Here is a 115,343-nt window from a genome sequence, read left to right on the forward strand (position 1 = left end):
GCACAACCGGGACCTGCTGGAGGCGCTGGGCCGCGGCCCGTCCGGCACCGCGTGGGCGCGGGCGATGGTGGCGGTTCCCGAGCTGCGGGAGGCGATCCTGGGCGCGCCGGACCCGGTGCGCACCCTGGAGAACGCCGTGGGCCTCGCCAGCCTGCCGGCCGCCGCCCTGGCCGTCGAGGAGCGGGTGCGCCTGAGCACGGCGGACTGGCGCGAGGTCCTCGACGACCGGGCGTTCGTCTCGGCGCTGTACGCCGCGCCGCGGGCGCTGCCGGCGCTCGTCGTCTCGCCCGACCTCATGCGCGCCGCGCGGACCGATCCCCGCGTGCTGGCCCTTCTGGGGGAACGTCCGGAGGGTGTGCGCCTGGTCGACGTTCTCCTGGAAAATCCGAAGCTCGTCGACCGGCTCGCGGCGGACGTGACCCTGCTGGAGACGGCGGTCCGCAATCCGGCCGTGGCACAGGTGCTGTCGGAGGAGCCGACCCGGTTCGACCGAAGTCAAGATCTTGGATCGGTCCTGCGGAACGCCAAGGCACCGGCGTGGGCGACCACCCGACCGACCCGGCCGCGCGGCAACGACCTGCTGGCCAGGGCGAAGGCGGCCAGCCCGGCGCTGGCGGCGGCGCTGGCCACCGGCGCGCCGAAGCCCGACCCGGCGATGCTGCAGTACCTGGTCGAGCACCCGAAGCTGCTCGACGCGCCGCACGAGTACCGGCGCCTGCTGCACAAGCCGGAGCTGTTCGCGCCGCTCCTGCAGCACCGGCGCCACTCCGCCGAACTGGCCCGGGTCCCGGAGAACCTGCGCGGCGTCGTGGCGGGCGTCCCGCCCTCGGGCGACCTGGTGCGGGCGCTGCTGCGCTACCCGTTCGCATGGGAACGGCTCGTCGGCATCCGCGTGCCGGACCTGCCGGAGCTGCTGGACAGCATGCGCGACGCCCCGGCCGACGCGCGCGCCGGGACCCTGCGCGGGATGTTCGAGGTGCCGGCCTTCGGCTGGTACGCCGCGCTGCTGCCCGGCGTGGTGCGCAACTCGATCGTCTTCCCGCGGTTCGGTCCGCAGACCGGGAACGCCGAGAGCCACGCCGGCCTCGCCGCGCACAAGATGATCCACAACATCCGGCTGCTGACCGGTCGGGGCGACGACGACTCCCGCCGCATCTGGACGCACCTGCTCGCGTCGCCGGCCGCGCTGCGGCTCGCCCTGCAGAACCGCGACGCCGCGCAGGCGTTCGTCTCCGGGAACTTCGACGACGGCCGGCACCCGCTCGTGCCCTACCGGGGCTCGGCGGTCCTCACCGACTTCCCGCGCGTGCTGGAGACGCTGAACCGGTACGGCTTCCAGCCCGGCATGACGATGGACCACTGGCAGGACTTCCTCGCCGAGGAGGATCTGCTCCGCTTCCTGGAGAACGCCCTCTCCGGCGAACCGGGCCGGGCGGCGCTCGCCGAGGCGCTCCTGTCGCCCGAACTCCTGCCGACCGTCATCGGCTCCGACGAGCTGCATCTGCTGCTGGACGGCCCGGAACTGCTCGACCTGCTGCAGCAGACGCTGGAGCGGCTGCCGCGCGAGGCGGCCCTGAGCCAACTGCGCACCCTGCTCGCCGAGCAGTTGCCGCGCCTGCTGACGGACGACGGCGAGCCGATCGACAACCCGGAGACCGCCGCACTGATGCGCACGCTCACCGGCGACCGGGCCGGTTTCGCGCGCGCGGTGGACGCCAAGCTCGCCGCCGAACGGGCCGACGCCGACGAGTGGGAGGAGGACGAGGCGGCGGAGAACCGGGCCGTCTTCATGAGCTACTTCGACCGGCTCGCCGAGCCGGGGATGTCCGGGCTGCGAACACTGGTCGCGCGGTTCCCGACGCTGGCGAAGGCCGTCATGATGCGCTCGGAGCTGTTCGACCTGTACGAGGACCGGCCCTCCGTGCGGCGGCTCCTTTCGACCTCGCCGGCCGCGCGCCGGCTGACGGTCGACGCCGCGTTCGTCTCCGCGCTGCTGACGAACGACAAGCTGTACGCGCGCTTCCTCGGCGAGGGAGAGCTGTTCCGCCGGGAACTCGTCACCTACGAGAGCCGCCGCGAGTCGATGGCGCTCAACAAGGAGTACGTGCACGCCGAACTGCACGACGACACGGTCGCGGTGCTGAACTCCGGCCACGAGGCGTTCCGGCTGATCTCCGAGGACGACGACATCACCCGCCTCGCGATGCGGCACGGGTACGTGCGCGACGTCTTCACGCAGGGCGGCCTGCTGCTTTCCGAACTGCTCGACCACGGTTCCGTGGTGCAGAAGGTGTTCGTCAGCAACGAGACGCTGCTGCGCGCCGCGCACCAGGACGCCGAGCGGGTCCGGCAGCTGCGCGCCCAGGCCGTCAGCGTCGGGGTGAGCGAGGAGGACGCCGCCGACGCGCACCCCACGCTGGTCGCCCGCCTGAACGACCGGCCGGTGCTGCTGTACGCGCTGGAGCGGCACAACGACCTGTTCGACCGCCTGATGCCGGCGAACGCCAAGGACCGGGCCGCACAGGTCGAGCGGACGTTCCGGAACCTCACCGCGGACCGGTTCTACGAGCCGTTCGCCCGCGCCTCGCAGGAGACCGTCGACCTGCTGTTCTCCTCGCCGGACCTGTTGAAGTTCGCCCAGATGGTGCCCGCCCTGGTCGACGCCGTCGGCCGTCAGCCGGGGATCGCCGAGGTGGCCGCCCGGCCGGCCGTGCGCAACCTGCTCTTCCGCCACCACGAACTGCTTCAGGACCTGGTCGAACACCTGGAGAGCTGGCGGGGCGTGCTGCGCGACGGGCGCGGCCTGGCCGAACGCCTCTCCGCCGACCCGGCCCTCCTCGCCGCGATGCGCGCGCACCCGCACATCCGCCAGGTGGCCGAACGGGTCCGCACCGTCGCGGCCGACATGATCGCGGCGGGCGGCCCGCCGCTGTGGACGGCGTTCGTGCCCAACCCGGGGCTGGCGAAGGCCGTCTCCGGCACCGGCTGGAAGGGGCTGCGGCAGCACACCGCGCTGCTGCGGGCCCTGTCGGACCGGGCCGTCGACCTGCCCGCCGAGTCGTGGCGCGTGCTCCTCGCCCGCCTGGACGACCTGCGCGCGATCGACACCGAACTGGGCGAGCGGGCACTGTCGCCGGACGGGCTCGGGCAGCGGTTGAGGCACGTCGTCGACGCCGAGAACGCCCGCCGCGCGGCCGCGGCACCGACGCCGCGCGCCCCGGGCACCCGCGGCCCGACGTACCCGATCGTCGAACGGGGCAAGCGCGGCACCGCCGCCGAACGGGCCGAACGGGCCGGGCCGAGCCGTTCGGCGTCGGAGATCGTCGCGGAACGCGCACCGTCCACCGCGCACCTGTCCGAACTGCGCGACCTGTGGCTCGGCGAGGGCACCCCGACCAGGGCGGCGCTGGCCGGCCCGAACGGCCCACGGATCGCGCGGAAGCTGGCGGCGAACCCGGAACTGATCGTGCTGCTCGCCCGGTACGACGACACCGGCGAGATGCTGGAACGCGCCGTCGCGGATCCGGACTCGCTGGACGCGCTGACGTTCACGGCGTTCCTGAGCCGGCCGGGCAACTTCACCGCCGCGCCGCGGCCGGGCGAACGCGAGCGGGAGCGGTTCGAGCGCGACTTCGGCCGCTGGACCGACCGGGTCGGCGGCGCGGAACTGCGCGACGTGGCGCAGCGCACCTGGTCCCACCACGAGTACGCGCAGCACCGTGCGGCGTACGAGCGGGCGGCGGCGATCGACACCCGGCGGCGAAAGTTCGAGCCGCACCGGCCGGGCGACTGGGCACCCTCGGGGGAGGTGCACCTGCACGAGGACGTGCGGGACTACATCTCCGACTGGGACCTGCGGGCGCTGCGCGCCATCGCCAACGGCTCCACCCCGCGCGAGGGCGCGGCGCTGAACTCGCCGCAGCACACGCACACCGACCGCGGCGCGCACGGCATCTCGTTCGCCTACGTCCTCAACGAGGAGTGGAAGGTGGACGTGCTCGCGTACGCGCGCAGCATCGGGCGCAAGGGCAACGACTACAAGTGGTCGACCGGCGGCGGGTACACCTCGGGACCCGCCGGCATGGACCACCTCAACAACGACCCGCTGGTGCTGCCCTCCCGCCGGATGGTGCGCGAACATCACGAGCGGCAGGCCGATCCGGACCGCGTTCCGCCCGCGCCCACGGCACCGGCGGAGCCGCCGCGGACGGCGTACGACGTGCTCGCCACGGAACTGGCGACCGGGGTGCACCTCGGGACGGCCGGGCCCGCCGTCGAGCGCCCCGCACCCCGCGCCACGAACGGCTTCGTCTTCGGCACGGCCGGCAGCCGCGACGCGCTGCGGATGCCGACGGACGCGCGGGCGCAGGCGTTCCGGATGCGCATGGCCGACCGCTCCGCTCCGGTGCCGGGCGCGCACCCGACGCTCCTCGTCGACGCCAACGGCACCCCGGTTCCCGAAGCGGCCCTGGCGTACCTGCGGGCCGTGGTCGCCGGCATCGAGCCGCGGCTGGACCGGGCCGGCGCGGCGGGCGGTCAGAAGCCGGGCGACGAGTGGTGCGTGGACGTGCTCGTCGCCGCGCGGGGCGCGCTGTTCGACCGGACCGGCATCCCGGCCGGCCGAACGCTCGACGACGCCGCGCTGCGCCCGGACCGCTGGTCGCAGTGGGGACCCGGCCGGACGTGGCCGCGCGTGCCGGGCTTCGCGGCGGTCTCCGACCTGGTGGGCGCCGCCGGAAGCACCGGGCGCGTCGGGTTCGTGCTCGCCGACGGCCCGAACGGCGCCCCCGGCCACGCCTGGCTCGTCACCCGCGCCCCGTCGGGGGACGTCGTCTGGCTCGACCCGACCAACCCACACGTCGCCATGAAGGCGGTGTCGGACGCGGCGATGCGCGGCCGGGCGGCGATGTCGACCAGGGCGCTGGTCTTCGAGTCCGACGGCCGGCCGGTCCCGTTGCCGCGCACCCTCGAGTCGGACTCGCCGGCCGCGGTGGGCGCGCTCGCCGGCGCCGGCCGGTGGGGCCTCGTCGGCGGCGAACTGGAGACGATGGTCCGCGTCGGCGAGCCGGTCGTGATCACCGCCGAGAACAAGGAGACGTTCAGCGCCAACGAGTTGCCGGACTTCGGCGTGACGCTCGGCAGCATCACGCGCCTCGCCATCGAGATCAAGGTCGACGCGCGGCCGGTCTTCCTGGGCGCCTCGGGCGTCTGGTACTCCCATCAGCACCAGCTCCATCTGGCCGGCGACCGCCTCGTGCGCAACGAGGTCTGGCAGATCGCCGAGGTGGTCTACCTGCCGGGCGCGGCGGTCGGCGGCGAGTGGCGCGAGACGGAGACGGCCACCCACCAGCACCGGCGCGCGGTCGAGGTGGTGGCCTGGCTGGAGGAGGCCGGCCGGCAGGGGTTCAGCGTCACGCAGGCGCTGACGCCGTTCCGGGAGGGGCTCGGCGCGACCTTCGACGCCTGGTACGGCGCGCGGATGGCGCAGCGGCCGGACAATCGCGCGCTCGCCGACCTGCGCGAGGCGTTCACCGAGACGCGCGACGGCCTCGTGCCGTGGGTCAACGAGAACGACATGACCGAGGACGAGGTGCTGTGGCAGCCCGAACGGGTCGTCGACGAGCGGATCGGCATCCAGACCACGGGCGGGGTGCCGGCCGCGGGGGTCATCTCGTTCCTGCGCGGCGTCGAGCGGCGCAGCACGGGACTCTTCTCCACGCCCGAGCAGGCGGCGGCCGGGCGTTCGGCGCGGCCGTTCGACCTGGTGCGGTACGTCCAGCGGATGTCGATCGCCGTCTCCGAACGGGTCGCCCGCGACTACGCGCAGGCGCTGGCGTTCGGGCCACTGGGCGAGGAACACCAGCGCACGCTGCTCGGCTTCGAGGAGTCACTGGCGCTGCGCGGGCAGATCGTCACGGCGGTCACCCACATCATGACGCTCGTGACGGGGCTGCTGAAGATGCCGATGCTGGTCAAGGTCCGGCTGATGGCGCTCAACCGGCACGAGGTCGACGACCTGCTGGAGCAGTTGCCGGCGAGCGCGCGGCGGTACCTGGCCGCCAACGCCGACCGGATCATCGAGGAGATCGGCACGGTCGCGCGGACCGACATCCACGCGCTGCCGGGGGTGGAGAGCACGCTCCCGTCGCGCAACTGGCTGGATCACGAGTTCCACGGCGAGACGCTGATCCCGTCGCCGGAGCCGGGCGGCGAGCCGGAGCCGATCCGGTTCACGGCGCGGCAGTATCTGCGGTTCGCGTTCACCGGTGACCGTTCGCTGCGGGTCTCGCGCAACGACATCTTCGGCGAGACCAAGACGATCAGGACCCAGCCGGCGCGGGCCGGCACCCAGGGCATGCCGCTGCAGGCGATCGAACGGCGCCTGCACGTCGAACGGCTCGACCCCACCCGGCGCGGCCCGATCAGCCAGGTCGTCTCCCTGGACGAGAGCGAACGGGAGGTCAACTCCACACTCGACATCGTCCAGCGGGCGTACGCAGACGCGCTCGCGGCGCGGGAACTGTCCCAGTCGCACGGCGGGATCGAGAGCGCCGCCTACGCCTGGAGCGGCGGGCCGGGGCAGCCGATCCGTCCGGCGCCGGCCCCCGGAACGACACTCGCGCGCACCGATCCCGCCGAGGCGATCCAGTGGATGTTCCTGCGGCAGTTCGGGGTGCAAGGGCGGGATCCGATCGCACAGGCGGTGCTGACGGCGTTCGGGCAGCTCGTCGCCGGCAACGAGGCGGCGGCCGTCGAGACGCTGCTCGGGGTGGCCGTGCCGCTGCAGGAGGCGCACACCAAGGCGGCCTGGCTGGAACACGTCGTCAGCGTCACCGACGCCGTTGCGGACCCGGTGATGCGGGCCCACCTCGGACGGCTGGAGACGCTGGTGATCAAGTGCGTGCCGGTCAACGCGTGAGCGTGGGAACTAACCACCGCTCATGAAGTCGGCCAACACCCGGGCGGCGGCCGGTGAGTCGGCGAGCCGTTCCAGCCGGGCCTTCATGGTCCGGTCCCGGAACCGGCCGGCCGGCGAGTCGTCGAGACTGGCGTGCATCATCTCCACCAGCGCGGCGGCCTGCTCCTGCTGGTCCCACACCCGACGCAGGCAGGTGTCGGAGTAGTCGCGCAGGGCCGTCTCGTCGCCGTGTCGCAGGTGGGCGACGAGCGCGGGGGCGAGCGTGAACGCGTCGTGGATCGCCAGGTTCATGCCCTTGCCGCCCAGCGGCGCGATGACGTGGGCCGAGTCGCCGACGAGGTGCAGCCGCCCGGCCGAGATCGGCTCGTGCACCTCGGCCCGCAGCGGCACCACGCTCTTCTCGGTGATCGGCCCGGTCGGGATCCGATCGGCGCAGAGCCGCAGCGAAAGCTCCTTCCAGATCCGCTCGTCCGGCCAGTTCTCCGGGAAATCGTCGGGTGCGCACTGGAGGTAGTACCGGATGGCCTTCGGCCCGCGCGGGAAGTGACCCGCGAACCCGTGCCGGCTCGCCGCCATTATCAGCTTCCCCATCGGCGGCGCGTCCGCGAGCACGGTGAGCCAGCCGATGCCGAAGTCGCGTTCGGCGGTGGTGAGGGTGCCCGGCGGGAGCGCGGTGCGGCTCACTCCCCGGGGTCCGTCGCAGCCGGCGACGTGTTCGCACTCGATCGTCACCGGCTCGCCGGCCGGCGTCCGGTAGCTGACCCGCGGGCTGCCGGTCACGTCGATCGGCCGGACGTCGGTCACGTCGAAGCGGATGTCGCCGCCGCTGTCGACGAACCGGTCGAGGAGCCGCTGCACCAGCACCTGCTGGGAGCACAGGCGCAGCCGGAGCCCGCCGGTCAGGGTGGCGAAATCGAGCGGGATCGCCACGCCGTCCAGCCGGAACTCGATGGTGCCGGTCTCGGGTATCCCGTCCAGGAGTCCCGCGGAGAGTCCGGACCGCTCCAGCATCCGCACCACCGACGGCTCCAGGGCCCCGGCGCGCTGGCGGTGCTCGATATGGCCCCGGGAGCGGCGTTCCAGGACGATGCAGTCGATGCCGGCATCGTGCAGGAGATTGGCCAGCGTCAATCCTGCCGGCCCGGCACCGATGATGATGACCGATTTCACGCGCGCAGTGTAGCCATCCGGTGTTACGCGCGTAGCCCCGTCGTTCGTTCCGTGGGACCGGCTTGTCGCTCTCCGGTCAGCGGGACAGGGTCGAACCGCTGACGGCCGGCGGGCGGGCGCCGAGGAAGAAGATGCCCGGCAGTCCCGCCGTCTCGAACGTCCCGCGCGGATTGCGCCGCAGCGTCGAGGACTCGATCGCCATCGTGCCCGTGCGGTCGTTGCTGACGAAGAAGATCGCCGCGCCGCCCTCGTTGCACTTGTTGTCCTCGATGATCGAACCGGCGATGCGCAGCGTGATGAGGTTGCCGTCCATGTAGATCGCGCCACCGCTGCCGCCGCCCGGGGTGCCGGCCTGGGCCGGGTTCTGGCCGCGGCCGATCGCGCTGTTGTTGCGCATGACGCTGTTGAGGATCACCCACGAGACGCCGATGCTGCTGATCGCGGCGCCGTTGGAGCAGGCCCCGCCTTCGAACGTGCTGTTCACGACGTACACCGGCTTGTTCTGGTACTGGCTGAGCACGCGCAGGCCGGCACCGCCGAGGTCGGGGCCGTTGGTGTCGCAGCGGTTCTTGGTGAAGCGGGCGTTCACCACCTTGATCCGGCCGCCGCGCACGAAGACGGCGCCGCCGCCCTCGGTCTCGCCGTCGTTCTTGGCCTCGTTGACGGAGGTGCCGTCGGCGAAGGTGATGTTCTGCAGGGTCAGCTGCGGGGAGTCCTGGTCCTGGCAGTGCGAGGTGGTGTGCACCTGGGCGGCGTCGCAGGTGTTCATGTAGAGGATCCGGCGCTGCCCGCCCCCGCTGAGCGTCACCCTGCCGCCGCCGTCGAGCACGACCTGCGGACCGTGGTCGTTGCGGACCTTCGCGGTCGCCTTCATGGTGATCGTCACGGGATCCGGCCCGCAGCGGAACGTGATGATCCCGCCGGCCGCCACGGCTGCGACGACCGCCTCGGAGGTGCAGCTCGACGGCGTTCCGTCGCCGATGACGCGGGACGGCCTGGAGGTGTCGACGGCGCGCGCCTCGGCGGGGACGTCGGCCTTGCCGTCGGGGTTGCCGGCGCGCAGCGGCGGGGCGGCGGGGGAGGCGGACGCGGCGGCGCTCGCGGACGGCCCGGCGGAGGCGGACGGCGGCGGCGCGGCGCTGCCGGCGGGCGGCGCGGCCGGGTCGGTCGAGGGTGCGGCCGCGGCGCTGGTGTTGCGGGTCGGCGGATCCTCGCCGGTGCACGCGTACAGGGTGCCGCCGGCGAGCAGGACCAGCGCGGCGGCGGCCCCACCGAGGATCAGCTTCCGGCGCGGGGAGGCGACGGCCCGCCGCCGGCCCGGGCCGTGCGGCGCGTCGGGTGGGGTGGGAAGCACCCGCCGAGACTAGGAGCATCCCCACCGCCGCGTAACCGGACGTTCGGGCGCTGACCAGGGGGCTTTCAGGCAGCGCTGAATTTCGTCCCTCGCCGTACCCTTGCCGCCCGCGAGTCCGGTCCGTGGTCGATGATCCAGATCGATACCCTGGCATCGAATTCTCACGATCGAAGGGGGCTCAACCTTGCGACGTGCATTTGTCGCCGCCGCGGCGACGCTCGCACTCGTCCTTGCCGGCACCCCGGCCCAGGCGGTCGCCGCCGCGCCTGGGGCTCCGGGCATCGGCGACCCGTACTACCAGGATTACGGCAACGGTGGGTACGACGTCTCGCACTACGACGTGCGCCTGCGGTACTACCCCGACACCGACCGGCTGACCGGCACCACCACCATCCTGGCCAAGGCCACCCAGGGGCTGGACCGGTTCAACCTCGACTTCCTGCTCACCGTCAGCTCCATCCGGGTCAACGGCTGGGCCGCCACCTACGAACGGCAGGGCGATCACGAGCTGGTGGTCACCCCGGCCCGGCCGATCCTCGGCGGGCAGGACCTCACCATCGTCGTCACCTACCAGGGCACGCCGAGCCAGGTGGACGTCAACGGGTACACGGCGTGGACCCGCACTCCCGACGGCGCCCTCGCGGTCAACGAGCCGGAGATCGCCTGGTGGTGGTTCCCGAGCAACGACCACCCGCTGGACAAGGCGACGTTCGACATCTCGACGCTCGTGCCCAACGGCACCGAGGTGCTCAGCAACGGCATCATGCCCCGCCCGCCGGTGCAGGAGCTGGCCGGCTGGACCCGGTGGAGCTGGCGTTCGAGCAAGCCGATGGCGACCTATCTGGCGTTCCTCGTGATCGGCCAGTACGAGCTGCGCACCGACACGGCCCCCAACGGCCAGCAGGTGATCAACGCCTACTCGGACCGGCTCGGTGCCTTCGCCGAACCGGCGCGCGCCAGCATCGAGCGCACCGCCGAGGTCGTGGAGTGGGAGAGCGGCGTCTTCGGGCCGTACCCGTTCGAGGCGCAGGGTGGCGTCGTCGTGCCGCCGGCCACGCTCGGCTTCGCCCTGGAGAACCAGACCCGTTCGGTCTACGCGGCGGAGTTCTTCCGGCGCGGCTCCAACCCGTACGTGGTCGTGCACGAGAACGCCCACCAGTGGTTCGGCGACTCGGTGTCGGTCAACCACTGGAAGGACATCTGGCTCAACGAGGGCTTCGCCAGCTACGCCGAGTGGCTCTGGTCGGAGTACACCGGTGAGGGCACCGCGCAGGAGCTGTTCGACTTCTACTACAACGTGCTCTACCCGGCCGACGACCCGTTCTGGGACGTCATCATCGGCGACCCGGGCGCGGCGAACCTCTTCGACGTCGCGGTCTACGACCGGGGCGCGATGGCGGTGCACCAGATCCGCCTGGCGATCGGTGACGACGCCTTCTTCAAGCTGCTGAAGGAGTGGACCGCCACCAAGCAGTACGGCAACGGCACCAACGGGCAGTTCCAGGAACTGGCCGAGCGGATCTCCGGCGAGGACCTCGACGGCCTGTTCAACGCGTGGCTGTACAGCGCCGGCAAGCCGCTGGTGGTGGACGGCGGTCAGGACGGGCGCGCGTCGCAGGCGCGTGCGGCGTCGGCGCCGGCCGAGCCCGTGTCGTTCCAGAAGATCAAGGACTCGCACGCTCAGGCGGCGACCCGCGGCAAGTGAGTGACCGGCGGCGGGCCCGGCGGATTGTCGTCGGGCCCGTCTCCGTTTGTTTTGCCGCTCCCCGCGGCGGAAGCCGGTAGCTTCAGGTCCATGCAAGGTGCGCAGCTGCCGCTGTGGGTCTCGGCCGCGGCCGCGGTCCTCACGTCCGGGCTCGCGGCCCTGCTGGTCTACCTGGGGCTCGCGATGCGCCGCGCCACCGAGGCCCGGCTGGGCCTGCTCGAGGAGCTGTACCGGCGCGACACCGAGGCGCGCGCCCGGACGCAGGCGCAGCAGGTGTGCGCGTGGCCGGTGAGCGAACGCGAGACGTACCAGTCGGTGATCAAGCGGGGCATCGTCGGGGCGGCGATCCGCAACGGCTCCGAGGCGCCGATCTACAACGTCGAGCTGGTCTACCACGACCGGCCGGCCGCCTGGACCTGCGTGCGGCGGCTCAAGCTGGTGCGCCCGTCGGCCGAGGCGGAGGTGCACGCCGGCTTCGACGAGGAACGCACGCTGGGCGCCGCCGATCCGGAGCGGATCAACCAGGACGGCTCGGTGCGGTTGGCGCCGTCGGCCGACATGTCGCTGGAGCTGCGGTTCACCGACGGGCAGGGCAGGCGGTGGCTGCGCGACGAGGCGGGCGAGCTGTCCGAGATCGACCCGTCGACGCCGGCGCTGCCGCCGGTGCCCGAGGAACCGGCCCGGCGGGTGGCCGCCTCCGCGTCGTCGGAGGAGCCGAGCACGGTCGGGTAGTTTCGACCGTATGCGCCGTATCGGACCTGCCGTAGCCGTGTCGTTGCTGGTCGGGGTGGTCGCCGCCTGCGGGTCCGACAAGCCGCCCGCCTCCCGGCCGGCCGCGCCGGCCCCGAGCGCGCCCGCGTCGTCGCAGAGCGAGGGACCCCGGGCCAAGGTGCCGGTCACCGTTCCGGCCAACCTGCGCGGTGCGCCGTTCGACGTCGAGCGTTCGTTGGAACTGCCGGCGGGCTGGAGCGCGGCGGTCTACACCCGGATCGTCGGCGCGCGGTTCATGGCGGTGACGCCGGACGGGGCGCTGCTGGTGTCGACGCCGGGCAGCGGCGCGGTGAAGCTGGTGCGCAAGGGTCCCGACGGTGCGGCGCAGGTCTCCGACTTCGCCAAGGGGCTGCAGAAGCCGCACGACCTGGTCTTCGCGGAGGTGGGCGGGCGCACCTGGCTGTTCGTCTCCGAGATGAACAGGGTGATGCGCTACCCGTACGCCGCCGGGGACACGACGGCCAAGGGCGGTGAGGTGGTGGTCGACGGGCTGCCCGACACCAGCACCCCGGAGCTGCGCGGGCAGTACTCGCACGTGTTGAAGAACATCGCGGTCCGCGAGGGCGTGCTGTACCTGTCGATCGCCTCGACCTGCAACGCCTGCGAGTCGGATACGGTCAGCGACCCGCAGCGCGCCACGATCTACACCTACGACGCCGCCGGCACCAACCAGGGGAGGAAGCTCTACGCGCGCGGGCTGCGCAACGCCGAGGGGCTGGCGTTCGTGCCGGGGACCGCCGACCTGTGGGTCGTGGTGAACAACCGGGACAACACCCTGGTCCCCGACGACCGTGACGTCGACGGCGACGGCAAGGGCGACCGGGGCAAGAAGATGACGGCCTTCGTCGACAACTACCCGCTGGAGCCGTTCACGAAGGTGACGCAGGGCGGCTTCTACGGCTGGCCGTTCTGCAACCCGAACAGCGACCAGAGCAACCGGAACATGGGCTACCACCGGGACGTGGAGCTGAACGCCAACGGCTCGAAGGCCGACTGCGCGACCGCCACGAAGATCGACGTGGGCCTGCCGGCACACTCGGCGCCGCTCGGGCTGACGTTCACGCAGGGGACCAGGGCTCCGGACCTGGGCGCGATCATCCCGCTGCACGGCTCGTGGAACCGCAGCACCCCGAGCGGTTACAAGGTGCTGCACTTCCCGTGGACCGCGAACGGCCCGGGGGAGCAGCGCGACCTCGCCACCGGCTGGCTCGACCCGGCGACCGGCAAGTCCTGGGGCCGGCCGGTCGACGCCGCGATCGACGCCGACGGTTCGGTGCTGATCAGCGACGACGGCTCGGGGACGGTCTACCGCCTGACCCCACCCGCCCGCTAGCGAACGATCACCAGCTCCGCGCGGTCGTGGAGCCGGTAGCCGACGCCCCGGATGGTGGCCAGGAGCGGGTTGGGCGTGCCGAGCTTCTGGCGCAGCCGCCGCACGTGCACGTCGACGGTGCGCTGGCCGACCTCGTCGGTGCCCCACACGCTGCGCAGGAGCTGGCCGCGGCCGAAGACCCGGCGCGGGTGCTCGGCGAGGTGCAGCAGCAGGTCGAACTCCCGCCGGGTCAGCGTGATCTCGTTGTCCCGGTAGGTGACGGTGCGCGTGTCGGGGAAGACGTGCACCGCGTCGCCGGTCTCCTTCGCCGCTTCCCGCGGTTCCTCGGCGGGTGGGCTCGCGTAGCGGACGGCCAGCGGGCGCAACTGCTGCAGCACGGCGGCGGCCTCGCCCGTGGGCACGGTCAGTTCGATCGTGATGCGCACCGGCTGGGTCGTGGGTGCCATCTCCTGGGGCGATCGCTGCGGTCGACGGGGTCGGGACAGGCGATGTGGCCGGAGGGTCGTGCGCCGAGGGTTCATGGCCGGAACTATATCCTACTGAGTTGATAGGAAAAAGGAGGCGCCAAAAAGTTTGCGAATCCGTGCAACCCCGGCCGAGGGGGCTCTCGTCTAGCCCCCGACGAAGGGAGCAACCACGCGTGCACGCTGACGACGAGCGCGACTTCCGGGAGTTCGCCGCCGCCCGGATGGAATCGCTCCGCGGCCTCGCCTACCTGTCATGCGGCGACTGGCAGGTGGCCGAGGACGCAGTGTCGACCGCCCTCACCCGTCTGTACGTGCGCTGGCGACGGGTCAGCGCACCGGACAGCTACGCCCGCACCATGGTGGTGCGGGCGGCGATCGACGAGAAGCGGCGACCCTGGCGACGCGAACGACCGTCGAGCAACGGCATGCCCGACGTGCCGCTCGACGACCGGACCGCCGACACCGACGAGCGGCTGCGGGTGACCGCCGCGCTGCGGAAGGTGCCGGCCCGTCAGCGGGCAGCGATCGTCCTGCGGTACTACGAGGGCCTGAGCGTCGAGGAGACCGCCTCCGCGCTCGGGTGCCGCGAGGGGACGGTCAAGAGCCAGACGATGCGTGGGCTGGCGACCCTGCGTTCCCTGCTCTCCAACGAGCGGATTCGACTCATCGAACGGGACATTCGGGAGGAAAGTCATGTCGTACGACCTGCGGGACGTACTTGATATCGCGAAGGAGGGCGCTCCACCGGCACGTAACCGGGTCGACGACATCGTCGCCTCCGGCCGGCGGCTGGAGAAGCGCCGGCGCGCCGCCTGGCTGACCGGGACGGCGGCCGTCGTGGCGCTCGTCGCGGCCGGGGCGGTGACGGTGCCGGTGTTCGTCGGCGGCGGCGGCGGCGGCCAGGACTCGGCCGCGCCGAACGACGGGCCGGTCACGATCCCGGTGCCGGGCGCACCGTTCGACACGACGGTGGCCGCCTCGACCGCAGGCAAGTACAAGATCACCGACCCGCTCCTGGTGAACGACAAACTGCAGCGCTCCAACGTCTACCGGGACGGTGCGCGCAAGGCCTCCGTCCAGGACCAGGACGGCAAGGTGCGCGAGTACGACTTCGCGGTCGGCACGGTGACCGTGTACCGGCCGGGCGCCTTCGACCCGAAGGAGTACGCGGGCGGGACCGCGGTGACCGTGCGCACCCGCCCCGGCCTGATCGTCGACCGGGAGACCTCCGTCAACGCCGCGCCGGCGCGCGCGGGGGAGAAGCCCGGCGCGCCGAAGAGCGAGCTGTTCCCGTCGCTGGCGTGGCAGTACGCCGACGGCGCGTGGGCCACGATCGTGGTCAACGAGACCTTCGGGCACGAGGCGCCGCGCGAGGACCTGGTCGCCATCGCGGCCGGTGTCGCGCCCAGCGCGTCGACGCCGGTGAAGGTGCCGTTCTCGCTCGGCTACAAGCCGGCCGGGTGGACCCTGGCCGACGCCGGGCTCGGCGGCGCGGGCGCGTTCCAGGAGACCCTGGGCGAGCTGCGCTTCCTCGGCGCGCCGACGCAGGACCCCGAGGGCGGCGTGCGGCTCACCGTGTACGAGGGCATCGCGAAGTACAACAGCGCCGGCAAGCAGACCACGTGCGACGGCGCGCGGCCGAGCATCTGCGACCGCGACCTGGGCAACGGCTGGTTCGTGGAGATCGTCGACGGATACGGCACCATGTCCGAGACGGAGCTGCGCAGGGTCGTGGACGGCGTCGTACCGGCGGCGTCGTTCACCGATCGGGCCGGCTGGACCGCGGCGGCCGCCCTGTAGGTCACCTCACCCCGCGCGCCGGTTCGACACCCGGCGCGCGGGGTAGGGATCGCGCATGGACGAACTGCTGACCGGAGACCTCTACCGCTTCGAGGACCTGCTGCCCGACGCCGAACGGCAGGTCCTGCACCGGGTGCGCGCGTTCCTGCGCAAAGAGGTCGCGCCGCTGGCCAACGACTACTGGGCGCGGGCGGCGTTCCCGAAACAGCTGATCGCCGGTTACGCGGACCTGGGCATCGCCGGACTCTCCTACGACGAGTGCCCGGGGGAGAAGCCGAGCAGCCTGCTCAGCGGGTTCCTGGCGATGGAGATGGCGCACACCGACGCCTCGATGGCGACGTTCTTCGGGGTGCACACCGGGCTGGCGATGGGCAGCATCGCGGCGTGCGGCTCCCCCGAGCAGCGCGAACGGTGGCTGCCCGCCATGGGCCGGATGGAGCGGATCGGGGCGTTCGCGCTGACCGAGCCGGAGGGCGGCTCCGACGTCGCCGGCGGCATGCGCACCACCGCCCGCCGCGAGGGCGACGAGTGGGTGCTCGACGGCGCGAAGCGCTGGATCGGCAACGGCACCTTCGCCGACCACGTGGTCGTGTGGGCCAAGGACGTCGCGGACAACCGGGTCAAGGGCTTCGTCGTCGACCGGGGCACCCCGGGGTTCACCGCCTCGAAGATCGAGAACAAGATCGCGCTGCGCATCGTGCAGAACGCCGACCTGCGCTTCGACGGCTGCCGCGTGCCCGAGGAGAACCGGCTCCAGGAGGCGCACTCGTTCCGCGACACGGCCGGCATCCTGCGCCGAACGCGCAGCGGCGTGGCCTGGCAGGCCGTGGGCGTGATGCTCGCCGCCTACGAGATCGCCCTGGAGTACGCCGGCCGGCGGGAGCAGTTCGGCCGGCCGATCGCCGGGTTCCAGCTCGTGCAGGACCTGCTGGTGCGGATGCTCGGCAACGTGACGGCGTCGTTCGGCATGGTGGTGCGGCTGGCGCAGTTGCAGGACGCCGGCACGTACCGCGACGAGCACAGCGCGCTGGCCAAGGCGTGGTGCACCACGCGGATGCGCGAGACGGTCGGCTGGGCCCGCGAACTCCTCGCCGGCAACGGGATCGTGTTGGACTACGACATCGGCCGCTTCGTCGCCGACGCCGAGGCGCTGTACTCCTACGAGGGCACGCGCGAGATCAACACGCTGATCGTCGGCCGCGCCGTGACCGGCGTCGGCGCGTTCGTCTAGCAACGGTCACCTGCGGCGGGAGCGGATCGGCACCTGGCCCACCGGGTCCTCGCCGTGCACCTTGTTGCGGCCCTCCCGCTTCGCCTCGAACAGGTGCGTGTCCGCCGCGGCCAGCAGGTGCTGCGCGGTGGTCTGCTTCGACGCGCGGTGCGACGTGATGCCGATGCTGACCGTCACGATGCCGCTCGGCGCGCCGGTGTGCGGCTCCTGCAACGCCTCGACGGCGGCGCGGGCGCGTTCGGCCACGAGGCGGGCGCCGGCCGCGTCGGTGCGCGGCATCACGACGGCGAACTCCTCCCCGCCGTACCGGGCGATGAGGTCGGTGCCGCGCACGCTCTCGTTGAGCGCCGCCGCCACGCGGCGCAGGCAGGCGTCGCCGGCCAGGTGGCCATAGCCGTCGTTGTACGCCTTGAAGTGGTCGATGTCGATCATCATGACGCCGGTGCGGCTGCCCGCCCGGACCGCCTGCAGCAGCTCCGTCTCCAGGAACTCCACCAGCCGGCGCCGGTTCGCCAGGCCGGTGAGCGGGTCGGTGACCGCCAGGACGGCCAGGCGTTCGTTCGCCAGTTCCAGCTCGCGGGTGCGCTCGGCCAGCTGGCGTTCGAGGGCGGCGTGCGCGAGGGCGTTCTGCAGCGAGACGGTGAGCTGGCCGGCGATCAGCATCACGGCGTCCAGCCGGTCCGTCGAGAACGTCCCGGACGCGAGCCGGTTCTCCAGCAGCAGCATCGCCAGCGGCGTTCCCTGGTTGAGGATCGGCACGACCAGCAGCGCGCAGCGGTCCAGCCCGGACAGGTACGGCTCCCGCGCGAAGCGGTGGTCCCGCGTGGCGTCCTCGACCAGCAGCGTCTCGCCGGTGCGGTCGACGTAGCGCACCGCCGACAGCGGCACCCGGGTGCGCGCGGACGGGTCGGTGACCGGCACCGCGCCGCCCTGTTCGGGCAGGAGCCAGCTCTCCGACTGCTCGTCGCGCAGCAGCAGCCGCGCCGTGCTCGCGCCGGTCAGGCCGACGAGGCTCTCGACGACCCGTTCGCGCAGCCGCTCCACGTCGGTCTCGGCGCTGAGCGCGCGGGCCGCGTCGAGCACCGCGACGAGGTCGATCGAGTCGGCCGAGATGCTGGTGTTGCCGCTGGTGCCGTTGTTGCCCGCGGTGGCGCCGCGGCCGCGGCCCTTGGCGGAGCCGCCGCCCGAGGCGCGCAGCGCCGGATAGGTGCGGTGCAGCTGCGCCACCTTCGCCGTCGCGCCCCACGCCCGGTAGGCGTCGCGGGCCTCGGCGAGCAGGCCGCGGCCGGTGTGCTCCAGGCCGCCCGCGAGGTGGCAGAGCGCCGCCCGTTCGGTGATCAGGGCCCGGTGCCACGGCCGCTGGCGGTGCCCGGCCTCGCGCAGCGCCGCGTCGAAGACCCGCACCGCCGTGGCCGGGTCGCCCTCGGCCCAGGCCAGTTCCGCGTCCAGCAGGTGCACCAGGTGGCGGTAGTTCTCCGGCGCGTCGGCAGCCCGCTCGTCGAGCCAGTTCCTACTTTTGGTGAACTCCATGCGTAGGGCCGCGCGCCGGGTCCGATCACCCTCGCCGCGGATCTGGTGCGCCAGCGCCAGCGCGTGCAGGGCGCGCAGCAGCGCGGTGCGGTAGCCGTTCTGCGGGGCGATCAGGGGCAGCGCCGCCGCCGTGTGCGTGGCCAGCGCCTCCTGGTCACCGAAGATCGCCGCGGCGAGTGCGCGGTTGACCCGGTAGACCGACTCCGGGATCGGCGGCAGCTGGTCCAGGTGGTGCTTCTCGTCGAACGCGCTGTCGGTGAAGCCGCCCGCCGGCAGGGTCTGCCCGCGCAGTGCGCGCAGCAGCTGCCGGTACGCCACGTAGCAGGCACCCGCCGTCGCGTTGCCGGTCGCCGCGGCGAACGCCGTCGCGGTGGCCAGTTCGTCGTCGAGGGCGTCGATCGAGGGCGTCGTCTCCAGCCGTCCACCGAGCGTCGTGTTGTGCGTGAAGGCCGCGGACTGCAGCAGCCCCACCCGGTGCAGCCCCTCCCGGGCCTGCTGGGCCTGCGTGACGGCGTTCTCCAACGGCTCGAACCAGTGCGCCGTGAACATCGCGTACATGTGCCGGTTGAGCGACGTCGCCGGTTCGTAGCCGCGCAGTTCGGCGATGGCGAGCGCGTTGCGGGCGATCTTGTTGGCCGTGGTGTGGTCGCGGCGCAGCGTCAGCACCGTCGGGGCGGCCATCGACATCGTGCCGACGAGCGCGTTGGTGGGGCCGTGCGCCGCCCACAGCTGATGGGCCTGGAGCACCAGCCAGGCCACGACGCGGGCGTTCAGGAAGAATGCCGGGGTGACCATCTTGACCAGGAGGTCGCCGATCGCCTCGACCCGCACGGAGGTCACGGGCGGGCGGCGGACCTCGGCCTCCGGGTCCAGCGCCTCGATCCACTCGTAGAGCACGGTCCACTGCTCGTCGCTCTGCGTCGCGATGGCCTCGTCGGAGGTGTCCAGCCCCAGCCGGGCCAGCACGGTCAGCCCGAGCGTCACCCCGTCCGCCTGCCGGCCCCGGTCCAGCAGGCTGCTGACCTGCACACACGCGGCGTGGGCCAGGTGCAGGGGATCGCGCACGCGGCGTTCGACCGACCAGTAAACGTGATCGACGTCCTCGTGCCGGCCGAGGTCGTAGAGGACGGCGTGCCGCTCCAGTTCCAGATCGAGGATCATCGGCCCGTCCTCGGCGGTCTCGACCGTCTCGAGGAGGGTGACCGCCGCGGTGAGGAACGGCTCCGCGACCATCGGATTGACCCGGCGCGCACTCGTCGCGGCGTGCCGGAACAGCTCCGCCACCCGGCGCAGCTCGTCGGCGTCCGGGATCGCGTGCGCGGCCGGCAGGTACTGCTCCGCGGCGACGGCGGCGAACTCCGGCACGGCCGCCAGCCGGCGGGCCAGCCCCAGCTGGAGATCGCGGCGCCGGTCCGGCTCGACCCGCCCGTACGCCGCCTGCTGCACCCGATCGTGCGCGAACCGGACCGTGGTCCCCTCGGCGGGGGCCAGCAGGCCGTCCTCCAGCGCCGGCGCGAGGTGCTCGTCCAGCTCCGCCGGCGACCGCCCACCCGCCACCTGCAGCAGCCGCAGCTCCACCTCGCCGCCGAGGCAGGCCATCACCTCGAGAAGCTCCCGCGACTGCGCCGGCAGCGCGTCGATCCGCGCGCACAGCAGGTCCACCACGTCGCCGGTGCCGATCTGCTCGCGCACCGTCGCGGGGTCCCAGTCCCAGCCGCTGCCCGCCGGCGTCAGCGCCTTGCGCCGGCTCAGGGCCTGGACCAGTTCGATGGTGTCGTAGGGGTTGCCGCCGGTGCGCGCGCCGATCGCGGGGGCCAGGTCGGTGAGCTTCTCCGGCCCGACGCGCAGCATCCGGCCCAGCAGGTCGGCGAGGTCGTCGGGGCCCAGGTTCTCCAGCCTGAGCAGGGCCGGCGCGGAGCCGAGCCCCTCCCAGCGGGCCATCCCGACGGCCAGCGGATGGGAGGCGCCCACCTCGGACTCGCGGTAGGAGCCGACCACGAACAGCCGCCGCAGCGACCCGTCCGTCTGCAGCGCGTCGATCAGGGCCAGCGCCATCGGGCCGGCCCACTGCAGGTCCTCCAGCACGACGACCAGCGGCCGCACCGGCGACACGACGGCGCGCAGCAGGTCGATGCAGGCGCGGCGGAGGCGGCGTTCGGCGGTGACGGCGTCGCCGGTGGTGCTCTCCGGCTCGGCCGACAGCAGCGTCGCGAACTCCGGCACCATGGCCGTCAGCAGGCCCGCGTTGGCGCCGAGCGCCTGGCGGATGTGCTGGCGCTGCGCGGCGCGGTCGCGTTCGGGCTCGGCGAGCAGGAGCCGGCCGAGGGCGCGCAGCGCCTGCCACACGGCGTCGGTGCTCGGATCCTGCCGGTACTGGTCGAACTTGCCGCCGATCAGCCAGCCGCCGTTCGCGGTGACGGCCGGGCGCAGTTCGTCGATGAGGGCGCTCTTGCCCACGCCGGGGCCGCCCGCCACGAGCATGCCGCGACCCCGCCCGTGCAGCGCGTCGGCGAACCCGCCCCGCAGCGCGGCGATCTCCGGCTCGCGGCCGACCAGGGTCGACGGGGGAGCCAGCCGGTGCGACACGTCGTGCGAGCCGGCGGTGAACGGTTCGGCCGCGTCGGACTTGCGGTCGCGCAGCAGCGCCAGGTCGTGCACGAGCCCGTCGGCGGACTGGTAGCGGCGGTCGGGGTCCTTGCGGAGCAGCCGCATGATCACGTCGGAGAGGTCGCGGGGCACGCGCGCGTCGACGTCGGTCGGCGGCTGCGGCTCCTGCGCCAGGTGGTCGGAGACCATCTGCAGCGGCTCGCCGCGCCCGAACGGCGGCCGCCCGGTGGCCAGTTCGTAGAGCGTGGCGCCGAGCGAGTACAGGTCGGAGCGCTGGTCCACGCGGCGCCCGGTCCGGCCGGTCTGCTCCGGCGCGAGGTAGGGGAGCGTTCCGGGGATCTCGGCGGCCGGCGTGAACCCGGGCCGGTCCTCCACGGACGTGGTGGCCAGGTGGAAGTCGATCAGCGTGGGCCGGTGCAGCCCCTCCGAGACGAGGATGTTGGCCGGGTTGACGTCCTTGTGCACCACCCCGGCGCGGTGCACGTCGGCGAGCACCCGGGCGATGTCGTGCCCCAGGTCGAGCAGGGCGGTCGGCGCCAGCGGCGTGCCGTCGAGCCGGGTGGCCAGGGCCGTGGCGCCGGAGTCCGCGAGCACCAGCGAACCGGCCGGGCGCACGCCGTCGACCAGCTGCGGCACGCCGTCGATCCCGGCCAGGCGGGCCAGCACGGCGCGTTCCTGGCGCAGGCGGTGCGCCGCCGCCGGGCCGCGCGGCTCCTTGATGACCACCCCGGGGCCGCCGTCCGGCCGGCGCACGCGCAGGATGCGGGTTCGCGGGCTCTCGTACAGCACCTCTGTCCGCCCGGTGCCGTCGAGCGGATCCCACTGCTCACCAGGTGTCGCACTGGTCAAGGTCATCGTCCGGGCTCTCAGACTCTTCGCTCTCCTGCAGGGCGGAAACGCTGTCCTATCGGCCGGGTGTCGCGGTTCTTGAGTGGAGATTTGGTGGAGGCCCCAACCCGCGTGTCAGCCTGGTGCGTGTGGTGGGCATGAGGAAGGCGCGCGCGTTGCTGGGGCGGTTGGGAACCCTGCTGCTGTGCGCCGTCCTCGCCGGTGTGGTCGTCGCCGGGATGATCTTCCCGTTCCTGGCGCTTTCCGGCACCGCGTTGCGCACCGGCACGCAGAAGTTCGACGCGCTGCCGGCGGAGCTGACCGTTCGCCGGCCGCCGCAGGCCAGCGAGGTGTACGCCGCCGACGGGACGACCCTGCTGGCCAGGTTCTTCGACGACAACCGGCGCGACATCCCGCTGGCCGACATGGGCGAACCGATCCAGTGGGCGATCATCGCCGCCGAGGACCAGAACTTCTACCGGCACAACGGCGTCGACGTGCGGGGCGTGGCCCGCGCCGCGGTGGCCAACCGCGCCGGCGCGCCGCTGCAGGGCGCCTCCACGATCACCATGCAGTTCGTGCGGATGTCCAGCACGTACACGCAGGAGGACCCGACCGCCGTCGTCGCGGCCACCGAGGACACCGGCATCCGCAAGGTGCGCGAGGCCCGCCTGGCCCGGGCGATCGAACGGAAGCTGAACAAGCAGCAGATCCTCGAGGGCTACCTGAACATGGCGCCGTTCGGCAACGGCACGTACGGGGTGCACACGGCGAGCCAGCTGTACTTCGGCAAGCGGCCGGCGGAGCTGACGATCGCCGAGGCGGCCTCGCTCGCCGCCATCGTGAAGTCGCCCTCCTACTACGACCCGCTCGTCCCCGAGGGCGCCCGCCACCTGCGCGAACGCCGCGACTGGGTGATCCGTCAGATGGTCGAGACGAAGTGGATCTCCCGGGCGCAGGGCGACCTGGAGAGCGCCGCCCCGGTGCAGGTCACCGGCCGGCGGCTGCCGGACAACTGCACCGCGGCCGTCCCGAACCACTTCGGCTTCTTCTGCGACTGGTTCTACCGCTGGTGGCTGGCGCAGGACGGGTTCGGCGCCACGCCGTACGACCGGGAACGCCGCCTCAAGAGCGGCGGCTACCGCATCGTCACCACCCTCGACCCCGGCATCCAGAACGCCGCCCAGAAACGCGTGGAGGAGCATCTGCCCACCGGGCGTTCCGAGGCGCTCATGATCGCCGCCGTCGAGCCGCTCACCGGGCGGGTCCGGGCCCTGGCGACCAACCGCCGCTTCGAGGTGCCCGACGAGGCCCACCCGAACGGCCCCTCCACCGACCCGCGCGCCGGCGGCCGTTCCGGCACCTACCCGGCGACGACGAATCCGCTGCTCACCGGCGGCGACGGCGTGCCGGGCTTCCAGGCGGGCTCGACGTTCAAGATGTTCACGCTGGTGGCCGCCCTGGAACAGGGCATCCCGCTGGCGAACGTGATCAATGCGAAGGAGCGGTACGAGTCGGCCTACCGGGGTGCGCGCGGGGACGCGGCCTGCCCCGGCACCGACCGCTGGTGCCCCACGAACGACTCCGACGGCATGACCGGCCCGCAGACCGCCTGGTCGGCGTTCGGTCGCTCGGTCAACACGTACTTCGTGCCGCTGGAGGAACGCGTCGGCGCCGCCAAGGTGATCGACGTGGCGCGGCGGCTCGGGATCGAGTTCCGCGCCCAGGACGACCGGGCCCGGGCCGACGATCCGGCGCAGGCGAACGCCTGGGGCGCGTTCACGCTGGGCGTCTCCGCCACGACGCCGCTGGACCTGGCGTCGGCGTACGCGGCGCTCGCGGCCGACGGCCGGTACTGCGCGCCGGTGCCGGTGCAGGAGATCACCGGCCCGGACGGCGCCGTCCCCTTCGCGGCCCTGAACTGCCGCGAAGCCGTCTCGGCCGACGTCGCCCGCGCGGCGATCGACGCGGCGCGCTGCCCGGTCGGCGACAGGAGCGCGTTCGACCAGTGCGACGGCGCCACCGCCCGGGACGCCCGCAAGGTGGTGGGCGCGCCGATCGCGGGCAAGACCGGCACCACCGACGACGGGCGCAGCGCCGCCCTGGTGGTGACCACGCGCGAGCTGGCCGTCGCCGGCATCCTCGCCGACCCGGACCGGCCGCAGGGCGGCCCCGCGATGGACCACGCCGTCGTCAACCCGGCCGTCTACGAGACGCTCGCGGACGCGGTGCGCGGGCGGCAGCCGCTGGAGTTCCCGAAGCCGGGGGAGAAGCTGGTCTTCGGCGAGCGCAAGCCGGTGCCGGACGTGACCTGCCAGCCGGTCGAGGCGGCGACGGCGGCGCTGAAGACGGCCGGGTTCGCGGTCGAGCAGGAGCCGGTGCCGGTGCCGTCGCCCTGCCCGGCGGGGTCCGTCGCGTCCACCACGCCGGCGGGCAAAGCCGTGGCGGGCGGGGTCGTGGTGCTGCGCATCAGCCGAGGCCCGGCACCGTCCACGACCTTCGGCCCGTCCTCCTCGCCCTCGTCGGGACCCGACTGAGCCGTGCGGCTACCTCGCCTCGATGAGGCCGAGGCCGCGGAGGCGGCGCAGCCAGCCGGTCGCCGTGTGGCGCGGGACGTCGAAGTGTTCGGCGAGGGCGGAGACCTTGCCGGTCTGCTCCCACGCGGCCACCACCTCGTCGGGGTCGGGCATCCGCCGGTAGGCGCGGCTGGTGCGGGCCTCCTCGACCGGCTCGGCCGCCTTCGCGCGGCCCCGGCCCCGACGGCGCGGGGTGGGCTTGGCTTCCACGACGGTGGCTTCCTCGGCGGCGCGCGAGCGGCGGCCACGACGTGGGCGCTCGGCCTCGGGCTCGGCGGCGGCGCGGGGGCGGCGGGCGCGGCGGGGTGGGAGGACCTCGGTGGGGGTCACGGTGTCGGCGGCGGCGGTCACCGCGGGCGCGGCGGGGGAGAGCGCGGCCATCAGGCCGGCGAGGTCGATGCTGGGCAGCTGGTGCGGCGTGAGCCCCTGTCCGGCGGCGGGCCGGATGAGCAGTTCGGTGATGCGCGGCGTGCCGCCGGCCGTGTCCACCTGAATGGTGGTGTGGGCGCCCGACGAGTCGTCGTGGGGCGTGATCGTGAGGGTGTATCCGCTCATGGAGTTTCCTTTCATGATCTTTGTAGTGTGCCATAGTCAGGCCGCTGACCTGCGCCGGGACGGTCCGGAGGGGTGCTGTTCGCGCATTCTCAATTGACCGCGGACAACGCTTTTCACCGCAGCCGGGGCATTTGTAGTTGATCACGCAATGTTCGTTCGGGCTGCCCTGTGTGGGGCGGTCGGCAGGCAGTGACGTGGGTCACATGTAGAAATACTTCGATGTACTGTGACGCGCAGCGATGCACTCGTGTGCGCATCCGTGACGTTCGGGGCGGCCGCCGCTACGCCCCGCATCACCGGGTTGACCTAGCGTTCTGTCGATCGCGAAGGTGCGTCCGGCTCACGTTCGGGCCGCTCCGTCGCCCTGAGCGATATTGAAATCCGCCATCACGTCATCCATCGATGGGTCGAATGGTCAGGTCGTTGCATCTGGGGGGACCCCATTACCCGGAGATTCGAGTAAAGTCACCCGGGCGTCGGAGATCGTACTCATCGATCTCTCGACAATGCTCCGACCTCTGTAGTAGGTCACCGGCGTAAAGGGGTCGCATGAAAGTGGACGCGTCGGGCATGTCGGATCCTCCTCCGGCAGCGCACGCGGCCCACCGTGGCCACCGAAGATCACCCTGAAACCCCGACGGGGGCGCGGCATATAGCACTCCAGAGCGCCATCGGCAGCTGCCGAGGCGCTGCGGTCAATGCTGTCCGCACGCCATTTGCATTGACGTTCCTCGACGTGTCTTCTGCTGGGGAGTGACGCACCTACCATGACTCGGGACCCCATGACTCGGGACAGCAACCCCGGCGAACGGACCCGCCTGGCCGGCCTGTCCCGGCTGCGCGGTCGGTTCTGGCGCCTGCGGGACCGCCGTATCCGCGTGAAGCTAGCGGTCATCCTCGCGCTACCCGTGCTCGCCGTCGTCGTGTTGACCGGCGTCGGCGTGGTCACCACCAACGCCGGCGCCGAGCGCGCCGACGACGCCCGCCGGATGGTCGCCGTCGGCGGCGCCGGTGCCGAGCTGGTCGCCCTGTTGCAGCGCGAACGCGCCACCGCCGCGCTGGTCGCCGCGAGTCCCACCGGCAGCGCGGCCCTCGCCGACTACCGGCGCCTCGTCACCGCCACCGACAGCGGCATCGAACGCTTCCGCGCGGCCCTCGCCGCGGCCGAGCCCGGCGGTGCGGCGGCCGTTCTCGTGCGGCGCATCGAGCAGCAGCTCAACGACCTGCCGCAGCTGCGCCTCCAGGTGCAGGGCGACCAGTCCGCCCTCGCGAGCGTCGTGATCTTCCGGTACCGCGCCGTCATCGCGGACCTGGTGAGCTACCGCGAGACGCTGAGTCAGCTCGGCGTCGACGTGCAGACCGCGACCAACCTGCGCGCCAACGCGGCCCTGACGCAGGCGATCGAGTCGTTGGGCCTGATGCAGGTGGCCGTCATCCGGGCCATCGACCCCGCGCGGCAGACCGCCCCGCCGCTGACTCCCGCGCTGCAGCAGGAGATCGTCGGCTCCGACACCGGGTTCGACGAGGCGTTCCTCGACTTCCGCAACCTGGCACCGGCGCAGTGGCAGGCCGAGCTGAACTCGCGGGTCGGCGGCACCGCGGTCGTCGACGCCGAACGCCTCCAGGGCATCGCCACCCGCCTGCTGCCCGGCAGTTCCGTGGACCTCGACGGGGCCAACGTCGGCACCTGGTCGGCGGCGATCGGGACCCGCATGGACCTGCTGCACGCGGTCGAGCAGACGTTCGACCGGCAACTGCTGCGGGACGTCACGAACGAGCGGGACGAGGCGCGCAACGAAGCGCTCACCATCGGTGGCGCTGTCGGCCTGCTGCTGCTGGTGATGCTCGCGATCGGCTGGTGGGTGACGCGGTCGTTGAGCCGTTCGCTGCACCGGCTGCGCACCGGTGCCGAGGCGGTCGCCACGGAACGCCTGCCCAGCATGGTCGAGGAGCTCGGCGCCGAGAACGTCGACGAGCACACCATCCGCCGCCTGGAGGCCGAGGCCGCCGAGCCGATCGAGGTCGAGGGCGCCGACGAGGTGGGTCAGGTCGCCTCGGCGTTCAACAGCGTCAGCGCCGCCGCCGTGCGGATCGCGGGCGAGCAGGCGGTCCTGCGCGCCTCGGTCAGCGGCATCTTCGTCTCCGTCTCGCGCCGGCTGCAGCGACGGGCCGACGTGATGATGCTCAGCCTCGACGGCCTCGAACGCGACGAGCAGGACCCGGAGCGCCTGCGCAAGCTCTTCGACCTGGACCACGTCGCCACGCTGATCCGGCGACTGATCGCCAACCTGCAGGTGCTCGCCGGCGGTCGCGCGGGCCGGCCGACGCCGACCCCGGTGTCGCTGCCGGACCTGCTGCGCGCGGCCGGCTCCGAGGTCGACGACTACCAGCGGGTCGAACTGGCCGACGTGGACGGCGGCGTGCGGATCACCCGCGACGCGGCCGAGGAACTGGTCCACCTGCTCGCCGAGCTGATCGACAACGCGGCGAAGTTCTCCCCGCCGGAGAAGCCCGTCGTCGTCGAGGGGCGGCACGTCGGCGACCGCCTGCACCTGCAGATCCGCGACAGCGGCATCGGCATGCGCGAGGCCGAGCTGAACGCCGCGCGGGACCGGATCGCCAACCCGCGCCGCATCGACCAGCGCACCACCCAGCAGATGGGCCTGCCCGTGGTGGGCGCCATCGCCGAACGGCTCGGCATCACCGTGGACTTCCGCTCGGTGCCGGAGGAGGGCACGCGGGTCGACCTGACCGTGCCGTCGACGCTGTTCGTGCTCGGCGCGGGGGCCCGCGAGGCGCCCACGGAGGAGATCCTGCTGCCGGTCGACGGCAAGCGGACGGTTCCGGCGCCTGCGAAGAAGGCGCCCACCGCGCCGCGTTCGAAGCCGCCGCAGTGGCCGCCGGCGCAGCCCGCGCCGACCATGTCGCCGGTCAGCGTCGTCGACAGCCTGGAGTCCGTCGAGCCGGTCATCTTCGAGGAGATGCGGCGCTCGTGGGCGTTCCCCGAGGGAGAAGGCGAAAGCACGGCGGAGGGTGCCGCGCCGGTGGGGACCGGGTGGCAGGAGGCCGCGCGGGCGGCCGAAGCGGTCCGGTCCGCGACCGTCGAGGAGAAGACCAGGTCCGGACTGCCGGTCCGCGACCCCGGCAAGCGGGTGATCCCGCCGCCGGACCTGTCGGTGCAGCCCCAGGCGCCGATGAAGCGCAAGCCCGAGGACGTCCGCCGGCAGATGTCCGCGTTCCAGTCCGGTCTCGGCGCCGCCGGGCGCCGCACCAATCTCGTTCTGGTGGAGGAGAACTGACGATGAGCCAGCCCACGCGCCCCAACTGGGGGTACCTGCTGGACCGGCTGTGCAAGCAGGTCAGGGGGATCTCGCACGCGATCGCGGTCTCGGCCGACGGCCTGCTGATCGCCAAGAGCGAACGGCTGGCGCGCGACCACGCGGACCAGCTGTCGGCGTTCACCAGCGGCATGGCGAGCCTGACGCACGGGGCGGCCAGTCTCATGAACGCCGCACCGGTCGAGCAGACCGTGGTGGAGATGCACGGCGGGTTCGTGATCGTGATGGCGATCGGGGACGGTTCCGTGCTGACGGTGCTGTCCACGAAGGACTGCGACATGGGCCAGGTCGCCTACGAGATGGCCATGCTGATCAACAGCGTGGGCGCGACGCTGACCCCGGCCGCGCGCCAGCCCGAGCCAGAACGGGTGTAGCCGATGATCGCCATGGACGGCTGGGGAGACAGCGACCCGGACTCGTCCGAGTCCGAGCGGCGGGTGACCGCCGCCAAGATCGTGGTCGCCGGTGGTTTCGGCGTGGGCAAGACGACGTTCGTGAGCGCGGTGTCGGAGATCGTGCCGCTGACCACGGAGGCGGTGATCACCTCGGCCAGCGTGGGGGTGGACGACATCAGCCTCCTGCCGGACAAGCGGACCACCACGGTGGCGATGGACTTCGGCCGCATCACCATCGACCGCGAGCTGATCCTGTACCTGTTCGGCACGCCCGGTCAGGACAGGTTCTGGTACATGTGGGACGAACTGTGCAAGGGCGCGATCGGCGCGGTGGTCATGGCCGACACGCGCCGTCTCGACGACTGTTTCGCGTCGATCGACTACTTCGACAACCGCGGCCTTCCGTACGTGGTGCTGCTGAACGCGTTCCCGAACGCGCCGATGTACGACCACGACGAACTGCGCGAGGCGCTGCGGATCGTCCCCGGAACGCCGCTGCTCTCCTGCGACGCCCGCCGCAGGGGCGACGTGAAGCAGGCCCTGATCGGGCTGGTGGAGCACGTGCTCGACCTGCGCCGCCGGCGCGCCCCGAGCTTCATCACCCTGTAGTTCCCCCCTCCTCGAGGCCCCCCTCGACTGCATCCTCAGGAGCATCATGCATCGACGAACATCTTTCCGTGTCCTGGTCGCGGGAGCCGCGGCAACCATGCTGGCGCTGAGCGGCTGCGCCGGTTCCAGCCTCGGGGACGACGAGGGCGGCGCCGCGGAAGGCCCCGTCAACGTCGGGTTGATGATCCCGCTGTCGGGCCCGTACAAGGCCATCGGCGAGGATCTGGCCAAGGGGTGGGAGCTGTATCTGAGCACCCACGACGGCAAGTTCGGCGGCCGGAAGGTCAACACCATCCAGATCGACGAGGTGGACGGCCGGGCGGCCGCCCTCAACGGCGCCAAGAAGCTGGTGGAGAAGGACAACGTGGTGGCGATCGTCGGCGGCGTCACCGCGGACACCACCGAGTCCGTCAAGCAGTACGTCACCGAGAAGAAGGTGCCGTTCGTCGGCACCGGCGGCCGGCCGAGCACGCTGACCGACCTCTCGTACCTGTGGCACGCCTCGTGGCTCTCGGTCGAGCCCGGCCGCTCCGTCGCCGACTACATCCGCACGACCGTGAACGGTCCGGTGTACGCGATCGGCCCGGACTACCAGGGCGGCTACGACAACGTCAACGGCTTCGTGGAGGCGTTCAAGGCGGGCGGCGGCCAGCTCGCCAACAAGGACGGCAAGCCGAAGTGGACGCCGTGGCCGGCGACGAACAACTACCTGCCGTTCCTCAACGAGATCCAGGCCACCGGCGCCAAGGCGGTCTTCACCTTCTACGCCGGCACGCCGGCGATCGAGTTCGTGAAGCAGTACAAGGAGGCCGGCCTCCAGGGCAAGATCCCGCTGTACGCCTCGGGCTTCCTCACCGAGGGCCCCGTGCTGCAGGCCCAGGGTCCGGCCGCGGACGGGGTCCGTTCCGCGCTGAACTACGCCTCCAACCTCGACAACCCGGCCAACCGGGAGTTCGCGATGGCGTACCAGAAGCAGCACAACAACGCCCCCGACGTCTACAACGTCACCGCGTGGGACTCGGCCCTGATCCTGGACCGCGCGATCGGCGCCGCCGGCAAGAACGCCACGGCGGAGAAGGTCAACGCGGAGATCGGCAAGCTCGGCGCGATCAGCAGCCCGCGCGGCGACTGGCGCTTCGGCCAGAACCACTCGCCGATCCAGCCGTGGTACCTGCGCGAGGTGCAGTTCGACGGCCGCGCGCGGGCCAACGTCCTGGTCCAGAACCTCGCGACCCTGGGGAGCTGACGTGTCCCGCACGACTTACATGTTCGACAACCGGACGCCGGAGGCGCAGAAGCAGCTCGGCTTCCTCGCGGGCATCCTCGACGCGCACAGCTTCGAGGTGCTGGCCGGACTGGACATCGCCCCCGGGTCGCGCTGCCTGGACATCGGCCCCGGCGCCGGGACCGTCACGCGCTGGCTCGCCGACGCGGTGGGCGACACCGGGCGGGTCGTCGCGCTCGACGTCGAGCCGCAGCACGTCCCCGCCGGGGGCGTCATCGAGGTGCGGCAGGGCGACGTGCGGGTCGTCGACCTCGACCCCGAGGGCTTCGACCTGATCCACGCCCGCCTCGTCCTGATGCACATCCCCGAACGCGTCGAGGTGCTGCGCCGGCTCGTCGCCGCGCTGCGCCCCGGCGGGCGGATCGTGCTCTCCGAGTGGGACTGCACCGAGCTGGACCGCATGCTGGTGCACGCGACCGACCCGGCGGCGTTCGACGCGGTCACGGCGTTCCAACGGGCACTGATCGCCCACGGCGAGAGTCACGGCATGTCGCCGACCTGGGCGCGGGAGGTGCCGGCGGCGATGGCCGCGGCCGGGCTGCCCGACGTCGAGGCCACGGTGTTCAACAAGCTGTGGGCCGGTGGCGAACCGGGCTGCCTGCTCCACGCCAGCAACTCCCACCAGCGGGAGGCGGCCCTGCTCGCCCAGGGCGCGACGACCGAACAGCTGGAGACGTTGCGGGCGGCGATGGTGGACCCGGCGACGCTCGCCTGGTCGTACCTCATGTACACGACCGTCGGCCGCCGGCCGGCCTGAACTCCCGGATGAAGATGAGCGTGCTGTGGACCAGCTGACGACGTACGCGGTGACCAGCCTGGACGGGGTGGCCTTCGGGCTGCTGCTGTTCACGGTCGGCGCCGGCCTGGCGCTGATCTTCGGCGTCATGGACATCATGAACCTGGCCCACGGCACGCTCTACCTCGTCGGCGCCTACGTGGCGGCGACGTTGAGCGGCGGCGGGTTGCTCGCGCTCGGCGTCGCCCTCGCCGTGGGGCTGGCGGTCGGGGCGGGCGGCGGCGCCGCGCTGTCGTTCGTGTTGCGGCCGCTGGGCCGGGAGGGCTCGCATCTCGACGAGGCGCTGGTGACACTCGGCATCGCGTTCATCGCGGCCGACGGCATGACCGCCGCGTTCGGGGCCGCGCCGATGCAGACCCACGTGCCCACCGCGCTGGAGGGCAGCATCTCCCTGGGCATCCACGCGTATCCGGTGTACCGGCTGGTGTTCATCGGCGTGGCCGCGCTCGTGGCGGTGCTGCTGCACGTGGCGGTCCGGCGCAGCACGCCGGGCAAGATGCTGCGGGCCACGATCTCCGACCCGGACATGGCCGCCGCGTCCGGTATCGACACCGGCCGGGTGCGCACCGCCGCGCTCGCCGTGGGCGGGGCGCTCGCCGTGGGCGCCGGGGTCCTCGGCGCGCCGCTGCTCGGGCCGGGGCCGGGCGTGGACAACACCGTTCTGGTGCTGTCGCTGATCGTCGTCGTGGTGGGCGGTGCCGGTTCCATCCCGGGAACGCTCCTCGCGGCGCTGCTCGTCGGACAGGTGCAGACGATCGGGGTGGTGACGGCGCCGGCGCTGGCGCCGTTCGCGCTGTTCGGGGCGATGCTCATCGTGCTCGTCCTGCGTGGCCGCACGACCGCTGTGGTCGCGGGGAGGCCCGCATGACCACGACCCTCTCCCGTCCCGGCGTCCTGCCGGCCGTCCCGGTTCGCCCGCTGGTTTTCGCGGGAACGGTCACCGTCTGCGTGGCGCTTCCCTGGATCGTCGGGGCGTACCAGATCTCCCTGGCCGCGTCGGCCCTGGTGCTCGGCACGCTCGCGATGAGCACGCAGCTGCTGGTGGGGGTCACCGGGCTGCCGGCGTTCGGGCAGGCGGCGTACTTCGGCGTCGGCGCGTACACCGCCGCGCTGCTCGCGAACGCGGGCGTCACGGCCGGGCCGGTGCACCTCGTCGCGGCGGCCTCCACCGGTGCGGCGGCCGCGCTGGCGACCGCGCCGATCGTGCTGCGCACGCGGGCCACGACGTTCATGATGGTGACCTTTGCCGTGCAGAGCCTCACGGCGACGCTTGCGAGCAAGTGGAAGCCGGTGACGAACGGGGACGACGGGCTGCACACGCCGGCCGTCCGGCCCTGGCCGGGGGGACCCGCGCTGACCGTCAACGGCTTCACCTACCTGTACGTGCTGGCCGCCGTTCTCCTGTTGGGGCTGCTGATGGCGGTGCTGCTGCGCTCCCGGCTCGGGCTGGTGCTGCGCGGCAACGCCGATCACGAGCAGCGGATGGCCGCCCTGGGGCACCGCGTCACCGGCGAACTGACGCTCGGGTACGTGGCGGCGGGGGCGTTCGCGGGGGCGGGCGGTGCGCTGCTGATCGCCGTGAACCGGTACGTCTCACCGGCCGACATGGGCTTCGAGGTGGCGGCCGTGACCCTGCTCGCGGCGGCGATCGGGGCCGGTTCGATGACCGGCGCGGTCGTGGGAGCGGCGCTGGTGGTCTTCGCGCGGGACTACCTCGGCGGCTCCACCGAACACGGTCCGGCGTTCCTCGGCATCCTGTTCCTGCTCGTCGCCTACGGCCGACCCTTGGTGAAGAGGCTGCGCTCATGACCCTTCTGCAGGTGGACAATCTCGGGCGGCGGTACGGCGGGTTGCACGCGCTGCAGGGCGTGACGCTCGCGGTGCCCGTCGGGGCCCGGCACGGCATCATCGGCCCGAACGGCGCGGGCAAGAGCACCCTGCTCAACCTCATCGCCGGCACGGTGCGCCCGAGCACCGGCACCATCGTCTTCGACGGCAAGGACCTCGCCCGGCTGGGTCCCGCGGCGCGCGCCCGGCGGGGGATCGGCCGCACCTGGCAGCACCCGGCGGTGTTCCGGCGGCTCACCGTCACGGCGAACGTGACCCTCGCCGTGACCCGCCACGCCCTGCGGGCCCCCGCCCGCCGGCCGGCCGTCGCGGCGCGCGTGCAGGAGGTGCTGGAGCGCACCGGGCTGACCGAACACGCGGCCGTCCCGGCGGGGCAGCTGCCGTACGGGCTGCAGCGGCTGCTGGAGTTCGCCGTGATGCTGGCCGCCGGGCCGCGCCTGCTGCTCCTCGACGAACCGTCGGCCGGCCTCGACCCCGAGGAGACGGCCCGGCTGCGGGCGGCGGTGGGCGCGCTGCCCGAGGACGTGACCACCCTGCTCATCGACCACAACCTCGACCTCGTCTGGTCGGTGTGCGACACGGTGACGGTGCTGGCCCAGGGGAGGCACCTGATCACCGGAGCCCCCGACGCGGTGCGGGCCGACGAGTCCGTGCGGGCCGCCTACCTCAACGTGCCGGCCGTCCCCTCGGCCGCCGCCCGGCCGGTGCGCACGGGCCGGCCGCTGCTGCGCGTCACGGGGCTGCGGGCGGGTTACCACGGCGCGGACGTTCTCTCGGAACTCGAACTGGAGATCGCGGAGGGTGACCTCGTCGCGGTGCTCGGGCGCAACGGCGCCGGGAAGACCACGCTGCTGAACGCGCTCACCGGGCTGGTGCCCACGAAGCCGCCGACCCGCATCGAGCTGGACGGGACCGTGCTGCCACCCGGACGGCCGCACCGGGTCGCGCGGGCCGGGGTGGCGATCGTGCCGCAGGGGCGGCGGCTCTTCGCGCTCACCGTCGCCGAACATCTGGAGATCGCCGAGGCGACCGCCCGCCGGGGCGACGTCTACTGGACCCGCGCCAAGGTCCTCGAACTCCTGCCCGCGCTGGCCGGCCGACTGAGCCACCACGCGACCCGCCTCTCCGGCGGCGAGCAGCAGATGCTCGCGCTGGCCCGCGCCCTGCTGACGAACCCGCGGCTGCTGATCCTCGACGAGCCCAGCGAGGGGCTGGCCCCGGCCGTGGTGGCTCACCTGGCGACGACGCTCGGCGTGATCGCGTCCTCCGGGGTGACGGTGCTGATGGCCGAACAGAACCTCGACCTCGCGTTGAGGGTTACAGATCGCGTGCTCGTGTTGGCCGAGGGCCGCATCGCGCTGCGCTCCCCGGTGGCGTCCCTGGACCGCGACCGCTTGCACGAACTGGTCGGCGCCTGAGTCGCCGATCTTGCAGTTGTGGTGCCCGACTTGCCCATCACGGAACTGAAATGTCGCCGCCACAACTGCAAGATCGGCGGGGCCGTGTAACTTCCGTGACGTTTTTCCTGGGGGTCCGTGCGTACCATGGCGCGGACGTCGCGGGGGGCGTGGCGACATCGAAAGGGCAACCGTGGAACGGAGCGGAGCGGCGGAGGTCGCTTTAGCCATCGACCTGGGCACCTCCAACACCGTCGCGGTGATGCGCTGGCCCGACGGCCGGACCCGTCCGGTGCTCTTCGACGGCCAGAACCTCATGCCGTCGGCGGTGTTCCTCGACGAGTGGGGGCAGCTGCACGCCGGCTGGGACTCCTACCGGCTCTCGCAGTCCGACCCGGCCCGCTACGAACCCAACCCCAAGCGGCGCATCGACGAGCAGACCGTGCTGCTCGGCGGCAGTGAGGTGGCGACCGCCGATCTTCTCGCGGCCGTTCTGGCGCAGGTCGCGGCCGCGGCGTCCTCGGCCGCCGGCGCACTGCCCACCGCCGTCCTGACCTATCCGGCCGCGTGGGGCGGGCCACGCCGCCAGGTGCTGGTGAACGCCGCCGCGCGGGCCGGGTGGCGCACCGTTCACCTGGTGCCCGAGCCGGTCGCCGCGGTGCGCTACTTCACCGACGTGCTGCGCCATCCCGTGCCGGTCGGCGGGATCTGCGCCGTCTTCGACTTCGGCGGCGGCACGCTGGACATCGCGGTGATCCGCAACGACCGGACCGCGTTCACCGTCATCGGCTCCGGCGGCGTGGCCGACCTGGGCGGGCTCGACATCGACGCGGCCATCGTCGAACACATCGGCGCGCTCGTCGCGCAGCGCTCCCCGGAGGCCTGGGAGAGGATCCAGCGCCCGACGACCGCGTCGGAGTGGCGCAACCGCTGGCTCTTCTGGAACGACGTGCGCGGGGCGAAGGAGACCCTCTCCCGCCGCACGATGGCACCGGTGCCGGTGCCCGGCGTCGAGGGCTCGGTCCACGTCACCCGCGACGAGCTGGAACGCCTCGCCGGCCCGATCCTGCGCCGCGGCGTGCACGAGGCGGCCGGCGTGATCCGGGAGTGCGGGGTGGAGCCGCGCAACCTCTCCGGGCTCTTCCTGGTCGGCGGCTCGTCCCGGGTGCCGCTGGTGGCCCGGCTGCTGCACGTCGAGCTGGGGATCGCGCCGACCGTGCTCGAACAGCCGGAGCTGCCCGTCGCCGAGGGGGCGCTGGCGGAGGCGATCGCGCAGGGGGTGTTCGTCACCGGGCCGCGCTATCCGCGGGAGGCCGACACGGGAGGGACGACGCCGGTCTCCGGCGTGCCGGTGTCGGGGCCCTTCGGCGGATGGAGCGCGGGCGGGCCGGTGTCCGGGGTACCGGGGCCCGGCGGCACCGGCTACCTGCCCGGCCAGACCGGACCCGCGCCCGTGTCGGGAGCCGGCGGGTACCCGCCGGGGCAGGGCGGACCCGCGCCGGTCTCCGGGGCCGGTGGATACCCGCCGCCGGGACAGGGCGGGGCGCAGCCGGTCTCCGGTGCGGCGGCCGCTTCGGCGAGCTACGCGACCGAGGCGACCGGCGGCGTGCCGGGCGGCGTCGGGGGGCCGGGGAGCTACGCGCCGGACGGCGCGGGGTTCGCGACCGGGGAGCCGGACAGCGGTGGCTTCGCCTCCGGCGGCGGATATGCGACCGGGCTGACGCCGGCGACCGGTGGGTTCGCGGGCGGGCCGGTCAGCGAGAGCGTGACGCCGCCCGAGGGATATGCGGCGGGGCCGGTCTCCGGCGCCGGTTACGCGACCGGTTCGGGGCCGGCGAGCGCGCCGGTGTCGGGGATGCCGGGCGTCGGAGGCGTGGCACCCGTTTCGGGGCCGGCCATGGGCGGTGCCGCGGCGCCGGTGTCGGGTGTGCCGACGTCGGGAGCGCCGCGCTCCGGCGGGCCGGTCGCCATGCCGGTCTCGGGCGTTCCGACCTCGGGGGCGCCGGTCTCCGGTGTCCCGGTCTCGGGCATTCCGACCTCCGGTGCCGGGCCGATCGTGGGGGCGGCGCAGGTGGGTGTGGCGCCGGTGCACACGCCCGGCGCCGACCAGGACCCGGACGAGGTTCCACCGGGGGAACGGTCGGGGCGGCGCGGCTGGATCGCCGGCATCGCCGGAGCCCTGGTGCTGCTGCTGGTGGGCGCGATCGGACTGGTGTGGTTCCTCAATCGGGACGGCGGCGACGGCGGCACCGACAAGCCCGCGTTCGCCTGGCAGAGCCTCGCACCCCTGCCGATCAAGCTCGAGGGTGCGGCCGTGGCGGCGTTCGACAAGAAGCTCTGGGTGATCGGCGGCATCGCCGCGGAGGACCCGCGGCCGCTGCTGACCGACGTCTACGTCTACGACCCCGCGACGGACACCTGGGCGAACGGCCCGAAGCTGCCGGTGCAGGTCGGCTTCACCACCGCGGCGGCGACCGACAAGGCGCTGTACGTGGTCGGCGGGCAGGTGCTCGACGGTTCGACCGACAAGGTGTGGCGGCTCGACAGCCCCACCGGCACCTGGGTCGAGGACGTCAAGCTGCCCGAACCCCGAAGCGTCGGCACCGTCGCCTACTCCGGCGGCCGGCTGATCTACGCGGGCGGCACCGCGCGGGACGGCAAGACCCGCGCTGACGTGTGGGAACTGCGCCCCGGGGCCGACAAGTGGACCACGGTCGGGCAGCTGCACCAGCCCCGGGAGAAGCTGACGGCGTTCGTGGATCCGGCCTACTCGGTGACGTTCGTGGGTGGGGCCGCGCGGGAGAGCGACGGCGTCGCCGACCGGTACGCCACGAAGACCGACATCGTCGACGACCGGGGCGGCGTGCGCGTCGGCGGCAGCTTCCCGGCGGTCAACGGCGGCGCGGCGGTGTTCATCGAGGGGTACGGGTTCTGCACGATCGGCGGCGAGAACGCCGAGAAGACCGTCTACACCGGCCTCACCTGCGAGAACCCCATCGGCGACAAACCCAACCCGCAGCTGCGCAGGCCGCGCCTCGGCCTCGGCGTCGCGAAGATCAACGGGGTGATCTACGCGGTCGGCGGCTACGGGCGCGGGTTCAACGGCAGCAGTGACCTGGAGGCGCTGCGCGAGCCGCAGTGACGGGCGAGCGGGCCTCACGGTCCACTCGGGCCGAACCTCTCCGTGCGGATGCGGGACGGGTCGTGCCCCTGCGCCACGAGGATGGTCGTGACGTGCTCGACGAAGCCGTTCGGGCCGCAGACGTAGACGGTCGGCGCGAAGTCGGGCGGCCACCCCACCTCGGCCAGCCGGGACGGGGTGATCCGGCCGGGCGGGCGCCTCGCCTCCGGTGGCGCCTCCCGGGTGAAGTGCAGCGCCACGTCCACGCCCGGCCGGTCGCGGCGCAGTTCGCTCGCGTAGATGACGTCCGCCGGGGTGCGCACCGAGTAGACCAGCCGGAACGGCACCCGCACCCCGGCCGCCTCCCGCGCGCGCAGCATGGCCATCAGCGGCACGATGCCCGAGCCGCCGGCGACGAGGAGCACGGGCTCCGGGCGTTCCGGCGAATAGACGAACCAGCCACCGACCGGGCCGCGGATCCCGATCGGATAGCCGGGCGCGAACGTCCCGGTCAGATAGGGGGAGACCTCGCCGTCGGCGACGCGTTGGACGGTCAGCTCGACGGTGGTCCCGTCCGGCGCCGAGGCGATCGAGTAGCTGCGGCGCGCGGTGTAGCCGTCCGCGGCGGTGAGCCGCACGTCGACGCGCTGGCCGGCGAGGTGACCGGGCCAGCCCGGCACGTCCAGCACGAGGGTGCGGGCGGTGGCGGTCTCCGGCCGGGACGCCACCAGGGTCCCGACCCGCCAGGCGAACCTGCTCAATCGCCGCTTCTCTCAGTCACCGCTGTACCGCTGCTCGCGCCACGGGTCGCCGTACTCGTGGTAGCCGGCTTGCTCCCAGAAGCCCGGCTCGTCGGTGAGCATCAGGCGCAGGCTGTTGACCCACTTCGCGGACTTCCACAGGTACAGGTGCGGGACGAGCAGGCGGGCCGGGCCACCGTGCTGCGCCGGCAGGGGCTCTCCCTCGAACTCGTACGCGATCCACGCCTGCCCGTCGACGAGGTCGGCGAGCGGCAGGTTGGTCGTGTAGCCGCCGTACGAGCCGGCCATCGCGTAGTCGGCGGCGGTGTCGATCCCCTCGAGCAGCGTCTCGACCGGGACGCCGCGCCACGAGGTGCCGAGCTTCGACCACTGGGTGACGCAGTGCAGGTCCGTCGTGATCGTCTCGGCCGGCAGTGCCCGCAACTCCGCCCAGGTCCAGCTCTTCGAGACACCCGTCTCGGTCGTCAGTGTGAATCGCCATCGGTCGATGTCGACGCGCGGCGTGGGGCCGGCCGACATCACCGGAAAGCCCTCTTCGAGATACTGTCCCGGCGGCAACGCCGGCCCGTCGCGGCGCGGTCGCCCGGTGAACCCCGGCGTCACGATGTCCATGAAGACCGCAGCGTACCGGGTTGGACTATCCTTCGGTCGGCCGAAAGGATGGGGACCGTGCGTGAACCGCTTCGCTATCGGCACGGGGGAGTGGCCCCCGCGGCGATCTGCCGGGCGGTACTGCTGTCCCGCGCCGCCGTGGCGCTCACCGCGGCGGGCGTCGACCTGGTGCTCGTCGCCGGGCGGTGGAGCGCGGCCAACGTTCTCGTGCTCGTGGCGGCCGGCACCGTGGTCGAGCTGAGCGTGCTCACCCGGTGGCCCCGCGTGGTGCGCCGGCCGTTCCCGGTGATCGTCGTCGATCTGCTGATCGTGCTGGCGGTGCTGGTGATGAGCGGCGGCGGGATGGCGTTCTTCACGTTCATCGTGGGGTCGTCCGCGCTGGCCGGATCGCTGCTGGGGCTGCGGGCACTGCCGCTGTGGATCCTGTACACGGCGTCCGGGTTCGGGGTGGCGACGCTGGTCGTGGGCGAGTTCGAGCCGCCGCGGGAGGTGGCCGCGTTCGTGGTGGCGATGCCGATCGTGGCGATGCTCGCCGGGCTGGGTGCCGCGACGGCCACGTACGCACTGGCCCGCTACGTCGACCTGGCCGTGGAGGTCGTGGCCGCCGCACAGCGTTCGGCCGCCGCCTCCGAACGCGCCCGCCTCGCCCGCGAACTGCACGACTCGGTCGCGAAGACGCTGCGCGGGGTGTCGTTCGCGGCGCTGGCGCTGCCCAACTCGCTGCGCCGCAGCCCCGATCTCGCCGAGCAGCTGGCCAGCACCGTCTCGCAGGGCGCGGAGGCGGCCGCCCGGGAGGCCCGGCAGCTCATGCAGGGGTTGCGCGCCGACCCGCTGGACCGCGACTTCGACGCGACCGTGCACCTGATCTGCCGTTCCTGGGCGGACGAGACCGGGATCCGCACCCGGGTGATGGCCTCCGCGGTCGAGCCGCCGGTCGCCCTGCGGTACGAACTGGCGCGCATCCTTCAGGAGGCGCTGCACAACGTGTCCCGCCACGCCCGTGCCACGCAGGTGACGGTGCGGCTGGTCAGGGAGGATGACATGGTGGAGTTGAGCGTGCGCGACGACGGCCTCGGATTTGCCATGCCGGACCTCGGGACCTTGCAGGGCGGCGGCCACTTCGGGATCGTCGGCATGTCCGAGCGGGCCCGGGCGGTCGGCGGCATCCTCCAGGTCTCCTCCGCCCCGCGGGCCGGGACGACGGTGGTGGTGCGGGTGCCCGTTCGGGCCGAGTCGCCGGTCATGCCGGAGCCGAGCCGGTGATCACGGTACTGATCGTCGACGACAATCCGATCGTGCGTTCGGCGCTGCGCGGGTTCCTCGACTCGACGGACCGGGTGACGGTGGTGGGCGAGGCCGGCAACGGGCACGAGGCGCTGGCCCTGGCCCGCCGAATGCGCCCCGTCGTGACGCTGCTCGACCATCGGATGCCGATCGCCGACGGGCTGTCGGTGCTGCACACGCTCGCCGGATACACCAACGTGCTGGCGTTGACCAGCGACGAGAGCGAGACCGTCATTGCCGGGATGCTGCGCGGCGGGGCGCGCGGGTATCTGGTGCACGGGCAGTTCGACCCGCCGGATCTGCTGCGGGCGGTGGAGTCCGTGGCGGCCGGCCAGGGCTGGCTCTCCCCGACGGCCGCGTCGGTGGCGGCGGCGGCCTTCCGGGCGGCCGACGACCGGGAGCGGGCGCGCCGCGAACGGGCCTCCCGCGAGGAGGAGGCGCGCAACCGGTTCGGGCTGACGCCGCGCGAACGGGACGTGCTCAACCTGCTGTGCGAGGGGCTCGCCAACGCCAGCATCGCGCGGCGGCTGGACCTGACCGAGAAGACGGTGAAGAACCATCTGCACCACGTCTTCGCGAAGCTCCAGGTGTCGAGCCGCGCGGAGGCGATCGTGCGCTGGACGGGCCGCCGGGCATAGGCCATCTGGGCCTTTCGGGGCCCGGGCTGGGCCCTGGGACTCAGGCCGCCGGTCCGGCGTGGATCTAGCGTCTGCGGCATGTCCCCCGCACGCGCCGTCGCGCTCGTACTGATCGCGGCGGTCACCGCGACCGTCGTCGCCTGCAAACCGGGCGACAACGGCGCCAGTGGCGGGACCACCCAGCCGCCACCGTCCGCCTCGCCGGTGTGCCACGAGGGACACGACTGCTCGGCCGAACCGTCTGCGGGCACGTCGGTACCCGGGTCGCCGTCGCCCTCGGCACCCAACCCGACGGTGAGCGCGTCGGTGCCGGTGCCGACGTTCACGGACAAGCCGCCGCAGGCGCAGTACCGCGAGATCGGCATGAACTGCACGGTCAACCACCGGCTCAACGACGACCCCGTCGTCTTCCCCGGACAGCCCGGCGTGTCGCACAACCACAGCTTCGTCGGCAACCCGTCGACCGACGCGAACACCACCACCGCCGAGAAGCTCGTCGGCGGCCAGACCTCCTGCCAGGACAAGAAGGACGCCTCCGCGTACTGGTTCCCCACGCTGATGCAGAACGGCACCGTCGTGAACCCGGAGACGGTCACCGTCTACTACAAGTCCGGCGTCAAGGACTACCGCACCGTGCAACCCTTCCCGGCCGGCTTCCGGCTGCTCGTCGGCGACATGCGGACCCCGTCGGCGGAACAGTTCGGCGGCACCTGGAACTGCACCGGCTACCTCGGCAAGGAGATCCCGCCGTCGTGCCCCTCCGGCTCGTCGCTGATCGTCCGCTACCAGGCACCGAGCTGCTGGGACGGCGTGCACCTGGATACGTCCGACCACAAGTCGCACATGGCCTTCCCGGTCGACGGCAGGTGCACGGGCGACCACCCGGTGCCGCTGCCGATGTTCGAGATGAAGGTGCCGTACAAGCTGCCGGGCGGGGTGACCGCCGGGCTCGCGTACTCGTCCGGGCCCTCGTACTCCTTCCACTACGACTTCATGAACGGCTGGGACCAGCAGCGCCAGGCCGAGGTGGTGGCGCACTGCATCAACGGCGGCCGCCAGTGCAACGGCCTGGGCGTGGACCGGCACAAGCCTTGATTCCAGGGGTGTCGCCGGGGGGACGGTCCCCGGCGACACCCCGCCTTTCGGGCGCACGACCGTTACTCCCGTCGCACCGCTTCGCTGCCGCGTCCGCGTGCAGTCATATGCGGGCGCCGCGGGCGGCTCGGATCCTGCGCAGCTCGGCGCGGACCTCATCTGGCTCCGTCGTGAGGCGGTGGTGCGTGAAGCGCACGACGTGGATGTCCAGCTGCGCCAGCGCGGCATCGCGTCGCAGGTCCCATTCGCGGGCCTCCCCGCTCGTGTGCCATCGCGCACCGTCCAGCTCGACGTCGACCCGCTCACGCTCGGCGAACACGTCGAGGTAGACGGTGCGACCCATCCGGTCGAGTCGAATCGGCACCTGTCGCCGCAGGGTGGGGTCGTCGAAGACGTGCAGCAGGCCCCACATCTCCAACGGACTGTGGCAGCCGGCCTCGAGCAGGTCGAGCACGGTGCACAGGGTGCGCCGGTCCTTGAGCCGCGGCGCCGCGTCGAGCGCCGCGCGGACACGGAGTACCGTGGTGCGGCGGCCGGAGACCGCGGCGATCACCGGATTCCGCCGGTGCTCGGGCGGCAGCAGCGGCCAACTGTCCACAATGGACTGATCGAGCCGGGTCACCGGCAACCCGTGCCGCACCACGGGATCGAGGCTGGTGCGCCGATGCACGATGAGGTGGGGGCCGGGGCGTCGACGCTCGACATATGCGGGCACCGATGCGTGGACCGGCTCGTCGGGCGGCGCTTCGCGCAGCCCCCACAGATGCAGAGCGGCGGTGTGGCTGAGCGCCGCCTCCGGGCCGAGGTAGGCGAGGGCCGCGCGCCATCGGCTGAGCCGGTCGGTGTCGAGCACGTACGTCCGGGGATGCAGGCGTAACAGCGATCCACGCCGTCGCGCACGGGCCACCGCGAAACGCGACAGCGTGCCGCCCGACCGGGGCAGAAGCACACCTTCGCCCGCGGCGAGCGCAGCGGCAATATCGCGATTCACCAGACGATCGTCCGCCGCCGCTCGGCCTCTGTCGACGATGCACGACGCCCTGTGGATAACCCACGGAGATCGTTGGTAACACTGTTGCGCGACACGCCGACAGCCCCGCAACAGCCTTACCAATGATCTTCAGGAGGCCTTGGGGCGAAGCCAGTCGAACGTGCGCTCCACCGCTCTCTGCCAGTTGTCGTACTCGTCCGCGCGGAGCTCGGGGTCCATCGAAGGGAGCCACTGCGCGGCCCGGTGCCAGTTGCGGCGGAGGTCGGCCAGGTCGGGCCAGTAGCCCACCGCCAGGCCCGCGGCGTACGCGGCACCCAGCGACACCGTCTCGGCCACCATCGGGCGCACCACCGGCACGTCCAGCACGTCCGCCACGAACTGCATGAGGAGATTGTCGGCCGTCATTCCACCGTCCACCCGCAGCGAGCGCAGCGCCAGCCCCGAGTCGGCGTTCATGGCGTCGACGACCTCACGCGTCTGCCAGCCGGTCGCCTCGAGCACCGCACGGGCGAGGTGTCCCTTGGTGATGTACGACGTCAGCCCCACGATCACCCCGCGCGCCTCGGAACGCCAGTGCGGCGCGAACAGCCCCGAGAACGCCGGCACGATGTAGCACCCGCCGTTGTCCTCGACGGTGCGTGCGAGGGTCTCGATCTCCGGCGCGGTGCCGATGAGCCCCAGCTGATCCCGGAACCACTGCACCAGCGAACCGGTGATCGCGATGGACCCCTCGAGCGCGTACACGGGATCGGCGCCGGCGATCTGATAGGCCACTGTGGACAGTAACCCGTGCGTCGAGCGCACCGGCGCGCTGCCGGTGTTCAGAAGGAGAAAGCTGCCTGTGCCGTAGGTGCATTTCGCATCGCCCGGCGCGAAGCACGTCTGCCCGAAGAGCGCGGCCTGCTGGTCCCCGAGTGCCGCCCCGATACGCACGCCGGGAAATGCCTCCACGGCCCGCCCGTACACCTCGGAAGAAGAGCGGATCGACGGGAGCATCGCGCGCGGAATGTCGAAGAAGGCCAACAGATCGTCATCCCACGACAGCGTCCGCAGATCCATCAACATCGTGCGACTCGCGTTGGTCACGTCCGTCACGTGCAGGCCGCCGGAAGGCCCGCCGGTCAGGTTCCAGATGAGCCACGTCTCCATGGTCCCGAAGAGCACGTCGCCCCGCGCGCAGCGTTCGCGCAGTCCGGGGGTGTGGTCGAGCAGCCAACGGACCTTGGGGGCGCTGAAGTAGGTGGCCAACGGCAGGCCGCTGCGCACCGCCACCTCGGGGGCGAACGGTTGCGCGGCCAAAGCCGACACCAATTCGTCCGTGCGGGTGTCCTGCCAGACGATCGCCCGGGAGACCGGGATTCCGGTGTGCCGGTCCCACAGGACGGTGGTCTCGCGTTGGTTCGTGATGCCCACGGCGGCGACCTGTTCGGGCCCGATGCCCGCCTGCCGCAACGTGCGCGGCCCCAACTGCTGCACCGCCCGCCAGATCTCGACGGCGTCGTGCTCGACCCAGCCGGGGCGCGGAAAGTGTTGGTGGTGCTCGCGTTGCTGCACGGAGACGAGCTGTCCCCGGCGGTCGAAGACGATGCATCGCGTCGAGGTCGTGCCCTGATCGATGGCCACCACATATGACTCGGTCATGGCGATCCCTCGCTTCGCTCGGGGGCGCCAAGACCGAGGCGCGGAGAGCGTTTCTGATGCCCGGCCTCTCCGCTTCGCTCCGAACCGGTCATGTTCGTAAACCTCCGAGGTCCCGGGAGATGGCCCGGGCGGCGTCCCGGACGTACCCGATGAGTGTGGGGTCGGGCCGGCCGCGGGCGTCGCAGACGCGTTCGGTGGGCCCGGATATGCCGATGGCGCCGACGACGAGGCCGCCGTGGCCCCGGATCGGCGCGGCGATGCCGGCCTCCTCGGGGTGGTACTCACCCGCTTCGGCGGCCCATCCCGACTCCCGGACCGTCGCGAGCGCGCGGCCGAGACCGCTCTTCGTCACGGTCTTGCGGGTGAACGCCGTGAGTTCGCCGCGCACCGCCACGATGGCGGCGGCGGCGTCCCAGGCGAGCAGCACCTTGCCGAGAGCGGTCGCGTGCAGGGGGAGGAGTGAGCCGACATCCAGCGTTTGAAACGTGTCGTCGGGTCGGAAGACGTGGTGGACGACGAGCACCTTGCCGTCGAGAACGGTGCCGATGCGCACCGCCTCGCCGCTGCGGGACGCGAGCGGGTCCGCCCAGTTGATCGAACGGGACCGGAGTTCGTTGACGTCGAGGTAGCTGCTGCCGAGGTGGAGCAGCGCGGCACCGAGCTGGTAGCGGCCGGACGCGGTGTCCTGCTCCACGAAGCCGACCTGTTGGAGGGTGCGCAGGATCCCGTGGGTGGTGCCCTTCGCCAGTTCGAGCGAACGGGATATCTCGCCCATGCCGAGCTTTCCCGAACTGCTGGCCAGTAGGCGCAGAATCGCGGCGGCCCGCTCTATCGACTGGATCGCTCCCGGCACGCCCATGACCGTAGACCTCACGAATGGTGTTCGACAATGCCGACCGTCGTTCGTTGACGGCGCGCTGTGCTCTCCATACGGTCCTGACACAGCGCCTCTTGTAACCACCGCGAAACGCGACGGTGACAGTGGCCCGGCGTCAGGAGGGACGCATGGCGCAAAGGCTGAAGGTCCCCGGTCTGCTCGGCGAGTTGGCCGCCGAGTTCACCGGGACCCTCGTTCTGATCCTCTTCGGTTGTGGTGTCGTCGCGCAGGTCGTGGCGGGTGGCACCGGTGACGTCCAATCCATCCACTGGGCCTGGGGTCTCGGCGTCGTCTTCGGCGTGTACGTGGCGGGCCGGATCAGTGGAGCACACCTCAATCCGGCGGTGACCCTCGCGCTCGCCGTCTTCAAGGGCTTCGAGTGGCGCAAGGTCGCTCCGTACGCGGCCGCGCAGTTCCTCGGGGCGTTCGTCGCCGCTCTCATCGTCCGGTGGAACTACGCCGAGGCGCTGGCGAAGTTCGACCCCGGCAACACCGAGAAGTCGCAGGGTGTCTTCTCGACCCTGCCGGCGAGCGCGCTCGGCGTGTCCGAGTGGGGCGGCTTCCGGGACCAGATCATCGGTACCGCCATCCTGCTGTTCCTGATCCTGGCCGTCACGGACGTGTTGAACACCCCGCCGGGGGCCAACCTGGCGCCGTTCATCGTGGGGCTGATCGTGGTCGCGATCGGCATGGCGTGGGGCGTCAACGCCGGGTACGCGATCAACCCGGCCCGTGACTTCGGTCCGCGGCTGGCGTCGTTCCTGACCGGCTACGAGAACGCCTTCCAGGACACCACGGGCTATCCGTACTTCTGGATACCCATCGTCGCCCCGCTGATCGGTGGCGTGCTCGGTGCGGGCCTGTACCAGGTGCTCATCGGCCGGTTCCTGCCGGACGCGGAGCCGGAGCCCGGCAGACTGCCCACTGTGGACGGTGACGAAGCCGCCCGGATCCCCGCCGCGCGTTGACCGCGCCGATCCCGTGACCCGATCAGGAGGAACACCCCCAGATGGCTGATTTCGTCGGTGCCGTAGACCAGGGCACCACCAGCACCCGATTCATGATCTTCGACCACGGCGGCAACGTCGTCGGCATGCATCAGCTCGAACACGAGCAGATCCTGCCGCAGGCGGGCTGGGTCGAGCACAACCCCGTCGAGATCTGGGACCGCACCACCACGGTCATCGCGACGGCGTTGCGCCAGGCCAACCTCTCCGCCACCGACCTGGCCGCGCTCGGCATCACCAACCAGCGCGAGACGGCCGTGGTGTGGAACCGCCGCACCGGCCGCCCGTACTACAACGCGATCGTGTGGCAGGACACCCGCACCGACCGCATCGCCTCCGCGCTCGAACGCGACGGCAAGGGCGACGTCATCCGCCGCAAGGCCGGCCTGCCGCCCGCCACCTACTTCTCCGGCGGCAAGATCCAATGGATCCTGGAGAACGTCGAGGGCGTGCGCGAGGCCGCCGAACGCGGCGACGCCGTCTTCGGCAACACGGACAGCTGGCTGCTGTGGAACCTCACGGGCGGCGCCGACGGCGGCGTGCACGTCACCGACGTCACCAACGCCAGCCGCACCATGCTGATGGACCTGGAGACCCTCTCCTGGGACGACGAACTGCTGTCGTTCTTCAACATCCCGCGCGCGATGCTGCCGGAGATCCGGCCGTCGTCCGATCCCAACCGGTACGGGGTGACCCGCGCCGGCGGCCCGGTCGGCGGCGAGGTCCCGCTGACCGGTGACCTCGGCGACCAGCAGGCCGCGACGGTCGGCCAGGTCTGCTTCAGCCCCGGCGAGGCGAAGAACACCTACGGCACCGGCAACTTCATGCTCCTCAACACCGGCACGGAACTGGTGCGCAGCAACAACGGGCTGCTCACCACCGTGTGCTACCGGTTCGGGGACCAGGCGCCGGTGTACGCGCTCGAGGGGTCGATCGCCGTCACCGGTTCGGCGGTGCAGTGGCTGCGCGACCAGTTGGGCATCATCCGGCAGGCGAGCGACAGCGAAACCCTTGCCGCACAGGTGAACGACAACGGCGGCGTGTACTTCGTGCCGGCGTTCTCCGGACTGTTCGCGCCGTACTGGCGTTCGGACGCGCGGGGCGCCATCGTGGGGCTCTCCCGCTACAACACCAACGCGCACGTGGCGCGGGCGACCCTGGAAGCGATCTGCTACCAGACCCGCGACGTGCTCGACGCGATGAACTCCGACTCCGGGGTCGCGCTCGACGTGCTCAAGGTCGACGGCGGGATCACCGCCAACAACCTGTGCATGCAGATCCAGGCCGACGTCGTGGGCGTTCCCGTGAGTCGTCCGGTCGTGGCGGAGACGACCGCGCTCGGGGCCGCGTACGCCGCGGGGCTCGCGGTCGGCTTCTGGAAGAACACCGACGAGCTGCGGGAGAACTGGAACGAGTCGCAGCGCTGGCAGCCGTCCTGGACGCAGGAACAGCGCGACGAGGGCTACGCCCGCTGGAAGAAGGCTGTGCAAAGGACCCTTGACTGGGTAGACGTCGACTAAACCCGATACAAGGCGGGGCGAGGGGAAACGTTATGCGGTCGGCAATTCTTTCTCCGGCACGACGGGACTCGGACATCGCGGCGATGGCCGCGGCGGACGAACTCGACGTGGTGGTGGTCGGCGGTGGCGTGGTCGGTGCCGGTGCGGCACTGGACGCGGTCACCCGCGGGCTGTCCGTGGGACTCGTGGAGATGCGGGACTGGGCCAGCGGCACGTCCAGCCGCTCCAGCAAACTGATCCACGGTGGCCTGCGCTACCTGGAGATGCTCGATTTCGCGCTGGTACGTGAGGCGCTGAAGGAACGCGGGCTGATCGTGCAGACCCTCGCCCCGCACCTGGCCCGGCCGGTGCGGTTCCTGTACCCGTTGCAGCACCGGGGCTGGGAACGCTTCTACGCCGGCGCCGGGGTGGCGCTCTACGACACGCTGGGCTTCTCCAGCGGGCACAGCAGGGGCCTGCCCCGGCACCGGCACCTGACCCGCCGGCAGGCCGTGCGGCTGGCGCCGGCGCTCAAGCCGGAGTCGATGGTGGGCGCCCTGCAGTACTCCGACGCCCAGTTGGACGACGCGCGCCACACCATGACGATCGTGCGCACCGCCGCCGCCTACGGCGCGCACGTGGCGTCGCGGTGCCGGGTGATCGGTTTTCTCCGCGAGGGCGAACGGGTCACCGGTGTGCGGGTGCGCGACCTGGAGCACGACCGAGAGTTCGAGGTGCGGGCGAAGCAGGTCATCAACGCCACCGGCGTGTGGACCGACGAGACGCAGGCCCTGGTGGGGGAGCGCGGGCAGTTCAAGGTGCGCGCCTCCAAGGGGATCCATCTGGTGGTGCCGCGCGACCGGATCCGTTCCTCGACCGGGATCATCCTGCGCACGGCCAAGAGCGTGCTGTTCGTCATCCCGTGGGGCAGGCACTGGATCATCGGCACCACCGACACGGAATGGACGCTGGACAAGGCGCATCCGGCGGCGTCCAGCGTGGACATCGACTACCTGTTGAACGAGGTCAACAAGGTGCTCGTCACCCCGTTGGAGCGCGCCGACGTGGAGGGCGTCTACGCCGGCCTGCGGCCGCTGCTGTCCGGCGAGTCCGACGAGACCTCGAAGCTGTCCCGCGAGCACACGGTCGCCAGCGCGGTGCCGGGCCTTGTGGTGGTGGCGGGCGGCAAGTACACGACGTACCGGGTGATGGCCAAGGACGCGGTCGACGCGGCGGTGCACGGCATCGGCGGTTCGGTGCCGCCGTCGGTCACCGAGCGCGTCCCGTTGCTCGGCGCCGAGGGTTTTCAGGCGCTGTGGAACCGCCGACGCGCGCTGGCCGCCGAGACCGGGCTGCACGTGGCGCGGATCGAACATCTGCTCGGGCGCTACGGCTCACTCGTGTTCGAACTGCTGGAGCTGATGGAGCGGGATCCCGCGCTGCGCGAGCCGGTGGACGGCGCCGACGACTACCTGAAGGCGGAGATCGTCTACGGGGCCTCGCACGAGGGGGCGCGTCACCTGGAGGACGCCATGACCCGACGGACCCGCATCTCCATCGAGGCCTTCGACCGCGGCGAACGCACGGCCGCGCAGGCGGCGGAGCTGATGGGCGGCGTGCTCGGCTGGACGGACGCCCAGGTGAAGCGCGAGGTCGAGCACTACCTGCTACGCGTGCGCGCCGAACGCGCCTCGCAGGAGCAGACCGACGACGACACCGCCGACGCCACGCGCCTGGGCGCGCCGGAGGTCGTCCCGCTGGCCCCGGCCTCCTAGGCCGTGTGTCGAAGTGGCTGGCCGGCCTGCGGCGGACTCAGCTCGACCGACCGCTTCGACACACGGCCTAGAGCGCGGATCCGAGCAGGCGCGCCACCTTGCCGGCCAGGTCGCCGGGCAGGTACGGCTTCGGCAGCGTGTCGGTGACCCCGGCCTCGTCCAGGCGGGGGTCACCGGCGGCGACGGAGCCGCTGGCGATCACCACCGGCACGTGCGCGTGCTCGGGGTCGGCGCGCAGCGAGCGGCACAGGTCGAGGCCGGTCATGCGGGGCATCTGGTTGTCACTGATGACAAGGTCCGGCCGGTGCTTGCGAACGGCCTCCAGCGCGGCGACGCCGTCCGGCGCGGAGATCACGACGTGGCCCTCGCGGGTGAGCACGCGGGAGACCAGTTGGAGCATGTCCGGCTCGTCGTCAACCGCTACTACTAATGCCATTTGCTGAACATACGCCCGAAATCCGAGCGTTGCGTTGTTTCGGGCTGTAAGCGCCTGTCCGCGACAGCCGCGGGCGCGCCGCCATCGACCGGCGCCGGTAGTGTCGGCTAGCGTGTCACACCCTCAGGACTCCTCGCCGCCCTACTCCGACCTGCGGATAGTTCGGCACGCGCCGGCCGTAGAGGTGCTCACCGGCACCGACGCCAACGGCACACCGGTGCTCGTGCTGCAGCTCTCCGCCGCCGGTTCGGCCGATCCCGCGGTGCGGTCGGCCTTCGCCGAGGCCGTCGGCGATAGGTCGTACGCCCGGCTCTCCGGACAGGTCGACGCCGTCGACCTCGACGGCGCCCGGCCGTGGGCCGCCGGGTGGCAGCACGGGGTGCCGGCCGCCGTGGACGACCTGGTCGGGCGGCTGCCGCTGCCGAGCGGGGGCGGGGAGGTGTCGGGGCCGAGCGGGTGGGCGCCGTCGCCGTTCGGGCCGCCGCTGGGTGGGACCTCGGAGACGAGCTTCACGATCGAACCGGCCGTGGGGCAGGGGACCGGCTTCGGCCAGCCGGATCAGCCGCAGCCGGGCATCGGCCAGCCGGGCCAGGTGCCGCCGGGCGCGGGTCAGCCGGCGCCGGGGATGTGGAGTCCGGGCGCGCCGGCCTCGGGGATTCCGGGCGCCGGGCAGGTGTCCGGGCCGCCCGGCCCGATGACCGGTCAACCGGGTGGTTACGCTGCCGGTCCGGTGACCGGCACGGGCCCGATCTCCGGCCCACCCGGCCCGATGGCCACGGGCGGTGCGATGGGCGCCGGCGGTGCGATGGGCATGCCCGGCCCGGTGTCGGGGCCCGGCGGTTACGCGGGCGGGCCGGTGTCGGGGCCGGGCGGTTACGCGGCCGGGCCGGTGACGGGTGCGGGTGCGCCGGGCGTGGGCTACGGCCCGGTGTCGGGCGCGTCGGGCGGCGGCTGGGCGCCGGCCGGTCAAGGCATGCAGGGCGGGCCGGCAATGCAGGGCGGGCCGGGAATGCCGGGCGGGCCGGGAATGCAAGGCGCTCCCGGCGGGCCTGGGATGCCGGGGCGGGGGGACGGGCGCAACCTGCCGGCCGCCGTCATCGGCCTGCTCTGCGCCGCCCTGCTCATCGCCGTCGTGGCCGTCGTGGCGGTCGTGGTCAACATGGGCGGCGACGACGACCGCGACCCCGTGGCGAACCCGACCCCGACGCGCGAACGCACTCTGCCCACGCAGGAGTCGGCGCCGACCGCCGGGGCGACGACCGCCGCGCCGAGCGCGACCGCCGGGGCCAGCCCGGCGGGGGACAAGCCGACGCTGCGTTCCGGCACGGCGCCGCGAACCGTCGCCGGGCCGAGCTACGCGACCGGCGAGGAGACCTACACGATGGCGTTCCCGGGCTGGCCGTTCGCGTTCCGGGCGCCGAAGACGTGGGGGTGCCTCAAGGGCAGCTGGGACGGCGACGCCAACGCGATGGTGTGGGTCTGCGTCGACGAGGGCAACGCCGGCAACGGCCAGAAGGCCAACGTGATGGCCCGCAAGTGCGCCACGACGTGCACCACGGCCGAGCGCGCCACCATGAACAACGAGTGGTTCGACGAGGACGACAAGGCCAAGCAGCTGACCGGGGACGACAAGACCTGGTACCTGGAGACGGCGAAGAACGACAAGGGGTACTACACCCTCGACATGAGCCACTACTGGTCGAAGGACGGCACCAACTGGCAGATCGGCGTGTTCGTGCAGTCGCCGCCGGACACCAAGGGTTCGGTCCAGAAGATCGTCAACGAGGTCCTCAGCCAGACGTCCTGACAGGCGAAAGGGCCCACCCCGGGCGGGGTGGGCCCTTCTTCGTCCGTCAGGCCAGTGCGGGCTCCGGCGAGGACGAAGGCGAGGGTGCCGGCTCGGCGCGCGGCAGGTGATCCGCCGGGCGGCCCTCCACGTGCAGCTCCGGCACGATGCGGCCGAGGAAGTTCGGCATCCACCAGTTGAAGCGGCCGAGCAGGTGCATCGCGGCGGGCACCAGCAGGAGCCGCACCACCGTGGCGTCGATCAGGATGGCCGCCGCCATGCCGACGCCGATCACCTTCAGCACCACGTCCGGGCTCGGCACGAACGCCGCGAACACCGCGATCATGATCGCCGCCGCCGCCGTGATGACCCGGCCGGTACCGGCGAGCCCCTCGGTGACCGCGCGGGAGTTGTCGCCGGTGCGCAGCCACGCCTCGCGCATGCGGCTCACCAGGAAGACCTCGTAGTCCATCGAGAGACCGAAGAGGATCGCGAACATCAGCACCGGCACGAACGCGGGCAGCGGCGTGTCGGTGTCGATCCCGATGAGCTTCCCGAACCAGTTCCCCTCCAGCGCGTAGGCGACGACGCCGTAGGCGGCGGCGACCGACAGGAGGTTCATGACGGCGGCCTTGATCGCCACCACGACGCTGCGGAACGACACGAGCAGCAGCAGCATCGACAGCAGCACCACGCCGCCGATGAGCAGCGGGAGCCGGCTGGCGATGTTCTCGGTGCTGTCGATGGCGGTGGCCGTGACCCCGCCGACGAACACGGTCAGGCCGGTGCCGCGCACCGCGTTCGGGATGGTGGTGTCGCGCAGCCGGTGCACCAGGTCCTCGGTGTCGGCGTGCTGCGGGCCGGTGGTCGGCAGCACCGTCAGGACGGCCGTGTCGCCGGCCGGATTGAGCTGGGGCGGCAGGGCCGCGGCGACGCCCGGCGTCGAGGCGAGCGCACCACGCAGCGGTTCGAGGCTGGCGGCGTCGCCGGCGTTCGGGAGTTCGACGGCGAGGACGAGCGGGCCGTTGAACCCGGGGCCGAAGCCGGAGGAGACCATGTCGTAGGCCTTGCGGTGCGGCGTCTCCGCGAGGGCGTTGCCGGCGTCCGGAAAGCCGAACCGCACGCCGAGGAACGGCGCGGCGAGGCCGAGCAGCACGGCGACACCCGCGACGGCGGCGAGCAGCCGGTGCCGGCGGATGAACTCGCTGAACCCGAGCCAGCGCTTGCTGGGTTCCACGTGCCCGCCGACCGCGACGGTCACCTCGCGGCGCCGGCCGAGCGGCAGCCGCAGCCGGTCGACGTGCCGGCCGAGGAAGCCGAGCAGGGCCGGGAAGAGCAGCACGCTGGCCGTGACGACGACGAGCACGCCGAGGATCGTGACGAGCGCGGCACCCCGCATGAACGACAGCCCCATGGCGAACAGGCCGAGCATGCTCACGATGACGGTGCCACCGGCGACCAGGACGGAACGTCCGGCGGTGTCCAGCGTGGCCACGGTGGCGGCTTCCGGGTCGAGGCCGGCGGCCCGCCACTCGCGGAACCGGGTGACCATGAGCAGCACGTAGTCGATGCCGATGCCGATGCCCATCATCGCGGCGAGCGAGGTGGACCAGTCGGGGGCGTCGACGAAGTTGATCAGGACGCCGGTGAACGTGCTGCTGACGGCGAGGCCGGCGACGGCCACCAGGATGGGCAGCCCGGCGGCGACGACGGTGCCGAAGGTGAGCAGCAGGATGACGGCGGCCGCGAGGAGGCCGATCATCTCGGAGCCGACCTCACCCTGCTCGGCGCGCTGGACGGGCTGGCCGCCGATCGCCGCGTCGAGCGGGCCGGCGTCGGCCTTCTCGACGGCGTCGATGATCAGCTTGGTGTCCTCGACCGGCATGTCGTCGGGGTTCGTCACGTCCAGGCGGAGCGTGGCGATGAGGGTGCGCCCGTCCTGCGAGATCGATCCCGGGGTGGTGTACGGGTCGGCCGTCGCGGCGACGTGCGGGAGCCCACGCAGTTCCCCCAGAAGCTTGTCGACCTCACCCCGAACGGAGGCGACGCCCGCGTCGGCCCGGACCACGACGTCGAGGGTGGCGCCCGACTGGGCGGAGAAGCGCGACTCGAGCAGCTCCTGGGCGGCCTTGGAGTCGGAGCCCGGCGCGGAGTAGTCGGCGGTGAACTCGCCGCTGTACGCGTTGGACAGCCCGACCGCCGCGCCGAGGATGGCGAGCCAGAGCACGAGCACGAGGCCGCGCCGCCGGAACGCGAAGCGGCCGAGCCGCCCCAATGGTCCGATCTTCGGAGGATCGTCTGTCGTGCTCATGGTTGCCTCCCGCAAAGCTCCGTCATTCTCGTTACGCACCTTCACTGCGTTACGCCTCATAACAAACACGACGCCGCTTCACTTGTCAAGCTTCTTCACGCATGTGACGATGCTTAACGCAACCGTTACCGGGAGGTCCCATGACAGCCGCCCAGCGGGCCGCCCCCCGCAGAGAGCGGGCCCGAGCAGCCACGATCGAGGAGATCAAGCAGACCGCTCTGCGCCTCATGCACGAGCAGGGCACGCTGAGCGTGCGCTTCACGGACATCGCCCGCGCGATGGACATGACGCCGCCGGCGCTGTACCGGTACTTCGCCGACCGGGACGTGCTGCTCTGCGCGCTCATCACCGATGCCTACGACGCGCTCGGCGAGTACGTGGCCGAGTGCCGCGAGGGCGCGCCGGTCGCCGACCTGGCCGAACGGTGGAAAGCCGTCGCGCAGGCCTACCGGGATTGGGCGCGGCGCGAGCCGGAGCAGTTCATGCTCATCCTCGGCATGCCGCTGCCCGGGTACGCGGCCCCCACCGACGGCCCCACCACGGAGGCGGCGAAGCGCGCGATGGCGCAGCTGCAGTCGCTCTTCCACGAGGCCAACGCGCAGGGGGCCCTCCGGCCGCCGATCGTGGCGGAGGTGAGCGCGGCCGTCGAGGAGTGCGCCGCGATGAAGAACGCGGAGTCGCCGGCCACCGTGTCGCCGGCCCACTTCCAGGCGATGCTGCACGCGTGGGCGTCGCTGCACGGGTTCGTGATGCTGGAGATCAACGGACACTTCGACTGGATCGGTGAGGCAGCGCGCGACGCGCTCTTCCTCGGCCAGGTGCGGGCCATCGCCCACGCCGCCGGGATGCCGGTCCCGGACGCGTAGCGGCGAATTGCCGGACCCGTGGCGGCCCCCCAGGACCGCCACGGGTGTCTCCACAAGGCGGACGACTACATCAGCGCGTCCACCGACACCCGCGGAGGCCAACGGCCCGGGGTGAGAATTCCCAATGCGTACGCACGCGCCACCAACGCCGGCCGGTTGGGTGCGTTGACCCTGCGCAGCAGCGACGCGACGTGGTACTCGATGCCCTGCGGACTGAGGTGCATCTGTGCGGCGAGGTCGGCGGTCGAGGCCCCGGCCGCCACCCCCTCCAACACCCGGGCATTGCTCGCCGTCAGGGCGAACAGGTGCCCGCTGCGCTTCGCCGAGAGCACGACCACGACGGTGTCGACCCGTTCAGAGCCGCGTCGTACGCCGATCGCCGTCACCCGGCATGAGAACACCCGGGGTCCCATGCCGCGCACGGTTACCACATCCGACCAGTAGGGCCGCGAACCTGCCCGCACCGCACCGAAGTTGGTGCGGAACGTCTCGCGGTCCTCGGGTCGGAGAAAATCCTCGAACATCTTGCCGTGCACTTCGGTTGCCGGCCGACCGACCTGGCGAACCAGTGCCGACGAGACGCGCTCGATCCGGCCGAACCGGTCGAGCTTCGCCATCCTGGTCCCCGACTTCGGAAAGAACGAGCGGACCAGTTCGAACGCCTCATCCGGCTCCGCGACGGAGACGGTGGGCAATGGGTGCACGTTCGAAACCATTTCGCGGCGGGCCATCGTCACGCAGCGATGATTGCCCGACCAGGTGTCCACCGAACAGATCAATCGGTGCTCAACCCTTGGGGGGAGCCGCTCACTTCAGAGCTCACCGGTCGCCGCACGCTACCACAAAGTGACGGTCGGCTAAGTCCCCCTTTGGAGGACCCCGGTATCAACCACACGGTCGTTCGTTCATGGCGGGCGCACAGCTCGGTTACAGGCAACCACCAGCCCCGACGCCGACAGTCGGGAGCATGACCGAGCACCCTTACACCTTCCCGTCGCAGCGCCCCTCCGCGCTGATCCCGCCGGCCCCGACGCCGGTGTACGCCCCGGCCGCGCCGCGGCGGCACCGGTGGACGCGCCGGGTCGCGGCCGCGTTCGCCGTCGCCGCGCTGGCCCTCGGGGGCGGCGCCGCGGGCGGTGCGACCGCCGTGCGCCTCGGGCAGGAGACCGTCGCCGTCGCCGGCCCGGTCTCCGCCGCCACCGCGACCCGGGCCGCCTCCGGCGAGCGCAGCCTCGCCGACGTCGCCGCCGCGGTCGCCCCGTCGGTCGTCGCCATCACCGTTCAATCGTCCGGGGGAACGGCCGAAGGCTCCGGCATGGTGCTCACCGCCGACGGCGACATCCTCACCAACGCGCACGTGGTCGGCGACGGCGGCCGCATCACCGTGACGTTCGCCGACGGGCGCAGCGTCGCCGCGAGCGTCAAGACGGTGGCCACCTCCACCGACGCGGCCGTCGTCCACGCCACCGGCGTCTCCGGCCTGACCCCGGTGACCCTCGGCGACGGCGGCGATCCGGCCGTCGGCGAGACCGTGCTGGCGTTCGGCAACCCGCTCGGGCTCGAGGGGAGCGTCACGTCGGGAATCGTCTCGGCGACCCATCGGGACGTCTCCGGCAGTGGCGGCGACACCACCATGACCGACCTGATCCAGACCGACGCCGCCATCAACCCCGGCAACTCCGGCGGCCCGCTGGTCGACTCGTCCGGCCGCGTCATCGGCATCAACACCGCCGCCGCGAGCACCTCCGAGGAGGGCGGCAGCATCGGGCTGGGGTTCGCGATCCCGATCCGGTCCGCGCTCTCCGCCGTGGGCTCCGGGGGAACGTCATGACAGCCGCGCCGGCACCGCGGTGTTCGCCACGGCCAGCGTCGACCAGACCGCGCACATCGTCTCCGCGATCCGGTCCCAGGAGAACTCCGTGACCGCCCGGTGCAGCCCGCCCGCGGACAACCGGCGGGCCAGGTCCGGGCGGCGGCGCAGCAGGTCGAGGCGTTCGGCCAGGGCGGCGGAATCCCCGGCGGGGAACGTCAGCCCGGTCCCGCCGATCACGTGCGGGATCTCGCCGACCTCGCTGCCCACCACGGGCACGCCGCACGCCATCGCCTCCACGAGCACCCGGCCGAAGCGCTCCCGTTCGACCGAGGGAAGGACCAGCGCGTCCATCCGCGACAGGCACGCGGGCCGGTCGGCGGGACCGGTCGGGCCCTGGCGGAGGACCCGGCCGGGCCGGCGCCGCGCCGCCTCGTCGACCAGGTCGGACCGGCTCCCCGCGCCGACGAGCAGCACGTCGCAGTCGACCCGCTCGGCCGCCGCCAGCAGGACGGCCACGCCCTTGCGCTCCTCCAGCCGCCCCACGAACCCGGCCGTGAAGCGCCCCGACGGGGGAGCCACCGGCGCCGGCGTGAACAGCGCGGTGTCCACGCCCAGCGGCACCACCGTCGCCGGACCCTCGTAGCCCTTGGCCCGCAGCACCGACAGCGCCGCGTCCGTCACCGGGAACGCGTGGTCGACCGCGCGGTGGGCGGTGCGCTCCAGGCGCGGGAACGGCCGCGGGAAGCGGGTCACGACGTTGCGCGCCGCGTAGAGCGTGATCGGCACGTCCGGCCAGCGGCGGCGCAGCCGGATCGCCTGTGCCGTCGTCAGAAAAGCGGCCTCGCCGATGACGTGCACGACGTCCGGACGTTCGACGGGCAGCCGGCGCATCGTCGCCGGGCGGAACACCAGCGACGCCGTGTGCCCGGTGCGGTTCGCGCCCATCAGGTGCGGCACGACGTGGTGGCGCAGCCACGGGAACCGTTCGGAGAGGCGGGCAAGCTCGGCGACCGTGCCCGTCGACACGTCGGCGGCCAGCACCGTCACCGCCATCCCGGGCCGGGCGACCAGCGCCGCGAACATGTCCGTCCAGTGCTCGGTGCGCTGACCGACGACGGTTATCAGTACGTGCACGGGATGCGCTCCAACGCTTCGGGGTCGTGGGTCGGCCTCACGGCAGCAGCCCGTCGAGCAAGCCGCGCAGGCGTTTGCCGCGGTTGGTCCAGCTGTTGCGCGCGGCGGCCGCCCGGCGCTGGCCCACCCGCGAGTCCCGCAGCGCCTCCGCCACCGCCGCCGCGAACGCCTCCGGCCCGGCCGCGATCCGTACCGGGCCGGGCCGCTTCACCAGGGCCGGCAACGGCGTCGCCACGACCGGCTTGCCGAGGGCGAGGTACTCGAAGAACTTCTTCGGGTGGGTGTGGTCCGCCCGACCCCCGACCCGGTACGGGATGAGCCCCACGTCGCAGCCCCGCAGCAGCGCCGGCACGTGGTCGAACGCCACCGGCCCGGGCAGCCGCACGTTCGGCAGCCGGCGCAGGAGCGCCCGCGCGCCCCGGGTCGACGGCCCCGCCAGCACGAACGTCCACTGTGGACGCATCCGGGCCACCTCGCTCACCAGGTGGCCGTCGAACGTGCGTTCGTCCACGGTCCCCACGTAGCCGAGCACCGGCCCGGTGGCGGTGAGCCGGCGCACCGGCCCCACCGGCGAGAACCGGCGCAGGTCGCAGCCGTTCGGCAGGACGACCACGGGCCCACGGGTGCGGGGCAGGCGCGAGGGCAGCGCGGCCGAGGAGGCCAGCACCAGGTCGGCCGCCCCGACCGCGCGGTCCCACGCCTCGCGCCGCCGCCGCCGGTGCCACCGCCCGGCGAACGTCCAGTCCAGATCGGTGGCGTCGTACACCACCGCCGCCTCGTCGAGCCCGCCGATCATCGGTGCGGCGAGGTCCTCGTCGATCCAGAGCACCCGCCGGCCCGGCCGTTCGTCCAGCCAGCCGCGCAGGGCGCCGGCGGCGCAGCGGCGCACCATCGCGTTGGCCGCCGCGACGTGCCGGTGCGCGGGCATCGCCACCGGAACGGTCGCGTGCCACACGTTCAGGCCCACCGGCGTGACGACCAGGCCGCGGCGCGGCCGCGGGTCGGGCGGGTCCACGAAGAGCACGCGCCGGTCGACGGCCAGTTCATGGGCGAGGGCGTGCTGGCGGTGGGCGCCGCCGCGCCAGGGGATGCCGCTGCACATCACCACCCAGTCCCGGGCCGTCTGCCGCAGCGGGGTGTCGGTGCGCGCCGTGTCCCCGCGATCGCGGTCGACGGTGGCACCCACTCCACTGTGGACGGTCATCGGGAGTCCTCCGGGCGGCGGGCCACGAGGCGCAGCAGGTCGCCGAGGCGGGGATGACTGACCCGGGCCGAACGGGCGGCCACCGCGTCGGCCACCACCAGGTCCCGCGCGCGGCGCATCCGGGGCAGCGGCCGGCAGTAGTAGCGGGAGAAGACGGTGTCGTACTTCTCCACCAGGAAGCCGAGGTCGATGAGGAGTTCGACGAGGCTCCACGGGGTGAAGTGCCAGCGGTGGCGCTCCGGTTGCCACGCCGGCCAGTGCGCGCCGAGGCGCTGCGCGGCGGCGGAGGCGGCGTTCGGCACCTCCAGGAAGAGCCGGCCGCCGGGCACCAGCGCCGCACGGGCCGCACTGAGGAACGTCCGCGGGTGCGCGACGTGTTCGAGGACGTGGAACGCGCACACCGCGTCGACCGGCTCGACCGACGGGGCGACCGCCTCGAAGTGGCCCTGCCGGACCGGCATCCCGAGCGACTCCACGGCGTAGTGCGCGGAGACGGGGGAGACCTCGATGCCGGTCGCGTCGATGCCGGCCCGCCGCGCCGCCGCGAGGAAGTAGCCGCCGGCGCAGCCCGCCTCCAGCAGCGTCGCCGGTCGGCAGTGGGCGCGCACCCAGCGCAGCCGCCGGCCGGCCTCGTAGCGGCGCTGCGGCGCGTCGAACCGGTCGTCGTGGCCGTCGCCGCGACGGGTGACGTCGCCGTGCCGCTCCCGTGCGGCGGCCGGGTCGGCGCTGGTGTGGCCGAGCCCGCATGAGGCGCACTGCCGCACGGCGCCGTCGAGCAGCGACCGGTGCGGCCGCGGACCGCACAGGACACAGTGGACGGTCATCGTCATGGGTTCCTCCGGGGACGGCGGGCGACGGGTCGCGGGTGGGCGCTGCTCACGGCCGCTCCTGCCGGGCATCACCCGCGAAGCCGCCCCAGCCCGTCTGGCGCGCGCGGCGGGCGGCGGAGAGGTACGCGGCCTCGAAGCGTTCGGTGGGGACCGAGCGGGCGTGGCCGGGTCCGGCGCGGCCCGTGGCGGCGAGGCCGTCGGCGCTGTAGCGGCCGGAGGCGTCGGCGCGGTCGGGGGCGGATCGGCGCGTGCCGCCGAGGCGGCCGGCGGTGCCGAAGCCGGCCGCCGTGCCGAGCAGCTCCGCGGGGTCGAGGTACCCCGTGGGGCCGCCCCCGCTCGCGGCGCCGACGCGGCCGCCGGGGCCGGTGCTGCCGGCCGCGCCGGGTGAGCCCGGGAGGCCGGGGCGGCCGGCCGTACCCCGGTGGCGGGCGAAGCCTCGGTCGCGTGCGAAGCCGGGGCCGCCGACGGGGCCTCGCTCGTCCGCGGGACCTCCGTGGTGGGCAGGGCCTCGGTGGCGGGCGGGGCTGAGCACGGCGCGCAGCGACGGCGAGAGCGCGGCGAGCACCGCCAGGAAGACGACCAGCACCAGCCCGCCCCGGCAGGCGATGGCCAGCGCGGCGCCGCCGCGGCCGGCGGCGTCGGGCAGGTGCCCCGCCGCGCACCACGCGACGGCTCCCGCGACGCCCGCCGCGAACGCCGGCCGCCACGTCGCGCGCAGGACCGGCCCGAGCGGCCGCCCGGTCTCCCGGTGGAACCGCCCCACGAGGTGCGCCGTCCCGCTGACGACGGCGAGCGCCGTGGCGACCGGCACGCCGGCCGGGCCGAGCAGCCCCAGCAGCGCGCCGGTGAGCGCCACGTTCAGCGCGGCGGACAGGAGCCCGCCCCGGGTCGCCGGCCCGGGGCGGCCCTCGGCGCGGGCCACGACCGTGGCGGCTCCGGCGGCGACGGCGAACGCGTGCGCCGGTGCGAGCAGCGCGAGGCAGGTGGCCGCCCAGGGCAGGGGTTCGCCGAGCCAGAGCCGGACCAGCGGATCGGCGCAGACCACCAGGACGGCCGCCGCCGGTGCCGCGAACGCCGCGAGTGTGCGCGTGGTGCGCAGGTAGAACCGGTCCAGCCAGGGCGTTCCGCCACGGGTGGCGCCGTCGGCGGCGGTGGGCCCGAGGGCGTGCAGGACGAACGCGGCCGGCAGGCGCAGGGCGTTCAGGAGGCGGGCACCCAGCGTGAAGCCGCCGGCCAGCACCGCGCCGTAGCAGCCGGCGAGGAGCAACCCGTCCAGTTCCGTGTCGACGGCGGTGGCGGCGCCCCGCGCCTGCACGCGCGGGCCGTGGTCGCGGATCAGGCGCAGATGCGCGCGTCTGACCAGGTGCGGCAGCGGCACGAGGTCGGGCCGGTGCCGGCGGGCGGCGGCGGCCGTCACGAGCAGCCGCCCGCACGCCGCCAACGCGACCGCCGCCGCGAGGGCGTCGAGGCCGCCGAAGCGCACGGCGAGCACCGCCGCGCAGGCCTCCAGCAGCGCCGTTCCGGCCGAGATCGCCGCGAGCGCGCCGAGGCGCCGGCCGCCCTCCAGTACCGCGCGCCAGGGCAGTTCCACGCCGGTGGCGAGCAGGGCCACGGCGCACCAGCCGGCGGCCCACTGTCCATAGAGGACGGCGGCCGCCAGTGCGGACGTTCCCACGAGAAGACCCCAGAGGAGGCCGACGCCGAGGTGCGCGCCCAGATGGGAGTGGCGGCCGGAGGTGCCGGCCACCTCGCGGGCCAGGGTCGCGCCGAGCCCGAGGTCGACCAGCGACAGCGCGGCGAGCAGACCGCAGTACACCGCCCACGCGCCGAACGCGTCCGGTCCGAGCGCGGCGTAGACGACCGGCAGCGTCGCCAGCCCGGCGCCGGCGGCGACGGCTCGGGCGACGAGCGGTGCGGAGGGCCTCGGGGTCACCTGCCACCTCCTCGCGACGTCTTTGATCGCCACTATGGGGCAGAAACGGGCAGGTAAAGGCCGAAAAACGAAAACAGGGCCATATCCGGAAAGCGGTGATGTTCTGGCCGTATCTCGTGCATAAAGGTGGAGTGGTCGAAACAACCTCGCTTCCGCGCGTCGAGCCCGCGGAGCCCGTCACGCCGTCGCCGCAACGGCGCCGGGGCGCACTGCTGGGGGCGTGCGTCCTGGTCGTCGCGGTGGCGGTCGCGGGGACGGGTGTCGGCCGGTTCGGGATCCAGGCGCGCGACGCCGCCGCGCACCTGACCCGGGCGGCCGCGCTCTTCCAACGGCTCGCCACCGACCTGCGCGAGGGCAGGGTCGGTTCGGCCACATCCACGGCTGCCGCCCTGCGCACCGAGACCCGGGCCGCCCGCGACCGGACCGCGGGCCCGCTCTGGGGAGTCGCCGCGCTGGCCCCGGGCTACGGCGACGACGTGCGCGCGGTGCGCACCGTCGCGGACGCGCTCGACGACCTCGCCCGCGACGGGATCGTGCCGCTCGCCCGGGCGGTCGGCGGGTCGGCGCTCGCCGCCGGTGGGCGGATCGACCCGGAGGCGTTGTCCCGCTCGGCGGCCGCGGTCCTCGCCGCCGACCGGGCCGTGCGGGTGGCCCGCGACCGCGTCGTCGCCCTGCCGCGCGGCGGGCTCACGCGCAAGCTGCGGCGGGGCGTGGACGGACTGCGCGACCTGCTCGACCGGGCGGTCACCCTGAGCGCGCCGATCGCCCGCGCCGCCGCGCTGGCGCCGCCGTTGCTCGGCGCCGACGGGCCGCGGACCTACCTGGTCGTCCTGCAGGACAACGCCGAGCTGCGCGCGACGGGCGGGCGTGCCTGGGCCTACGTCGTTCTCGGCGTCGAGTCGGGGGAACTGTCCATAGTGGAGCAGGGCACCGCCGAAACGGATCTCGACGCGACGGCCGCGGACGTCAACGCCGGCCCGCACTTCCCGGCGGCGGCAGCGGCCCTGCGGGAACTGTACCGGCGGCGCCACGGGCGCACCGTCGACGGCGTTCTGGCCACCGACCCGGTCGCGTTGTCCTACCTGCTGCGCGCCACCGGCCCGGTCGACGTTCCCGGTGCCGAGCCGCTCACCGCCGAGAACGCCGTGCGCACGCTGCTGTCCGACACGCACGCGACGCGGGACCCGAGGGCGCGCGACCGCTACGTCGCCGCCGCCGCGCGGGCCGTGTTCGCCGCGCTCCGCCGGCCCGGCACCGACCCGCGCAGCACGCTGGCCGAACTCGACCGCGCCGCCACCGAACGCCGCCTCCTGCTGTGGAGCGCGCACGAGGCGGAGCAGCGGCTCATCGCGGGCACCGCGCTCGCCGGCACCCTCCCGGAGAGCGACGGCGACAGGCCCACGCTCGGCGTCTTCCTGAACGACGACACCGGCGGCAAGCTCGGCTACTACCTGCGCCAGTCGGTCGAGGTGCGGGTCGGCGACTGCCGCCCGGACGGCCGGCGCGAGCTGCACGCGACCGTGGCGCTCGCCTCGACCGCCCCGCGCCGGGGCCTTCCCGAACGGGTTCGCGGCCGGGCCGGCTCCGCCGTGGCGCGCACCGCAGTGTCGGTGTTCGCGCCGACCGGCGGCGCGGTGGACGGGGCCACGCTCGACGGCCGGCCCGTGCCGATCGACGCGCGCACCGAGCGCGGGCGCGCCGTGGGCACGCTGAGCGTGGACCTGGCGCCCGGGGCGCACACCCTGGTCGGGTTCACGCTGCTGACCGCCGACACGCGGCACGGGCCGCGAACGGTTGCGCCCCGCCTGCGGACCACGCCGGCGGCGACCCCGTGGCTCACGGCGACCGGCACCGCGCCGCGCTGCTGAGCCTCCCTACTTCGCGCGGGTCACCGTGGTGGCGTTCATGCTCTCGCCGGAGCGGGCGCCGTCGACCGTCACCGTGGATCCGACCGTCAGATCCTTGAGGGAACCGGGCTGAGCCGTCCGCACCGTCGTGGCGTCGCTGGTGCGCACCGTCAGCACGGTGCCGTCGGGCAGTTCGACGTAGACGGTCGTGCCGTCGACCAGCTTGACGGTGCCGGTCACGGCGGCGCCGGCGCTCGCACCGGCCGCGGCGCTCGGGTTCGTTCCGGGGTCCTGGCCCTGGCCGCGGCGCATGCCCTGTCCGCCCTGCGCTCCCTGGGCGCCCGGTGCGCCGCCGGGGAAGCCGTAGCCGCCGGTGGGCCCCTGCTGCGCGCTCGCCGCGGCCGGAGTGCCGTAGGACTTCTGCACCTGCGCGCCCGCCGCGAAGCAGGCCACCGCCAGCGCCACCGCGCCCAGCCCCACCGTCAGCCGGGTCATCGCGGGCCTGCGGCGGCGCGCCGCCAGTTCGGCGTTCAGATCGTCGGTGAACGGATCCTCGGTCAGCTCCAGCACGGCGGTCTCGACCGGGTCGTCGGCTTTCATCGTTGGTTCCACCCTTACTCGTAACGGAGTGCGTCGATGGGGCGCAGCCGGGCCGCCCGGCTCGCCGGATAGCTGCCGAAGAAGAGCCCGATCGCCACCGAGACCCCGAGCGCCAGCGCCACCGAACTGGGCACGATGACCGGCGTGATCCCCACGATCGTGAACCGGCTGCCGACGACGGCGGCCACCACGCCCAGCAGTCCGCCCAGGAGGCTCAACACCGTCGCCTCCACCAGGAACTGCGTCAGCACCGTCCCGCGCGGTGCGCCCAACGCCTTGCGGATGCCGATCTCCCGGGTCCGCTCGGTGACGGTGACCATCATGATGTTCGTGATGCCGATGCCGCCCACCAGGAGGCTGATCCCGGCGACGGTACCGAGCAGCACCGTGAACGTCTCGGCCGTGCTCGTGCGCGTCTCCAGCAGCTGCGACTGGTTGAGGATGCGGTACGGCGGGCTGGCGGTGTTGGTCACCTTCAGCTTCTCGTTCAGGATCGAGGTGACCTGCGCCTGCGCCGCCGACACGCGGGCCGGCGAGACCGCCTGGATGAGCAGTTGGTTGAGCGGCCCGTAGCCGGTGAGCGACTCCTGCACGGCGGTCACCGGCGCGATGGCGATGTCGTTCGGGTCGCTGAACCCGGAGCCGCCCTTCTCGGCGAGCACGCCGACGACGGTGAAGTTCTTGCCGCTGACCGTGATCTGCTTGCCCAGTGGGTCGACCCGCCCGAACAGCTCCTCCGCCACGGTCGTCCCGAGCAGCACGACGTTGCGGCTCTCCCGCACGTCCTGGTCGCTGAACGCCGCCCCCTCGGCCACGGTGAAGTTCGAGGCGCCCACGTATGCGGGATAGGTGCCGACGAACTGGGCCACGCTGTGGTCGGTGCCCTCGTACGTGGCCGTCTGGCTGCCGCTGACGACGGGCGAGACGCTGCGCACGTCCGGCGCCACGGTCCGGTCGCTCAGCGCCGGCACCAGGTCCAGGGTCAGCGAGGAGTTCGTGGTGCTGCCGGCGGCCGCCGCGCGACCGGTGCCGCCGGTGACGGTGAGCGTGTTCGTGCCGAGCGCCTCGATGCTCTGCTGGATGGCCTGCGCCGAACCGTTTCCGACGGCCACCAGCAGGATGACCGCCGCGACGCCGATCAGCATGCCCAGCACGGTCAGCCCGGAACGCAGCTTGTTGGCCAGCACGCCGCGCACCGCGAAGCGAACCGTCTCCCAGATGCTCATGCTGCCGCCTCGCTTCGCTCCCCGGCACCATGAGACACGAGTGCGCAGTGCTTCATGATTCGCTCCCGCGGGCGTCCGCTCATCGGGGTCCCCACAGGTAGTCGTCGACCTCGGAGCGCCCGCCGGGCTCCGCCGGGACGGCGTGCCGGCCCGCCGCCACCGGCGCCGGAGCGAGGTGGTCGCCGACAGGCCGTTGCCGCACGTCGCTCACGATGTCGCCGTCGACCAGGCGGATCACCCGCCGGGCCCGGTCGGCGACGTCGTTCTCGTGCGTGATGAGCACGATCGTGCGGCCGGTGCGGTTGAGCCGGTCCAGCACGTCGAGCACGTCCTCCGTCGAACGCGAGTCGAGGTTGCCGGTCGGTTCGTCGGCGAGCACCAGCGCCGGCGCCGTCACGAGGGCCCGCGCGACGGCCACCCGCTGCTGCTGGCCGCCGGAGAGCTGGTTCGGCTCATGGCCGGCGCGTTCGGACAGGCCCACGACCGCCAGGGCCGCGCGGGCGCGGCGACGGCGCTCGGCCGCCTTGACGCCGGCGTAGGCCAGGGGAAGCTCCACATTGGACAGTGCCGTGGTGCGCGGGATCAGGTTGAACGACTGGAACACGAAGCCGATCCGCCGGTTGCGCACCAGGGCGAGCTGCCTGTCGTTGAGCCGGCTCACGTCGACGCCGTCGAGCAGGTAGGTGCCCGAGGAGGGGACGTCGAGGCAGCCGAGGATGTTCATCAGCGTCGACTTGCCCGAGCCGGAGGAACCCATGACGGCCACGTAGTCGCCGCGCTCCACCCGCAGCGAGACGCCGCGCAGCGCGTGCACGGTCGTCTCGCCCTCGCCGTAGACCTTCTTGACGCCTCGCACGTCGAGAACCGGGTGGTTGCTCACCGGCCGCCACCGCCGCCGGGGATCTGCCCGCCGCCGCCCGGGAACTGGCCGCCGCCCGGGCCGCCCTGCTGGTTGCCGGTGCCCGAGGTGCTGGTCGTCGTCGGCGCGATGACCAGCGTCTCGCCCTCGGTGACGCCGGATCTGATCTCGACGAACGAGTCGCCCTCCACACCGACCTGCACCGTGCGCGTCTCGGTGCCGCCGTTCGCCGCCTTGACCTGCACGGTGCGCTGGCCGCCGGCGGACCGCACCGCTGCCGTGGGCACCCGCAGCACGTCGGCGACCTCCGCGACGGTCACCCGCACGGTGGCGCTCTGCCCGATCCGCGCGCCCGTCGGCACACTGTCCAATGTGGACACCACGGCGTAGGTGTTGACGTTGTTGGACGTCGTCGCCGTCGGCGCGATCGTGGTGATCTTCGCGTCGGCGCGGGCGCCGCTGAGCGCGCTCCACGTGACGGCCGCGGCCTGGCCGACCTTCAGCCGGGTCGCGTCGGCCTCGGCGAACGCCGCCGACACCTGCAGCTTCGACAGGTCCGCGAGCGTGATGAAGCCGGAGCCGGAGCTACCGCTGGCGGACGACGAACTGCCGCCGCTGGAACCCGATCCCGACGTTCCCGTGGAAGAGGAGGTGGAGGAGCTGGACGAACCGACCGCGCCGTTGACCGCGATCACTGTGCCCGCGATGGGCGCCGTGAGAACCGTGCCCGCGACGGCCCGCTGCGCCGTCTCCACCGCCGTGTTCGCCTGCGTCACCTGCGCGCTGATCGACGCGACCGTCGCCGCGTCCGAACCGTTGCCCTGCGCGCGGGCCAGGCTCTGCTGCGCGGCCGTCAGGTTCGCCCTGGCGGTCGCCAGCTGCCCGTTGGCGGCGGCCGGGTCGACCTTCGCCAGCTGCTGGCCCGCCGTCACCGCGTCGCCCACCTTCACCGAGATCTCGGTGACGGTGCCGGCGGTGACGAAGTTCGCGGCGGCGGTCGTTCCACTTTGGACGGTGCCGGTGGCCGACACCGTGGCCGACACCGCGCCGCGGGTCACCGTGACCGACCGCTGCTGCCCGCCCGTGCCGGCGGCGGTGTCCCCGCCCCACACCACGTGATAGGCCCACCCGCCGCCGGCCAGCACCAGCAACACCAGGGCGGCATTGACGGCCACCGCCGGCCGCCACCACCTCTTCAGCACGGAGACTCCTTCGTAGGACTACTGATGGGAAGCAGCACGCGGAACCGCGCACCCCGGCCGGGGGCGGTCCACAGTTCGACCCGGCCGCCGTGCTTGCGCACGATCGAGGCCACGATGGACAGTCCGAGACCCGCCCCGCCGTGCCGCCGCGAACGGCTCGGATCCGCCCGGAACAGCCGCTCGAACGCGCGCACGGCGTCCCGGTGCGCCATGCCCGGCCCGGTGTCGGCGACCTCCACGGCGGCGGTCGGGGTGCCCGGCGCGAGCAGTTCGCCGACCGACACCAGCGGCGGCTCGCCGGACCCGGGCGGCCGGCCCACCCGCACCGCCACGCGGGCGTGCTCCGGCGTGTGCTGCAGGGCGTTCGCGACGAGGTTCGTCACCACCTGGCGCACCCGGTCCGCGTCGGCGAGCACCGTCAGCGCCTCGAACGTGTCCGAGCGTTCGTCCAATGCGGACAGTCCGACCACCCGCGTGGGCATGCGGATGCTGGCGTCGCGCACCGCGTCGGCGGCGATCTCCAGCAGGTCGACGGGACGGCGGTGCAGCGGGCGTTCCTCGTCGAGCCGGGCCAGCGTCATCAGGTCCGTCACGAGCAGGCGCATGCGGGCCGCCTCGCTCTCGATGCGGTACATCGCCTCGTCGACGTCCTGCCGGCTGCGCATCCCGCCGCGCAGGTACAGCTCGGCGAAGCCCTGCAACGTGGTGAGCGGGGTGCGCAGTTCGTGCGCCGCGTCGGCCAGGAACCGCCGCAGCCGCTGCTCGGAGGCGGCCTGCTCGTCGACGGCCTCCTCGATGCGGCCCAGCATCATGTTCAGCGCCGTGCCGAGCCGCCCGGCCTCGGTGTGCGGGTCGGCGTCGGTCACCCGGCGGGACAGGTCGCCGCCGGCGATCTCCGCGGCGGTGCGTTCCATCCGGGTGAGCGGCCGCAGGCCGACCCGCACCACGGATGCCGCCGCCACGCCCATGAGCAGCAGCACCAGCGCGGCGACGGCGGCGTTGGCGAGCAGCAGTTCGTCGCCGGTGGAGGTGACCTCCGAAAGTGACACGGCGAGGGCCACGTAACCGTCGCCGTTCTTCTCCGCCGCGACCTTCACCCGCCACGAGCCGTCGGCGGTGTCCACTGTGTACGGACGGCCGTCGGTGCCGTGCAGCACGATCTGCGCGGGCGTGCCGAGCGGCAACGGTTCCGGCTCGGCGTCGACGCGGTTGCCGGTGGCGTCGAAGCGGTACATCCGCGAGGACGGGCCGAAGGTGGGCGTTCCCTTGGTGTCCTGGCGTTCCGGCGGCGGGGGGAGACGGGCGGCGATGCCGCGCACCTGGGCGTGCAGCTGCCCGTCGATCCGGTTCGTCAGGTAGGTGCGCAGGAGCACGACGCCGGCCGTGTTGGTGACGATGAGCGCCACCGTGCCGAGCGCGGTGATCCAGACGACCATCCGGGCCCGCACCGTCCACTGGCGCCACGGGCGCGGGCGCATCACGTCTCCCCGTCGCGCGGCAACCGTAGGGCGTAGCCGACCCCGCGCACCGTGTGGATCAGCGGCGGGCCGTCGCGGTCGATCTTCTTGCGCAGGTAGTACACGTAGGACTCCACGATCCGGCCGTCGCCGCCGAAGTCGTAGCGCCACACCCGATCCAGGATCTGCGCCTTGCTGACCACCTTGCCGGCGTTGACGAGCAGGTACCGCAGCAGGTTGAACTCCGTCGGCGACAGCTCGATCCGGCGACCCGCCCGGCGGGCTTCGTGGGCGTCCTCGTCCAGTTCCAGATCGGCATAGGCGAGCGGCCCGCCCACCTCCGGAACGCCCTCGCCCAGGCTGCGCCGCAGGATCGCCCGGATCCGCAGCACCAGCTCCTCCAGCGAGAACGGCTTCGTCACGTAGTCGTCCGCACCCACCGTCAGCCCGGAGATGCGGTCCTCGACGGCATCGCGCGCGGTGAGGAACAGCACCGGCACCGGCCGGCCGGCCCGCAGCTTCCCGGCGAGCTGGAAGCCGTCCATGTCCGGCATCATCACGTCCAGCACCACCAGGTCCGGCACGAACTCCGCCGCCGTCAGCAGCGCCTGGTGTCCGCCCGAGGCGGTGCGCACCTCGAACCCGGTCAGCCGCAACGTCTGGGACAGCAGCGCGCAGATGTTCGCCTCGTCGTCGACGACGAGTACCTTCGGGTTTCTACCGGCCATTGACCAGCACCTCGTCTCCCGCCTGGAGACCCGACCGGATCTCGGTGGACACGTCCCCGCGCAGCCCGATCCCGACGGTGCGGCGCTCGTCGCGCCCGTTCGCGCGCACGGTCACCGTGCCGTCCGCGCCGACCGCCGTCGTCGGGACGTACAGGACGTCGGTGACCCGCTTCGTGATCACGGCCACCGTGGCGCTCTGCCCGAACAGCAGCCCCTCCGGCGGCGCGTCGAACGTCATCAGCGCCGCGTAGCGGACCAGGCGGTTCGACGTGGTGCCGGCGGGGTCGATCTGCAGCACGGCGCCGGTGAGCGGTTCGCCCGCGCGGTCCGGCAGGGTGATGCGCACTTGCTGCGCCACCGCGAGGTCGGCCACCTCGGCCTCGGTGAACTGCGCCCGCACCGCGATGTCGTTCGTGCCGGCCAGCACGATGAAGTCGCTGTTGGCGTTGGCGTTGCCGCCCGTGGTGCCGGCGACCGACAGCACGCGGCCGTCGACCGGTGCGGTGATGACGGTGCCGGCGAGCTTCGTCCTCGCCTGGTCCAGCGCCAGTTCGGCGTTGTTCAGCTGCTGCTGCGCGGAGAGCAGCGGATCGCTGGAGGAGTTGCCGCCACCCCGGCTGGTGGTGCCGCCCGTGCCGGTGGTGGCGCAGCCCGTGGCGCTCGTGCCGCGCGACGGGGCCGTGGATGCCGCGCGGGACGGGGCCGGGCTGTGGGTCGCCGACGGGCTCGGCGACGGGGACGCCGACGCCGACTCACCCGGGGAGACAGACGAGTAGGCGGCCGGCGCCGCGCACGTGGTGGATCCCGAGGAGGACGACGAGGCCTTGTCGACGGCCTCCCGCGCACTGTCCACAGTGGACTGTGCGGCTTCGACCTCTTCCTTGACGGCCGCGTCGTCGATGCGGGCGAGCACCGCGCCGGCCCGCACCTGGTCGCCGGCGCGCACGTGGAGTTCGGTGACGGCGGCGGAGGCGGTGAACCGCAGCTTGCGGCTCTCCAGCGGCTCCACCGCACCGGTCGCCGAGACGGTCAGGTCGACCGTGCCGCGCTGCACCTTCGCCGTCGTGCTTGCCTTCTGCGCCGCGCCGCCGTCCCCGGACAGCGCGTACGCGGTGCCCGCGGCGCCCGCCACGAGCACGACCACGGCCGTCCCGGACAGCACCCTGCTCCGGCGGGAACCCCGCACCCGCCGCCACCCGCCGAGCTTCATGACGACGGAGTGTGGTGGTAGTGGCTCCCCGGAACCTCGATACAACCTCGACGCCACCTCAGAGCCCGCTCCGAGGTTCCTCCGAGGTTGTGCCTACGGGCCGTTGAGGTTGACCGGCTTGACTGCGCCGTGCCTATCGACCAGGACGAACGGAGTCTCCGATGCGCAACCGCCTGCTCCCGCTCGCGGCCCTGACCCTCGCGTTCGCCGCCCTCACGGCGTGCGGCGGCGGCGACGACCAGCCGTCCGCGGCCGGCTCCGCGGCTCCGGGCGGGGAGTACGCCGCCTGCCTGCGCCAGAACGGGGTCGACCTTCCGGAGGGCTGGGGCGGCGCCGGAAACCGCTCCGGCGGCCCGCGCCCGTCCGGTGACGCCCGCCCGTCCGGTGACGCCCGCCCGTCCGGCGGCGCCCGTCCGAGCGGTGCGCCCGGTGGCGGTGGCCCCGGCGGCGGTGGGTTCGGCAACAATCCGCCCGCGGGAGTCGACGCCGAGACCTGGCAGAAGGCCCAGCAGGCCTGCGCCGGCCTGCGCCCCTCCGGCGGCCCGGGCGGCGGCTTCCCCGGCGGCGGCAACGACGGCGCCTCGGCCGCCTACCGGACGTGCCTGTCCGACCACGGCGTCACGCCCGAGCAGCTGAACGCGACGGGCGACCCCGCCGTCGCGGCCGCGCTCCAGGCCTGTGCGGCGCTGCGGCCCTCCGCCGGGCCGCGGCCGTCGAGCTGATTCGGTCCTCACGCCCCGTGATTTGAGTCGCGGTAGCTGTTCCGGCTCTGTGCCCTTCCTGTCAGGACGCTGTGCTTGGTTTCACCTCGGTCGCAGCTGTGGGTCGCTGTGGGTTCGGACGTTGCGCTACAGGTCGCGCCCGACCCGCCGACCTCACCTTCGACGGGCCGTACGGCCTCATGAGGAGGAACGCAGCATGACGACGATCAGCGGTGTGTCGGGTGCCTACGCGACACAGCCGGCCCATTGGGCACAGCCGCCGCAGCGCGACCGCCAGGACCCGATGGCCAAGGTGGCGGGCGCGCTCGGCATGACGTCCGAGGAGCTGAAGAACGAGCTGACGGCCGGCAAGAGCCTCAACCAGGTCGCCGAGGCCAAGGGCATCGACCACGACACGCTCGTCGCGGCGATCAAGGAGGGCCTGCCCACCGCCGGCGACGGCTCCCGGAAGGTCGACACGACGCAGCTCGCCGAGAAGATCGCCGCCCAGCAGGGCCCGCCGCCCGGCCGGGGCAGCGGCGGCCCGCCCCCCGGAGGCCCCGCCGGCAACCTGAACGCCCTCACCGACACCGACACCCTCGACAAGCTGAGCAGCCTCCTGGAAACCGACTCCAAGGAGCTGACCGCGACGGTGAAGAGCCCGAAGGACCTGGTGGAGCTGTTCCAGAAGAAGGGCGTCGACGTCTCCGCGCTCCGCGACGTCCTCAACGGGAAGGGCAACCTCGTCGACGTGAGCCTGTGAGCCGCCGCGCCGCGGGGCGAGCCTGCCCGAGGCCGGTGCACGCCACCGCGGGCAGGCTCGTCACTTGAGCCAGTTGGCGAGCTTCGCGGTCACGCTGTCGAAGTTCGCGCCGTACCAGTCGACGTTCTGCACGACCGTCTGACCGGTGTTGACCGGGCCGAAGACCTCGACCAGCTTCGCGTTCGCCGACAGGTTCGGCTGGATGCCCTTGATGATCGGTGCGGTGCCGAGCGCCTCGGAGATGCCGGTGACCGCCGCGGGCGTCACGAGCGTCTCCAGGAACTGCCGGGCGGGTTCCTTCTTCTTCGAGCCCTTCGGCACCGCGAACGCGTTCAGGGCGATCTGGGTCACGTCCCAGATGATGGTGATGCGGATGCCCTCGTTCAGCAGTGGAACGAGCCGCGAGTCGGGAATGATGAACATGTCGATCTGCCCCGTGGCGATCGCCTGCTGGAGATTTCCGAGGTTCGCGGCGAACGTCGTCTGGCTGCGTATGGTGCCCAGCTTGTTCAGCGCGCGGTCGACGTCGAGCGGATAGAGGCTGCTCGGTGCCACGCCGTCGGCGAGCAGCGGGTATTCGAGGATGCCGTTCTGCAGATTGGTGAGGATCGCGCGCTTGCCCGGGAACCGCTGGAGGTCGAAGAAGTCCGCGAGCCGTTTCGGCGCCTTGGCGGGATCCGGGAAGGCGTCGGTGCGATAGGCGACCGGGTTGGCGTTGAACCAGTTGCCGACGTAGCACTTGCCGATCGTTCCCTCGACGAGCTTGCTCCGGTCGACCGCGGACAGGTCGAGCGGCTCGAAGAGGGTGCCGCAGCCCTGGATGGCGGCGGCCGGCGGGACCGCGATCACGTCCCACTTCACCGCCTTGTTCTCCACCTGGGTCCGGACCTTCGCCAGGTCGGGCGGCGAGGTGTTGACGAAGGTGATGTTCGGCCGGTCCGCCGTGTACGGCTTCTGGTAGCGGTCGATCATCGCCTGCTGGCCGGCACCGCCGTAGGCGGCGAAGACCAGGGTGACGCTGGTGCTGTCCGCCGCTTCGGACTGGGTGGCGCAACCGGCGAGCAACACCACGCCGAGGACAGCGAACGCGCGTCGAATGCGGTGCACCGCTCTCACCCCCTCGTAGTCACGGTAAGTTGCGCGAGGGTTTCATGGCGTGATGTTCGGGTAACCCGAGGAAGTCTCCCGACTCCGGAGCGGCATATCCGGCCGGGCCACATAATCCTCCTATCGTCGACCGGCCAGCGGTTTCGCCGGCCTGCACAACGGCTGCTCGGGGGATGCCATGTCGGTTCTGCGTCGTTGGCGGATCACTGTCCGGATCATGGCCATGGTCGGGGTGAGCCTGGTCCTGTTCGCCATCATGTTGGGTACCGCCGTGAACGGCTTCGCGCAGCAACGTGCGGCCACCGGCCGGGTGGCGTCGGGGCTGTCGCTCGTGCGGCTGGCGATGGAGACGAAGTTCCGCACCGCCGACCTTTCGGCCTGGCAGACCGGATACGCGTGGGACTTCACCCGCGGCGTTCCGAACGCGGCGATGGACAACGTCGGGCGGCGCAAGCAGTTCGTCGACTCCGCCGCGGCGCTGCGGGACGCCTACGTGGACCTGGCGAACTCCGACCTCACCGCGCAGGACCGCCAGGCGCTCGCCGCGGCGGCGGAGCAGTTCGAGAAGTTCATGGCGATCGACGGCCGGGTCGTCGCCGGCTACCGTGCCGGCACCCCGGCCATGGTCGCCAAGTCGAACGAACTCGCGTCCAAGGAGTCCCTGGAGGCGTTCGCCGCGGCAAAGGACTCCACCGAGAAGCTCGCCGACCTGATCGGCGACCGGGGGCAGGCCATCTCCCAGGCGGCCGCGCGCAACGCCGACCGGCAGCGCAACGTCGCCTGGGCGGTGGGCATCCTCGGCCTGCTGGTGGGCATGGTGAGCGCGGTGGTGATCGTGCGCAGTATCGCGGCGCCGATGCACGCACTGCGGGTTCGCCTGGTCGACATCGCCGACGGCGAGGGCGACCTGACCGCCCGCCTGGTCGAGGCCGGCCGGGACGAACTGGCGGTCGTCGCGGCGGCGTTCAACCGCTTCGCGGCCCGGTTGGCCGACGCGATGCGGGCGGTCGACGAGCGCGCGAACCGGATCGCGGCGAAGTCGGAGAACCTGATCAGCGTGTCGGTGGTGTTGGCGGGCTCGGCCCGGGAGTCCGCGGAAGCGGCCGGCGGCGCGGGAGAGTCCGCGGCCGACGTCTCGCGCAACGTGCAGGCGATGGCCACCGGCACGGAGCAGATGGGCGCCTCGATCAACGAGATCGCGAAGAGTTCCAGCGAGGCGGTGCGGGTGACCGCCGAGGCGGTCGAGCTGAGCCTGCGGGTCGGTGGCGCCGTCGAGAAGCTGCGCGTGGCCGGTGAGCAGATCAGCGAGTTCGCGAAGGTCATCAGCGGGATCGCGGAGCAGACGAACCTGTTGGCGCTGAACGCGACGATCGAGTCGGCGCGCGCCGGTGAGCTGGGCAAGGGATTCGCGGTGGTGGCCGGCGAGGTGAAGGAACTGGCCCAGGAGACCGCGCGCGCGACGGAGGACATCTCGGCGCGCATCGCGGCGATCCAGGACGGCACGTCGGAAGCCGTCGGCGCGATCCAACAGGTGACCGAGGTGATCAATCGCGTGAACGACCTCCAGGCGGTGATCGCCTCGGCCGTCGACGAGCAGACGGCGACAACGGCCGAGATCGGGCGCAGCATCACGGAGGCGGCGGCGGTCAGCGGCCGGATCGCCGAGGACGTGGGCGCGGTCGCCGGGAGCGCCCAGACGACGAGCGGCCGGATCGCCGACATCAGCACGGCCGCGGACGAGTTGGCGGTCGTGTCCGGAGACCTGCGGGCGGTGGTCGGCAGGTTCAGGTACTGACCGCTCCGTGGCGCCGCCCGCGGATCAGCCGGTCACGCCCAGCCGGAACGCGGCGACAGCGGCCGGCGACGCGGGATCGGCCATTCCCTCCCGCAACCGCCGCAGCACCGGCACCGGCAGTTCACCGGTCAGCTGGCACAACGCGGGGAACAGGTCGAGCACCTGCTTGTCGCCGAGCGCGCCGACCGCCTCGACCAGCCCGTCGGCGGCGAGCGGTTCCTTGAGCAGCGCCGCGCAGATGGACCGGCGCCAGCCGGGGTCGGCGACGTGGCCGGCGAGTTCGGTCCGGATGCGGCCGGTGAGGATGCGCACGAGCCGCATCCGGACCCGCCGCCCGTGCCGGGCCGAGGTGCCGGCGGTGCGCACCGGAACGCCCAGTTCCAGGCCGAGCTCGGTGAGCGTGATCTCGGGCAGCCCCTCGGCGCAGCCGGCGCAGCGCGGCCGGTACAGGTCGTCGTGCCCGGCCGCGGCGGCCACGGGCAGCTGGCAGTGCTCGCCCTCCGGCCCGTTCGCGACGGAGCACACCGGGTCGACGATCACCTCGGCGAGGATGCCCTGCTGGTCGAAGCGGCCCACGCCGAAGAAGTCGTCGGAGGCCAGCGCGTAGCCGGCCCAGGCGGATTCCTCGGCGGTGTAGCCGTCGCGCTCGAAGTAGACCGTCGGGGTCCAGCCGTCGGGGCGCAACTGGATCAGTCGGAACATCGTGGTGCCCTTCTCAGTTTCTGGTCAAGGCACGGTATGGAAATGCACAGGCCCCGGCTGAGATCCGGCCGGTTCGGCTTCCCGCACCCGTCCGGCACCCGAGTGGCACCCGTTCGGACGACGCTTCGAACACGTGTTCGGTAGACTCGGAGCATGAGTGGACGCTTGCGGGAACGAATAGTGGGCACTGTGTGCTACGCGTCTCGTGGCGCCGGTGAGCGCAGCGAGGCGGCGTCATGAGCGTCGCGCACCAGCCGTCCATGTTCGACCTGTCCGACGAGCCCGCCCTCGGGCCGCTGACCGGCCGCTTCGCCCGCCGGCACCTGGACGGCGGCGCGTGGGTCGACTTCCTGCCCGGCTGGGTCACCGGTGGCGACGAGGTGCTGTCGGCGCTGCTGCACGAGGTCGACTGGCGGGCCGACCGGCGCCAGATGTACGACCGCGAGGTCGACGTGCCGCGGCTGCTGCGCTGGTACGCGGGTCATGAGACGCTGCCGCACCCGCTGCTGAGCGACGCGCGCGAGCGGCTGTCCGCGCACTACGGGCCTGAGCTGGGAGAGCCGTTCGTGACGGCCGGCATGTGCCTGTACCGGGACGGCCGGGACAGCGTGGCCTGGCACGGCGACACGCTCGGGCGTTCGGCCACGGAGGACACGATGGTGGCGATCGTGTCGTTCGGCTCGGCGCGAAATCTCATGCTCCGGCCGCGGGGCGGCGGCGAGAGCCTGCGCTTCCCGCTCGGGCACGGGGACCTGATCGTGATGGGCGGTTCGTGCCAGCGCACCTGGGAGCACGCGATCCCCAAGACGGCACGTCAGGTGGGTCCGCGGGTCAGTGTCCAGTTCCGCCCGACCGGTGTCGCCTGAGGCCCCTTTACCCGATTGCCCGTCAGGGTTGCGTCAGGAGATCGTTCACGGTCTCCTGACGGCTCCGCCGCGATGCTTTCCGGCGTGATTCTCAGAGGAAGAGCGCTGGTGGCGCTGGCCCTGCTGCTCGCCACCGCCGCCTGCGGGAGCAACGACGCCAAGGCCGCGGAGGACGACCCGGCCGCCTGGAAGGCGTACGACGCCAAGATGGCCACCTGGGTGGAGTGCCTCAAGACCAACGGCCTCACCGAGGTGCGCTACCGCGGCCACAGCACCTCCGTCATGAACCCGAAGATGGAGCTGGAGGGCGTCCCCGCCGAGGTGTACAACAGCCACGCCGCCTGGGAGAAGTGCCGGCCACAGCAGCCGACCGACACCGACCGCCCGGTGCCGTTCCTGAGCAACGAGCTGTCGCCCGAGGTCCTCCAGGAGGAGCGCGCGATCGCGAAGTGCATCCGCGGCAAGGGTTTCCCGGACTACCCGGACCCGGAGGCGAAGCCGGACCCGAGCAGGTCCCCCTCCCGGTACGACAACGCGAAGGAGAACCCGATCCCCGGACTCGACCAGGCGTGGAAGGACTGCCGCAAGGAGCTGGGCCTGAAAAGCGTGGACGGCGGCTGATGTCCGTCGCCCGACGGGTGTCGTTCGCCCTGGTCGCGGCCGCCGTCGTGGGCGGCGCCGCGGCCGCGGCGTTCGGCGTCGGAGGTGGTTCGGCCGATCCGGGGGAACGTCCTTCAGCGGCACAGACCACCACCGTCACCCGACGGACGCTGGTCGACCAGACGAAGGTGCCGGCGAAGGTGGCCTACGGCAACGCGGCGCCGGTGGTCTCCCAGGCGGCCGGCACGGTCACCTGGCTGCCGGCGCCCGGCACGGTCGTCTCCCGCGGGCAGCCGCTGCTGCGCGCCGACGACCAGCCGGTGGTCCTGCTGTACGGTGCCCTGCCGATGTACCGCCAGCTGACGGCCGGCGCCAAGGGCGAGGACGTCAAGCAGTTCGCGCAGAACCTGAAAGCGTTGGGCTACAGCGGTTTCCCGGTCGGCACGGAGTACACCGAGGCGACCGCGACGGCCGTGAAGCGGTGGCAGAAGGCGTTGAAGCGCACGGAGACCGGCAGCGTCGAGGTCGCCGACGTCATCTACGCCGAGACCGAACTGCGCGTCGCCGCCCAGTCGGTACGCGTCGGCGCGAAGGCGGCCGGCGCGGTGCTGACGGCGACCGGGACCGGCCGGGTCGTGATGGCCGACGTACCCAGGCCGGACGAACGCCTCGCCAAGCCCCGCAACGCCGTCACGGTGATCCTGCCCGACGGGAAGGAACTCGCCGGCGAGGTCTCCACCGTGGGCACCGGCGCCGAGCCGTCCACAGTGGAGGGTCAGCAGCCGCCGCAGAACCAGGGCGGCGGCGAGACGATCCCGATCGTGGTGACCGTCAAGGATCAGGGCGCGCTGCCGGCCGACCCGGACGCGCGGGTGACCGTGAAGTACGTCGCCGAGACGCGCGCCGACGTGCTGACCGTTCCGGTGCAGGCGCTGCTCGCCCTCGGGGACGGCGGCTTCGGCCTCGAACTGCGCGACGGCGGCACCCGCCGGGTGGTGCCGGTGCGCACCGGCCTGTTCGCCGACGGCCAGGTCGAGGTCACCGGCGACGGCATCGCCGAGGGCGTGACGGTCGGGGTGGCCGCGTGAGCCCCACGACGGAGTCCGCGCCACGGCAACGGGTGCGCCGGCGGAACGGCGCGCGGCCGCCCCTACGACCGGCGCGGTTGCGGCCGGCGGACGTGCTGCGGGTCGGGATGTCCGGCCTGCGGGCCAGGCGGCTGCGGGTCTTCCTCTCGGCGCTCGGCATCACGATCGGCATCGCCGCGATGATCGGCGTCGTCGGCATCTCCGCGTCGAGCCGCGCCGACCTCGACCGCCAGCTGTCCCGGATGGGCACGAACATGCTGACCGCCGCGCCGACCGAGGGCCGTGCCGGCGGGGAGGCGAAGCTGCCCGAGACGGCGGTGCCGATGGTGGCGCGCCTCGACACGGTGGAGTCGGTGTCGGCCGTCGGCCTCGTGGCGCGCACGCCGGTCTACCGCAACGAACACATCCCCGCCGTCGAGACGGGCGGCATGAGCGTCTACGCCGCCCGGCTGGACCTGTTGGCGACGTTGCGCGTCGGCATGACGGCCGGCCACTGGCTGACCGAACCGGGCGTGCGCTTCCCGACCGTCGTGCTGGGCGCGGAGGCGGCCCGCATCCTGGGCCTCGACGCCGTCGACGTGGACACCCAGGTGGTGCTCGGCGGGCAGCGGTTCACCGTGGTGGGCATCGCGGCGCGCACGATGCTGGCGCCGGAGCTGGACGTGGCGGCGTTCGTGGGCTGGTCGACCGCGCGCGAACGGCTCGGCTTCGACGGCCACCCGACCGGCGTCTACGTGCGGGTCCGGCCGGACGCGGTGACGTCGACCCGTTCGCTCCTGGGCCGGACGATCAGCCCTGCGGCGCCGTACGAGGTGAAGGTGACCCGCCCGTCGGACCTGCTGGCGGCGCGGGCCGCGACGGACCGCACGTTCCAGGGGCTGATGCTGGGCCTCGGCGCGGTGGCGCTCCTGGTCGGCGGCATCGGCGTCGCCAACACGATGGTGATCTCCGTGCTCGAACGCCGTGCCGAGATCGGCCTGCGCCGCGCGCTCGGCGCCACGAAGGGGCAGGTGCGGCTGCAGTTCCTGGTCGAGTCGCTGCTCCTGTCCGGGCTGGGCGGGCTCGGCGGCGTCCTGTGCGGCGTGCTCGCCACGGCCGGCTACGCGTCCACGCGGGACTGGACGGCGGTGGTCCCCGCCTGGGCCACGGCCGGCGGCCTCGCCGCGACACTCGCGATCGGCGCGATAGCCGGCCTCTACCCCGCGGTGCGAGCCGCGAGGCAACCCCCCACGCAGGCCCTCACCGGCTGACCCGCGCGAGGGGCCTAGCGGCCGGTGAACTTGCGGTTGGCGCTCTGCCGGTTCTGGTCCGCGGGTAACCCCTGCAGGGCGCGCCTTGTCGCCTCGGCCTCCCGGGCCCGGCGTTCGGTGATGTCGTGCAGGGTCAGCACGTAACCGCGGACCATCCGGTCGTGGCGCAGGTCGCGAAAGCTCACCTCGACCGTGGCCCGCGTCCCGTCGGAACGGCGCAGGTGCCACACGTCCAGCACGTCGCCGGAGTCGTGCGCCTGCGCGGCCCGCTCGAGCGTGTGCGCGATCTGCCCGTGGTCGTCGGGGTGCGCGACGTCCCGCAGGAACCCGGAGACCGGCGGCTCCACGCCCAGGACCCGCCGCATCGACGGGCTCGCGTAGCGGACCCGCTCGTCGGGGTCGACGATCAGCACGACGTCGGCCGTCTGGCGCACGACGGTGCGCAGGTAGCGCTCGGTGTCGCGGCGGTTGATCGCGTCGGTGAGCGCGATGCGTTCGAGGGCGAGCGCGGCCTGGCCGGCCAGTACCTCGATCGCGTCGTGGGCGACCGCGAGCACGCGCGGGTCGGCGGCCACGCACCACTGCAGGGCATCCGCGGAGCGCGGCGGCGGGACCGAGTCGCGTTGCCGGGGGACCGGCAGGACGGCGTCGGGCGCCAGCACCAGCGCGGCGACCACCGCCTCGGTGTGCTCGCCGAGCTGCTGTCGCACCTCCTCGGGCAGCCCGTCGACCGGCACGGTGCGCACCGTGTGCTCCTGCGCCCCGGAGCCCAACGGGGCGAACGCCGACGCGTACGACGTTCCCCCGGGAAAGACGGCACCGGCGGCGGCGGTGAGGGCGGCGGTGACCTCGGCCCGGTCGGCGGCCGCGACCAGGGAGGCGCACGCCTGCCGCAGGCCCCGCTCCCGGGCGACCGCCTGCCGGTATCGGCCGATGGCGTCCAGGAGCTGGGTGAAGACGAGCAGGTAGAGCAGCGCGGAGACGACGGCGATGAGCTGCCCGTCGACCAGCCGCCCGGACGTCGACTGGACGAACAGCGTCACCGACGGCAACAGCAGCGACACGACCAGCAGCACCATCGAACGGCCCGGCAACCGCGTCGGCCGCGAACCCACCGGCCGGGTCAGGTCCCGCATCGACGGGTGCAGCGCGGCGGCCCCCCACGACGCGTAGAACGCCAGGTAGGCCAGCTCGGCCGGACCGCCGGTGTCCCAGCCGAGGCCGGCGATCCCGCGAACCGCCCACGCGCCGTCGCCGACGAGGAAGCCGCACGCGCCGGCGACCATCAGCGCCAGCGACCACGAGCCGCGTGCGGCGATCAGCAGCCGCGCGGTGACGATCAGCACGACCAGGTCGCCGACGAGGAAGAGCGCCATCCCGGACTGCGCGCCCTCGGCCCGCAGCGCCGGGCTGATCAGGAACACCCACACCACCAGCGACACCGCGCAGACGAACATCAGCTCGCCGAGCAGCCGCGACCGGTCGTGCAGGACGACGCTGGCCCCGGTCAGCAGGATCAGCGAGCCGGTCAGCAGCGGGAACATCGCCAGGTAGGCGACCTCGGCCACGACCCCCCACGCCGTGCCGCGCTCCGCGTCGAGCGCGAACGCGCAGTCGCCCACCGCCATCGCCCCGACCGCCCCGGCGGCGAACCACCACGGCAGCCGCTTCGCCGGCCGGTGCCACCGGGTGCCGAGCAGGATCGCCGCGACGGCACCGGCGCCGGTGACCGCCCACAGCACCGCGCTGAACCGCGGCACCAGGACGATGAGGTGCGCGAGTACCGCCGTGCACGCCACGAGGGCGGCGAGGATCCGGCGATACATCATTCCCTTTCCGTCACGCAATCGTCACGGGGCCACAACAGCTTAAGCCCGTCCCACCCGGGGCCGGAGGAACATAAGATCCCCTGGTGCTGTCCGTCGCCCGCCCGGATGTCGCGGCCCCGCTGGTGCCGCTGCACGCGGCCGTGCGCGCGGGGGACTGGCCGGCGGTGGCGGCGTTCTTCGCCGATCCGGCGCGGGAGCACCTGGTCGACTCGGCCGTGTTCATGATCGGTGAGCTGGACGGCGTGGAGGTGTTCCTCGGCGACGCGCTGGTGCGCCGGCCGGCGACGGAGACGCTGCCGCGGCTGCTGCTCGCCGCGCGGCTGATCCGCCAGGGCTGGGGTCCCGCGATCTCCGCCGATCACCTGCGCCGCGCCGAGCGCCTGCTGATCGAGACGACCGCGCGGGAACGCCACAACGCCGCCGCCTGGACCCAACGCCTGCGCACGGCGCGGGGCCTGCGGTTGGGGCGTTCGGAGGCGCGGCGGCGCTACGACGAGTGCGCGCGGCTGGACCCGCACCGGGTGGCCGCGCAGCGGCTGTACCTGAGGCAGCTGAGCCCGATGTGGGGCGGCAGCGTGGAGCTGATGTTCGGGTTCGCCCGGGAGTGCGTGGCGGCGGCGCCACCCGGGGCGGCCAACGGGGTGTTGATCGCCGACGCGCACCTCGAACGCCGCAGGGAACTGCCGCCCGGCCCCTACCTCGCCGACCCGGCCGTCCTCGCCGACCTGCACGCCGCCGCCCGCAGATCGGTGCGGCACCCGGACTCCCGCCCGGACGGCCAGTCCTGGGCGGACGCGCACCTGACCTTCGCGTCCGCGTTCCACCTGGCGGGTGACGACCGGGCGGCGGAGGCTCACCGGCGCGCCCTGGAAACCGCGTGGACCTGACGGTCACCGAGGTCGACGGGATCCCCGCGCTGCTCGCGCCGAGCGAGGGTCCGCTGCACGCGGGGCTGACGTTCCGGGTCGGCCGCGCCGACGAGCCGCTCACCCGGGCCGGCATCACCCACCTGGTCGAACACCTCGCCCTGCACCGGCTGGGCCTGACCGACTACCACTTCAACGGTTCGACCGGCACCGTCGGCACGCACTTCCACATGAGCGGGGACCGCACGGCGGTGGCCGGTTTTCTCACCGGGGTCTGCGACGCGCTGGCCGACCTGCCGTTCGACCGCCTGGAGACGGAGAAGTCGATCCTGCGCACCGAGGGCGCCGGCCGCGGCACGGTCGCGACGGACCGCCTCGCCGCGGTGCGCTACGGCGCGACCGGGTTCGGCCTGCCCAGCTTCGACGAGTGGGGCATTCACCAGCTCAGCGCCGAGGACCTGCGGCGGTGGGTGGGGACCTGGTTCACCGCGGCCAACGCGGTGCTCTGGATCGTCGGCGGCGAGGTCCCCGCCGGACTCCGGTTGCGCCTTCCGCCGGGGGAACGCCATGCGCTCCCCGACGCCACCCCGGTGCTCACGACGTTGCCGGCGTACCTGTCGGGGCCGGGCGCCGGCGTGGTCTTCGAGGCCGTGGTGGAACGCCGTCCGGCCGCCTCGCTGTACAGCGCGGTGCTGAAGCGGGAGCTGTTCCGCAGCCTGCGCCAGGAGGGCGGCTACTCGTACACGGCGGCGACGGCGTTCGACCCGATCGGCCCGCGCGCGGTGCTGACGGCGGTCGCGGACGCGCATCCGGACCAGCAGGACGCGGTGCTGGGCGGGTTCGTCGACTGCCTGATGCGGCACAGCGTCGGCACCGTCGAGGAGGAGGACCTGACGGCTGCCCGCGCGGCGGCCGAACGCGCCCTGCACCACCCGGACGACCTGCCGGCCCTGCTGATGCAGCGCGCGCTCGACCTGCTCACCGGCCGGCCGCTGCGCCCGGTCGAGGAACGCCTCACCCGCCTGCGCGCCGTCACCCGCGAGGATCTGCACGGGGTGGCCGTCGCCGCGTTGGAGTCCGGCCTGCTGCTCACCCCCCAGGGCCGAACGGCCGACTGGGCCGGCTTCGCCGAGGTGCCCTCCTGGACGGGCGCACCGGTCGACGGGGTGACGCTGGCCGTGCGGGACGATCCGCAGCTGCGCCTGCTGGTGGGGCGGCACGGGGTGTCGTTGGTGTCGCCGGCCGGCGCGCGCACGGTCCGGTTCGACGCGTGCGCCGCGGTGCTCGCCTGGCCGGACGGGGCCCGGCACCTGGTCGCCGCGGACGGCACGTCGGTGCGGATCGAACCGACGCTGCTGTCCGTCCCGCCGGGCGTGCTGCCCCGTCTGGACCGCGCGATCCCGCGGGAGGCCCTGGTGCGGATGCCGGCCCGGGACCCGTCGGTGATCCCGCGGCCGCGGCCCGTCGCGCCCCGGGCGCCGGTCGTGAGCCCGCCGGCCCCGGTCGCCCCGGTCGCCCGCACGCCGCGCGAGACGGCGATGGTGGTGCTGGCGGTGGTGTTCTCGATCGCGGCGTCGATCGGGCTGCTGGGGCTGATGGCGGTGGGGCTGGACGAGGAGGCCACGGCGGGGGACTGGGAACGGCTCGGTCTGGTGTGGACGGTCGCACTGGCGACCGGGCTGCCGATCGTGATCGTCCAGCGTCGCCGCCGATCCGGCTAGACCCGTTGGCTGTCGGGCTTCCGGCGGTACACCGTCGTCTTTTCCGGGTAGCCCGTCGGTCGTCGACGGGCGGCCGGCAGGTGTGCCCGGTCGGGCGGCGCGACGGTACCCGCGTTCGGGTCCCCGCCCGTACCCTCGACGTACGCGCCGGAGCGAGAAGGATGTCCGTGACGATCGCAATGACTGCCGGATGAACGGTTCCGACAGCCCGCCGGGCGTGGAGGATCCGGACGCCGACGCGTCGTTGACCCGCTGGGTGCTGCAGTTGGCGCGCCGGCGCGGGGTTTCCGAGGCGGAGATCGACGCCGGTGCGGTGGTGCGCCACGCGGCCGAGGCCGGCTGGGAACGCTGGTCCGCCAGCAACGTTCCGCCCGAGTGGCTGCGCGGTGTCGCGTATCCGACGCAGGATCCGTTGGCGGAGCGGCCCGGGCGCGTGTCGGTCGAGGAGACGTACCGCGCGTGGCGGGCGATGGCGGCGATCGCGCGGCTGCCCGAGCACCAGCGCATCGCCGTGTACCTGCACTACGTGTGGGGCTGGTCCGGCCCGGAGATCACCGACCTGCTCGACGGCGCCGACGGCGTGATCGCGAGCGAGTTCCAGCTCGGGGTGGTGCGCGGGCCGGCCACCACGGGGCTGCGGGCGTTCCGGGTCGACGACGACGCCTACGAGCCGCGGCCGCGCTCGTCGTTCACCTCGGGGCTGGTCAATCTGGTGCTGCTGACCGCCGTCCTGTGGGGCGTCCCGCTGCTGCTGGTGTGGTGGCTCGGTCCGGACAGCTGGTGGTACCTGCCGCTGTTCGTGGTGGTGTTCGTCGCGACCGGTGCCGCCGCCGTCTACGTCGCGCTTCTCCTGGGGGAACGCCGCCGGCGCGGCCGGAGCTGACCCGTCGCACTGTCCACTGTGGACGGTTCCTCGAATGAAGACCCCGCGATCGGGGTAGATGGATCGTGGCAGGTCGGGCTGGCACCGGGACGGTGTCGGTCCCTATTATGCTTGCCGCGCGACAAATAAATTTGCGCCGAGCGACGGAGGGACCGGGGGTGTGCGTACGATCAAGCGACCTCGTGTTCGGCGTCGCCGGCCCGGTCGGCCTCGCGCTGGAACTCCTGCAGCCCGGCCAGCAGCGCCCGGCGGCCCTCGGCACTCATCGAGCCGAGCACCCGGCCCAGCTCCGTGCGGCGGCACTCGCGCAGCTCGTCGATCAGCCGCTGTCCCTCGGCCGTGGGGCTCAGCTCCACCTCCCGCCGGTCGGTCGCACCCGCCCGGCGCCGGATCAGCCCGGCGGCCACCAACCGGTCGCACAGCCGGCTCGCCGACGACGGGATCGCGCCGAGCTCGTCCGCGAGCTGCGAGAGATTGGTCTTCTCGTGACTGTCGATGATGAGCAGCGCCCGCAGCTGCGACACCGACACGCGGGGCAGCACCGCCTCCTCGGCCCGCCCGAGAGCCAGGAGCAACGCGGCAGACGCGCTCTCGACGGCAGCGGCAACGGCTTCCGGATCGGCTTCAGGCGTCCCGGACAGAGCGACTCCCCTCGTGCGACCCCGCATGCGTGCGGAGCCGAGCGACGGCGGTGGTTCGTTGCTGGCGCGCCCCATTATCGCCCGTTCCTCTCCAAACCGCCCGTCGACCTCAACCCGGGAGGACTCCGGTGACCACGGTCAGCCGTTTCGTCCTGGCCCAACGTGCCATGTTCGCGGCCCCCGCGCACGCGTTGGTAGAGACCCTAGTCGCGAGCCTGCGCGAGCATTATGGCGTCACCGCGGCCGAACTGCTCATCGCCGACTACACCCAGGCGGTGCTGCGGCCCGTTCTCGATCCCGACGGGGAGCTGCCGGTCACCGGCACGGAGGCCGGTCGCGCCTACGCGGAGCAGCGCGTCATCACCCGCGACACGCAGATCCTGCTTCCGGTGACCGCCCGCGGTGACCGCATCGGCGTGCTGCGCCTCGAACGCCCCGAGCCCTTCGACGTCGAGGCGGAGGACGAACTCGTCGACCTGACCGTCGCGCTCGCCCACGACCTGCGCGCCGCCGACGAGATCACCGGCCGCTACCGGGCGGCCCGCCGGCGGGACCGGCTCACGCTCGCCGCCGAGATCCAGTGGCACCTGCTGCCCGGGCGTTCGGTCACGCGAAAGGAGTACGTGCTCGCCGGCCAGCTCGAGCCCGCGTACGCGGTGCGCGGCGACAACTTCGACTGGTCCAGCGAGGCCGATCACCTGATCGTCAGCGTCACCAACGGATTCGGCGAGGGCGTGGAGGCCGCACTGCTCACCTCCCTCGCCGTGAACGCCATGCGCAACGCCCGCTTCGCCGGAGCCTCCCTCGCCGACCAGGCCCGCCTGGCGGACGAGGCGGTGTACGCGGCGCACCGGGGCAAGCAGCACGTCTCCACGCTGCTGCTGCGCTTCGACGTCGCCACGGGCCTGGTGAGCGCGGTCGACGCCGGTTCGCCGATGCTCATGCGGCTGCGCGGGGACAGGGTCGAGGAACTCCCGCTCGACGCGCAGCTGCCGCTGGGCATGTTCGAGTCGACCGCGTACGAGGAGCAGACGTTCCAGATCCTGCCCGGCGACCGGCTCTTCATCCTCAGCGACGGCGTGCACGACGCCCGCTACGAGGGGCTGACCTACCGGGAGGAGGGCCGGCTGCGCCAGACCATCTCCGCGACGCGGCGGCTGCCCCCGGGCGAGGCGATCCGGGCGGTGCTCGGCGATCATGCCGTGTTCCGGCGCAGCCTGCCGCACGACGACGACTGCGCGGTGGTGTGCCTGGACTGGCGCCGCACGGCCACTCCCGACGAACCGGAGATGGGTCTGGCCGGCGTGGCCGTCGCGACTACCCGACCCCTGCGGTGAGCCGGGCGCACGACGTTCCCCCGCTGGGTGTAGAACGCGCCGACGAGCCCGGCGGGCACCGGATCAGGGTGACCGGCGAACTGGACGTGGCCACCAACGAACGGCTCGCCGAGGTCCTGCGCGACGCGATCCGCACCCACGAACGGGTGATCGTCGACCTCGCCGGGGTCGGCTTCCTCGACGCCGGCGCGGTCGGGACGCTGGTGGCCGCCGAGGCCGACGCGCGCGGGCGGGGCCGCGTCCTGGTGATCGACCGCGCCCACGGACCGGTGCTGCGCCTCCTCACGCTGGTCGGCGTCCTGACTCGCCTGCAGGGCCTAAACTCCGCCGGGTGATCGCTTTACAGCGCGGGATGAACGCCGGGCTCGCCGGCAGCGGCCCCTACACGGTGGTGGTGACCCACGAGCCCGGGCCCGAGGTGGACCTGACCGGCTTCGCGCTCACCGCCGCCGGCACGGTGACCGGCGACGAGGGCATGTGCTTCTACAACCAGCCGCAGCTGCCGGGGCTGCGCTGGCTGCCGACCGAGTCCCCGCCCGGCGCCACCCGGCACGGGCTCGTGGTCGACCCGTCCGGCTGGGCGCCCGGCATCGTGCGCACCCGGATCGGGCTGACCGTGGCGGACGGGACGTTCGGGGCGGTGCGCGGGCTCGCCGCCGCCGTTCACGACGCCTCCGGTGCGGAGCTGGCCCGGCTGGACCTGTCCGGCCTCGGCCCGCAGAACGCCCTCATCGTCGGGGAGGTGTACCTGCGCGACGGTGCGGTGAAGGTGCGGTGCGTGGGGGAGGGGTTCACGGACGGCCTGCGCGGGCTGGCGCTCGACGCGGGCGTGGCCGTCGAGGAGGAAGAGCCACCCGCCCCGGCGGCTGCGGCGGCTCCCGAGAACAAGGCGCGCGCGATCTCCCTCGTCAAGCCGCCCGCCGGCGCACCGCCCGTCGACCTGCGCAAGCACGAGGTCGCCGTCGCACTGGTGAAGAACCGCCTGGACGGCAGGACGTTCCGGGTGGTGCTCGCCATCGACTGCAGCGGCTCCACCAAGCACCTGTTCCGCTCCGGCGTCATGCAGCGCTCGCTGGAGCGCATGGTCCCCATCGCCGAACTCCTCGACGACAACGGCGAACTGGAGGTGTGGTTCTTCGGCGACTTCCCGGTGCGTTCGCAGCCGGTGACCGTGCGCACCATGCAGGACTACCTGGAGCGCAACGCCGCCGACAAGAAGCGCGCCGAGGGCGGCAACTACGAACCCCGGGTGATGAAGGAGATCGTCGACTGGACCAGGGCCGAGCCGTCGCCGTACCCGACGCTGGTGCTCTTCTGGTCCGACGGCGGGGTGCACGCCGAGAAGAAGATCTTCGAGACGCTGGTGAAGTCCAGTTCTTTGCCGGTGTACTGGATGTTCCTCGGATTGGGCCGGGCGGACTACGGTGCGCTCGCCCGGCTCGACAACGTGCGGGGCGGCGTCGTGGACAACGCGGGCTTCATCCCGATCGACGACATCGACGCGGTCGCCGACCGTGACCTCTACGGCTGGATCTTCGGGAACTTCGTGAGCCCCTGGGTGGCCGCGGCGACCACGGCCGGCGTCCTGCGTTAGCTCTCGTCGGGCGGCTGCTCGATCCCGCGCGGGACGCGGAGCCTCGGCACCGACGGGAGTTCGATGCGCTGGGTGCGGGCGATCGCCAGGTCCGGCGCCGGCCCGTCGACCGGCGCGGCCGGCGGCTCGTCGAAGACCGGCACGATCCCCGGTCCCAGGGCCGGCACGGCGTCGCTCCCGGCCCGCGGCGCGGGCACCGCCGGCAGTTCGTCACGCGTGCCCGGCCGCTCGTCGGAGTCGCCCAGCGCGGGCTCGATCGGGGCCTTGCGCTGGCCCGGGAGGTCCACCGTGCGCGGGAAGATCAGCGTGGCGCCGACGTCGGCGTGCTGACCGCCCCGGCGCGCGGCGATGTGCTCGGCGAGCAGGGCGTTCGGGATCTCCATCGTGATGTCGCCGGCGTGGTCCGGCGTGCCGGCCTGCTTGACCGGCGGGGGAGCGCTGATGCTCGGCCAGTCCTCGCGGCGCACGCCCTTCCACTCCTCCCAGCGCCACATGACGATCGGGGCGAGACAGACCAGCAGCGACATGCAGGGCCACAGCAGCGCGGCCGGGCTCGCGTACTCCCGCACGAACGACGTCACGATCGCGCCGACCAGCAGCACCCCCCAACCGAGATGGTTGCGGAACGTCCGCAGCCCGTCGCTGCTGGTCGAGGAGCCCTTCGGCGTCACCACGAACTTCGCCGGCCGCCGGAACACCGTGCTGAACAGCTGGATCGCGTAGATCGGCGCCGCGATGATCGACATCGCCATGCCCTTGATCCCACGGGAGCCCGGCGGCTCGTAGGGACTCACGTTGTAGCGCCGGTTGAGGATGTACAGCCACAGCGAGAACGCCGTCGCGTCCACGTACAGCGCGAACCAGATCTGCGGCGTGATGATCATGCCGCTGACGCCGAGCCCGAGGAAGAGCACCCCGTTGACGGTGCCCAGGATCCAGCCCAGCGCCATCGACGGGTAGAACGTCGTGATCAGCAGGTAGTGCAGCATCCCGCCGGGCGACAGCTTGAAGAAGCGCTGCCAGAAGGTCCACGACAGGATCTCGAACGTGCCGCGCGACCAGCGCCGCTGCTGGCTGAAGTAGTCGCTCCAACTGGACGGCCCCTCGCCGGCGGAGAGCACGTCCGGCGTGTACACCGACTTCCAGCGCCGTCCGGTCTCCGGGTTGCGGCTGGTGTGCACGGTCAGGCCGGTGGCCATGTCCTCGGTGATCGAGTCGGACAGGCCGCCGATGCTGCGCAGCGCCGAGATGCGGATCGCGTTGTTGGTGCCGACCAGCATCGAGGTGCCGTAGGTGTTGGCCGCCCGCTGGATCACGCTGTGGAACGGGAACTGCTGCGACTCGGCCGCCCGGGTCACGAACGCCTCGCCGTTCTTGTAGCACTGCGGGCCGACCGCGTACGCCACGTCGGGATCGCGGAAGTAGCCGAGGATGCGTTCGGCGAAGTTGGCCAGCGGCACGTGGTCCGGGTCGACCGAGAGGAACACGTCGTAGTCGTCGCCGTGGCGATCCATCCACGCGTTGTAGTTGCCGTGCTTGGTCTTCGCCTTGAACGCGCCCTTCGGCTGGTTGTACCGCTCGACGCCCTTGCGGGTGAAGTGGCGGATGGAAAGGGCCTCGCAGGTCGCCTTGACCTCGTCGTCGTCGCCCTCGTCCAGGAGCCAGATGTCGAACGTGCCCCGGTGGCGGATCCGCTTGGCGGCGCGCAGCGTGTCGCGCACCACGGAGATCGGCTCCTTGCTCGGCACGATGGTCGTCAGGAACGCCACGCGCAGCTTCGGGTCGGGCGTCACGGGGATCGGGTCGCGGGCCGTGATCGAGGCGAGCGACAGCGACAGGACGTTGACCAGGCGCAGCAGCTCGACGACGGCGATGGAGCCGATGACGAAGACGTTCGCGACGCGGGCCGCCTGCGCCACCGGGCCCGGGTTGGTGGGCGCGAAGTGATCCGGCTGCATGAGCCAGAGGAAGAACAGCACCTCGAAGATGATGTTCAGCACGGCGATCGCGACCGCGCCGGCCGTGCGCCGCCCGCCACCGCCGCCGTCGACCTTGCGCATCGGGCGGTACTTCACCCGGTAGGAACCGTCGGTCGGTGGCGCGCTCAGGGAGCCGGCGAGGCGGCTGAAGGTCTCCAGGCGAGCCCAGGAGCGTCCGTACACCGGGATCTCGAACGGCTCGGTCAAACCGGTTCCCTTCGTTGCGCTCGGCGGACCGGACCAGCCGTCCGGCGAACCCCGGCAGCATAGGGTGAGGATGTTGCGGAGGGGTACCCGCAAAAGCGACGGATGTCGGAATGAGCCGTTTTTTGTGGCCAAAAATGGCCTGAAAAACACCGGTTCGGGTGCCTGCGCTAAGGTCGGCACTTCCGTGGTGAACGCGAGTGGGAAGAGGCCGACGCGATGAGGCAGCGCTGGCGGACGTTCCTGGCGGGTGCGCTCGTGGCCGTGATGGCCGGCTGCACGTCGGACCAGGGCTCCTCGGACGGCCCGGCGGCATCGCCGGCGCCCTCGGGCGACAGCGGCGGCGGGGGCTCCGCCACCCAGCCCTCCGGCGACAACCCGCTCGCCGGGCAGACCCTGTTCGTCAACACCGCCAACCCGGCGGTCTCCCAGGTGGCGGCCTGGGAGAAGGACAAGCGCACCGCCGACGCCACCGAGCTGAAGAAGATCGGCGAACGGCCCAACGCGGAGTGGCTGGCCGGCGGCGGCACCGGTGTCGGCGCGCGGGTCGACGACCTGCTCGGCAAGGCCGCCGCCAAGAAGCAGCTGCCGGTGCTGGTGGCGTACAACGTGCCGGATCGCGACTGCGGCCAGTACAGCGCGGGCGGTGCCGGTTCGGCGGACGAGTACCGGCAGTGGATCCGGTCGTTCGCCGGCGGGATCAAGGGGCGGCCGGCGGTCGTGATCCTCGAACCCGACGCCGTCGCGCACACGCTCGAGGGCTGCGCCGACAACGCCACGGAACGCTACGCCGTCATCACCGACGCGGTGAACGTCCTCAAGGCGGCCGGCGCCCGGGTCTACGTCGACGCCGGCCACCCCAACTGGATCGGCGACGTCAACAAGCTCGCCGGCGCGTTGAAGAACGCCGGGATCGCCAAGGCCGACGGCTTCTCCCTCAACGTCTCGAACTTCGTGCGCACCGCCGACAACGTCACCTACGGCGACAAGCTCAGCGACGCGCTCGGCGGCAAGACCCGCTACGTCATCGACACCAGCCGCAACGGCGCCGGCCCATACGACGGCGGCACGACCGTGAACGGCGGCCCGAGCTGGTGCAACCCGCCCGGTCGGGCCCTGGGCGAGGCGCCGACGGTGCGCACCGGCAAGGAACGGGTCGACGCGTTCCTGTGGGTGAAGCGCCCCGGCGAGTCCGACGGTGCCTGCCGACCCGGGGAGCCGCCCGCCGGCACCTGGTGGCCCGAGTACGCCCTGGAACTGGCCAAGCGCTCCAGGTAGCGATTCACTACACCGCGCGCCGGATGGCGATGCCCGTCGCGTTCACTGCGATGGCGTCGGCCGCGCCGTCGCCGGTGACGTCGGCGAACGCCTCGTACGGCGGGTAGGTGCCGTTGAACGGCTCCCACGTCCACGTCTCGTGCCCGCCGAACGACGTCCCCGTGGACCGGCGCACGGTGATCCCCGCCTGGTCGACCACGACCGCGTCGGCGAGCCCGTCGCCGGTGACGTCCGCGACGTGCGTGGAGTGGTACCCGGTGAACGGGTCAACGGTCCACTGCTCGTTCGGCGCGAACGCGGTGCCGGTGGAGCGCCGTACCGTGACGCTCGAGTCGTTGAAGACGATCGCGTCGGCCCGCCCGTCGCCGGTCACGTCCGCGAAGATCGTCTCCCGGGTGCCGTAGTAGGGCCCGGCGGTCCACGTCTCGTTCGCCCCGAACGCCGTCCCGGTCGAGCGGCGCACCGTGATCCCCGCGTGGTTCACCACGATCGCGTCGGCCCGCCCGTCGCCGGTCACGTCGGTGAACGCCTGGAACGGCGCGTGGTTGCCGTAGTACGCGTTCGTCGTCCAGCTCTCGTTCGGCCCGAACGCCACCCCGGTCGAGCGGCGCACCGTGACGCCCCCGTCGTTGACCACGATCGCGTCGGCCCGCCCGTCGCCGTCGACGTCGGCGAAGTAGGTGCCCCGGCTGCCGTAGTACGGGTTGGTCGTGAAGCTCTCGTTGGCGCCGAACGACCATCCCGTCGAGCGCCGCACCGTGAGGCCGGACGTGTTGACCACGATCGCGTCGGCCAGGCCGTCACCGGTCACGTCGGCGAACGCGCCGAACGGCACCCGATTTCCGTAGTAGGGGCCGTCGGCCCAGGTCTCCGGCGGCGCGAAATCCGCCTGCGCCGCACCCGGTGCCACCAGCATCGCGGCGCACGTCACGAGCGCCACCACGCATGCGCGAACGACTCTCATCTCTGCCTCCCCCGTGGAGCAGTCGGACTGTGCCGTCCAGCCAACCCGCGGGGGAGCCGCAGCGATACCGATCGTCCGTGATCCGACCTACGCTTTCACGTTGATCCAGCGGGCCACCGAGGGGACGCCGTCGCGGTCGGTCACGAACAGCATGTACGGTCCCTCCGGCACCAGCGCCGCGCTCGCCGGCACCGTGACGCTGATCCCGGCGCCGTCGGCCTTCAGGTCCAGGGCGAGCGAACGCTGGTCGACGTTCAGCATGTGGGTGGCGGACGACGGGCGGATGAGCCGCGCCGAGGCGATCCGGCCGGCGTCGCCGGTGACGAACGCGGCCGTCCCGCCGCGCTTGACCTCGGCCGGGCCGTCGCCGAGCACCGGCCGGGCGCCGCGGAACAGGTACGCCGGCGTGAACAGCTCGATGCGCTGCTCGAACTCCCCGGTGATGGTGTTCTTCTTGTCGCGGAACAGCGGGTCGGAGCCGACCGTCAGCACGCGGCCGTCCGGCAGCAGCAGCGCGGAGCTGTGATAGTTGCGGCCCACCCGCGGGTCGGCGGCCACGCTCAGCGTGCGGGTGTCCGGGTGGAAGATGCGGGCGGTGTGGTTGTCGGAGGAGCCGCGGCCCCGGTAGTCGCGGGAGCCGTTCGTGATCAGCGTGGTGTCGTCGGGCAGCGTCACCAGGTTGGGGTAGCGGGTGCCCTCCGGCAGGTCGGGGCCGGGCGTGAAATGCGGCTGCCCGTCGTTGAGCTTGACCAGGTCGATCCGCTTCGTGGACTTCTTCGACTCGCCGACCCCGCCGCCGCCGACGACCATCACGGTCTGGTCCTGCACCGGGCCGACCCAGGAGGACATGCTCGTCTCCATCTGGTCGGGGTCGCGCAGGCCGGGCACCTTCGTGAAGCCGTTGTCGTTGAGGTTCCACAGGCCGGGCTCGCGGCCCTTGTCCTCGGGGCCGTAGCCGGCGTTCGACCCGGAGTAGAAGACGACGCCCTCCCGGTCCGTCTGGAAGAGCGACGGGTAGGTGGGGAAGTAGCGGTCCAGGTCCTTGCGGACCGTCCAGGTCTTCGTCTTCGGGTCGTAGACCTCGTTCTGGGAACCGTCGACGACCTGCCCGCTGCCGTCGAGCCCGCTGACCGCCAGCACCTTGCCGTCGGCGAGTCCGAGCAGGGTCGGGTACCAGCGCTTCTCGTGCATGTCCGCGACCCGCTCGTAGCGCTCCGTCAGCGGGTTGAACTCGTACGTCTCCTTGCGACCCTGGTAGTCCTGCTTGTCCATGGTCATCTTCTGCGAGAGGCCGTAGATGTTCTGCGCGTCGGCGCCGGTCAGTCCCTCGACGCGGTACTGCCGGGGCTGGTCGGTGACGTAATCCTTGCCCTTCTCCGCCGCGTCGACCCAGACCGTGGTCTGGCTGGCGGTGACCGTGACGACGCCGGGGTCGTTCTTCTTGACGATCGGCGTGACGGTCTTGGTGGCCGGCTCCACGGTGATGTCGTCGCCGGTGACGAACTTCTTCCCGTCCGGCCCGACGAAGACCGTGCCCTTGGGGAGGTGGCGCGCCTGGCCGTCGGGCGACTCGTTCTTGACCGTCATCGTGCCGCCGGCCCGGTCGACGGCGGGCGGCAGGAGCTCGTAGCGCAGCGTGCCGCCGGCGACGAGAAGTTTGCCGTCCGGCAACATCGTGTGGCCGGCGCAGAACAGGTCGGTCGGCGTGGGCACCTGCGTCGTCTGGCCCGAGGCCGGGTCGAAGACGACCGTCTTGAACGTGCCGGCGGTGAACATGTCCCGGTTGTTGCCGGAGCCCGCGATCAGCAGGATCTTGCCGGTCGGCAGCACGGCCGAGTGGATGGCGTTGACGCGCTGGCCCTTGGGCAGCTCGATCACCTGCCAGAACCCGTTTTCCCGCTTGTACTCCGCGCTGTTGACCTTGCGCTCGTGCGCCCAGTCGGTGATGGCCGCGTACGCCGGCGGGACGTTCGCCGCGCCGAGTACCGCCGCGGCTACCAGTGGTAGCACGATGTGCTGACGGAAACGGTGCTGCACGGGGTGTTCCACACGGCCTCCAGGACATGCCTTCGGTCTGGACCCGAAGACCGTAGAGGCCGGTTCGCCGGAATTCAATTCGGGGAATGGCTCTATTTTGGTTAATCCCGGCATTTGGCGCCAGGTTTCACCTGCCAGGAATCGGCAGACTCCTGGTCAAGTCGGTCAGGGTGCGAGTGGCGTTCGCGTACGAGGTCCCGTCGGGGTGCAGCGAGAGCACGACGACGATGACCCGGTCGTCCGCGCCGACCGTTCCCGTCGTGTGCAGGACCTCGCCCGCCATGTCGGCGTCCGTCAGTCCCGGCGGGTTCGCCCGCGCATTTGCCGGGGGAACGACATAAGCCGCGGGAACGCCCGGAGCCGGGGCCGTGCCCGGGGTGCACGGCTGGGCCGGGTTGTCCCCGAAGCCCGACCAGCCCTGCTTCACCGCGAACGGCTTCGGCACCGACGACGGGATCCCGAACGACTGGTCGTACCGGTCGGTGGCGCAGCGGTACGCCAGCCGCAGGTTGCCCATCACGAACTCGCGCACCGGCGCGGGCGCCTCGTCCAGCAGGTAGCGGTAGGTGCGCACGATGTCAGCGGTGCTGATCACCGTGTAGCCCCAGTAGCCGGGCTGCTCGGCGGGCGGCGGCGCGGAGCCGGTCAGCCCGAGCCGGGACACCATCCGCGAAACGACCGCCCGTTGCCCGCCGCGCTTCCAGAAGTCGATCGCGATTTTGTCGTCGCTGCCGCGCAGCATCACGTCCAGCCGCGTCCGGTCCGCCGCCGGAACGGCCTCCGGGCTCTTGCCCCACAGCAGGTCCAGCACGATCCACAGCTTCACGATCGACGCCGACCGGAACTTCTTCGCGGCGTTCTGGTTGACCGCGTACGCCTGCGTCCGCCGATCGAACACCACGATGCCCGCCGTGACCCCCCGCGGCACCGCGATCTCCTTCGGCGCCACCGGCGACGGAGACGGGGAAGGCGACTCCGCGACCGGCGCCGAGGCGGACGGCGCGGTGGATGCCGGCTCGGCCTGAGCGGGCGATTCGCGCGAGGCCTCCCCGCACCCGGCCGCGAGAAGCGCCACGAGCGCGGCGAGCGGGGCGAGCCGGCGAACAAGCACGGCACAGTCTAGGAGGCGCCGGAGGGATTCGCGGCGCGACTCACGGGCGGCGCGGCACGACGGATCCGGCCGCCGGAGGCGCCGCGAGTGGACACGGACGTGAAAGCGTAGGCCCGTAGGGCCCAGCGGTGCGGCCCGGGAGGCAACGGTCACGCCTCCGACGGACCCGCGAAATGAAAACCTTGCGGTTGATCGCGGCGACGGTGGGGGAAGGTTGGGCTATGGACGTGCGAAAGGCCACCGTTTCCCTGCTGCGACGCAAGCCGCATCCCACCGAGGAGCCGGTGGTGGAGCCGACGCCGGAGAAGACCCCTCGGGCGATCGACGAGGTGATCGGGGACTGCGCGGTCTACGAGCAGGGCCGGCGGAAGCCGGGCAAGATCCCCTTCGACGAGCTGGGCCGCGCCGTCTCCGGCACCGACGGTTTCGTCTGGATCGGCCTGCAGCGGCCCACGGCCGAGGAGATCGCGGTCGTCGCCGCCGAACTGTCCCTGCCGGAGCTGGCCGTCGAGGACGCCGTGCAGGCGCACCAGCGACCCAAGCTGGAGACCTACGACGGCATGGTCTTCGCGGTGCTGAAGCCGGTGCGCTACATCGACCGCGAGGAGGTGCTGGAGGTCGAGGAGATCGCGATCTTCCTGGGCCCGAAGTTCGTCGTGACGGTGCGCCACGGGGAGAGCAAGGTGCTCGGCCGGGTCCGCCACGAACTCGAGGACCCCTCGTCGTACCTGCACAGGTTCGGCCCGGCCGGGGTGCTGTACCGGGCGGCGGACCTCATCGTCGACGGCTACGAGGAGGCCATCACCTGCGTCAACACCGACGTCGACGAGATCGAGGAACAGGTCTTCGGTGACGACGACACCGACCACGCGCGGCGCATCTACAAGCTGAAGCGGGAGGTGGCCGGGTTCCGGCGGGCGGTGCTGCCGCTCGGGGCGCCGCTGCAGCGCCTCGCCGAGGGCACCGTCGCCGGCGTCGACCCCGCCACCAGCCCGTACTTCCGCGACGTGCACGACCACCTGTTGCGCGCCGGTGAGGCGATCGAGGGCCACGACCGGCTGCTCAGCGACGTGCTGCAGGCGGACCTGAGCCGGGTCGGCGTGCGCCAGAGCGAGATCGCCGTCGAGCAGAACGAGGTCGCCGCCCGCCAGAACGAGGACATGCGCAAGATCTCGGCGTGGGCGGCGATGGGCCTGGTGCCCACCGCGATCGCCGGCATCTACGGGATGAACTTCGACCACATGCCGGAACTGCACTGGCGCTACGGCTACTTCCTGATCCTGGGCGTGATGGCCACGGCCTGCACGGGGCTGTACGTCATGTTCAAGCGCAACGGCTGGTTGTAAGAGTTGTCGGGGGTCCCGCCTACACTCGCCCGATGGATTCCGCTCTTGACGCCTCCCTCGACGTACTCCGCCGCGTGTTCGGCTACGAGTCGTTCCGGGGGCCACAGGCGGACATCATCGGGCACGTGGCCGGCGGCGGGGACGCCCTGGTGCTCATGCCGACCGGCGGCGGCAAGTCGCTGTGCTACCAGATCCCCGCGTTGGTGCGCCCCGGCGTCGGGGTGGTGATCTCGCCGCTGATCGCGTTGATGCAGGACCAGGTGGACGCGCTGAAGGCGCTGGGCGTGCGGGCCGGGTTCCTCAACTCCACGCAGGACCTGGACGAGCGGCGGCTGGTCGAGCAGGAGTTCGTCGCGGGGGAGATCGACCTGCTGTACCTGGCCCCGGAGGCGCTCGGCACCGGCGGCGTGCAGCGGCTGCTCGACCGCGGCAAGATCGCGCTGTTCGCCATCGACGAGGCGCACTGCGTCGCCCAGTGGGGCCACGACTTCCGGCCCGACTACCTCAACCTGTCGATGCTGCACGAGCGCTGGCCGGACGTTCCGCGCATCGCGCTGACCGCCACCGCGACCGAGGCCACCCGGCAGGAGATCGCGCAGCGGTTGCGGCTGACCGAGGCGCGGCACTTCGTGGCCAGCTTCGACCGGCCCAACATCCAGTACCGGATCGTGCCCAAGGCCAGCCCGCAGAAGCAGCTGCTCGACCTGCTGCGCACCGAGCACGCCGGCGACGCCGGGATCGTCTACTGCCTGTCGCGGGCCAACGTGGAGAAGACGGCGGAGTTCCTGACCGCCAACGGCGTCGCCGCGCTGCCGTACCACGCGGGGCTCGACGCGCGCACCCGCGCGCGCAACCAGAGCCGGTTCCTGCGCGAGGACGGGCTCGTCATGTGCGCGACGATCGCGTTCGGCATGGGGATCGACAAGCCCGACGTGCGCTTCGTCGCCCACCTCGACCTGCCCAAGTCCGTCGAGGGGTACTACCAGGAGACCGGCCGGGCCGGGCGCGACGGGCTGCCCTCGACCGCGTGGCTGGCGTACGGCCTGCAGGACGTGGTGCAGCAGCGCCGCCTGATCGACACGTCCGAGGGCGACCAGCGGCACCGGCGCAACCTCGCCGCGCACCTCGACGCGATGCTGGCCCTCTGCGAGACCGTCGAGTGCCGCCGGGTGCGGCTGCTGGCGTACTTCGGCCAGACCGGCAAGGCGTGCGGCAACTGCGACACCTGCATGTCGCCGCCGGAGTCCTGGGACGGCACGATCGCCGCGCAGAAGTTCCTGTCGACGGTGTACCGGCTCAAGAGCGAGCGCAACCAGAAGTTCGGCGTCGGGCAGTCCGTCGACATCCTGCTGGGGCGGCGCACCGACAAGGTGGCGCAGTTCCGGCACGACGAGCTGTCCGTCTTCGGGATCGGGGACGACCTCAGCGAGGCCGAGTGGCGGGCGGTCGTGCGGCAGCTGCTGGCGCAGCAACTGCTGGCCGTCGAGGGCGAGTTCAACACGCTGGTGCTCACCGAGGCCAGCGGCGAGGTGCTCGGGCGGCGCCGCGAGGTGATGCTGCGCAAGGAGCCCGCCCGGCCGGCGCGCGCCGCCCGGACCCCGAAGGCGGCGGCCGTCGAGCTTTCGCCGGAAGCGGCGCCGGTCTTCGAGAAGCTGCGCGCGTGGCGGGGCGCCACCGCCAAGGAGCAGGGCGTGCCGGCGTATGTGATCTTCCATGATGCGACGTTGCGCGAGATCGCCACGCGTGCGCCCGCGTCCCTGGCCGAGCTGGGCACGATCAGCGGCGTCGGGGAGAACAAGCTCGCGAAGTTCGGGGCCGCCGTCCTCGAGGTCCTCAGGTCGTAGACAGCCGCGTCAAATACCCGAAAAAGGCGGTCCTACTCAGGATCGCCCGCATCGTGCCGAATGACATCCGAACGGATTTCCCCATGCCGGCCGGAGGGCGACGCGATGGACCAGGTAGCCGGGATCGGGTACACGGCGCGTTCACGAGGCTCAGGTATCACCGTGGGCGCGGTGGTGACCGGAGTTCTCTGGGCGGCCGCGCTGGGCTTCGCCCTCACCGAACTGGTCGGCGGGGGCACCGCCCGGGGCCGCACACTGGCCGGGCTCTGCCTGGTCACCAGCGCGGCGGCCGTCGTGGTGGGCGGCATGTGGCGCCGCACCGTCCGCGCCGAACTGGCAGCCGCCCGCGGCGGCCGCGGCAACGGGGCCGACGACCGGCTCCGGGCGACGCTGAAGCGCGTGGCGCACAGCTCGGCCGGGCTCTCCGCCGGGCGCACCGGCATCCACGACGTCAGCGAGTCGATGTCCGGCCGGGTGGAGAGCACCGCCGGCCTGGCCGTCGGCGCCGTCGACACCACCGAACAGGTCAACGACAGCATCCGCGCGGTGGCCGAGAGCGCCGACCAGCTCACCTCCGCGATCGGCTCGGCCGCCGAGCACGCCGCGCGGGTGCTGCAGACCACCGACGCCGCGATCGGGCAGGCCCGGCACGCCGCCTCCACGATCGCGACGCTGCGCGACTCGTCCCAGCAGATCGAGCACGTCGTGGGCCTCATCGAGACCATCGCGGGCCAGACCCGCATGCTCGCCCTCAACGCCACCATCGAGGCGGCCCGGGCCGGTGCGGCGGGGCGCGGGTTCGCCGTCGTCGCCGACGAGGTGCGCGCGCTCGCCCAGGCGACCTCGGAGGCGACCACCGACGTCACCCGCTCCGTCGTGGCCATCCAGTCCGGTTCCAACGAGGCCCAGTCGGCCATCTCGGCGATCGTCGAGACCATCGAGGGGATCGCCGGCAACCAGACCGCCATCGCCGCCGCCGTCGAGGAACAGGCCGCGACGACCAGCGAGATCCAGCGGAACGCCCAGGACGCCGCCTCCGGCGCCGGCAACATCGTCGACAGCATCCGTTCGCTGGCCGACGCCGCGCGCGTCTCGGCCGCCTCCGGCGCCCAGATCAGGACCACCATCGGCGAACTGGCGGAGATCGGCAAGGACCTGGAGACCCTGCTCGACGGGTACGACGTCGACGAGCTGCTGGCCGAACTGGCCCGCGAGACCCCGCCGAAGGTCGTCCCGACGGCCGAGACCCGGGGCGGTGTCACCTACGTCGAGGACTACGTGACGGGCAGCGGCAACGCGCAGTTCGAGTACATCGGCTCGTGGTGCCACTCCGGCGCCAACGCCGAGACCAGCGGCACCAACACGTACAACATCACCCCGGACGACGTGGCCCGCATCCGGTTCACCGGCACCAAGGTGCGCTTCTACGCGATCACCGGCCCCAACCACGGCATCGGCGCGGTCTCCCTCGACGGCGGCCCCGAGACCCTGGTCGACATGTACAGCCCCGAACGCCGCTCCGGCGTGAAGCTCTACGAGAGCCCGACCCTGCCGCGCGGCCAGCACACGCTCACGATCCGGGTCACCAACCGGTGGAACCCGCAGTCGCGCTACGGCTGGGTCACGATCGACCGCGTCGAGTTCGAGTGAGGCGCACTACCGGCGGCCCCGGCCCCCACGGGCGGCCGGGCGGGTCCGCCGCCGCCGGTCGTGGGAGAGCCCGGGCGCACCCGCCGGTTCGATCATCACCTTCAGCGCTCCGGCCTCCGGGTCGGCCAGCACGGCGAACGCGTCCGCGGCGTGCGCCAGATCGAACCGGTGCGTGATCAGCGAACTGGGGTCGAAGAGCCCCGCCTCGTAGAGCGAGATCAGCCAGTGCCAGGCCGAACGGGTCGCCCCGAACACCCCGTGCACCCGCAGGTTGCCCAGGCTGATCGTGTCCGGGTCGATGGTGTGCCCGCGGGCGCCGGAGATGCCGGCCAGCAGGACCGTTCCGGCCCGGCGGGCCATGGACATCGCCAGCGCCGCGCCGTCCGGCGAGTCGGTGCACTCGACGACCAGGTCGTACGCGCCGCGCAGGTCCTCCCGGTCGGCCGGCGTCAGCTGGTGCGACAGCAGCGTGTCGGTGGCCCCCACCCCCGGCCCGAACGCCACCCGGTGCGGCCGGCTGCCGAACAGCACCAGGTCGCGCGGGTTGGTGAGGCGCAGCAGCGTGACCGCCAGCAGCCCGAGCGGCCCGTCGCCGACGACCGCGATCCGCGAACCGGCGCGGGGCATGCCGATGGTCAGCAGGCCACCGGCCACGCACGCGGCCGGTTCGAGCATCGCCGCCGCCTCGATCGGCCGGTCCTCGGGCAGCGGGTACACCAGCTCGGCCGGGACCACGACCCGTTCGGCCAGCGCGCCCGGGTGGGTGAAGCCGCTCTCGGCGTACTCGCCCAGGCAGAGGTTGTTGTAGCCCTCCGCGCAGCGGATGCAGCGGCCGCATGGGCGGATGTTCTCGGCGACGACGCCGCGCCCCGGGGTCAGGCCGGTCACGTCGCGCCCGCAGGCGACCACGTAGCCCGCCCACTCGTGGCCCGGGATCACCGGGTAACGCAGGTACTGCGCGGGCCGCCGGCCGTCGAGCAGTTCGAGGTCGGAGCCGCAGATGCCGACCACCGCGGGCTCGATCAGCACCTCGTTGTGGTCCGGCTTGGGGTCGTCGACCTCCGCGAGACCGTGCTGACCGGGACCTTCGACAACGTACGCGCGCACCGGCGACTCCTGTCTTTCTCTAGGGAACGGACCGGGGACTCAGGCGCCCGCGGACAGCAGGTCGAACCGGTACACGGTCGAACCGCGATGAACCTCGCCGGGCCGCAGCACGGTCGAGGGGAGCTGGGTCTCGAGGCTGAACCCGTCGCCCTGCCGGTAGGCGCGCCCCCGGGCGCCGGCGAGGGTGCCGTCGAGCAGGTTCCCCGAGTAGAAGCGCAGGCACGGCCCCGTGGTGAACACGCTGAGCCGCCGGCCGCCGCGCGGTTCGGCGACCCGGGCGGCCAGGCACGAACCGGGGCCGGCGCGGTCCAGCAGGTACGTGTGGTCGTAGCCGCGCGCGAGCACCAGCTGCACGAAGTCCTCGCGCAGCCGCGCCCCGATCGGGGTCGGGCGGGTGAAGTCCAGCGGGGTGCCGGCGACCGGGTCGATCCGGCCGGTGGGCGCGCGGGTCGGGTCGACCGGCGTGTAGTGGCCGGCGTCGATGTACAGCTCGTGTTCCTCGACGGAGCCGCTGCCCTCACCGGCGAGGTTGAACAGCACCTGGCCGGAGGGCTGGAGCACGGCCGGCGCGTCCGCCTCGGCGGCCCGGTCGATCCGGATCTCGGTGCCGTGCAGCGTGTACGTGACGGCCCTGCGCACCCCGTCGGCCGGGTCCGCGCACGCGAGGCGCAGCCCGAGCCGGTCCCCGTCGACGAACGGTTCGCCCGTCCACGTCCCGCTGCCGGCGGTCGCTGCGTCGGACCCGGGCGCCCCGCCGCCGTCGATGATCAGATGCGGGCCGGCCGTGGCGTGGTCGACCGGGTCGGCGAGCGCGAGGATGACGTCGGCCGGCCGGCCGTCCCGGTCGGGCACCCGCACCGAGTGCAGGATGCCGCCCGGGCTCAGGATCGAGACCTGCATCGGCCCGGTGTCGAACGTGTACCGCTCGACCGGCGCGCCGCACGCGGAGCCGAACAGTTCGCGGTGGACCGCCGGCGCTGCGACCGCACCCATCGCGCCCCCGATACGCTCAGCTACTGGTCATGAGCGTTCAGTGTAGAAGGGGCGCGATGGGTTTCAGGCCGCTACGCGAAAGTTGTACTACTTGACGGCGCCGGCCGTCAGGCCCTGCTGGATGCTCCGCTGGAACAGGCCGTACACCACGATCATCGGCAGCACCGACAGCGTCAGCGCGGCGAACAGCGCCGCCCAGTCCGCCTCGTACCCGGCGGCGGTGGAGATCTGCGCGATGCCCTGGGTCAGCACCCACTTCTGGTCCGCGCCCTGACCCTGCAACAGCGTCACCGGGAGGATGTACTGGTTCCACTGGCCGATGATGTTGAAGATCGTGATGCTGATCAGACCCGGGCGGGCCATCGGCAGCATGATGCTGAAGAACAGCCGCGTGTGCGAGGCGCCGTCGATCATCGCCGCCTCGGCGACCGCGTTCGGCAGCGTCTTGAAGAACGCCGCCAGGAAGAAGACGGTGAACGGCAGCGAGTACGCGATGTACACCAGGATCAGCCCGAGGTACGTGTTGAGCAGCCCCATGTTCTGCAGCGTCAGGTACAGCGGCACCAGCGCCAGGAAAACCGGGAACGCCAGCCCCGACACGAACAGGTAATAGATGATCCGGTTGCCGAAGAACTGGTACCGCGCCAGCACATAGGCGGCCATCGAGCCCAGCAGCATGGTGCCGAACGTCGAGCACGTCACCACGAAGACGCTGTTGAGGAAGTAGCGCCCGATGTGCGCGTCGCTCCAGGCACGGCTGAACGCGCTGAAGCTCCACGAGTTCGGCAGCGCGAACGGGCTCTCGATGAAGATCTCGGTGTTGCTCTTGAACGCCGCCAACACCGTCCACAACAGCGGCCCGATGATCGCGATGGCCCAGACCGCCAGCCCGATGTGCGCCAGGAACTGGAACCCCTTCACCTCGGAACGGGTCTTCTCCTGCCGGTGCCGGTGCGGGGCGGTCGACGTCTTCGTGGGTTCGCTCACGGTCGTGCTCACAGCTCCACGGCCTCCCGTCGAGTGACCCGCAGGGTGAGGGCGGCAAAGGTCAGGGTCAGGAAGAACAGCACGACGCCCAGCGCGGACGCCTTGCCGAAGTAGGACTCGCGGAACGCCTGCTGGTAGATCTCCAGCCCGATGACGGTCGTCGCCCCGTCCGGCCCACCGTCGGCGACGGCGAGCACCTGCACGATGGCGAACGCGTCGAACGCCGCGATACCCAGGTACACCCACGCCACCTGGATCGTGTCCCACAGCAGGGGCAGCGTCACCCGGAAGAAGAGCGTGACCTTGCCGGCCCCGTCGATGAGCGCCGCCTCGTAGATGTCACGCGGGATCGAGGCCATCCCGGCGGAGAACAGCACGACGTAGAAGCCCACGCCCTGCCACACCAGCACCGCGATGATCGACCACAGGGCCAGGTCGGGATCGGCCATGAACAGCACCGGTCCCAACCCCAAGCCGTTCAGCGCGCCGTTTATCAGCCCGCTGTCGATCGGTGCGAACACCCGACCGAAGATCACGCCGATGACCACGATGGCCAGCATCTGCGGGAAGAAGAACACCACCCGGTAGAACCCCGAGCCCCAGATGCCGGCCATCTGGCCCTGCTTGCTGCCGCCTCCCACGTTGAGCAGGAAGGCGAACACCAGCGCGATGAGGATGGTGACCAGCGGCATGACGAGGAGCAGAACCCCGTGGTGCCGGAGAGCCTTCCAGAAGCGCTCGTTGTCCAGCAGTCCCGCGAAGTTGTCCAGACCGACGAAGTTGTAGTTGGGGCTCAGGCCCCGCCAGTCGGTCATCGCCACATAGAACGCCTCCACGTACGGCAGCACGACGAAGGTGACGTAGAGAATCACCGGGGCCGCGAGAAAGCCGATGATGAAGGGGTACCTGCCGCGCCGCATGGTCACCGCTCCTCAGCGCTTGAACTTCTGAATCGACGAGTCGTTCTTGACCGCGTCGGCGGCCTTCTGCATCCGCTCGCAGAACTTGTCCGCGGTGCCACCGCTGAACATCAGTTCGTTGGTGGCGGAACGGCACTCGTCGTCGAGCTTCTTGTACCAGTCGGCCCAGCGGTAGGAGAAGGCGTTCGCGCCGGCGGCCGTCGCGAGGGCGGCGCCGCTGGTGAAGCCGGGGGAGATGGTCAGGCCGTCGGTGGCGCCCTTGACGACCGTCATCACCTTGGTCAGCTCGGTGAACTTCTTCGCGCCCTCCTTGGAGAGCATGTGCCGCAGGTACTCCTGCGCGCCGCGCGGGTTCTTGCCCTTGGACGCCGCGAAGTACATCTCGCCGGCGGCCGCGAAGATGGCGGTCGACGGGAGCTTGTCCGAACCGGTGACGCTCGGCAGCGGCATCACGGCGTACTGGAACGTCGAGGGCGTGTCCTTGGCCTGCTCGTTCTCCAGCCAGGAGCCGCTGGGGTAGAACGCCACCTTGCCCTGGTTCTGCTGCAGCTGGACCTCGGTGTGCTTCTGACCCAGGAACGCCTTGTCGGAGTACTTGGCGCCGATCCCGGCCCACGCCTCGGCGGCCTTCTTGACGGCGTCGTTGGTCCAGGCGCCGGCCTCGAGGTTGTCGATGTTCTTGAGCACGTCGGTGCCACCGATCTTGGCGGCGCTGGTCAGGATCACCAGGTACTGGTAGTACGCCGCGTTGGCACCCGCGTAGCCGAACGGCGTCATGCCGGCGGCCTTGATCTGGTCGCAGAGCGCGGTGAATTCGGCCCAGGTCTTCGGAACGGCCCAGCCCTTGCTCTTGAACAGCGCACCGTCGTACCAGAGCCCGTACACCGTGTAGGCGTAGTTGAGCACGTACGGCTTGCCGTTGAACGTGCCCTGCTCGATCGCGCCGGGCAGCAGGGTGTCCTTGACCTTCTGACCCGCGATGTCCAGCGACGGCGCGTCGAAGAGGTCGGTCAGGTCGGAGGCCTGGCCGGCCTGCACCAGCGCGCCCATGTCCATCAGCTTGGAGCCGGCGTTGTTGACCATGTCCGGCGGCGTGTTGCTGCTGAACCGCGGCTGGAGCTGGGTGGCGATCTCCTCGGTCTGCGAGAACTTCACCTCGGCCTTGGGGAACTTGGCCTTGTAGGACGGGATGTGCACGTCGGTGGCGTATTTGGTGCCGAGGCCGCCGTTGAAGATGACGACCTCGAGCGGGGCGTCTTCCTTCACACCGAGCGGGTTGTCGGCCGACTTGGTGCCCTCGGCCTGGTCCTGGGTGTCGTCGCCGCCGCCGAGGCAGGCGCTGAGCAGGCCGGCCGACGGAACAGCGAGCAGGCCGGCGACCGTGGCGCGGCCGAGAAGCGTACGACGGGTCACCGCCGACGGAGCGTCCGTCGACGGGTTATCGGGGGTGCCGGACATGGTGATGGTTCTCCTCGTGAGTCTCGCGCCGAATAGCCGGTTACTGCTGTCTGGCCTCGCGCGCCGCCTTGTGGCCGGCCACGGCCTGGGCGGTGCGCTGGAACGCCGCGTGTGCGCGATCGTGCGTGCGCTGAGCGACCGCGATGTAGAGCAGGTCCAGCACCACCAGTTGCGGGTGCCGGGCCGAGAGTGCGTCCGGCCGGAACGTCGTGGCCTGGGACGCGGTTTGCAGGATGATGTCGGCCACCTCGGCGATGGGCGAACGGGGGAAGCTGGTGAGTGCCACCGTGGTCGCCCCGTGGCTGCCCGCCTCGGCGAGGAGCTCGATCGTTTCCCGGGTCTGCCCGCTGTGCGAGATGCCCAGCGCGACGTCGCCCTTGCGCAGCAGCGCGGCACTGGCGAGTCCGTTGTGGACGTCGATCCAGGACCACGCCGCCACACCGATCCGGTGCAGGCTGAACTGCAACTCGCCGCCGACCAGCGCGCTGCCGCTGATCCCGTAGATGTCGACCCGGGACGAGCCGGCGATGGCGTCGGCCGCCCGCTCCACCTCGCTCAGGTCGAGCAGGGCGGCGGTGTCGTTCATGGCCTGCGTGTCGGCCGCCATGATCTGGCCGAGCACCCGGGGCAGCGGGTCGGTCGGCTGGATCTCCCGACCGATGTCGTACGTCCAACCCGCGGCGCGGGCGGCCCGCCCGGTCTCGGCCGCGATGGCCAGGCGCAGCTCCGAGTAGCCCTCGAAATCCATCGCCCGGCAGAACCGGGTAATGGTGGCAGGAGAGGTACCACTGCCCTCGGCGAGTTCGACGATGGTGGCCCGCGCCGCCGCCGCCGGATCGCTGAGGACGTGCTCGGCGACCCGCTGCAGCGCCCCGGTGAACTCCGGGAGCCTGGCCCGCACCCGGGCCAGCACGCTGTCGGGCGCCTGATACTGCGTCGCGGTGTCCAGGGCCGGACCGTTCGGCCCGCTGGCGAGGCCGTCCGCGCTCACACGGCCGTCGACCGGGCGGCCGTCTGACACGGCCGTACCGGCGAGTGCCGCGTTTCTGTCGCGCTCGACCATCGATCTCCCTATCCCGCGTCGACCGCTCCGGGCCGCCCGCGAAAGCTCGTGGGCCGGAGTGGTCGGAGAAGTTGGTAAAATTTCTTACTGACACCCGACCCTTGTCAAGCGTCTGGGCGAAATTTTCATGCCACCTGTGATCGGACGGCACGCTGGATAACGGCCGGATAAAGGTGAACGATCACAACGGAGCGGTTACCGAAACATGGCTGACACCTGGGAGGGCTCCCAGGATGGTGAAAATTCTGCCCAGCGAGCGCTCTCTCGGCGGTCGACCCGTCAGGAGGGCCAGGCGTTCGTTACATAGGCGCGCACGAGGGCGGCGTGCGACAGGGGAGTGCGCTCGTCGGTGACGTCGCCGTTGGTCGTGTAGTCGAGCAGCACGACGGTCCGCCGCGCGGCCGTCTCGCGCAGCTCGCGCACCAGATCGGTCGCGCGGTGCTCCAGCATCCAGTGGTAGGCCGGCAGGTAGATCAGCCGGCGCGCCTCGACGTAGGGGAGCAACGCGTCGCCGTCGAGGCCGGCGCGGTGGCCGCGGACCGGACCGTTGGCCCGGACGGTGCGCTTGAGCCCGCGCATGGTGCCGACGGTCAGCTTCGTCGGGTCGACGTCGGCGCCCTCGAACACCTTCAGCGCCTGCCAGATGCCCTCGACGGAGCGGCCGGTCCGGCCGGGCGACAGCGGCACCGGGATCCCGCCGTGCGGGTAGAACGGACTCAGCCGCACCCAGGGCTCCGGTCCCCGGGAGGTCACGTCCAGAATGGCCGCGCCGGGATGGGACGCCTCGACCGAGGTCGATGAACGGCGCCGACTCACCACCACGATCGTCATACCCGGCACCTTTGCAGGTGGGTACGACAGTTCCACCTCGGTAACGTTCGTGGCGTTCGGTGTTGATAAACCGGCAACACTGGTGTTGGTTGGTGTTCGGGTCTGGTGCTTTACGGGCAATCTCGCGAGGTGTCCGGCCCGCCGGAGTCTTTACCGGGAAGGCCTGCAAGATCAATGTTCTCGTTCACATTGGCGGTTCGTACGCGGAGCCTCCATGCCGTCACCCACGGTGTGGGGCGCGCGCTGCCGCCGTGGAAGTCTGTGCGTTGGTCCCGGCCCTTGTCGGGATTGCCCGGATACATTGCGTCCGATTCGCTGTGTTGCAACTCACGCATGCGCGTTGACAGAGACTATGTTAGCGATAACACTGCCGGTCAGGACGTCTCCTCCGCCCAGTAGGGTGCGTCCGGAACAGCCCACCCACCACCCCGTCGCACGGCCTCACCGACCGGCGTCGCCATACAACCCCCACATCCCACCCCGGTCGTCGCCACGCCCGGGTTTACCGCCCCCTGAAGGAGATTTCGCATGAGACTCGGACGGTTCGCGTCGGCGGTCACCGCCCTCGTGCTTGCCGGGGCCATGACGGCCTGTGGGTCCAGTGAGAAGGACGCCGACAAAGCCGCTTCCGGCGGCAACCTGGTCGGCGTGACCATGCCGACCAAGTCGTCGGAACGCTGGATCAGTGACGGCAACAACCTGAAGACGCAGTTGGAGAAGCTCGGCTACACCGTCGACCTGCAGTACGCGGAGAACGACATCCCGACCCAGGTCAACCAGATCGAGAACCAGATCACCAAGGGTGCCAAGCTCCTGATCATCGCCTCGATCGACGGCACCGCGATCACCACCCAGCTCCAGGAAGCGGCGAAGAAGAAGATTCCGGTCATCGCCTACGACCGGCTGATTCGCAACAGCCCCAACGTCGACTACTACGCCACCTTCGACAACTTCAAGGTCGGTGTGCAGCAGGCCACCTCGCTGCTGACCGGACTGAAGGTGAAGAACGCCGACGGCTCCGAGGGTTCGGCCACCGGGCCGTTCAACGTCGAGCTCTTCGCCGGCTCGCCGGACGACAACAACGCCACCTTCTTCTTCAACGGCGCGATGTCGGTCCTGCAGCCCTACATCGACAAGGGCACCCTCAAGGTCGCCAGCGGCCAGAAGGACTTCAAGACGGTCGCCATCCTCCGTTGGGACCCCGCCACCGCGCAGAAGCGCATGGAGGACATCCTGACGAAGACCTACCAGGGCGGCACCAAGGTCCAGGGTGTGCTCTCGCCCTACGACGGCATCTCGATCGGCATCCTGTCGGCGCTGAAGTCCGCCGGTTACGGCACCGCCGGCCAGCCCTACCCGATCGTCACCGGCCAGGACGCCGAGCTGGCCTCGGTCAAGTCCATCCTGAAGGACGAGCAGTACTCGACGATCTTCAAGGACACCCGTGAGCTGGCCAAGTCGACCGTCACGATGGCCGACTCCGTGCTGAAGGGCAACAAGCCCGAGGTCAACAACACCAAGGACTACGACAACGGCAACAAGGTCGTCCCGTCGTTCCTGCTCCAGCCGGTCATCGTCGACAAGACCAACTACCAGAAGATTCTTGTCGAGAGCGGCTTCTACCAGCAGTCCCAGCTGGGCTGACCGGAAGCGCGAGAGCCCGGCCGTCCTACGAGGGCGGCCGGGCCTCAGCGATGGGAGAACACATGACCGACGACATATTGCGCATGCGCGGCATCACGATGGAGTTCCCCGGCGTCAAGGCCCTGTCGGACGTCAACCTGACGGTCCGGCGCGGGGAGATCCACGCGATCTGCGGGGAGAACGGCGCCGGCAAGTCCACGCTGATGAAGGTGCTCTCGGGCGTCTACCCGCACGGCACCTACAGCGGTGAGATCGAGGTCGACGGCGAGCCGGGGCACTTCTCCGGCATCCGCGACTCGGAGCACCGGGGCATCGTCATCATCCATCAGGAGCTGGCGCTGTGTGCGCAGCTCTCGATCGCCGAGAACATTTTCCTCGGCAACGAGCGGGCCACCCGCGGGATGATCGACTGGAACAAGACCAACCACGACGCGGACAACCTGCTCAAGCGCGTGGGCCTGCGGGAGAAGGCGACGACGACGGTCGCCGACATCGGGGTCGGCAAGCAGCAGCTCGTGGAGATCGCCAAGGCGCTGTCCAAGAGCGTTCGGCTGCTGATCCTCGACGAGCCGACCGCCGCGCTCAACGACCGGGACTCCGAGCACCTGCTCGACCTGCTGCGCGGGCTGCGGGACGAGGGCATCACCTGCGTGATCATCTCGCACAAGCTCAACGAGGTGATCTCGATCGCCGACCGGATCAGCATCCTGCGCGACGGCAAGATGATCCGCACGCTCGACCCGGCGAACGACGAGATCACCGAGGACGTCATCATCGCCGGCATGGTCGGCCGCGACCTGGAGCACCGGTTCCCGCCGCACGAGCCGAAGATCGGCGAGGAGGTGCTGCGCATCGAGAACTGGACGGTGCACAGCCCCATCCAGCCCGACCGGGCGGTCGTGTCCAACGCCAGCCTGACGCTGCGCGCCGGCGAGATCGTGGGCCTGGCGGGGCTCATGGGAGCCGGCCGTACCGAGCTGGCGATGAGCGTCTTCGGGCGTTCCTACGGGGTGGGCATCTCCGGGCAGGTCTACAAGAACGGCAAGGAGATCCGGACGCGCACGGTGCAGGAGGCGATCAGGCACGGCATCGCCTACGCGACCGAGGACCGCAAGCGCTACGGCCTCAACCTCATCGACGACATCAAGCGCAACGTGTCGGCGGCGGCGTTGACCAAACTCGCGAGTCGCGGCTTCGTCAACGACAACGAGGAGAACAAGGTCGCCGAGAGCTACCGCAAGAGCATGAACATCAAGGCGCCCACGGTCGCCTCGATCACCGGCAAGCTCAGCGGTGGCAACCAGCAGAAGGTCGTGCTGGCCAAGTGGATCTTCACGGATCCGGATGTGCTCATTCTCGACGAGCCGACCCGGGGCATCGACGTCGGCGCGAAGTACGAGATCTACACGATCATCAACCAGCTCGCCGACCAGGGAAAGGCGGTGCTGGTTATCTCGTCCGAACTCCCCGAACTGCTGGGCCTGTGCGACCGTATCTATGCGCTGTCCGCCGGTCGGATCACCGGTGAGGTGCCGCGCGAAGAGGCTACGCAGGAGCGGTTGATGCAGTTCATGACCAAGGGACAGGGATAGGTATGGCCGCGCCGACAAACTCCGACGTCGCGCTGAGCGAACAGCTGCCGGGCGCGGGGGGCGGCCCCGTCACACCGAAGCGGGGCATGCCGAAGATCAACCTTCGGGCGAGCGGTATCTACATCGCGTTCGCGCTGATCGTGGTGCTCTTCGCCATCACCACCGACGGTGCGCTGCTCCAGCCGCAGAACATCTCCAACGTCATCATCCAGAACTCGTACATTTTGATCCTCGCGATCGGGATGATCCTGATCATCATCGCGGGGCACATCGACCTGTCGGTCGGCTCCGTGGTGGCGGCCACCGGCGCGATCGCGGCGGTGCTGATGGTCGACCACGGCTGGTCCTGGCCGCTCGCCATCCTCGCCACGCTGGTCGTCGGCGGGATCATCGGCGCCTGGCACGGGTACTGGGTCGCGTACTTCGGCATCCCGGCGTTCATCGTGACGCTCGCGGGCATGCTGCTCTTCCGGGCCATCACGATGACGATCCTGGGCAACCAGGGTGTCGGGCCGTTCCCGGAGGAGGTGCGGACGCTCGCCAACGGGTTCACCGAGGGGTACCTGGGCAACGTGGGCCTCGGGCCGCTGGGCGGTGCCGACCTGTTCAGCATCATCGTGGGTGGACTCGTCGTGATCGGCTGGGCGGTCACGCAGTGGCGGGCGCGCGTGGGCCGGCTGGGCTACGGGCAGCAGGTCGAGCCGATGTGGCTGTTCCTGACGAAGATCGTCATCGCGGGTGCCGTGGTGATGGGCCTGATCATCCAGCTCGCGCGGTTCAAGAACCTGCCGTGGGTGCTGGTGCTGCTGGCCGTGCTGGTGCTCGCGTACTCGGTGATGACCTCGAAGGCCACGTTCGGTCGCCACATCTACGCCGTCGGTGGCAACCTGCAGGCCGCGACGCTCTCCGGCGTGAAGGTCAAGTCGGTCGTGTTCTGGCTGTTCGTGAACATGGGTGTGCTGTCGGCCGTCGCCGGCATCATCCTCGCCGGCCGGCTCAACCTGGCCGGCCCGACGGCGGGTAACGCGTTCGAACTCGACGCGATCGCGGCGGCGTTCATCGGCGGTGCCGCGGTGCAGGGCGGTGTCGGCAAGGTGATCGGTGCGATCACCGGGGGCCTGATCATGGGCGTCATCAACAACGGCATGTCCCTGGCGGGTGAGCCGCCGGAGCGGACGATGCTCGTCAAAGGCGCCGTCCTTCTCATCGCGGTCGCTTTCGACGTCTGGACGAAGCGCCGCGCCGGGGTGGCCGGCCGGTAAGGGGTGAGGGAGGCCGGTCCGTCGTTGGGTGGCGACGGACCGGCCGCACCCGTTGGTTCAGCCGCAGAACTGGTAGGGCCCGCCGGGGCTGACGCTCACGTCGCGGCGGATCACCGAGGCCGTTCCGCGCAGGGCGGTGCAGGCCGTGTTGTATCCGGCGCGGGTGTACTCGATCACGAACATCGCGCCGCCCCAGACCTGCTTGTACAGCTGGCACTCCGCGTATTCGGAATCGGTGTTCGCGCCGCACTCCTCGACAATGCCGAAGTCGAAGCCCAGTTCCCGGCCCATGTTCGGCTGGGTCAGGTCCCCGTTCGCGTCGAGCTCCAGTTCGAGCGTGTTCTTCTGCGCCACCGCCAGGCCGTTGGCGTGGGCGGCCGCGGTGAGCAGCCGGGCGTACGCCTTGGCGTTGTCCTCCGAGATGTAGGTCGCCCCGCTGCTGCCCGAGACGAAGGATCGGGTGAACGTGTCGAGGTTGTCGATCTCGACCGCCTGGAAGCCGTCGGCGGCGCAGCGGGCGATCCAGCCGCCCACGATGTTCGCGAGGGAGCGGCGCTTCGCGTCGGTGCGGATGTCGAACATGATCTCGCCCGGCCACTCGGGATCCTCGAAGTACTGGCCGTTGTTGCGCTTGAGCAGCAGCGCCGCCCGTTCGCTCGTGGCCTTGAACCAGGCGCTGGTGCCCTCCACGTTCGCCGCGCCGGGTTGGCCCTGGAAGCCGTTCACATAACAGATGTTGTAGAGGCCCGGAGCCGGATCGTCGCCGCGGTCGCGACTGACCACGGTCACGCCCGACGGAGGCGTGTAGGCGCCGCCGATCTGGTAGTCGAACTTGGCGCGCGGCTTCGGGTAGGAGATGGCGGCGGCGTCGGCGGCCGGGACGCCGGAGAACGCCACCGCCGCGACGGCGAGCGTCGCGGTGGCGGCGCCGACCAGCAGGGCACGGGCATGCCGACGGAACAGGGATGTGGACACGAGGCGCTCCTCGAAGGAGGGGGACCTGCCCCGCCTCGGGCGCGTCACCCCGTCTCGGGGGTCACCCTGGCGACCTGGCGCCGGATTCGGCGGAACCGCCACACCGGCTGGGCTCGATCCTGTACATCGACAGATGTAACTGCCTAGCGCCGCTCAGGTCAATATCCCGCTTCAATCGCCGACCGTAAAGTTGTCCGGGACACCGGGCTGGTCCCACGAGTTGGTCTCGTCCCGCTTGATCTTGACCGGGTCCTCAGCCGACGCCTTCTTCTCGTAGAGCGCGTCGATCCACCAGCGGTCCTCCTGGTCGAAGTCCTTGTACTCGGGGTAGTCCGCCGGCGAAGGCTTCGGATACTCGTCGGGGTACTTGTTGTCGTAGAGCGAGTAGCCGACCGAGTTGGCCAGTTGTTTGAACGTCTGGTAGCCGGTCTCCTCGGCCTGGCCGTAAAGCGCCGCCGCGCTTTTGACGATGCCGCACAGTTGGGTCAGCATGCCCACGCTGTCCGCGGGCACCGATTCCGGCCGCTTCTCGTCCTTCGCCAGCCCGTAGAAGATGACCCGGGCATCGGTGAACGTGTTGAAGAACCTGGTGGCTTCTTCCTCGGACTGGCCCGCCCAGCCGATGTGCAGCGGGATCCAGTACTTCGTCATGAGATCGCTGAAGTGCTGGATGATGGCCTCGGCCCACTCCATGCACTTGACGCCGTCGGACCACAGGGCGGTGGAGTCGATGTCGACCTCCCAGTGCCCGGGGTCGGAGCTGTACTCCTTCGGCGCACTGTCCCAACTTCCGATTTCGCCGCTGGGTCGCGAGTCAGCCATGGTGCCTCCGATTCTGCCGATCTCACCATGGGTCGCGAGCCCACCCGGGTCAACGTCCTTGATCGGGGTATCGCGAGCCGTCCCGCCGGACGCTCCGCCGCAGTTCACGCACCGTCGAAGAATCGAGATCTGTACGGTGCCCATGGCGCTTCCGTTAGGGTCCGCCCAGGTGAGCCATGCGTTCGGCGTTCATGAACGGGCCGTGCGGTCGTCGAACAGATCGGAGTGCGACATTGTCCTTTGGAAACTCGCTGCCGAAGAACCCCGACGAGGTGT

89 protein-coding genes (2 of these 89 only partly in view) are annotated in these 115,343 nt (G+C 72.1%); 48 read left to right on the top strand and 41 right to left on the bottom strand.

Annotated features, from left to right (window positions below):
- Window positions 1-6,919: the 3' portion of a hypothetical protein gene (locus Val02_RS29530; RefSeq protein ID WP_203902523.1), read on the top strand. It extends 5,783 nt beyond the left edge of the window; 6,919 of the gene's 12,702 nt are visible here — the last part of the coding sequence; its start codon lies off the left edge, out of view; the stop codon is at window positions 6,917-6,919.
- A gap of 9 nt (window positions 6,920-6,928) precedes the next feature.
- Here the strand turns inward: Val02_RS29530 and Val02_RS29535 are convergent, their stop codons facing one another.
- Both Val02_RS29535 and Val02_RS29540 read right to left on the bottom strand, forming a co-directional pair.
- Window positions 6,929-8,089, bottom strand: a complete 1,161-nt coding sequence (locus Val02_RS29535; protein ID WP_203902524.1) for a 4-hydroxybenzoate 3-monooxygenase — start codon at window positions 8,087-8,089, stop codon at window positions 6,929-6,931.
- A 76-nt stretch (window positions 8,090-8,165) separates the two neighbouring features.
- Window positions 8,166-9,368, bottom strand: coding sequence for a hypothetical protein (locus Val02_RS29540; protein ID WP_373317963.1), 1,203 nt, complete (start codon window positions 9,366-9,368; stop codon window positions 8,166-8,168).
- Window positions 9,369-9,627: 259 nt separating this feature from the next.
- On the opposite strand from Val02_RS29540, the gene Val02_RS29545 reads away from it, so the two are divergent.
- The 3 genes from Val02_RS29545 to Val02_RS29555 all read left to right on the top strand — a co-directional run bounded on the left by Val02_RS29545 (window position 9,628) and on the right by Val02_RS29555 (window position 13,252).
- A complete protein-coding gene (locus Val02_RS29545) occupies window positions 9,628-11,148 on the top strand; it encodes a M1 family metallopeptidase (protein WP_203902525.1) in 1,521 nt (506 codons plus the stop codon).
- Window positions 11,149-11,238: 90 nt separating this feature from the next.
- The gene (locus tag Val02_RS29550) at window positions 11,239-11,880 is read left to right on the top strand and encodes a hypothetical protein (protein WP_203902526.1); all 642 of its coding nucleotides are present in this window, start codon (window positions 11,239-11,241) and stop codon (window positions 11,878-11,880) included.
- Window positions 11,881-11,890: 10 nt separating this feature from the next.
- The gene (locus Val02_RS29555; RefSeq protein ID WP_203902527.1) at window positions 11,891-13,252 is read left to right on the top strand and encodes a PQQ-dependent sugar dehydrogenase; all 1,362 of its coding nucleotides are present in this window, start codon (window positions 11,891-11,893) and stop codon (window positions 13,250-13,252) included.
- Here Val02_RS29555 and Val02_RS48305 read toward each other — a convergent pair.
- Window positions 13,249-13,698, bottom strand: a complete 450-nt coding sequence (locus Val02_RS48305) for a winged helix-turn-helix domain-containing protein (protein WP_275415626.1) — start codon at window positions 13,696-13,698, stop codon at window positions 13,249-13,251. The two genes, Val02_RS29555 and Val02_RS48305, sit on opposite strands and share 4 nt — an antisense overlap.
- Before the next feature lie 194 nt (window positions 13,699-13,892).
- On the opposite strand from Val02_RS48305, the gene Val02_RS29565 reads away from it, so the two are divergent.
- From Val02_RS29565 to Val02_RS29575, 3 genes are read left to right on the top strand one after another with little or no spacing between them, the layout of a single operon-like run.
- Window positions 13,893-14,441: a SigE family RNA polymerase sigma factor gene (locus Val02_RS29565; RefSeq protein WP_203902529.1), complete on the top strand. Its 549-nt coding sequence runs from the start codon at window positions 13,893-13,895 to the stop codon at window positions 14,439-14,441.
- The gene (locus tag Val02_RS29570; protein ID WP_203902530.1) at window positions 14,413-15,519 is read left to right on the top strand and encodes a hypothetical protein; all 1,107 of its coding nucleotides are present in this window, start codon (window positions 14,413-14,415) and stop codon (window positions 15,517-15,519) included. The genes Val02_RS29565 and Val02_RS29570 overlap by 29 nt, the downstream gene beginning before the upstream one ends.
- Before the next feature lie 55 nt (window positions 15,520-15,574).
- Complete coding sequence (locus tag Val02_RS29575; RefSeq protein WP_239153425.1) at window positions 15,575-16,750, top strand: acyl-CoA dehydrogenase family protein; 1,176 nt, start codon at window positions 15,575-15,577, stop codon at window positions 16,748-16,750.
- Window positions 16,751-16,756: 6 nt separating this feature from the next.
- Here the strand turns inward: Val02_RS29575 and Val02_RS29580 are convergent, their stop codons facing one another.
- Window positions 16,757-21,742 (bottom strand): diguanylate cyclase, encoded by a 4,986-nt coding sequence (locus Val02_RS29580; RefSeq protein WP_203902531.1) that lies wholly within the window; start codon window positions 21,740-21,742, stop codon window positions 16,757-16,759.
- Window positions 21,743-21,873: 131 nt separating this feature from the next.
- On the opposite strand from Val02_RS29580, the gene Val02_RS29585 reads away from it, so the two are divergent.
- Window positions 21,874-24,252 carry a penicillin-binding protein gene (locus Val02_RS29585; protein WP_203902532.1) on the top strand — a complete coding sequence of 793 codons (2,379 nt, stop codon included), beginning with the start codon at window positions 21,874-21,876 and terminating at the stop codon, window positions 24,250-24,252.
- 9 nt (window positions 24,253-24,261) lie between these two features.
- On the opposite strand, the gene Val02_RS29590 is transcribed toward Val02_RS29585, so the two are convergent.
- Window positions 24,262-24,846: a hypothetical protein gene (locus Val02_RS29590; protein WP_203902533.1), complete on the bottom strand. Its 585-nt coding sequence runs from the start codon at window positions 24,844-24,846 to the stop codon at window positions 24,262-24,264.
- A gap of 782 nt (window positions 24,847-25,628) precedes the next feature.
- Between Val02_RS29590 and Val02_RS29595 the strand changes: the two genes are divergently transcribed.
- The 9 genes from Val02_RS29595 to Val02_RS48310 all read left to right on the top strand — a co-directional run bounded on the left by Val02_RS29595 (window position 25,629) and on the right by Val02_RS48310 (window position 37,656).
- Window positions 25,629-28,145, top strand: coding sequence for a sensor histidine kinase (locus Val02_RS29595; protein WP_203902534.1), 2,517 nt, complete (start codon window positions 25,629-25,631; stop codon window positions 28,143-28,145).
- A gap of 2 nt (window positions 28,146-28,147) precedes the next feature.
- A complete protein-coding gene (locus Val02_RS29600; RefSeq protein ID WP_203902535.1) occupies window positions 28,148-28,558 on the top strand; it encodes a roadblock/LC7 domain-containing protein in 411 nt (136 codons plus the stop codon).
- A gap of 12 nt (window positions 28,559-28,570) precedes the next feature.
- Entirely contained in the window at window positions 28,571-29,188 is a 618-nt protein-coding gene (locus Val02_RS29605) for a GTP-binding protein (RefSeq protein WP_203902610.1), read from the top strand.
- Between the two features lie 97 nt (window positions 29,189-29,285).
- On the top strand, window positions 29,286-30,434 hold the full coding sequence (locus tag Val02_RS29610) for an ABC transporter substrate-binding protein (protein WP_239153426.1): 1,149 nt from the start codon (window positions 29,286-29,288) through the stop codon (window positions 30,432-30,434).
- A gap of 1 nt (window position 30,435) precedes the next feature.
- Window positions 30,436-31,230, top strand: a complete 795-nt coding sequence (locus tag Val02_RS29615) for a class I SAM-dependent methyltransferase (protein WP_239153427.1) — start codon at window positions 30,436-30,438, stop codon at window positions 31,228-31,230.
- A gap of 25 nt (window positions 31,231-31,255) precedes the next feature.
- Window positions 31,256-32,137: a branched-chain amino acid ABC transporter permease gene (locus Val02_RS29620; RefSeq protein ID WP_203902537.1), complete on the top strand. Its 882-nt coding sequence runs from the start codon at window positions 31,256-31,258 to the stop codon at window positions 32,135-32,137.
- On the top strand, window positions 32,134-33,078 hold the full coding sequence (locus Val02_RS29625) for a branched-chain amino acid ABC transporter permease (RefSeq protein WP_203902538.1): 945 nt from the start codon (window positions 32,134-32,136) through the stop codon (window positions 33,076-33,078). Before Val02_RS29620 ends, Val02_RS29625 begins: the two co-directional genes overlap by 4 nt.
- The gene (locus Val02_RS29630; RefSeq protein WP_203902539.1) at window positions 33,075-34,535 is read left to right on the top strand and encodes an ATP-binding cassette domain-containing protein; all 1,461 of its coding nucleotides are present in this window, start codon (window positions 33,075-33,077) and stop codon (window positions 34,533-34,535) included. The genes Val02_RS29625 and Val02_RS29630 overlap by 4 nt, the downstream gene beginning before the upstream one ends.
- A gap of 172 nt (window positions 34,536-34,707) precedes the next feature.
- Complete coding sequence (locus Val02_RS48310) at window positions 34,708-37,656, top strand: Hsp70 family protein (protein WP_203902540.1); 2,949 nt, start codon at window positions 34,708-34,710, stop codon at window positions 37,654-37,656.
- Between the two features lie 14 nt (window positions 37,657-37,670).
- Here Val02_RS48310 and Val02_RS29640 read toward each other — a convergent pair whose 3' ends face one another.
- A complete protein-coding gene (locus tag Val02_RS29640) occupies window positions 37,671-38,396 on the bottom strand; it encodes a ferredoxin reductase (protein WP_239153428.1) in 726 nt (241 codons plus the stop codon).
- A gap of 12 nt (window positions 38,397-38,408) precedes the next feature.
- Window positions 38,409-39,008, bottom strand: a complete 600-nt coding sequence (locus Val02_RS29645; RefSeq protein ID WP_203902541.1) for a molybdopterin-dependent oxidoreductase — start codon at window positions 39,006-39,008, stop codon at window positions 38,409-38,411.
- A 57-nt stretch (window positions 39,009-39,065) separates the two neighbouring features.
- On the opposite strand from Val02_RS29645, the gene Val02_RS29650 reads away from it, so the two are divergent.
- The 3 genes from Val02_RS29650 (at window position 39,066) to Val02_RS29660 (ending at window position 42,025) form a co-directional block, all read left to right on the top strand.
- Window positions 39,066-40,271: a sensor histidine kinase gene (locus Val02_RS29650; protein WP_203902542.1), complete on the top strand. Its 1,206-nt coding sequence runs from the start codon at window positions 39,066-39,068 to the stop codon at window positions 40,269-40,271.
- A complete protein-coding gene (locus tag Val02_RS29655; protein WP_203902543.1) occupies window positions 40,268-40,930 on the top strand; it encodes a LuxR C-terminal-related transcriptional regulator in 663 nt (220 codons plus the stop codon). Before Val02_RS29650 ends, Val02_RS29655 begins: the two co-directional genes overlap by 4 nt.
- Before the next feature lie 78 nt (window positions 40,931-41,008).
- The gene (locus tag Val02_RS29660; protein ID WP_203902544.1) at window positions 41,009-42,025 is read left to right on the top strand and encodes a DUF1996 domain-containing protein; all 1,017 of its coding nucleotides are present in this window, start codon (window positions 41,009-41,011) and stop codon (window positions 42,023-42,025) included.
- 103 nt (window positions 42,026-42,128) lie between these two features.
- Here the strand turns inward: Val02_RS29660 and Val02_RS29665 are convergent, their stop codons facing one another.
- The 3 genes from Val02_RS29665 to Val02_RS29675 all read right to left on the bottom strand — a co-directional run bounded on the left by Val02_RS29665 (window position 42,129) and on the right by Val02_RS29675 (window position 45,510).
- Window positions 42,129-43,016 (bottom strand): endonuclease domain-containing protein, encoded by an 888-nt coding sequence (locus tag Val02_RS29665; RefSeq protein WP_203902545.1) that lies wholly within the window; start codon window positions 43,014-43,016, stop codon window positions 42,129-42,131.
- Window positions 43,017-43,145: 129 nt separating this feature from the next.
- A complete protein-coding gene (glpK, locus tag Val02_RS29670) occupies window positions 43,146-44,657 on the bottom strand; it encodes a glycerol kinase GlpK (RefSeq protein WP_203902546.1) in 1,512 nt (503 codons plus the stop codon).
- A gap of 88 nt (window positions 44,658-44,745) precedes the next feature.
- Window positions 44,746-45,510 carry an IclR family transcriptional regulator gene (locus tag Val02_RS29675; RefSeq protein ID WP_203902547.1) on the bottom strand — a complete coding sequence of 255 codons (765 nt, stop codon included), beginning with the start codon at window positions 45,508-45,510 and terminating at the stop codon, window positions 44,746-44,748.
- Between the two features lie 152 nt (window positions 45,511-45,662).
- Between Val02_RS29675 and Val02_RS29680 the strand changes: the two genes are divergently transcribed.
- Genes Val02_RS29680 through Val02_RS29690 form a run of 3 tightly spaced genes read left to right on the top strand, consistent with a single transcriptional unit; the run spans window position 45,663 to window position 49,815 of the window.
- Window positions 45,663-46,502 (top strand): MIP/aquaporin family protein, encoded by an 840-nt coding sequence (locus tag Val02_RS29680; RefSeq protein ID WP_203902548.1) that lies wholly within the window; start codon window positions 45,663-45,665, stop codon window positions 46,500-46,502.
- Window positions 46,503-46,543: 41 nt separating this feature from the next.
- Entirely contained in the window at window positions 46,544-48,061 is a 1,518-nt protein-coding gene (gene glpK / locus Val02_RS29685; protein WP_203902549.1) for a glycerol kinase GlpK, read from the top strand.
- A 32-nt stretch (window positions 48,062-48,093) separates the two neighbouring features.
- Window positions 48,094-49,815, top strand: a complete 1,722-nt coding sequence (locus tag Val02_RS29690; RefSeq protein ID WP_203902550.1) for a glycerol-3-phosphate dehydrogenase/oxidase — start codon at window positions 48,094-48,096, stop codon at window positions 49,813-49,815.
- A gap of 67 nt (window positions 49,816-49,882) precedes the next feature.
- Here the strand turns inward: Val02_RS29690 and Val02_RS29695 are convergent, their stop codons facing one another.
- The gene (locus Val02_RS29695) at window positions 49,883-50,251 is read right to left on the bottom strand and encodes a response regulator (protein WP_203902551.1); all 369 of its coding nucleotides are present in this window, start codon (window positions 50,249-50,251) and stop codon (window positions 49,883-49,885) included.
- A gap of 112 nt (window positions 50,252-50,363) precedes the next feature.
- On the opposite strand from Val02_RS29695, the gene Val02_RS29700 reads away from it, so the two are divergent.
- A complete protein-coding gene (locus Val02_RS29700) occupies window positions 50,364-52,058 on the top strand; it encodes a hypothetical protein (protein WP_203902552.1) in 1,695 nt (564 codons plus the stop codon).
- Between the two features lie 46 nt (window positions 52,059-52,104).
- Here Val02_RS29700 and Val02_RS29705 read toward each other — a convergent pair whose 3' ends face one another.
- Window positions 52,105-54,348, bottom strand: coding sequence for an MMPL family transporter (locus tag Val02_RS29705; RefSeq protein WP_203902553.1), 2,244 nt, complete (start codon window positions 54,346-54,348; stop codon window positions 52,105-52,107).
- Window positions 54,349-54,488: 140 nt separating this feature from the next.
- On the opposite strand from Val02_RS29705, the gene Val02_RS29710 reads away from it, so the two are divergent.
- Window positions 54,489-55,214, top strand: a complete 726-nt coding sequence (locus Val02_RS29710) for a TetR/AcrR family transcriptional regulator (protein WP_203902554.1) — start codon at window positions 54,489-54,491, stop codon at window positions 55,212-55,214.
- Window positions 55,215-55,279: 65 nt separating this feature from the next.
- Here Val02_RS29710 and Val02_RS47650 read toward each other — a convergent pair whose 3' ends face one another.
- Complete coding sequence (locus Val02_RS47650) at window positions 55,280-55,981, bottom strand: LuxR C-terminal-related transcriptional regulator (RefSeq protein WP_239153429.1); 702 nt, start codon at window positions 55,979-55,981, stop codon at window positions 55,280-55,282.
- Window positions 55,982-56,181: 200 nt separating this feature from the next.
- Between Val02_RS47650 and Val02_RS29720 the strand changes: the two genes are divergently transcribed.
- A complete protein-coding gene (locus tag Val02_RS29720; protein ID WP_203902555.1) occupies window positions 56,182-57,045 on the top strand; it encodes a S1C family serine protease in 864 nt (287 codons plus the stop codon).
- On the opposite strand, the gene Val02_RS29725 is transcribed toward Val02_RS29720, so the two are convergent.
- From Val02_RS29725 to Val02_RS29740, 4 genes are read right to left on the bottom strand one after another with little or no spacing between them, the layout of a single operon-like run.
- Window positions 57,040-58,161, bottom strand: a complete 1,122-nt coding sequence (locus Val02_RS29725) for a glycosyltransferase family 4 protein (protein ID WP_203902556.1) — start codon at window positions 58,159-58,161, stop codon at window positions 57,040-57,042. The genes Val02_RS29720 and Val02_RS29725 overlap by 6 nt on opposite strands.
- Window positions 58,162-58,198: 37 nt before the next feature.
- A complete protein-coding gene (locus Val02_RS48315; RefSeq protein ID WP_203902557.1) occupies window positions 58,199-59,365 on the bottom strand; it encodes a glycosyltransferase in 1,167 nt (388 codons plus the stop codon).
- Window positions 59,362-60,195, bottom strand: coding sequence for a class I SAM-dependent methyltransferase (locus Val02_RS29735; RefSeq protein ID WP_203902558.1), 834 nt, complete (start codon window positions 60,193-60,195; stop codon window positions 59,362-59,364). Before Val02_RS29735 ends, Val02_RS48315 begins: the two co-directional genes overlap by 4 nt.
- A gap of 46 nt (window positions 60,196-60,241) precedes the next feature.
- Complete coding sequence (locus tag Val02_RS29740; protein WP_203902559.1) at window positions 60,242-62,128, bottom strand: oligosaccharide flippase family protein; 1,887 nt, start codon at window positions 62,126-62,128, stop codon at window positions 60,242-60,244.
- A 131-nt stretch (window positions 62,129-62,259) separates the two neighbouring features.
- Between Val02_RS29740 and Val02_RS29745 the strand changes: the two genes are divergently transcribed.
- Window positions 62,260-63,996, top strand: coding sequence for a DUF4012 domain-containing protein (locus tag Val02_RS29745; RefSeq protein ID WP_203902560.1), 1,737 nt, complete (start codon window positions 62,260-62,262; stop codon window positions 63,994-63,996).
- A gap of 6 nt (window positions 63,997-64,002) precedes the next feature.
- Here Val02_RS29745 and Val02_RS29750 read toward each other — a convergent pair whose 3' ends face one another.
- The 7 genes from Val02_RS29750 to Val02_RS29780 all read right to left on the bottom strand — a co-directional run bounded on the left by Val02_RS29750 (window position 64,003) and on the right by Val02_RS29780 (window position 71,257).
- Window positions 64,003-64,575 carry a hypothetical protein gene (locus tag Val02_RS29750; RefSeq protein WP_203902561.1) on the bottom strand — a complete coding sequence of 191 codons (573 nt, stop codon included), beginning with the start codon at window positions 64,573-64,575 and terminating at the stop codon, window positions 64,003-64,005.
- A 14-nt stretch (window positions 64,576-64,589) separates the two neighbouring features.
- Complete coding sequence (locus Val02_RS29755) at window positions 64,590-65,801, bottom strand: ABC transporter permease (RefSeq protein WP_203902562.1); 1,212 nt, start codon at window positions 65,799-65,801, stop codon at window positions 64,590-64,592.
- A 79-nt stretch (window positions 65,802-65,880) separates the two neighbouring features.
- Window positions 65,881-66,681: an ABC transporter ATP-binding protein gene (locus tag Val02_RS29760; RefSeq protein ID WP_203902563.1), complete on the bottom strand. Its 801-nt coding sequence runs from the start codon at window positions 66,679-66,681 to the stop codon at window positions 65,881-65,883.
- Entirely contained in the window at window positions 66,678-67,862 is a 1,185-nt protein-coding gene (locus Val02_RS29765) for an efflux RND transporter periplasmic adaptor subunit (RefSeq protein ID WP_239153430.1), read from the bottom strand. The genes Val02_RS29760 and Val02_RS29765 overlap by 4 nt, the downstream gene beginning before the upstream one ends.
- A complete protein-coding gene (locus Val02_RS29770; protein WP_203902564.1) occupies window positions 67,856-69,340 on the bottom strand; it encodes a sensor histidine kinase in 1,485 nt (494 codons plus the stop codon). The genes Val02_RS29765 and Val02_RS29770 overlap by 7 nt, the downstream gene beginning before the upstream one ends.
- On the bottom strand, window positions 69,340-70,047 hold the full coding sequence (locus Val02_RS29775; protein ID WP_203902565.1) for a response regulator transcription factor: 708 nt from the start codon (window positions 70,045-70,047) through the stop codon (window positions 69,340-69,342). The genes Val02_RS29770 and Val02_RS29775 overlap by 1 nt, the downstream gene beginning before the upstream one ends.
- Window positions 70,037-71,257, bottom strand: a complete 1,221-nt coding sequence (locus Val02_RS29780; protein WP_203902566.1) for an efflux RND transporter periplasmic adaptor subunit — start codon at window positions 71,255-71,257, stop codon at window positions 70,037-70,039. Before Val02_RS29780 ends, Val02_RS29775 begins: the two co-directional genes overlap by 11 nt.
- Before the next feature lie 161 nt (window positions 71,258-71,418).
- On the opposite strand from Val02_RS29780, the gene Val02_RS29785 reads away from it, so the two are divergent.
- Both Val02_RS29785 and Val02_RS29790 read left to right on the top strand, forming a co-directional pair.
- Window positions 71,419-71,979 carry a hypothetical protein gene (locus Val02_RS29785; protein ID WP_203902567.1) on the top strand — a complete coding sequence of 187 codons (561 nt, stop codon included), beginning with the start codon at window positions 71,419-71,421 and terminating at the stop codon, window positions 71,977-71,979.
- A 196-nt stretch (window positions 71,980-72,175) separates the two neighbouring features.
- The gene (locus Val02_RS29790; RefSeq protein ID WP_203902568.1) at window positions 72,176-72,721 is read left to right on the top strand and encodes a hypothetical protein; all 546 of its coding nucleotides are present in this window, start codon (window positions 72,176-72,178) and stop codon (window positions 72,719-72,721) included.
- Between the two features lie 60 nt (window positions 72,722-72,781).
- Here Val02_RS29790 and Val02_RS29795 read toward each other — a convergent pair whose 3' ends face one another.
- The gene (locus tag Val02_RS29795; RefSeq protein WP_203902569.1) at window positions 72,782-73,828 is read right to left on the bottom strand and encodes an extracellular solute-binding protein; all 1,047 of its coding nucleotides are present in this window, start codon (window positions 73,826-73,828) and stop codon (window positions 72,782-72,784) included.
- Window positions 73,829-74,045: 217 nt separating this feature from the next.
- Between Val02_RS29795 and Val02_RS29800 the strand changes: the two genes are divergently transcribed.
- Window positions 74,046-75,623 (top strand): methyl-accepting chemotaxis protein, encoded by a 1,578-nt coding sequence (locus Val02_RS29800; RefSeq protein WP_203902570.1) that lies wholly within the window; start codon window positions 74,046-74,048, stop codon window positions 75,621-75,623.
- Window positions 75,624-75,647: 24 nt separating this feature from the next.
- On the opposite strand, the gene Val02_RS29805 is transcribed toward Val02_RS29800, so the two are convergent.
- A complete protein-coding gene (locus Val02_RS29805; protein WP_203902571.1) occupies window positions 75,648-76,325 on the bottom strand; it encodes a hypothetical protein in 678 nt (225 codons plus the stop codon).
- 236 nt (window positions 76,326-76,561) lie between these two features.
- Here Val02_RS29805 and Val02_RS29810 point away from each other — a divergent pair, with 236 nt between their 5' ends.
- The 4 genes from Val02_RS29810 (at window position 76,562) to Val02_RS29825 (ending at window position 80,129) form a co-directional block, all read left to right on the top strand.
- Window positions 76,562-77,191 carry an alpha-ketoglutarate-dependent dioxygenase AlkB gene (locus Val02_RS29810; RefSeq protein ID WP_203902572.1) on the top strand — a complete coding sequence of 210 codons (630 nt, stop codon included), beginning with the start codon at window positions 76,562-76,564 and terminating at the stop codon, window positions 77,189-77,191.
- A gap of 84 nt (window positions 77,192-77,275) precedes the next feature.
- Window positions 77,276-77,812, top strand: coding sequence for a hypothetical protein (locus Val02_RS29815; protein WP_203902573.1), 537 nt, complete (start codon window positions 77,276-77,278; stop codon window positions 77,810-77,812).
- Entirely contained in the window at window positions 77,812-78,879 is a 1,068-nt protein-coding gene (locus Val02_RS29820) for a peptidoglycan-binding protein (RefSeq protein WP_203902574.1), read from the top strand. The genes Val02_RS29815 and Val02_RS29820 overlap by 1 nt, the downstream gene beginning before the upstream one ends.
- A 107-nt stretch (window positions 78,880-78,986) precedes the next feature.
- A complete protein-coding gene (locus Val02_RS29825; RefSeq protein WP_203902615.1) occupies window positions 78,987-80,129 on the top strand; it encodes an ABC transporter permease in 1,143 nt (380 codons plus the stop codon).
- A 14-nt stretch (window positions 80,130-80,143) separates the two neighbouring features.
- On the opposite strand, the gene Val02_RS29830 is transcribed toward Val02_RS29825, so the two are convergent.
- Window positions 80,144-81,958 carry a PAS domain-containing protein gene (locus Val02_RS29830; protein WP_203902575.1) on the bottom strand — a complete coding sequence of 605 codons (1,815 nt, stop codon included), beginning with the start codon at window positions 81,956-81,958 and terminating at the stop codon, window positions 80,144-80,146.
- Window positions 81,959-82,041: 83 nt separating this feature from the next.
- Here Val02_RS29830 and Val02_RS29835 point away from each other — a divergent pair, with 83 nt between their 5' ends.
- The 3 genes from Val02_RS29835 to Val02_RS29845 all read left to right on the top strand — a co-directional run bounded on the left by Val02_RS29835 (window position 82,042) and on the right by Val02_RS29845 (window position 85,428).
- The gene (locus Val02_RS29835) at window positions 82,042-82,845 is read left to right on the top strand and encodes a hypothetical protein (RefSeq protein ID WP_203902576.1); all 804 of its coding nucleotides are present in this window, start codon (window positions 82,042-82,044) and stop codon (window positions 82,843-82,845) included.
- Window positions 82,836-84,545 carry a peptidase M16 family protein gene (locus Val02_RS29840; protein WP_203902577.1) on the top strand — a complete coding sequence of 570 codons (1,710 nt, stop codon included), beginning with the start codon at window positions 82,836-82,838 and terminating at the stop codon, window positions 84,543-84,545. The genes Val02_RS29835 and Val02_RS29840 overlap by 10 nt, the downstream gene beginning before the upstream one ends.
- Before the next feature lie 190 nt (window positions 84,546-84,735).
- On the top strand, window positions 84,736-85,428 hold the full coding sequence (locus tag Val02_RS29845) for an RNA polymerase sigma factor (RefSeq protein WP_203902578.1): 693 nt from the start codon (window positions 84,736-84,738) through the stop codon (window positions 85,426-85,428).
- A gap of 170 nt (window positions 85,429-85,598) precedes the next feature.
- Here the strand turns inward: Val02_RS29845 and Val02_RS29850 are convergent, their stop codons facing one another.
- Window positions 85,599-86,003: a MarR family winged helix-turn-helix transcriptional regulator gene (locus Val02_RS29850; RefSeq protein WP_239153431.1), complete on the bottom strand. Its 405-nt coding sequence runs from the start codon at window positions 86,001-86,003 to the stop codon at window positions 85,599-85,601.
- Window positions 86,004-86,197: 194 nt separating this feature from the next.
- Here Val02_RS29850 and Val02_RS29855 point away from each other — a divergent pair, with 194 nt between their 5' ends.
- Genes Val02_RS29855 through Val02_RS29865 form a run of 3 tightly spaced genes read left to right on the top strand, consistent with a single transcriptional unit; the run spans window position 86,198 to window position 89,000 of the window.
- Window positions 86,198-87,406 (top strand): PP2C family protein-serine/threonine phosphatase, encoded by a 1,209-nt coding sequence (locus tag Val02_RS29855; RefSeq protein ID WP_203902580.1) that lies wholly within the window; start codon window positions 86,198-86,200, stop codon window positions 87,404-87,406.
- Window positions 87,403-87,741, top strand: a complete 339-nt coding sequence (locus Val02_RS29860) for an STAS domain-containing protein (protein ID WP_203902581.1) — start codon at window positions 87,403-87,405, stop codon at window positions 87,739-87,741. Before Val02_RS29855 ends, Val02_RS29860 begins: the two co-directional genes overlap by 4 nt.
- Window positions 87,738-89,000: a VWA domain-containing protein gene (locus Val02_RS29865; protein ID WP_203902582.1), complete on the top strand. Its 1,263-nt coding sequence runs from the start codon at window positions 87,738-87,740 to the stop codon at window positions 88,998-89,000. The genes Val02_RS29860 and Val02_RS29865 overlap by 4 nt, the downstream gene beginning before the upstream one ends.
- Here the strand turns inward: Val02_RS29865 and Val02_RS29870 are convergent.
- Window positions 88,997-91,186, bottom strand: a complete 2,190-nt coding sequence (locus tag Val02_RS29870) for a glycosyltransferase family 2 protein (protein ID WP_239153432.1) — start codon at window positions 91,184-91,186, stop codon at window positions 88,997-88,999. The two genes, Val02_RS29865 and Val02_RS29870, sit on opposite strands and share 4 nt — an antisense overlap.
- A gap of 216 nt (window positions 91,187-91,402) precedes the next feature.
- Here Val02_RS29870 and Val02_RS29875 point away from each other — a divergent pair, with 216 nt between their 5' ends.
- The gene (locus Val02_RS29875; RefSeq protein WP_203902583.1) at window positions 91,403-92,461 is read left to right on the top strand and encodes a glycoside hydrolase family 6 protein; all 1,059 of its coding nucleotides are present in this window, start codon (window positions 91,403-91,405) and stop codon (window positions 92,459-92,461) included.
- 7 nt (window positions 92,462-92,468) lie between these two features.
- On the opposite strand, the gene Val02_RS29880 is transcribed toward Val02_RS29875, so the two are convergent.
- From Val02_RS29880 to Val02_RS29890, 3 genes are all read right to left on the bottom strand, one after another.
- Entirely contained in the window at window positions 92,469-93,425 is a 957-nt protein-coding gene (locus Val02_RS29880) for an FG-GAP repeat domain-containing protein (RefSeq protein ID WP_203902584.1), read from the bottom strand.
- An 87-nt stretch (window positions 93,426-93,512) separates the two neighbouring features.
- On the bottom strand, window positions 93,513-95,462 hold the full coding sequence (glxA, locus tag Val02_RS29885; RefSeq protein WP_239153433.1) for a radical copper oxidase GlxA: 1,950 nt from the start codon (window positions 95,460-95,462) through the stop codon (window positions 93,513-93,515).
- A 127-nt stretch (window positions 95,463-95,589) separates the two neighbouring features.
- Window positions 95,590-96,573, bottom strand: a complete 984-nt coding sequence (locus Val02_RS29890) for a hypothetical protein (protein ID WP_203902586.1) — start codon at window positions 96,571-96,573, stop codon at window positions 95,590-95,592.
- Window positions 96,574-96,794: 221 nt separating this feature from the next.
- On the opposite strand from Val02_RS29890, the gene Val02_RS29895 reads away from it, so the two are divergent.
- From Val02_RS29895 to Val02_RS29905, 3 genes are all read left to right on the top strand, one after another.
- Window positions 96,795-97,919 (top strand): magnesium and cobalt transport protein CorA, encoded by a 1,125-nt coding sequence (locus Val02_RS29895; protein WP_203902587.1) that lies wholly within the window; start codon window positions 96,795-96,797, stop codon window positions 97,917-97,919.
- A 32-nt stretch (window positions 97,920-97,951) separates the two neighbouring features.
- A complete protein-coding gene (recQ, locus tag Val02_RS29900; protein ID WP_203902588.1) occupies window positions 97,952-99,763 on the top strand; it encodes a DNA helicase RecQ in 1,812 nt (603 codons plus the stop codon).
- A 171-nt stretch (window positions 99,764-99,934) separates the two neighbouring features.
- On the top strand, window positions 99,935-101,413 hold the full coding sequence (locus Val02_RS29905) for a methyl-accepting chemotaxis protein (RefSeq protein WP_203902589.1): 1,479 nt from the start codon (window positions 99,935-99,937) through the stop codon (window positions 101,411-101,413).
- A 6-nt stretch (window positions 101,414-101,419) separates the two neighbouring features.
- Here the strand turns inward: Val02_RS29905 and Val02_RS29910 are convergent, their stop codons facing one another.
- From Val02_RS29910 to Val02_RS29940, 7 genes are all read right to left on the bottom strand, one after another.
- A complete protein-coding gene (locus tag Val02_RS29910; RefSeq protein ID WP_203902590.1) occupies window positions 101,420-102,520 on the bottom strand; it encodes a zinc-dependent alcohol dehydrogenase in 1,101 nt (366 codons plus the stop codon).
- A 39-nt stretch (window positions 102,521-102,559) separates the two neighbouring features.
- Window positions 102,560-103,513, bottom strand: a complete 954-nt coding sequence (locus Val02_RS29915) for an aldose epimerase family protein (RefSeq protein ID WP_203902591.1) — start codon at window positions 103,511-103,513, stop codon at window positions 102,560-102,562.
- A gap of 87 nt (window positions 103,514-103,600) precedes the next feature.
- Window positions 103,601-104,512 carry a carbohydrate ABC transporter permease gene (locus Val02_RS29920; protein ID WP_373317962.1) on the bottom strand — a complete coding sequence of 304 codons (912 nt, stop codon included), beginning with the start codon at window positions 104,510-104,512 and terminating at the stop codon, window positions 103,601-103,603.
- On the bottom strand, window positions 104,509-105,420 hold the full coding sequence (locus tag Val02_RS29925; RefSeq protein ID WP_203902592.1) for a carbohydrate ABC transporter permease: 912 nt from the start codon (window positions 105,418-105,420) through the stop codon (window positions 104,509-104,511). The genes Val02_RS29920 and Val02_RS29925 overlap by 4 nt, the downstream gene beginning before the upstream one ends.
- A gap of 12 nt (window positions 105,421-105,432) precedes the next feature.
- Window positions 105,433-106,878, bottom strand: a complete 1,446-nt coding sequence (ngcE, locus tag Val02_RS29930) for an N-acetylglucosamine/diacetylchitobiose ABC transporter substrate-binding protein (RefSeq protein WP_203902593.1) — start codon at window positions 106,876-106,878, stop codon at window positions 105,433-105,435.
- A 40-nt stretch (window positions 106,879-106,918) separates the two neighbouring features.
- On the bottom strand, window positions 106,919-107,941 hold the full coding sequence (locus Val02_RS29935; protein ID WP_203902594.1) for a MurR/RpiR family transcriptional regulator: 1,023 nt from the start codon (window positions 107,939-107,941) through the stop codon (window positions 106,919-106,921).
- A gap of 279 nt (window positions 107,942-108,220) precedes the next feature.
- On the bottom strand, window positions 108,221-108,772 hold the full coding sequence (locus tag Val02_RS29940; RefSeq protein WP_203902595.1) for a DUF6939 family protein: 552 nt from the start codon (window positions 108,770-108,772) through the stop codon (window positions 108,221-108,223).
- Between the two features lie 528 nt (window positions 108,773-109,300).
- On the opposite strand from Val02_RS29940, the gene chvE reads away from it, so the two are divergent.
- The 3 genes from chvE to mmsB all read left to right on the top strand — a co-directional run bounded on the left by chvE (window position 109,301) and on the right by mmsB (window position 113,270).
- A complete protein-coding gene (chvE, locus tag Val02_RS29945; RefSeq protein WP_275415627.1) occupies window positions 109,301-110,416 on the top strand; it encodes a multiple monosaccharide ABC transporter substrate-binding protein in 1,116 nt (371 codons plus the stop codon).
- 62 nt (window positions 110,417-110,478) lie between these two features.
- The gene (mmsA, locus tag Val02_RS29950) at window positions 110,479-112,008 is read left to right on the top strand and encodes a multiple monosaccharide ABC transporter ATP-binding protein (protein ID WP_203902596.1); all 1,530 of its coding nucleotides are present in this window, start codon (window positions 110,479-110,481) and stop codon (window positions 112,006-112,008) included.
- 2 nt (window positions 112,009-112,010) lie between these two features.
- Window positions 112,011-113,270 (top strand): multiple monosaccharide ABC transporter permease, encoded by a 1,260-nt coding sequence (gene mmsB / locus Val02_RS29955; protein WP_203902597.1) that lies wholly within the window; start codon window positions 112,011-112,013, stop codon window positions 113,268-113,270.
- Window positions 113,271-113,327: 57 nt separating this feature from the next.
- Here the strand turns inward: mmsB and Val02_RS29960 are convergent, their stop codons facing one another.
- Together Val02_RS29960 and Val02_RS29965 are read right to left on the bottom strand one after the other, a co-directional pair.
- Window positions 113,328-114,245 (bottom strand): endo alpha-1,4 polygalactosaminidase, encoded by a 918-nt coding sequence (locus Val02_RS29960; RefSeq protein WP_203902598.1) that lies wholly within the window; start codon window positions 114,243-114,245, stop codon window positions 113,328-113,330.
- A gap of 171 nt (window positions 114,246-114,416) precedes the next feature.
- Window positions 114,417-115,067, bottom strand: coding sequence for a hypothetical protein (locus Val02_RS29965; RefSeq protein ID WP_203902599.1), 651 nt, complete (start codon window positions 115,065-115,067; stop codon window positions 114,417-114,419).
- Between the two features lie 233 nt (window positions 115,068-115,300).
- Between Val02_RS29965 and Val02_RS29970 the strand changes: the two genes are divergently transcribed.
- Window positions 115,301-115,343, top strand: partial view of a hypothetical protein gene (locus Val02_RS29970; protein ID WP_203902600.1) — the start only. It continues 503 nt past the right edge of the window; 43 of the gene's 546 nt are visible here — the first part of the coding sequence; it begins with the start codon at window positions 115,301-115,303; its stop codon lies off the right edge, out of view.

Origin of the sequence: Virgisporangium aliadipatigenens (assembly GCF_016863615.1) — a bacterium.
In the GTDB taxonomy this organism is placed as follows: Bacteria; Actinomycetota; Actinomycetes; order Mycobacteriales; family Micromonosporaceae; genus Virgisporangium; species Virgisporangium aliadipatigenens.

Coding starts and splice junctions, on each gene's coding strand:
- Val02_RS29570 (WP_203902530.1), top strand. CDS start 14,413: ATGTCGTACGACCTGCGGGACGTACTTGATATCGCGAAGGAGGGCGCT.
- Val02_RS29705 (WP_203902553.1), bottom strand. CDS start 54,348: ATGAGCACGACAGACGATCCTCCGAAGATCGGACCATTGGGGCGGCTC.
- Val02_RS29680 (WP_203902548.1), top strand. CDS start 45,663: ATGGCGCAAAGGCTGAAGGTCCCCGGTCTGCTCGGCGAGTTGGCCGCC.
- mmsB (WP_203902597.1), top strand. CDS start 112,011: ATGGCCGCGCCGACAAACTCCGACGTCGCGCTGAGCGAACAGCTGCCG.
- Val02_RS29600 (WP_203902535.1), top strand. CDS start 28,148: ATGAGCCAGCCCACGCGCCCCAACTGGGGGTACCTGCTGGACCGGCTG.
- Val02_RS29630 (WP_203902539.1), top strand. CDS start 33,075: ATGACCCTTCTGCAGGTGGACAATCTCGGGCGGCGGTACGGCGGGTTG.
- Val02_RS29940 (WP_203902595.1), bottom strand. CDS start 108,772: ATGACGATCGTGGTGGTGAGTCGGCGCCGTTCATCGACCTCGGTCGAG.
- glpK (WP_203902549.1), top strand. CDS start 46,544: ATGGCTGATTTCGTCGGTGCCGTAGACCAGGGCACCACCAGCACCCGA.
- Val02_RS29690 (WP_203902550.1), top strand. CDS start 48,094: ATGCGGTCGGCAATTCTTTCTCCGGCACGACGGGACTCGGACATCGCG.
- Val02_RS29710 (WP_203902554.1), top strand. CDS start 54,489: ATGACAGCCGCCCAGCGGGCCGCCCCCCGCAGAGAGCGGGCCCGAGCA.
- Val02_RS29825 (WP_203902615.1), top strand. CDS start 78,987: ATGTCCGGCCTGCGGGCCAGGCGGCTGCGGGTCTTCCTCTCGGCGCTC.
- Val02_RS29720 (WP_203902555.1), top strand. CDS start 56,182: ATGACCGAGCACCCTTACACCTTCCCGTCGCAGCGCCCCTCCGCGCTG.
- Val02_RS29660 (WP_203902544.1), top strand. CDS start 41,009: ATGTCCCCCGCACGCGCCGTCGCGCTCGTACTGATCGCGGCGGTCACC.
- Val02_RS29935 (WP_203902594.1), bottom strand. CDS start 107,941: ATGGTCGAGCGCGACAGAAACGCGGCACTCGCCGGTACGGCCGTGTCA.
- Val02_RS29780 (WP_203902566.1), bottom strand. CDS start 71,257: ATGAAGCTCGGCGGGTGGCGGCGGGTGCGGGGTTCCCGCCGGAGCAGG.
- Val02_RS29695 (WP_203902551.1), bottom strand. CDS start 50,251: ATGGCATTAGTAGTAGCGGTTGACGACGAGCCGGACATGCTCCAACTG.
- Val02_RS29915 (WP_203902591.1), bottom strand. CDS start 103,513: ATGGGTGCGGTCGCAGCGCCGGCGGTCCACCGCGAACTGTTCGGCTCC.
- Val02_RS29820 (WP_203902574.1), top strand. CDS start 77,812: ATGTCCGTCGCCCGACGGGTGTCGTTCGCCCTGGTCGCGGCCGCCGTC.
- Val02_RS29590 (WP_203902533.1), bottom strand. CDS start 24,846: ATGAGCGGATACACCCTCACGATCACGCCCCACGACGACTCGTCGGGC.
- Val02_RS29555 (WP_203902527.1), top strand. CDS start 11,891: ATGCGCCGTATCGGACCTGCCGTAGCCGTGTCGTTGCTGGTCGGGGTG.
- Val02_RS29875 (WP_203902583.1), top strand. CDS start 91,403: ATGAGGCAGCGCTGGCGGACGTTCCTGGCGGGTGCGCTCGTGGCCGTG.
- Val02_RS29550 (WP_203902526.1), top strand. CDS start 11,239: ATGCAAGGTGCGCAGCTGCCGCTGTGGGTCTCGGCCGCGGCCGCGGTC.
- Val02_RS29585 (WP_203902532.1), top strand. CDS start 21,874: ATGAGGAAGGCGCGCGCGTTGCTGGGGCGGTTGGGAACCCTGCTGCTG.
- Val02_RS29965 (WP_203902599.1), bottom strand. CDS start 115,067: ATGGCTGACTCGCGACCCAGCGGCGAAATCGGAAGTTGGGACAGTGCG.
- mmsA (WP_203902596.1), top strand. CDS start 110,479: ATGACCGACGACATATTGCGCATGCGCGGCATCACGATGGAGTTCCCC.
- Val02_RS29810 (WP_203902572.1), top strand. CDS start 76,562: ATGAGCGTCGCGCACCAGCCGTCCATGTTCGACCTGTCCGACGAGCCC.
- Val02_RS29750 (WP_203902561.1), bottom strand. CDS start 64,575: ATGAAAGCCGACGACCCGGTCGAGACCGCCGTGCTGGAGCTGACCGAG.
- Val02_RS29575 (WP_239153425.1), top strand. CDS start 15,575: ATGGACGAACTGCTGACCGGAGACCTCTACCGCTTCGAGGACCTGCTG.
- Val02_RS29880 (WP_203902584.1), bottom strand. CDS start 93,425: ATGAGAGTCGTTCGCGCATGCGTGGTGGCGCTCGTGACGTGCGCCGCG.
- Val02_RS29800 (WP_203902570.1), top strand. CDS start 74,046: ATGGCCATGGTCGGGGTGAGCCTGGTCCTGTTCGCCATCATGTTGGGT.
- Val02_RS29610 (WP_239153426.1), top strand. CDS start 29,286: ATGCTGGCGCTGAGCGGCTGCGCCGGTTCCAGCCTCGGGGACGACGAG.
- Val02_RS29895 (WP_203902587.1), top strand. CDS start 96,795: ATGGACGTGCGAAAGGCCACCGTTTCCCTGCTGCGACGCAAGCCGCAT.
- Val02_RS48315 (WP_203902557.1), bottom strand. CDS start 59,365: ATGACCGTCCACAGTGGAGTGGGTGCCACCGTCGACCGCGATCGCGGG.
- Val02_RS29645 (WP_203902541.1), bottom strand. CDS start 39,008: ATGGACATCGTGACGCCGGGGTTCACCGGGCGACCGCGCCGCGACGGG.
- Val02_RS29790 (WP_203902568.1), top strand. CDS start 72,176: ATGACGACGATCAGCGGTGTGTCGGGTGCCTACGCGACACAGCCGGCC.
- Val02_RS29775 (WP_203902565.1), bottom strand. CDS start 70,047: ATGGCCGGTAGAAACCCGAAGGTACTCGTCGTCGACGACGAGGCGAAC.
- Val02_RS29605 (WP_203902610.1), top strand. CDS start 28,571: ATGGACGGCTGGGGAGACAGCGACCCGGACTCGTCCGAGTCCGAGCGG.
- Val02_RS48305 (WP_275415626.1), bottom strand. CDS start 13,698: ATGGCACCCACGACCCAGCCGGTGCGCATCACGATCGAACTGACCGTG.
- Val02_RS29830 (WP_203902575.1), bottom strand. CDS start 81,958: ATGATGTATCGCCGGATCCTCGCCGCCCTCGTGGCGTGCACGGCGGTA.
- chvE (WP_275415627.1), top strand. CDS start 109,301: ATGAGACTCGGACGGTTCGCGTCGGCGGTCACCGCCCTCGTGCTTGCC.
- Val02_RS29735 (WP_203902558.1), bottom strand. CDS start 60,195: ATGACGATGACCGTCCACTGTGTCCTGTGCGGTCCGCGGCCGCACCGG.
- Val02_RS29805 (WP_203902571.1), bottom strand. CDS start 76,325: ATGTTCCGACTGATCCAGTTGCGCCCCGACGGCTGGACCCCGACGGTC.
- Val02_RS29595 (WP_203902534.1), top strand. CDS start 25,629: ATGACTCGGGACAGCAACCCCGGCGAACGGACCCGCCTGGCCGGCCTG.
- Val02_RS29625 (WP_203902538.1), top strand. CDS start 32,134: ATGACCACGACCCTCTCCCGTCCCGGCGTCCTGCCGGCCGTCCCGGTT.
- Val02_RS29845 (WP_203902578.1), top strand. CDS start 84,736: ATGAACGGTTCCGACAGCCCGCCGGGCGTGGAGGATCCGGACGCCGAC.
- ngcE (WP_203902593.1), bottom strand. CDS start 106,878: ATGTCCGGCACCCCCGATAACCCGTCGACGGACGCTCCGTCGGCGGTG.
- Val02_RS29755 (WP_203902562.1), bottom strand. CDS start 65,801: ATGAGCATCTGGGAGACGGTTCGCTTCGCGGTGCGCGGCGTGCTGGCC.
- Val02_RS29925 (WP_203902592.1), bottom strand. CDS start 105,420: ATGCGGCGCGGCAGGTACCCCTTCATCATCGGCTTTCTCGCGGCCCCG.
- recQ (WP_203902588.1), top strand. CDS start 97,952: ATGGATTCCGCTCTTGACGCCTCCCTCGACGTACTCCGCCGCGTGTTC.
- glpK (WP_203902546.1), bottom strand. CDS start 44,657: ATGACCGAGTCATATGTGGTGGCCATCGATCAGGGCACGACCTCGACG.
- Val02_RS29770 (WP_203902564.1), bottom strand. CDS start 69,340: ATGCGCCCGCGCCCGTGGCGCCAGTGGACGGTGCGGGCCCGGATGGTC.
- Val02_RS29785 (WP_203902567.1), top strand. CDS start 71,419: ATGCGCAACCGCCTGCTCCCGCTCGCGGCCCTGACCCTCGCGTTCGCC.
- Val02_RS29580 (WP_203902531.1), bottom strand. CDS start 21,742: ATGACCTTGACCAGTGCGACACCTGGTGAGCAGTGGGATCCGCTCGAC.